The sequence below is a fragment of the Pedobacter fastidiosus genome (genome assembly GCF_014306625.1).
Taxonomy (GTDB): domain Bacteria; phylum Bacteroidota; class Bacteroidia; order Sphingobacteriales; family Sphingobacteriaceae; genus Pedobacter; species Pedobacter fastidiosus.
The window spans coordinates 1-98,928 of sequence record NZ_JACRYL010000018.1; the positions used below are offsets into that span (position 1 = coordinate 1).

The 98,928-nt window shown below is 36.3% G+C and carries 71 protein-coding genes and 1 pseudogene; 27 read left to right on the top strand and 45 right to left on the bottom strand.

Translation table 11 applies throughout. The features are described 5' to 3' along the window. Positions 1–467: 467 nt before the first annotated feature. The 4 genes from H7U22_RS17640 to H7U22_RS17655 all read left to right on the top strand — a co-directional run bounded on the left by H7U22_RS17640 (position 468) and on the right by H7U22_RS17655 (position 3,290). Entirely contained in the window at positions 468–614 is a 147-nt protein-coding gene (locus tag H7U22_RS17640; RefSeq protein ID WP_187072665.1) for a hypothetical protein, read from the top strand. A gap of 256 nt (positions 615–870) precedes the next feature. Next, positions 871–1,764: a lipoyl synthase gene (lipA, locus tag H7U22_RS17645; RefSeq protein ID WP_187072666.1), complete on the top strand. Its 894-nt coding sequence runs from the start codon at positions 871–873 to the stop codon at positions 1,762–1,764. Positions 1,765–1,869: 105 nt separating this feature from the next. Continuing rightward, entirely contained in the window at positions 1,870–2,421 is a 552-nt protein-coding gene (locus tag H7U22_RS17650) for an RNA polymerase sigma factor (protein ID WP_187072667.1), read from the top strand. Positions 2,422–2,423: 2 nt separating this feature from the next. Beyond that, the gene (locus tag H7U22_RS17655) at positions 2,424–3,290 is read left to right on the top strand and encodes an anti-sigma factor (RefSeq protein WP_187072668.1); all 867 of its coding nucleotides are present in this window, start codon (positions 2,424–2,426) and stop codon (positions 3,288–3,290) included. A 114-nt stretch (positions 3,291–3,404) separates the two neighbouring features. Here the strand turns inward: H7U22_RS17655 and H7U22_RS17660 are convergent, their stop codons facing one another. Both H7U22_RS17660 and H7U22_RS17665 read right to left on the bottom strand, forming a co-directional pair. Continuing rightward, complete coding sequence (locus H7U22_RS17660) at positions 3,405–4,109, bottom strand: AIM24 family protein (RefSeq protein ID WP_187072669.1); 705 nt, start codon at positions 4,107–4,109, stop codon at positions 3,405–3,407. 170 nt (positions 4,110–4,279) lie between these two features. Continuing rightward, on the bottom strand, positions 4,280–5,791 hold the full coding sequence (locus tag H7U22_RS17665) for an NAD(P)H-hydrate dehydratase (RefSeq protein ID WP_248284788.1): 1,512 nt from the start codon (positions 5,789–5,791) through the stop codon (positions 4,280–4,282). A gap of 188 nt (positions 5,792–5,979) precedes the next feature. Between H7U22_RS17665 and yiaA the strand changes: the two genes are divergently transcribed. The 11 genes from yiaA to H7U22_RS17720 all read left to right on the top strand — a co-directional run bounded on the left by yiaA (position 5,980) and on the right by H7U22_RS17720 (position 17,065). Beyond that, on the top strand, positions 5,980–6,390 hold the full coding sequence (yiaA, locus tag H7U22_RS17670; protein ID WP_248284789.1) for an inner membrane protein YiaA: 411 nt from the start codon (positions 5,980–5,982) through the stop codon (positions 6,388–6,390). A gap of 184 nt (positions 6,391–6,574) precedes the next feature. Then, positions 6,575–7,888: an ethanolamine permease gene (gene eat, locus H7U22_RS17675; RefSeq protein WP_187072670.1), complete on the top strand. Its 1,314-nt coding sequence runs from the start codon at positions 6,575–6,577 to the stop codon at positions 7,886–7,888. Next, complete coding sequence (locus tag H7U22_RS17680) at positions 7,888–9,249, top strand: glutamine synthetase family protein (protein WP_222621893.1); 1,362 nt, start codon at positions 7,888–7,890, stop codon at positions 9,247–9,249. The genes eat and H7U22_RS17680 overlap by 1 nt, the downstream gene beginning before the upstream one ends. Positions 9,250–9,439: 190 nt before the next feature. Further along, complete coding sequence (locus tag H7U22_RS17685) at positions 9,440–10,588, top strand: iron-containing alcohol dehydrogenase (protein WP_187072671.1); 1,149 nt, start codon at positions 9,440–9,442, stop codon at positions 10,586–10,588. 118 nt (positions 10,589–10,706) lie between these two features. Then, entirely contained in the window at positions 10,707–11,411 is a 705-nt protein-coding gene (locus H7U22_RS17690) for a gamma-glutamyl-gamma-aminobutyrate hydrolase family protein (protein WP_187072672.1), read from the top strand. Between the two features lie 83 nt (positions 11,412–11,494). Then, positions 11,495–12,862, top strand: a complete 1,368-nt coding sequence (locus H7U22_RS17695; RefSeq protein ID WP_187072673.1) for an aldehyde dehydrogenase family protein — start codon at positions 11,495–11,497, stop codon at positions 12,860–12,862. 21 nt (positions 12,863–12,883) lie between these two features. After that, positions 12,884–13,498, top strand: coding sequence for a hypothetical protein (locus H7U22_RS17700; RefSeq protein WP_187072674.1), 615 nt, complete (start codon positions 12,884–12,886; stop codon positions 13,496–13,498). A gap of 60 nt (positions 13,499–13,558) precedes the next feature. Further along, positions 13,559–15,508 carry a beta-N-acetylhexosaminidase gene (locus H7U22_RS17705; protein ID WP_222621894.1) on the top strand — a complete coding sequence of 650 codons (1,950 nt, stop codon included), beginning with the start codon at positions 13,559–13,561 and terminating at the stop codon, positions 15,506–15,508. Between the two features lie 11 nt (positions 15,509–15,519). Further along, positions 15,520–15,993: a CYTH domain-containing protein gene (locus tag H7U22_RS17710; protein WP_187072675.1), complete on the top strand. Its 474-nt coding sequence runs from the start codon at positions 15,520–15,522 to the stop codon at positions 15,991–15,993. Between the two features lie 176 nt (positions 15,994–16,169). Next, positions 16,170–16,634 (top strand): BON domain-containing protein, encoded by a 465-nt coding sequence (locus tag H7U22_RS17715; protein ID WP_187072676.1) that lies wholly within the window; start codon positions 16,170–16,172, stop codon positions 16,632–16,634. A gap of 8 nt (positions 16,635–16,642) precedes the next feature. After that, positions 16,643–17,065: an SH3 domain-containing protein gene (locus H7U22_RS17720; protein WP_187072677.1), complete on the top strand. Its 423-nt coding sequence runs from the start codon at positions 16,643–16,645 to the stop codon at positions 17,063–17,065. A gap of 153 nt (positions 17,066–17,218) precedes the next feature. On the opposite strand, the gene H7U22_RS17725 is transcribed toward H7U22_RS17720, so the two are convergent. Both H7U22_RS17725 and H7U22_RS17730 read right to left on the bottom strand, forming a co-directional pair. Beyond that, positions 17,219–18,220, bottom strand: coding sequence for an FKBP-type peptidyl-prolyl cis-trans isomerase (locus tag H7U22_RS17725; RefSeq protein ID WP_187072678.1), 1,002 nt, complete (start codon positions 18,218–18,220; stop codon positions 17,219–17,221). 43 nt (positions 18,221–18,263) lie between these two features. Continuing rightward, complete coding sequence (locus H7U22_RS17730) at positions 18,264–19,274, bottom strand: DHH family phosphoesterase (RefSeq protein WP_187072679.1); 1,011 nt, start codon at positions 19,272–19,274, stop codon at positions 18,264–18,266. 243 nt (positions 19,275–19,517) lie between these two features. On the opposite strand from H7U22_RS17730, the gene H7U22_RS17735 reads away from it, so the two are divergent. From H7U22_RS17735 to H7U22_RS17750, 4 genes are all read left to right on the top strand, one after another. Continuing rightward, complete coding sequence (locus H7U22_RS17735) at positions 19,518–19,937, top strand: nucleoside-diphosphate kinase (protein ID WP_056871872.1); 420 nt, start codon at positions 19,518–19,520, stop codon at positions 19,935–19,937. A gap of 123 nt (positions 19,938–20,060) precedes the next feature. Continuing rightward, positions 20,061–20,834, top strand: a complete 774-nt coding sequence (locus tag H7U22_RS17740; RefSeq protein WP_187072680.1) for an FKBP-type peptidyl-prolyl cis-trans isomerase — start codon at positions 20,061–20,063, stop codon at positions 20,832–20,834. Between the two features lie 59 nt (positions 20,835–20,893). After that, complete coding sequence (locus H7U22_RS17745; RefSeq protein WP_187072681.1) at positions 20,894–21,070, top strand: hypothetical protein; 177 nt, start codon at positions 20,894–20,896, stop codon at positions 21,068–21,070. A gap of 87 nt (positions 21,071–21,157) precedes the next feature. Beyond that, positions 21,158–21,661 (top strand): hypothetical protein, encoded by a 504-nt coding sequence (locus H7U22_RS17750; protein WP_187072682.1) that lies wholly within the window; start codon positions 21,158–21,160, stop codon positions 21,659–21,661. A gap of 184 nt (positions 21,662–21,845) precedes the next feature. On the opposite strand, the gene H7U22_RS17755 is transcribed toward H7U22_RS17750, so the two are convergent. After that, positions 21,846–22,136, bottom strand: coding sequence for a DUF721 domain-containing protein (locus tag H7U22_RS17755; protein ID WP_187072683.1), 291 nt, complete (start codon positions 22,134–22,136; stop codon positions 21,846–21,848). Beyond that, entirely contained in the window at positions 22,129–23,232 is a 1,104-nt protein-coding gene (gene recF, locus H7U22_RS17760) for a DNA replication/repair protein RecF (protein ID WP_187072684.1), read from the bottom strand. Before recF ends, H7U22_RS17755 begins: the two co-directional genes overlap by 8 nt. A 125-nt stretch (positions 23,233–23,357) precedes the next feature. On the opposite strand from recF, the gene H7U22_RS17765 reads away from it, so the two are divergent. Continuing rightward, positions 23,358–24,023 carry a tetratricopeptide repeat protein gene (locus H7U22_RS17765; protein WP_187072685.1) on the top strand — a complete coding sequence of 222 codons (666 nt, stop codon included), beginning with the start codon at positions 23,358–23,360 and terminating at the stop codon, positions 24,021–24,023. A gap of 505 nt (positions 24,024–24,528) precedes the next feature. On the opposite strand, the gene pth is transcribed toward H7U22_RS17765, so the two are convergent. Then, positions 24,529–25,089: an aminoacyl-tRNA hydrolase gene (gene pth / locus H7U22_RS17770; protein WP_187072686.1), complete on the bottom strand. Its 561-nt coding sequence runs from the start codon at positions 25,087–25,089 to the stop codon at positions 24,529–24,531. On the opposite strand from pth, the gene H7U22_RS17775 reads away from it, so the two are divergent. Then, the gene (locus H7U22_RS17775) at positions 25,088–25,267 is read left to right on the top strand and encodes a hypothetical protein (RefSeq protein WP_187072687.1); all 180 of its coding nucleotides are present in this window, start codon (positions 25,088–25,090) and stop codon (positions 25,265–25,267) included. The genes pth and H7U22_RS17775 overlap by 2 nt on opposite strands. A gap of 68 nt (positions 25,268–25,335) precedes the next feature. On the opposite strand, the gene H7U22_RS17780 is transcribed toward H7U22_RS17775, so the two are convergent. Together H7U22_RS17780 and H7U22_RS17785 are read right to left on the bottom strand one after the other, a co-directional pair. Then, positions 25,336–25,920: a 50S ribosomal protein L25/general stress protein Ctc gene (locus H7U22_RS17780; protein ID WP_187072688.1), complete on the bottom strand. Its 585-nt coding sequence runs from the start codon at positions 25,918–25,920 to the stop codon at positions 25,336–25,338. 107 nt (positions 25,921–26,027) lie between these two features. Next, the gene (locus tag H7U22_RS17785; RefSeq protein WP_187072735.1) at positions 26,028–26,969 is read right to left on the bottom strand and encodes a ribose-phosphate pyrophosphokinase; all 942 of its coding nucleotides are present in this window, start codon (positions 26,967–26,969) and stop codon (positions 26,028–26,030) included. A 351-nt stretch (positions 26,970–27,320) separates the two neighbouring features. Here H7U22_RS17785 and H7U22_RS17790 point away from each other — a divergent pair, with 351 nt between their 5' ends. Together H7U22_RS17790 and H7U22_RS17795 are read left to right on the top strand one after the other, a co-directional pair. After that, positions 27,321–30,347 (top strand): protein O-mannosyl-transferase family, encoded by a 3,027-nt coding sequence (locus H7U22_RS17790; protein ID WP_187072689.1) that lies wholly within the window; start codon positions 27,321–27,323, stop codon positions 30,345–30,347. Between the two features lie 564 nt (positions 30,348–30,911). Next, complete coding sequence (locus H7U22_RS17795; RefSeq protein ID WP_187072690.1) at positions 30,912–33,953, top strand: glycosyltransferase family 117 protein; 3,042 nt, start codon at positions 30,912–30,914, stop codon at positions 33,951–33,953. A 492-nt stretch (positions 33,954–34,445) separates the two neighbouring features. Here the strand turns inward: H7U22_RS17795 and H7U22_RS17800 are convergent, their stop codons facing one another. The 21 genes from H7U22_RS17800 to H7U22_RS17900 form a co-directional block, all read right to left on the bottom strand. Further along, positions 34,446–35,408 (bottom strand): acetyl-CoA carboxylase carboxyltransferase subunit alpha, encoded by a 963-nt coding sequence (locus H7U22_RS17800; RefSeq protein WP_187072691.1) that lies wholly within the window; start codon positions 35,406–35,408, stop codon positions 34,446–34,448. 252 nt (positions 35,409–35,660) lie between these two features. Next, positions 35,661–37,220, bottom strand: coding sequence for a S10 family peptidase (locus H7U22_RS17805; RefSeq protein WP_187072692.1), 1,560 nt, complete (start codon positions 37,218–37,220; stop codon positions 35,661–35,663). Between the two features lie 81 nt (positions 37,221–37,301). After that, positions 37,302–38,432, bottom strand: a complete 1,131-nt coding sequence (locus tag H7U22_RS17810) for a DUF3472 domain-containing protein (protein ID WP_187072693.1) — start codon at positions 38,430–38,432, stop codon at positions 37,302–37,304. Between the two features lie 50 nt (positions 38,433–38,482). Beyond that, positions 38,483–39,544: a DUF5007 domain-containing protein gene (locus H7U22_RS17815; RefSeq protein WP_187072694.1), complete on the bottom strand. Its 1,062-nt coding sequence runs from the start codon at positions 39,542–39,544 to the stop codon at positions 38,483–38,485. A gap of 11 nt (positions 39,545–39,555) precedes the next feature. Next, positions 39,556–40,257 carry a fasciclin domain-containing protein gene (locus H7U22_RS17820; protein WP_187072695.1) on the bottom strand — a complete coding sequence of 234 codons (702 nt, stop codon included), beginning with the start codon at positions 40,255–40,257 and terminating at the stop codon, positions 39,556–39,558. 11 nt (positions 40,258–40,268) lie between these two features. Next, positions 40,269–41,723, bottom strand: coding sequence for a RagB/SusD family nutrient uptake outer membrane protein (locus H7U22_RS17825; protein ID WP_187072696.1), 1,455 nt, complete (start codon positions 41,721–41,723; stop codon positions 40,269–40,271). An 11-nt stretch (positions 41,724–41,734) separates the two neighbouring features. After that, complete coding sequence (locus tag H7U22_RS17830) at positions 41,735–44,884, bottom strand: SusC/RagA family TonB-linked outer membrane protein (RefSeq protein ID WP_187072697.1); 3,150 nt, start codon at positions 44,882–44,884, stop codon at positions 41,735–41,737. Positions 44,885–45,291: 407 nt separating this feature from the next. Continuing rightward, on the bottom strand, positions 45,292–46,887 hold the full coding sequence (locus H7U22_RS17835) for a SusD/RagB family nutrient-binding outer membrane lipoprotein (RefSeq protein WP_187072698.1): 1,596 nt from the start codon (positions 46,885–46,887) through the stop codon (positions 45,292–45,294). An 18-nt stretch (positions 46,888–46,905) separates the two neighbouring features. Next, a complete protein-coding gene (locus H7U22_RS17840) occupies positions 46,906–50,184 on the bottom strand; it encodes a SusC/RagA family TonB-linked outer membrane protein (protein WP_248284790.1) in 3,279 nt (1,092 codons plus the stop codon). A gap of 185 nt (positions 50,185–50,369) precedes the next feature. Further along, the gene (locus H7U22_RS17845) at positions 50,370–51,434 is read right to left on the bottom strand and encodes a FecR family protein (RefSeq protein WP_187072700.1); all 1,065 of its coding nucleotides are present in this window, start codon (positions 51,432–51,434) and stop codon (positions 50,370–50,372) included. A 1,307-nt stretch (positions 51,435–52,741) separates the two neighbouring features. Further along, on the bottom strand, positions 52,742–53,296 hold the full coding sequence (locus tag H7U22_RS17850) for an RNA polymerase sigma factor (RefSeq protein WP_187072701.1): 555 nt from the start codon (positions 53,294–53,296) through the stop codon (positions 52,742–52,744). A 119-nt stretch (positions 53,297–53,415) separates the two neighbouring features. After that, entirely contained in the window at positions 53,416–55,302 is a 1,887-nt protein-coding gene (locus tag H7U22_RS17855) for an alpha-amylase family glycosyl hydrolase (RefSeq protein WP_187072702.1), read from the bottom strand. Positions 55,303–55,415: 113 nt separating this feature from the next. Beyond that, the gene (locus H7U22_RS17860) at positions 55,416–56,792 is read right to left on the bottom strand and encodes an MFS transporter (protein WP_187072703.1); all 1,377 of its coding nucleotides are present in this window, start codon (positions 56,790–56,792) and stop codon (positions 55,416–55,418) included. 112 nt (positions 56,793–56,904) lie between these two features. Next, on the bottom strand, positions 56,905–58,587 hold the full coding sequence (locus tag H7U22_RS17865; protein ID WP_248284791.1) for an alpha-amylase family glycosyl hydrolase: 1,683 nt from the start codon (positions 58,585–58,587) through the stop codon (positions 56,905–56,907). Positions 58,588–58,745: 158 nt separating this feature from the next. Then, on the bottom strand, positions 58,746–61,064 hold the full coding sequence (locus H7U22_RS17870) for a glycoside hydrolase family 65 protein (protein ID WP_187072705.1): 2,319 nt from the start codon (positions 61,062–61,064) through the stop codon (positions 58,746–58,748). A gap of 36 nt (positions 61,065–61,100) precedes the next feature. After that, a complete protein-coding gene (pgmB, locus tag H7U22_RS17875; RefSeq protein ID WP_187072706.1) occupies positions 61,101–61,784 on the bottom strand; it encodes a beta-phosphoglucomutase in 684 nt (227 codons plus the stop codon). 46 nt (positions 61,785–61,830) lie between these two features. Beyond that, positions 61,831–63,774, bottom strand: a complete 1,944-nt coding sequence (locus tag H7U22_RS17880; RefSeq protein WP_187072707.1) for a glycoside hydrolase family 13 protein — start codon at positions 63,772–63,774, stop codon at positions 61,831–61,833. A gap of 75 nt (positions 63,775–63,849) precedes the next feature. Further along, positions 63,850–64,863 (bottom strand): SusE domain-containing protein, encoded by a 1,014-nt coding sequence (locus H7U22_RS17885; RefSeq protein WP_187072708.1) that lies wholly within the window; start codon positions 64,861–64,863, stop codon positions 63,850–63,852. Between the two features lie 17 nt (positions 64,864–64,880). After that, positions 64,881–66,485, bottom strand: coding sequence for a RagB/SusD family nutrient uptake outer membrane protein (locus H7U22_RS17890; protein WP_187072709.1), 1,605 nt, complete (start codon positions 66,483–66,485; stop codon positions 64,881–64,883). A 13-nt stretch (positions 66,486–66,498) separates the two neighbouring features. Then, positions 66,499–69,471 (bottom strand): SusC/RagA family TonB-linked outer membrane protein, encoded by a 2,973-nt coding sequence (locus H7U22_RS17895; protein ID WP_187072710.1) that lies wholly within the window; start codon positions 69,469–69,471, stop codon positions 66,499–66,501. Positions 69,472–69,893: 422 nt separating this feature from the next. After that, positions 69,894–70,919, bottom strand: a complete 1,026-nt coding sequence (locus H7U22_RS17900; RefSeq protein WP_187072711.1) for a LacI family DNA-binding transcriptional regulator — start codon at positions 70,917–70,919, stop codon at positions 69,894–69,896. A 236-nt stretch (positions 70,920–71,155) separates the two neighbouring features. Here H7U22_RS17900 and H7U22_RS17905 point away from each other — a divergent pair, with 236 nt between their 5' ends. Further along, positions 71,156–71,515, top strand: coding sequence for a response regulator (locus tag H7U22_RS17905; RefSeq protein ID WP_187072712.1), 360 nt, complete (start codon positions 71,156–71,158; stop codon positions 71,513–71,515). A 51-nt stretch (positions 71,516–71,566) separates the two neighbouring features. Here the strand turns inward: H7U22_RS17905 and H7U22_RS23425 are convergent. Next, positions 71,567–71,917: pseudogene (locus H7U22_RS23425) on the bottom strand (DUF6717 family protein). A gap of 151 nt (positions 71,918–72,068) precedes the next feature. Here H7U22_RS23425 and dinB point away from each other — a divergent pair. After that, positions 72,069–73,169 carry a DNA polymerase IV gene (dinB, locus tag H7U22_RS17915; protein ID WP_187072714.1) on the top strand — a complete coding sequence of 367 codons (1,101 nt, stop codon included), beginning with the start codon at positions 72,069–72,071 and terminating at the stop codon, positions 73,167–73,169. Positions 73,170–73,248: 79 nt separating this feature from the next. Here the strand turns inward: dinB and H7U22_RS17920 are convergent, their stop codons facing one another. The 12 genes from H7U22_RS17920 to H7U22_RS17975 all read right to left on the bottom strand — a co-directional run bounded on the left by H7U22_RS17920 (position 73,249) and on the right by H7U22_RS17975 (position 93,777). After that, positions 73,249–75,720: a glutaminase family protein gene (locus H7U22_RS17920; RefSeq protein WP_187072715.1), complete on the bottom strand. Its 2,472-nt coding sequence runs from the start codon at positions 75,718–75,720 to the stop codon at positions 73,249–73,251. A 256-nt stretch (positions 75,721–75,976) separates the two neighbouring features. After that, on the bottom strand, positions 75,977–76,810 hold the full coding sequence (locus tag H7U22_RS17925; protein ID WP_187072716.1) for a PKD domain-containing protein: 834 nt from the start codon (positions 76,808–76,810) through the stop codon (positions 75,977–75,979). A 13-nt stretch (positions 76,811–76,823) separates the two neighbouring features. Continuing rightward, positions 76,824–78,260, bottom strand: coding sequence for a PA14 domain-containing protein (locus H7U22_RS17930; RefSeq protein WP_187072717.1), 1,437 nt, complete (start codon positions 78,258–78,260; stop codon positions 76,824–76,826). A 31-nt stretch (positions 78,261–78,291) separates the two neighbouring features. Then, complete coding sequence (locus H7U22_RS17935; RefSeq protein ID WP_222621895.1) at positions 78,292–79,995, bottom strand: alkaline phosphatase family protein; 1,704 nt, start codon at positions 79,993–79,995, stop codon at positions 78,292–78,294. A 30-nt stretch (positions 79,996–80,025) separates the two neighbouring features. Beyond that, positions 80,026–81,645 carry a DUF5008 domain-containing protein gene (locus H7U22_RS17940; protein ID WP_187072719.1) on the bottom strand — a complete coding sequence of 540 codons (1,620 nt, stop codon included), beginning with the start codon at positions 81,643–81,645 and terminating at the stop codon, positions 80,026–80,028. Between the two features lie 34 nt (positions 81,646–81,679). Further along, on the bottom strand, positions 81,680–82,408 hold the full coding sequence (locus H7U22_RS17945) for a hypothetical protein (protein WP_187072720.1): 729 nt from the start codon (positions 82,406–82,408) through the stop codon (positions 81,680–81,682). Between the two features lie 20 nt (positions 82,409–82,428). Next, the gene (locus tag H7U22_RS17950) at positions 82,429–83,952 is read right to left on the bottom strand and encodes a RagB/SusD family nutrient uptake outer membrane protein (protein ID WP_187072721.1); all 1,524 of its coding nucleotides are present in this window, start codon (positions 83,950–83,952) and stop codon (positions 82,429–82,431) included. 11 nt (positions 83,953–83,963) lie between these two features. Continuing rightward, on the bottom strand, positions 83,964–87,110 hold the full coding sequence (locus H7U22_RS17955) for a SusC/RagA family TonB-linked outer membrane protein (protein ID WP_187072722.1): 3,147 nt from the start codon (positions 87,108–87,110) through the stop codon (positions 83,964–83,966). Between the two features lie 21 nt (positions 87,111–87,131). Continuing rightward, on the bottom strand, positions 87,132–88,223 hold the full coding sequence (locus H7U22_RS17960) for a DUF5007 domain-containing protein (RefSeq protein WP_187072723.1): 1,092 nt from the start codon (positions 88,221–88,223) through the stop codon (positions 87,132–87,134). A 36-nt stretch (positions 88,224–88,259) separates the two neighbouring features. Further along, positions 88,260–89,369 (bottom strand): discoidin domain-containing protein, encoded by a 1,110-nt coding sequence (locus tag H7U22_RS17965; protein WP_187072724.1) that lies wholly within the window; start codon positions 89,367–89,369, stop codon positions 88,260–88,262. 12 nt (positions 89,370–89,381) lie between these two features. Continuing rightward, entirely contained in the window at positions 89,382–90,887 is a 1,506-nt protein-coding gene (locus tag H7U22_RS17970; RefSeq protein ID WP_248284792.1) for a RagB/SusD family nutrient uptake outer membrane protein, read from the bottom strand. A gap of 34 nt (positions 90,888–90,921) precedes the next feature. Then, positions 90,922–93,777, bottom strand: coding sequence for a SusC/RagA family TonB-linked outer membrane protein (locus H7U22_RS17975; protein WP_248284793.1), 2,856 nt, complete (start codon positions 93,775–93,777; stop codon positions 90,922–90,924). A gap of 730 nt (positions 93,778–94,507) precedes the next feature. On the opposite strand from H7U22_RS17975, the gene H7U22_RS17980 reads away from it, so the two are divergent. Beyond that, positions 94,508–95,266 (top strand): 5'-nucleotidase C-terminal domain-containing protein, encoded by a 759-nt coding sequence (locus tag H7U22_RS17980; RefSeq protein WP_187072727.1) that lies wholly within the window; start codon positions 94,508–94,510, stop codon positions 95,264–95,266. Next, entirely contained in the window at positions 95,244–96,182 is a 939-nt protein-coding gene (locus H7U22_RS17985) for a bifunctional metallophosphatase/5'-nucleotidase (RefSeq protein WP_187072728.1), read from the top strand. Before H7U22_RS17980 ends, H7U22_RS17985 begins: the two co-directional genes overlap by 23 nt. Here the strand turns inward: H7U22_RS17985 and H7U22_RS17990 are convergent, their stop codons facing one another. Together H7U22_RS17990 and H7U22_RS17995 are read right to left on the bottom strand one after the other, a co-directional pair. Then, on the bottom strand, positions 96,183–97,718 hold the full coding sequence (locus tag H7U22_RS17990; RefSeq protein WP_187072729.1) for a SulP family inorganic anion transporter: 1,536 nt from the start codon (positions 97,716–97,718) through the stop codon (positions 96,183–96,185). 142 nt (positions 97,719–97,860) lie between these two features. Next, a complete protein-coding gene (locus H7U22_RS17995) occupies positions 97,861–98,802 on the bottom strand; it encodes a M23 family metallopeptidase (RefSeq protein WP_187072730.1) in 942 nt (313 codons plus the stop codon). Between the last annotated feature and the right edge of the window lie 126 nt (positions 98,803–98,928).

The following is a 98,928-nucleotide window of genomic DNA, read 5'->3' on the forward strand; positions in this document are numbered from 1 at the left end:
TCAGCTAGTAAACAAATTTCACTATTTTACTTAAGGATATGCAATCCATATAAAAAATGCTTGATTACAAATCCAGTGTTATCCATAGTACGAGATGCACTACGCTAACATCTCGAACAGCAAAAAACTACCCCACCTTGCAGGCACCCCTCAAGAGGGGAATAAAACCCATCGACTAAACCAAATTCGTCATTGCGAGGCTGGAAACGAACGAGCCAAAGCAATCTCCCCTTTTCGGAGCGAAAAATCAGTTAATAAACAAATTTCAATACTTTACTGAAGGAAATGCAATCCCTGTAAAAAATGCTCGATTACAAATCCAGTTCTATATATAGTACGAGATGCGCTATGCTAACATCGCGAACAGCAAAAAACGAACAGCAAAAAACCACCCCGCCTTGCAGGCCATCCGCTCAAGAGGAATAAAACCCATCGACTAAACCAAATTCGTCATTGCGAGGCCGGAAATGAGCGAGCCAAAGCAATCTCCCCTTTTCGGAGCGAAAGCCCGTTATGAAAACAAATTTCATGGCTATACTAAAGAAAAAGGCAACGTTTTGGTTGATTATTTAGTGGCAGAACTTGCAAAGCTTCCCTTAGCTCTAAGCATTTGAGCCTTCTTAACTTGGATTGGCTTGCCCACCTAAACCGTATTGAAGCGACATCCCCCGATTTCAGTGTCACGCCTTCTACCACAGGCTTTATCGGGGATACAGCGAAAAGACGGACCGAACCAAAGCCAAAACGTACCTCAGCACCTTTCCAAATTAGTATTCAATTTAATAACCTCCCAAATCATCAATCAAAACATTACAACTTTCAAACATTCGAACATTGCAACATTTCAATCCTAATCCTTAACTTTGTGCTATGATTGATTTACCGGTAGTACCTGCTGTAACTGAAGTTAAACGTAAACCAGATTGGTTGCGTGTGAAATTGCCTGTTGGAAAAGAATATGCGCAAGTTCGGAGCTTGGTTGATACCCATAAGCTTCATACCATTTGCGAAAGTGGCAATTGCCCAAATATGGGTGAATGCTGGGGAGCGGGCACAGCAACATTTATGATTTTAGGTAATATTTGCACCAGAAGTTGTTCTTTTTGTGCGGTTGCAACTGGCAGACCTTTAGCTGTTGATGTTGATGAGCCCAATCGTGTTGCCAATTCGGTAAAATTAATGGGCGTTAAACACTGCGTAATTACCTCGGTAGATCGTGATGACTTAAAAGATGGCGGTTCTATCATTTGGGCGGAAACACTTCAAGCCATCCGTAAAGAAAGTCCTATTACTACATTAGAAACCTTGATTCCTGATTTTAGAGGAATTTGGGATAATTTATATCGCGTTTTAGATGAAAGACCAGAAGTGGTTTCTCACAACATGGAAACGGTTAAGCGTTTAACAAAACAAGTTCGGATTCAAGCTAAATACGATAGAAGTTTAGAGGCTTTGAAGAGAATTTCTGAATTTGGTTTAAGAACTAAAACTGGCATTATGTTGGGTTTGGGTGAAACTGAAGAGGATATTTTTGAAGCGATGGATGATTTAGTGGCTAATGGCGTACATATTTTAACTTTAGGTCAATATTTACAACCCACACGAAACCACCACCCTGTTGTAGATTGGATTCATCCAGATACTTTTGCAATGTATAAAGAAGTTGGAATGGCAAAAGGTTTAAAATATGTAGAAAGTGGACCATTGGTTAGATCTTCATATCATGCTGAAAAACATCTATTTCCAATAGAGGGAATCGCGTAACTTTTGTTTTAAAATTTAATTTGTAAAATCGAACTCTAAAACGGAATACATTATCAAAACATTTTTTTGGTTTTGTTGTTCAGTATTGTATCTTAGTAACCAATAGTGAGTGCATTAAAAAAACTAACCCTAACCGAGCCTGAACTTGTTTCAGCATTGCAATCGAAAGATCCGGCGATACTAAAAACACTGTACAGCATGTATTCATCGTCGTTATTCGGTGTAATATCCCGCATTATTACCCACACCGAACTTGCTGAAGATGTACTACAAGAAACTTTCGTAAAAATTTGGCAATCGGCTACACACTACGACAACACTAAAGGACGTTTATTTACCTGGATGATGAATATCGCCCGGAATCTCTCTATAGACAAACTACGATCGAAAGATTTTAAGAACTCACTCAAAAACCAAGACATCGAAAATAACGTAAGTTTTGTTGATGAGCAAAACAAGGTAACTTTTAACCCGGATGTACTTGGGGTTAAACAACTTGTAGAGAACCTTAAACCTGATTTGCAGGCGGTTCTTGATTTGGTTTATTATAAGGGCTTTACGCATGTAGAGGCTGCAGAAAAATTAGAGTTGCCTTTGGGTACGGTTAAAACCCGAATCCGATTGGCTATTATAGAATTGAGAAGGAATTTTAATTGAGCGTGGAAAATTTAAAAGCATATATAGAATCTGGAGTACTTGAGTTGTACGTTTTAGGTGATTTATCACCAGAAGAAACTGTACAAGTTGAAGAAATGGCATCTCGCTACCCTGAGGTTAGAGATGAAATAGCTGCAATTGAGCAAGCTATGGAACAGTATGCGATGCAAAATGCAGTTGAACCATCGGCAGATGTGGAAACTAAATTGTTTGAGTTGTTGGGATTGAGTGAGGAAAAATTAACCGAAAAAAATATCCCAGTTGCTCCGGTAGCTTTTGTTGTAACTGAAGAACCAAAAGTAATTCAGTTTGATAATAACTATACCAAAGTAAGAACTTTACGTTATGCCTTAGTTGCTTGCGTAGCCTTATTGGTTATGAGTGTTGCTGCACTGTTTATTACTTACAATAGGCTTAATGATGCACATGATCAAATTGCAAGCTTAAATTTCGATAAACAGAAATTTGCCGGAGTGGTAAGCAAACTGGAATTTGATAATCAAGGCCTGAGTAACATGGCGGAGATGAACGATAGTAAAGAATGGGCTACAATTAGATTAGAAGGTCAAAAATTTAGTCCTTCATCTAAAATGAAAGTTTACTGGAACAAGCAAAATAAAAATGTTCTAATAAATTATGTTGCCATGGATTTACCTAAAACTGATGCGGAACATGAATATCAATTGTGGGCATTGGTAAATGGAAAACCAGTAAGTTTAGGTGTGTTTGGTGGAGATGATAAAGCAAAGGAAGCTTTACTTAAAATGCAAACTATAGATCAAGCACAAGCTTTTGCGGTAACTGTAGAACCTGTGGGCGGAAGCGTTAATCCAACAATGGAAAAACTGACCGTAATGGGTGGAGTTTAAATAAGAAATATTTTAAAAATATATAATCCCGACAAATTAAATTGTCGGGATTTTTTTTGTGCCAGTCGAGATTATAAATTTCAACCAACATAAATCTCAAAAAACTATAAGATCTTACGATTTTGCTGCATATTTAACTTCTTCGTAAGGCTGAACTAAAACCCATCCCTCACCAGAAAATTCCAACTGGAAAGATTCTCCACTTCCTCTGCCAATAAAGGAACCGAATGTTAGGTTGGTTTTAATGTTTGGTGATAAATTTTCCGACCAAGCTACAGTTGCATTAGGATCTGTATAAACAGGTTGGCTTGGAGTAACTCTTAACAAGATTGGCTCGCCGTGTGTGGTAATTGCAATATAACCACTTCCTGATAGTTTTACTTGAAACAACCCTCCACTCATCATTCCCGCTACACTCTTCAGCATTTTGATTTCATTTTTGATGCTATCTTCTAGTGCCAAAACATCATTTCCATTAACAAAAATAGATTCGTTTTGCAGTTTAATAATTTTCACTTTCTTGCCTTCATCTGCCAAGTATAATTTACCTGTTCCAGATGCATGCATAAGAGAAGTGCCTTCACCAGAAATTGCCTTTTTTAGCAATCCACCTAAACCTTTACTTAATAATCCTTCTCTCTTAAAATCTACCTGACCAATATAGGCAACCATAGATCCTGCCTTAGCCATTATTTTCTGGTTTTTTAGATTAACCTCCAGCATGGCTGGTTTCTCTAATTCGAAAAAATCATTTTCGTTAGGGTTTTCAGCCGATTCATGAATAAGCTCCGTTAATGTGTATTCTTTGTTTGTACTCATAATTTAGATTGCTAGTAATTTTCTGATTTTTTTTTGAACTCATATGGATTATCAAATGCTAAGCCCAAGCATTAAACAAAAGAAATTTATTAACTCACAACTACAAAGAAGTTATTTTATTGGAAGATTTATAAATTTTAAAATATAGAAATGGTTCGAATCTTAGTGTTTTATACTTGATCATGGGCTTGAAACATCAATTCTTTAATTTCCATAGAAATTCTTTTAGCAACCGCTGATGCCGTTACCACAAATCTTTCCATCGCCAAATAATCTCCTGCTCGCCCATGAACAAAGCAGGCTAAAATTGCAGCATCGGCAGGTGTGTATTTTTGGGCAATAAATGCCACAATTATTCCAGTTAAAACATCCCCCATCCCACCTTGTGCCATTGCTGGATTTCCCGTTGGATTAATATAGACTTTTCCATTTGGCAAACAAATGAACGTAAACTGATTTTTGAGAACAATTATAATCTTCAAATCCCTAGCCTTTTGTTTAGCGGTTTGTAACCGTTCCCACCATGTGATGTGATCACCAAATAAGCGATCAAATTCTTTTAAATGTGGTGTCAGAATAGTGTTTTCTGTTAGTTTTTGAAATAGATCTTGTCGTTCAGCCAACATATTTAGCGCATCTGCATCTATAACCAAAGGTTGTTCTGATGCAATTAATGTTTCTAAAAGTTTTTCATTTTCTGTGGAAACGCCTAAACCTGGCCCCACAGCAATTGCCTGATATTTAGCTGGGTTTTCAATTCTAGTATATTCATCTCTGGGCAAAGCCATTACTTCTGGCAAGCTTGTATTTAATGCAATTAATCCACTTTGTGGGATACACGCTGTTGTTAAACCTGCACCAGAATGCAGGCATGCCATAGATGAAAGTAATGCCGCACCCATTGTATTTGCACTGCCCGCAACAATTAAGGCATGACCATAAGTTCCCTTATGACTAAAAAGTTTACGTGGTTTTAAAAGCTTCTGAATATCTTTTTTTTCTAACAAATAAAAATCAGCATCTTGCTTTTGGATAAAGCCCTCATCCAAACCTATTTCTACAACTTCATACTTATCCGTAGCCAAAGCCGATTCTGGAAAGAAGAAATTAATTTTTGGTCGTTGAAAGCAAATGGTTTTGTAGGCTTTAATTCCATTATATTTTTCGGGTAGTTTTCCTTCAGCAAAAAAACCGGTAGGCACATCTACAGAATAAACCCTTTTGTTTAATTGATTAATAAAACTTACTAAATCTGTGTAAGCACCTTCAAGTGGTTTATTTAATCCCGAACCTAAAATGGCATCAATAATTAAATCAGTTTTGATGTTTTTAAGATCAGAAACTTGATTAATTTCAAACTTCTTACATCTGGTTTCCTCTATCCGCTGTAGGTTTATGGCAAAATCATCACTCTGTTTTGCACTAAAATTAACAACATAAACCTTAATATTTTCATATCCGTTAGCAATCAATAGATGTGCAATTGCCAGTCCATCGCCTCCATTATTCCCTTTCCCACAAAAAATAGCTACACTTTTACTCGTGTCAAATTCGTCTCTTAAAAAGCTTTGAACAAACGCTCTCGCAGCCTTTTCCATTAAATCTATTGAGGCAATGGGTTTATTAGCGATGGTAAATTCATCCGCCTCGCGCATCTGTTCTGAAGTAAGCAATGTTTGCATAAGCCAATATAATGTTATCTCCTTAATAAATATAATGCACACTTATTGTTTTCTCTTCGATAGGCATTTTTAAAACTCCTAAATATTTAGTTTTATATAATCATGTCTTAAAGTAATTTATATATTAGGCAAAAATACCAGATTGCATTCTTTAACGTTTTCTATTGAATTAAATTAACTAATCAAAAATGATGAATCAAAAACCATCGAATGCTTTTGTGGCAGCCGCCTGGATTGCATTAGGTATCGGGATGATAGGCTTTATTGTAGGCTTATGGCGTTCTGATATGCTTCTTAATGAAAAAGGATATTATTTTACCGTTTTGATGTTTGGCCTGTTCGCCGTAATTTCTCTACAAAAAGCCGTTCGGGATAAACTGGAAGGCATCCCTGTTACTGAAATTTACTATGGAATTAGCTGGTTTTCTACTTTGTTAACCATTACATTATTGGTTATCGGCTTGTGGAATGCCACACTCTTGCCTAGCGAAAAAGGATTTTACGCCTTTGCATTTCTACTTTCTTTATTTGGCGCCATAACAGTGCAAAAGAATACTAGAGATAACCAGATTTTTAACAAAAACCAAGACCCCAATTAAACTGAGGGTTTTGAGAAATTAATTTAAACCAGTGCGAAAGCACTGGTTTTTTTGTTAGGATTTATTTTAACGGAGGATAAAAAATCACTAATTTAAACCCCAATTACCGCATAAATAAATTGATAATCATTTCCGAGCAGAATTAATTATTTATCTATTCAAACTCTTGCTTAAACCATAAAGGATGGCAAAAACAGACGGTTTAAAGAAAACGCTCAGTCCATTTATGCTCTGGGGGCTTGGCGTTGGCTATGTTATTTCGGGCATGTATTTCGGCTGGAACTTAGGCTTAGAAAAAGGTGGAACACTTGGCATGGCCATCGCTACGGTTGCCATTATGGTGATGTATGTAACTTTTAGCTTTAGCTATGCAGAGCTTGCCTGTGCCATACCAAAAGCCGGTGGTGTTTTCGATTACGCCAACAAAGCCTTAGGTAAAAACTTAGGGTTTATAGCTGGTATTGCTCAAATGGTCGAATTTATATTTGCACCACCAGCCATTGCTTTTGCAATCAGCGCTTATTTCAATGCCTTTTTCCCTCAGGTTCCAATTTTGGCCAGCGCAATAGCCATCTATTTTATTTTCACTGCCTTGAACATTTACGGCATAAAAGCGGCCGCATCTTTTGAAATGATTATAACTGTTTTGGCCGTTGGCGAATTGTTATTGTTTTCTGGAATTACTTTGCCAAAGTTCCATGTTGAAAACCTAGTGCATAATAATTTTCCTAATGGTTGGAGCGGAATGTTTGCTGCAATTCCTTTTGCCATATGGTTTTTCTTAGGTATAGAGGGCATTGCAAACGTGGCTGAGGAAACCAAAAACCCACAAAAAGACATTAGTAAAGGTTTTGGATGGGCAATTTTCACCCTTGTTATCTTATGCGTGTTAGTTTTCATTTCAACCATTGGCATTGCGGGTTGGGAAGCCATTGTTTATAAAAACGGCAAATCAGGAGAAACATCTGATTCACCTCTTCCATTAGCACTTTCGATCATCACTGGAGATAACCATTTGATGTATCATTTACTCATCACGGTTGGTTTATTTGGATTGGTTGCATCTTTCCACGGATTGGTTTTGGCCGCTGGCAGATCGACCTACGAAATGGGAAAATCCAAAAGTATTCCAAGTATTTTAGGAAAAATCTCGCCCAAATTTCAAACGCCTGCCAATGCATTAATCGGTAATATGATCATCGGAATTATTGCTTTGCTCTCTGGCAAAACATCAGAAATTATTATTATTTCTGTTTTTGGAGCACTAACATTGTACATTATTTCGATGATTTCGGTTATGGTTTTGCGAAAAACTGCACCCGAAATGCCAAGACCTTTTAAGGTTCCTGTTTATCCGCTCTTTCCAATCCTCGCATTAATTATTGCATCAATTTCTTTTATCGCAATGCTGATTTATAATCTTAAATTAGGTTTAATTTATTCGGGGATTATCTTAGGCATATTTCTTTTATACAAAATATTTAAAAAGGCAGATTAATGATTAAGACAAAGGAAATTCTTGACTATGTAAAAAATCATCCTTCGGGAAAGGTTAAAATTGCCGTTGCAGATATTGATGGCGTTTTAAGAGGAAAATATATTGCTGCAGAAAAATTTGCTTCACTTATTGAAGGCAGACTTGGTTTTTGCGACGTAACTTTTGGCTGGGATGCTGGAGATGTAGCTTACGATAATGGAAAATATACGGGCTGGCATACGGGTTATCCCGATGCTCAAGTTAAAATTGACATCACCACTTTTAGAAAAATCCCCTGGGAAAACGATGTTCCTTTTTTTCTAGGCGATTTTATTGATGATCAAGAAAAGCCAAATTATGTTTGTCCGAGGCAGTTACTTAAAAAACTAACGGCAGAATGTAAAAATGCAGGTTTTTCACCATTTTTTGCACAAGAATTTGAATGGTTTAATTTTGCCGAAACACCAGAATCCATTCAAGAAAAAGGCTTTGCAAATTTAAAGCCGTTAACCCCCGGAATGTTTGGTTACTCCATTTTAAGGAGTTCTCTAAAAAACGAATTCATGACCGATTTATTCGATCTGCTCAATAAATTCGACATTCCAATAGAAGGTTTACATACCGAAACTGGTCCCGGTGTTTATGAAGCCGCTATTATGTACGCCCCAATTTTAAAAGCTGCAGACCAAGCTATTCTGTTTAAAACCTCTGTTAAGGAAATCGCCTATAAACATGGCATCTTAGCTACTTTCATGGCGAAGTTTAACGAGAATTTACCTGGTTGCAGCGGTCACGTTCATCAAAGCTTATGGGATTTGGATAATAAAACTAACTTATTTTATGATGAACAAGATCAGGATAAAATGAGTGAAACTATGAAAAGCTATATTGCTGGTCAGCTGTATTGTTTGCCACATATTTTGCCCATGATTGCGCCAACAATAAATAGCTACAAACGATTGGTTGAAGGTGCTTGGGCACCAACAACGGTAACTTGGGGCATTGATAATCGAACTACTGCATTACGAGCATTACCTGGAAGCAAGAAGGCTACTCGACTCGAAACCAGAATTGTTGGTTCGGATACGAATCCTTATCTAGCACTTTCTGCTTGTTTGGCATCGGGTTTATACGGTGTAAAAAACAAAATGAAATTAGAACAGCCTCCTACAAATGGTAATGGTTATATAGATTTATCTAACGGAACTTTATCCCGCAACTTATTTGAAGCAACCCAAAAAATGAAAAATTCTGATTTAGCGAAAGCGCTTTTGGGTGCAAATTTTGTGGAGCATTTTACCATGACGCGTGAATGGGAATGTAAGCAATATGCAAAAGCAGTAACCGATTGGGAACTGAAAAGATATTTGGAGACAATATAGTTCATTTGTTTTACCACCCAAGATACCTTAGTTAACCTTAGCTGGAAGTTAAATATAATTCCAAAAGCACAACATCCCTTAGATGTTCTTAGGTGTCTGAGGTGGTGAAAAACTAAACTCGATGACCAAAAACAAATCTCTAAGAACATCTAAGAACGTTTAATGTGATAGAAAATTAAAATACCATCAAATGATATTCGATAAAATTCATCAATTTAATTTCCCAACAACCATTCGTTTTGGTGCAGGTGCAGTAAAAGAATTACCAGCATATTTACAGCAATACAGCATTAAAGCACCATTAGTTGTTACCGACCCTACGATTGCACAACTTCCGTTCTTCAAAAAAATCATTGCGGATTTGAAAGCGAAAAACATTTCGGTCGAAGTTTTTAGCGACATTCATAAAAACCCCGTTAAAAGTGATGTTTATAAAGGGAGCGATGCTTGGGATGCCACACAAAGAGATAGCATTATTGGCATTGGTGGCGGTGCTGCATTAGATGTTGCAAGAGCAATCGTTTTACGCATCAATCATAGAGAAGATTTATTTAAATACGACGATTTAATTGGCGGAGATATTTATGTCACCAACGATGTTCCGCATTTTATAACCATTCCAACCACATCAGGCACAGGGAGCGAAGTTGGTCGCAGTGCGATTATAGCCGACGATGAAACGCATCAGAAAAAAATCTTGTTCTCGCCAAAATTAATGGCCCAAATCGTTTTCGCCGACCCAGAATTAACAATGGATTTGCCCCCATTTATTACCGCTGCGACAGGCATGGATGCCTTAACGCACAATATGGAGGCTTATCTGGCTAAAAATTTTCATCCCATGTGCGATGGGATAGCATTGGAAGGAATTTCTTTAATTAAAGATTCCTTAGAAAAAGCGACCAACAGTCCTGATTTAGAAAGCAGAAGCAAAATGTTAATGGCTTCTATGATGGGTGCAATTGCTTTCCAAAAAGGATTGGGCGTTGTCCATTCGCTTGCTCATCCCCTATCTTCGCTTTTAGATACACACCATGGTTTGGCGAATGCTGTAAATATCCCATACGGAATGCAGTTTAATATTTCTGGTTTCGAAGATCGGTTTCGTAAAATTGCCCGAACACTAGAGTTGAAAGATGAAACTGGAGAAGCGGTTGTAAAATATTTGTTCGATTTAAATTCAAAGATTAATATTCCACATAAATTGAGCGATATTGGTGTTAAGAATGAACATATAGAGACGCTTGCCGATTTGGCTTTTGCCGACTTTGCTCATCCCAACAATCCGAAACCAGTGAGCAGAGAAAATTTTAAACAACTGTATTTAACCGCTCTGTAGAAACATTAACCACAGATAAGAAGGATAAACATATATAACAGATCAAAAAAATAATTGTCAGGTTTTGAATATTTACCAAATCTGTGTTCATCTGTGAAAATCCATGGTAAAAAATATTATGAATAATAAAATAACTATAGGTGTAACCGACTGCAGCAAATTCGAAATTTACAGCAACTGGGTTTTATCATACAATGAAAACATAGAAGTTATTCAGTTGGGCTACAAACTCAACAATTTTGATTTAATAAAAAAGTGTCACGGCATAGTGCTAACAGGTGGTGAAGATGTACATCCGAAATTTTATAATCAGCCGAAATATTACGAATACTGCTACGAAGATGACATTGATGAGCAACGCGATGAATTTGAATTTAAAGTATTGGAGTATACAGAAAAGAACAAAATCCCAGTTTTGGGAATCTGCCGAGGAATGCAGGTTGGTAATGTTTATTTCGGAGGAACTTTGATTCCAGATATTCCTGCTTGGGGAAAATTTAACCATGCAAAAATGCCAGATCATTCAGATCGTTATCACGAAATAATTGTAAATCCTTCTTCATGGCTAAATCAAATTGTAAATACTGATAAAGGATTGGTGAATAGCAATCACCACCAGAGCACAGATAAAACAGGAAAAGGCCTAGTTGTGAGTGCCCTTTCGCCAGATGGAATTACCGAAGCAATGGAACGAATGTACCCAGAAGGAAAATCCTTTTTATGTTTTGTGCAATGGCATCCTGAAAGGTTAAAAGATCAAAAAAGTCCTTTCAGCAAAAATTTACATGAGGCATTTATTAGTGCGATTACCAATAATTTATAACTACAATCCACGAAAACTAAGGTTAATTTGGGAGCTGATTTATTCCGTGAATCCCGTGTTTCCGTGGCAAAATTAACTACATCATGCAAATTATCAATCCAGCTACCGAAGAAATTATTGCCACCTTAGAAGAAGACAATCAAGCTTCCTTGCAAACCAAATTTGAAACCTTAAAACAAGCCCAACTAAGCTGGAAGCTGCAATCACTCCAAGAAAGAATATCTATTCTCTCAACTTTTAGTGATTTACTGGAAACTGAAATTGAGGATTTAGCATTAACCTTAACCAGCGAAGTTGGCAAACCTTTACAGCAATCCCGAAATGAAATTAATGGTGCAAGAGCCCGTATAAAATGGATGCTTTCTAATGCAGAAAAGTATTTATCGGATGAAGTTATGGTCGACGAACCTGGTTTAAAGGAAATTATCAAATACGAGCCTCTTGGCGTAATCTGCAACATTTCAGCATGGAATTATCCTTACCTAGTTGCTGTTAATGTATTTATTCCAGCTTTACTTAGCGGAAATTCTGTAATGTACAAACCTTCAGAATATGCCACGCTAACGGGTTTAAAAATTGAAAAATTACTTAAAAAAGCAGGCCTTCCTGAAGAAGTCTTTCAGGTCGCTATTGGCGCAAAGGAAACAGGCTCAGCTTTGCTAGATCTAAATTTTGATGGTTACTTTTTTACTGGTTCATACAAAACTGGTAAATTTATCTATGAAAAAGTGGCATCCAAAATGGTTCCTTGCCAATTAGAATTGGGCGGAAAAGACCCTTTATATGTAGCTGAAGATGTTTCAGATATAAAAAATGTGGCTATTGGAACTGCTGATGGTGTATTTTACAACAACGGACAAAGCTGTTGCTCGGTTGAGCGGATTTACGTGCACGAGAAAAATTATGAGGAATATTTAAATGCGTTTGTAGAGGAAGTGAGCAGTTGGAAAAGTGGTTCTCCAACCGAAGATGGTGTATATCTTGGGGCACTTACTCGAAAAGATCAAATTATCGTTCTGGAAAACCAGATTGAAGATGCATTAGCTAAAGGTGCAAGAATTTTAACAGGTGGTAAAAAAGACGAAAATAGCAAAGGTTACTTTTTTGAGCCCACCGTTTTAACCAATGTTACAAATGAAATGTTGGTGATGCAAGAAGAAAGCTTCGGGCCGATAATCGGAATTATGAAAGTAAAAGACGATGATGAAGCTTTGAAAATGATGCAGGACACGGAGTATGGTTTAACGGCGTCTGTGTATTCGGCAAATCAATCCAGAGCGGAAAAAATTCTTAGTCAATTAGATTCTGGCTCAGGCTACTGGAACTGTTGCGATCGCGTGAGTGCAGCCCTGCCTTGGAGCGGAAGAAAACATTCAGGAATCGGAGCCACACTTTCCCATCAAGGTTTACGAGCTTTTACCAAACCTAAAGGCTATCATTTAAGAGGATAATTACCTACAAGAATAAAAAACATGATCCCGATTGAAGATATAATTAAAAATTATAGAACTTTTGATGATGCAACAATTCAAAAGATTGCACTAAATCCCAAAGGTTTAAGGAAGGAAATTGTTGATGTTCTGAATGATGAGATCGCTAGAAGAAACCTAGATTTAGGCTTAATAGAATGGGTAAAAGTCGAAACAGATTTTTACGAAGGGTCAGAAATAGAAAGATTAACTGTTGATATAAAAAGTACAATCTGCACCAATTGCAATCTAGAAACCGAACTAAACGGCTATCGATTCAATACAATTTATTCTTTTATATTTGGCGCTTCAACAGAGGTAAAACATCAAATAATATGCGCCAAATGTGCTCATGAAAAAAGATTGAGAAGTATGTTCTTAACTTCAATTTGTGGTTGGTGGTCAGTTCATGGACTTTTCGCGACTCCTATTTCATTAATTTCAGACCTATTTCTATTGAACAAGCCAGAGAAGCATAGTGAAGAAGTAATCAATGCTTTTATAGAACATAATACTGGGATGCTGAGAAGAATTGAAAAACGGAACGGAAAATTAGATTCTTTAATCAGAAGATTTAACGGAATACAACAAACTGACTCAGAAGAATTATTCAATTAAAGCTTTTTTTAATAAATTGCGGATTATACTTATTCGGTTAATCCGTAGTTAATTATATTGATGAAGAAATTATTCCTAATTATCTCTTGCTGCATACTTACAGCCAACACATTTGCACAGAACATTGTAACCGAAACTGAGGCCGGTGATTCTGAAACTGCCATGTCGCAAACGCCAATAGCCATAATTCCAGAACCAGTTTCATTAATGAAAAAAGCTGGATCGTTCACACTACCAGAAAACGTGATCATTCAAGCCTTAAAAGGAGCGGATTTAAAGCAGTCGATAGATTTCTTGTCAAACAGAATTACTGTTGCGACCGGAAAATTTGTGAGCACACTAAACAATGCCACACACCCAACAATAAAATTAATTTTAAACAGTCAGGTAGACCCACAATTAGGAACAGAGGGTTATAAATTAAATGTTAATCCTACTCAAATCGTAATCACGGCGAATAAACCAGCAGGCATTTTTTATGGCGCACAATCGTTAATCCAATTATTCCCTGCAGAAATTGAAAGCAAAGAATTGGTTAACAATGTGAAATGGAAACTTCCATGTGTAGATGTTGTCGATTACCCGAAACTGGGTTGGCGAGGTTTAATGTTCGATGTTGCGCGTCACTTTTTTACCAAAGAGGAAGTAAAACATTTCATTGATGATATGGTTCGCTATAAATTTAACCTTCTGCACCTGCATTTAGCAGATGATGAAGGTTGGAGAATCGAAATTAAAGGTCTCCCAAAACTTACAGAAGTTGGTGCTTGGAGTGTTAAAAAAACTGGAACTTTTGGCGATTTTGTTCCGCCATCAGCCGATGAACCTAGAACTTATGGTGGTTTTTATACTCAAGAAGATATCAAGGAACTTGTTCAATATGCACAAGAACGTTTTGTTAATATACTACCGGAGATTGATGTTCCTGGACATAGTTTAGCCGTAATTGCTTCTTATCCAGAGTTATCCTGCACCCCAGAAGCGGTAAATTACAAAGTTCGTTCAGGAGAAAAAATCATGGATTGGAGTCGTGGTGCACCACCAATTGCACTTGTTGATAATACACTCTGCCCAGCAAATGAAAAAGTTTACAGCTTTTTAGATACCGTAATTACGCAAATAGCCCAACTTTTCCCGTTCGAATACATCCACATGGGTGGCGATGAAGCTTCTCATAATTTTTGGGAAAAGAACGAACAGGTTAAACAATTAATGCTTCGCGAAGGCTTAAAAACAATCCCTCAGGTTCAGGCCTATTTTGAAAAACGTGTAGAGCAGATTGTGGTTGCCAAAGGCAAAAAGTTTATGGGCTGGGATGAAATTTTGGATGGCGGAATTTCTCCAACGGCAGCAGTTATGAGCTGGAGGGGAATGAAATACGGCATTCAAGCGGCTAATGACAAACATAATGTGGTAATGAGCCCTACTGAATTTGCTTATTTAGATTATATGCAAGCTGATGTAAGTACGGAGCCGAAAGTTTATGCTTCGCTCAGATTAAACAAGGTTTATCAGTTTAATCCTGTACCAGCTGGAGTTAATGCTCAATATATTATCGGCGGACAAGCAAATTTATGGACCGAACAGGTTTATAACTTCCGCCAGGTAGAATATATGGTTTGGCCAAGAGCTTTCGCAATTTCGGAATCGATTTGGAGCCCGATAGAAAAGAAAAACTGGACAAACTTTGTTGATCGAACAGAGCAACATTTTAAGCGTTTAGATTTAGCTGAGGTAAAATATAGTCCTGCAATTTACGATCCTATTATCACCGTAAAACGCAGCGCAGATAAACAATTATTAATTGAATTAACGCCAGAAGTTGATAATTTAGAGATTTATTACAGCTTTGATAATTCGATACCCGACCGTTTCTATCCAAAATATACTTCAGCTTTACAAGTTCCAAAAGACGCAAGTCTTTTAAAGATTATCACTTATAGAGGCAAACAACCAATTGGAAGATTAATTAGTGTATCGGTTGCAGATTTACAGAAAAGATCGAGATAATAGAGAGGCATATGGGAAAAGAGATAGAAAGAAAGTTTTTGCTTGATCGAGATAAATGGCTGGAGGTAGATAAACCTACGGGTCAACATTTTAGGCAGGGATATATTTTAACCGATCCGAATAAAACGATTAGGGTAAGAACCACCGAAACCAAAGGTTTTTTAACCATTAAAGGCATTTCTGTAGGTGCATCTAGATTGGAATATGAATACGAAATCCCTTTAGTTGAAGCTTCTGAATTACTGGATAACTTCGCAACCTCTGAACTGGAAAAAATTAGATATGTTGTTACCTATAGAGAGAAAGTTTGGGAAGTGGATGAATTTTTAGGCGATAACTTTGGTTTGATGGTCGCCGAAATCGAGTTGACTAGCGAGGATGAGGAATTTGAACTTCCAGAATGGATTGATCAAGAAGTAACCGAAGATCAGAAATATTACAATTCCAACTTAACTTTAAATCCCTACAAACTCTGGGCCCGATAATCTCTTAAATTTACCACGATTTATTAATGTGTATAAATAAAAGCACATTTTCAATTTCATTTAAACCCCTATTCATATATTAGCCTTACCAAAATCATCCCAACGATTAGTGAAATGAAATTATTTAACCAATAATTCTATTCTCTGCATTTTTTAATTAAAATAAATATAAAAGGATGAAAACAACTAATTTATTAATGAGTATGGTAATTGCCACTACGTTATTTTTCGTAGGGTGTAAACCAAAGGATGCAGCTATCCAAGCTGCAGTTCAGGCCAAGGAAGCCACAGGAATCACTGTTGCAGTAACTAAAGGCGATGTAACCTTAACTGGCGAAGTTGCGGATGAGGCAGCTAAAGCCAAAGCTGAAGAGGTTGCAAAAGCAGAAAAAGGTGTCAAAACGGTTATAAACAGTCTAACCGTTAAGCCGGCACCGCTACCTGTTGTCATTTCAGAGGACCCAACCTTATCCAAAAATGTGATTGATGCCGTAAAAGACTTTCCAATGGTTAAGGCAACAGTTAAAGATGGTGTAGTAACCTTAACAGGAGAAATTAAAAAACCAGCTCTAATTACTTTAATGCAACATTTAAATGCCTTAAAGCCTAAGAAAATCGAAAACAAGTTAACTGTTAAATAATCTTGATCATGGCATTAGAAGATAAATATAAAGCATTAACCGATGCTGCAACTGCAGCTGGTATAACAGATTTAGCCGTAAGAGAACAAGATGGTGTTCTATATATTGATGGAACGGCATCAGATGGTGCAACCAAAGATAATTTGTGGGCCATTTACGATCAAATTGATCCTAATTTTACTTCCGGAGATTTAGTATTAAATGTAAATGTAGCGATTGATGTTGCAGTTACACATGCAAAAGTAGTTACTCAGAATAGCAACCTAAACATTCGCAAGGGACCAGGAACAGATCAACCTATTGTTGGCAAAGCAGCCCACGGAGAGGTGATTACCCTAGTAAACAGAAGCAATGATTTATGGTGGTTGGTGCGAACTAACGATGGTGAAGAAGGTTATTGCTACGCACAATACTTAGAAGCACAAGCTTAATATTGAGCTTTATTAAGCTACAGTATTCCATTCAAGAGATTCATGGTCTTTCACCATGAATCTCTTTTTTATAAATAGAAAATAGGTAAAAAAGCAAAAGGCTTAAGATTTTAAAATCTTAAGCCTTTTGTTTAATGTATTGATTTACCGCTATTATTTTGTAGCCGGCGCTGGAGCCATTGTTGGAGGAGGCAATTGAGTAACTGCTGAACCTTTTTTAATGCCTTTTAATTCAATATCAAAAACTAATGGAGTGAATGGGTTAATTGGACCACCACCGTTTTCACCATAACCTAATTTAGAAGGGATAACGATTTTGATTTTACCACCAACACCAATTAACTGAACACCTTCGATAAATCCTGGAGCCAATTGACCAAGAACTAAAGGACGAGCAGCATATTGAGCCATTGGAGAGAAAATTCCAGCTTCTTTAGCCGTTTTAGAATTTGATGTATCAAATACATTGATTTTGCCATCGCCTTTTTTGTTTGTGAACTGACCAGTATAATCAACCATAACTGTATCTGTTAAAGCTGCTCTTTCTGAATTACCAGCTGCTTCGATTACATATTGTAAACCAGATGCAGAAGCTGTAGTTTTAAGACTGTTATCAGCAATATATTTTTTGATTTTAGCATCTTCAGAAGCTTTGTTTTTAGCTATTAAAGCTTTGTATTCTGTTTCGAAGAATTCTCTTTTCTTTTTCTCGAAAGTAGAATCAGCTTCGTTAGCTATTTTATGCAATACTTTTTCAATTTTAACTGTAAAAGTAGCGTAATTGTCTTTTGTACCAACTGGTTTTGGTTGACCAGAATATTTAGCCATCGAGTCTAAGTTCAATTTAAAAGTTGCACTATCGCCTTCGCCTAATAATTTTAAAGCTGCAACCATATCGCCTTTAAACATCGATTTGCTGATTGGGAAAAACGCTGGACGTTCGTTATCATAAGTGTTAACCAATGTCGAATCGCCATTAGATTTAGTTTCGATAACTTGAATACCGTTCAACTTTACAAAATCACCTTCTTGGATTTTAGCTTTTCCTTCGCTTTTGTAAATCTTGTAGGTCATATCACCCTCACCTTTTTCAAACTTGTTACAAGCAGCTAAACCTAAAGTTGCTGCTGCCAGAATAATAATTCCTCTTTTCATTTTATTGTTTTAAACTTTTTTTGATTTTTATTTGCTTATTGCTTTATGCAATTAATTGATTCTTATATTCTTCCAAGATCGATTTAAACTCATCTACCACAACATTCAGTGGCTTTTCTGCTGCTCCACCTGCTGCGTTTCTATGTCCGCCACCATTGAAATATTTTTTACAAATTTCGTTCGCCGGAAAATCTCCCGTAGAGCGAACCGATAATTTAACCTTATCAGATCTTTCTACAATTAAAGCTGCCAAGCGAATTCCATTAATTGAAAGTGCGTAATTAACTACGCCTTCGGTATCGCCAGTTGCGCTGTGGTATTTCGCCAGTTCATCTTTCGTTACCGAAATTATAGCGGTATTGTATTCTCTTAAAACTTCTAATTTGTTTGATAAGCAGTAGCCTAAGAAACGTAAACGATCTTCGCTTGCATTATCATATACCAATTGATGAATTTTCCAGTGTTCTGCTCCTAAATCGATTAGGTTAGCCGCAATGCGATAAACTTCTGAAGTTGCGGAAGGGAATCGGAAAGATCCAGAATCCGTCATGATTCCTGTATATAAACAGGCCGCAACATCTTTATTTATTCCAGCTTCATCCTCTAATTGATTAACAATAAAATCGTAAACCAACTGAGCGGCTGCACAAGCATTAATATCCCAATGGCGATAATCATCAAAATCTTCAGGCTCCAAATGATGGTCGATCATTATTTTCTTAGCGCCTGAAGCTCTAACCAATTCGCCTAGTTCGTTAATGCGACTTAAAGTATTAAAATCTAAACAGAAAATAATCGATGCTTCATCCACCAATTTAGCAGCTTCTTCTTGTGCTTCAGTGAAGATAATTACATCAGAATTGTTGGGCATCCAATGCAAAAAATTTGGATAATCTGTTGGCGTGATCACCCTAACATGATGGCCTTTCTGAATTAGATATCCATATAAACCCAATGATGAACCTAATGCATCGCCATCTGGTTTATGATGCGTTGTGATCACAATTCGTTGTGGCGTAGCCAATAGGGATTTTAACTCTGTTAATGTAAGCATATATTTTTTGCGTTGCAAAGCTAAGGATTTTTAGGCTAGGATTAAAGGATTTTAAGTTTAGTATAAATAAGCCTAAAAAATAAAACCAACCTATTGAAAAACAATTAATTAAAAAATAGATTTACACATAATACATCAGCTTTACGAACAATGTTTTTATCAAAAGCCATTGCCAAATATTTAGACTGTTGATTATTCCTCAATTAAAACGTATTTTTGCACAAAATTTGATATTAAAACACAATGAGTACTAACAGAACATTTACCATGATTAAGCCTGATGCAGTAGCAAACGGCCATATTGGATCAATCTTAAACGACATTACCAATGCAGGTTTCAAAATCGTTGCATTAAAATATACTAAACTAACGGATGAAACTGCTGGTCAGTTTTATGCAGTTCATGCTGAACGTCCTTTCTACAAAGATTTGGTTAGCTTTATGTCTTCTGGACCAATCGTTGCAGCAATCTTAGAAAAAGATAATGCAATTGAAGACTTCAGAAAATTAATCGGAGCAACTAATCCTGCTGAAGCAGCAGAAGGTACGATCCGTCAGAAATATGCTAAATCAATCGATGCTAACGCTGTTCACGGTTCAGATTCTGATGAAAATGCAGAAATTGAAGGTAACTTCTTCTTCAAAGCAGACGAACGTTTCTAAGTAAAATATAACCTTAACAATAAAACCTCGATCATTTCGGGGTTTTATTGTTTTATAAGTTTTGTATCTTTCGAACTTAAAAAAATCCAATCGCAATGCGATGGACAAACACAAATTACAAGAATGAAAAAAGTTTTCTTAACGATATTGGTTTCAGGTATCGCAGTTGCATCTTTTGCACAAACAAAAAAAACAGTTGCTAAAAAGCCTGTAGCTAAAAAAACCACAGTTGCAAGCAAAACATCTATTGCAAGCATAGGATTAAAGTCTTCTTTGGATTCTACGAGTTATGCTTTCGGAACCTCAATAGGCAGTGGCTTAAAATCTACTGGCTTAACAACATTAAATTACGATGTTTTACTAAAAGGACTAAAAGATGCTTTTCAAGGTGGCAAAACAACCTTAAACCAAGAACAAGCACAACAATGTATTAACGAAGCTTTATCAAAAGCATCAGCAGTTAAAAATAAGGCTGAAAACGAAGCCAATAAAATTAAATTTGCACCCATGATTAAAGAAGGACAGACTTTTCTAGAAGAAAACAAAAAACGTGCAGGCGTTCATACAACTGCGAGTGGTTTACAGTACGAGGTGATAACAGCCGGAACAGGCGTTAAACCTACTGCAACAGACTCAGTTCTAGTTCACTACAAAGGAACATTATTAAATGGTAAACAGTTTGATAGTTCTTATGATAGAGGCGAACCACTTAGCTTTCCATTAAACCGTGTAATTACAGGTTGGACAGAAGGTGTACAATTGATGCCTGCAGGTTCTAAATACAAATTTTTTATTCCGTACAACTTAGCTTACGGCGAACGTGGTGCTGGTCAGGATATTCCGCCTTATAGCGCATTAATTTTCGAAATCGAATTGTTAAAAGTGAACGGAAAATAACGGTTTGCTAAAACTTTATTTAAGTATCGAATGTTAGCTATAACAAAATTAACAACGATATGAAAAGAGCATTCCCTTTAGTACTGATCGCATTTTTATGCAGCACCCTAAGCAGTTGTGAACTGATTGGTGGTATATTTAAAGCCGGCGTTTGGTCGGGTATTATTGTAGTGGTAATAGTGGTTGCCCTGCTAATATGGATTTTAGCAAAAATCTTTGGCGGAGGTAGAAGTTAAATTTTCGTAGTATTACTTTTATAGAGTCATAATAAAAAAATGGGTTGGTAATTAATATTTATCAGCCCATTTTTTTATATTGTAAATATGAAAATCTTCAATATACAGCCAATTCAATTAAATGAATATATTTTTAATGAGGAACATTTAGAAGAGAGCCGTAAGGAAAATAGTTATGAATCTGGATTTGGGTTTGAATGTATGGTAGTCGATTCATTAAAGACTATGATTATTACATTTGAAATCCTAAATACAGTTGGAGGAATAGAATGGACCGAGACCATAATTCCTACAGATGATCCAAATAAGTGGAGCGTACAGGTTAATGGCATGGAAACAGATGATGGTGAAATTTTAATGTCTTACAAAAGTTCTTGCCAGTTTAACCTTGAAAATGAGGGCTTTGAAACTGATGTCTTGTCGTTAACAGATTTTTTAAGCGAGTATAATATCCACACACAAACATTTCTCGATCAATATGGCTTTAAGTCTGCAAAAATGGAAAGAGAACCGCTTAGTCGCCATGCTTTGAAGGAGAATGCAATTATTGCCATTGAAAACTTGAGGGGAAATAATATGTATGAGTTCTAGATTTTTAATACGTGAGCTATACAAATGATGGTTATTGATAATATTTTTTAAGATTTGCTAGCGTTAACGATGGAAGCGGCATCCCCCGATTTTTCATCGGGGATACAGCGGACAGCGTGTAAAAACGCCCAAATAATTAATTTGCAAAAGTTTATAGCCGAATTTAGATTAAAAGGTAAAATCTTTACAAAAACACCATTTCAACAATTACTTCACTCCCTGCGTGTTCGTTCAGTTTCTGAATAATCCCCTGACGAACCATAACCAATTCATTTTTAATTACTGAAGATTCTATTCTGATAAAAAGCTTTTTATCTTTAATATAAATCTGAGTGGTGCGATTTGCAATTGCGGTACCCATAATTTCTGGCCAAATGGCAAGAATGGAAGTTTCGTCGAACTTACGGCGTAAACGATACACATCCAGCATTTTGCCGAAAGCATCTTTTAAAGTAACATCATTAGGTTTACGCATTTTTTATATTTCCGTTTTCAACGTCGAACAAAGTTACTTCGACTTCTATCTTTTTAAAAATCGATTTTACTCTTTCTATTCCAGTATCTGTAATAAATATTTGGCCAAAATCGTGATGAGAAACCATCTGCATCAGCTTCTGAACTCGATTATCATCCAATTTATCAAAAATATCATCTAACAAAAGCAGCGGTTTAAACCCTTTGTTTTTAGCTAAATAGGCATATTGAGCAAGTTTTAAAGCAATTAAAAAAGATTTCTGTTGTCCTTGCGAACCAAATTTTTTGAGTGGCATTTCTGTAATTACAAAAGCCAGTTCATCTTTATGGATTCCAGTAGTTGTTCTTTCTAAAACCCGATCCTTTTCAACCGATTTTCGCAAAAGCTCTTCGAAAGTAGAATCGTTTAACTGCGACTGATAGTTTAACTCGACAGTTTCTTTGTTATCGGTAAGGTAGGTATAATATTGGTTAAAGAGCGGAATAAACTCATCCATAAAAGCCTTGCGGATTATAAAGATCTTATTTCCAGCCATAACCAACTGTTCATCCAATATTTGCAACAATGTGGCGTCATAACGTTTTGTTACTGCAATCTGTTTCAACAGGGCGTTTCTGTTGGCTAAAATCCGATTATAGGTAATCAGCTGATCCAAATAATGAGCATCCGTTTGGGAAATTACGTTGTCGATAAATTTTCTACGTTCCTCACTCCCTTCCATAATCAGATTTACATCGTATGGAGAAACCATCACTACAGGAAACAAACCAATATGATCTGCCAGTTTATCGTATTCTTTTTTATTGCGCTTAAACTGCTTTTTCTGATTCCGTTTTACACCACAACTAATTTTCTCATTCTTCTCGTTCCGGTCGAAATCGCCCTGAATCATAAAAACCTCTTCGGCAGTTTTTATTTGCTGACTATCAATCGGATTAAAATAGCTTTTGCAGAGACATAAATAGTGAATTGCATCGAGCATATTCGTTTTGCCCGAGCCATTATTACCTGTAAAAACGTTTACAGTATCCGAAAAATGGAGATCTGCATCGGTATAGTTTTTAAAATTTAGAAGCGTAATATTCTTTAACCACATAAATAGAGCGCAATTTACCGATTTTTAGCCTCTAAATAACTACTGTTTAATTAAATAGTTCAAAATAAAGATTGATACTTTGACTGAAAAATGTATTTTTGCAATCTTAAATTTTTTAATCAAACATGTCTACAACAGATAACCAGACGATTCAACCTACTAAAAAAGGTTCATTTTTACAGGAAAACAATAAAAGCTTGCTATTTATAGCAGGTGCAATAGTTTTATTAATCGCAGTGTATCTTTGGTACCAAGGCGTATATTTAAAAGGCCGTGCTGAAGAAGCTGCAAGCAAAATGTTCAGATCTGAGCAATTTATCGGTGTAGATTCTTTATCAAACAAAGCAATTAAAGGCGAAGGTGGTTACCCCGGTTTAGAAAAAATTGCTGAAGAGTACGACAATACAAAATCGGCAAACTTAGCTAACTTATACTTAGGTGGAATTTATCTTCGTAAAGGCGAATACAAACAAGCGATAGAAGCTTTAAGTAAATACAGTGCTACTGGTAGCCCAGTTGCAGATCCATTAGCTTTAGGTTTGCTAGGCGATGCTTATAGCGAACTAAAAGACTATAAACAAGCTGCTACTTATTACAAAAAAGCATCAGATAAGGCGAGCAAATTTACTTCGCCAATGTTTTTGAAAAAATTAGGTTTGGTTAACGAAAACTTAAAAGATTTTAAAGGTGCTGTAGAAGCATATAACAAAATCAAATCTCAATACCCTGAAAGCGCAGAAGCACAATTAGTTGATGCTTATATTGCTAGAGCTGAAGGTCAAGTTAAATAATCATTAAATAACTATATTAGGAAAAAGGCTATCGTAAGATGGTCTTTTTTTTTCTTTAAAATTTTAAGAGAATTAATTCTGGCATTTTTATGTCTTTTAATGTTTTACTTATATTTAGAAAAGCAAAGACAATATTTCATTTTAAAGACAGTCCTGCTAACCGTTATAGCCCAGCAGAAAAGCTGGGGCTGTCACTATTGTCAGGTTTATTAACTTTGGCATCTCCACAAAATAGACTTTTATAGATGTAAATTTTACTTACTACTAGTAAAATAATCCGAAGCAAAAACTTACCAATATTTACTGGCTTTGTTAAATAAACCTGATTGAACGAATGCCGATTTTTTCAATCGGCAGCAGAGAAAGCAGGACTGATTTTGCCAAGAGAAACTTTACCGCTCGTTTTCAAAAAAAAATCTTAACGGAATAAAGCCTCGTTGTAGAATTGTCCCAGAGGGATTGCTATGTAACTTATTGCTGGTTATGACTATTATTGAATTAGGATTTATTTATTAAAGGCTGTCATGGTATGTGCTGGGCCAATGGTAACGTAACTCTTAATCAATTCTACACTTTTATCAATTAGGGCTGGCAACTCCAGTTGTTCATTTTTATCGAATAAGCCTAAAACAAAATCAATTTGGCGACCTTTAGGATAATCGCTCCCTATGCCAAAGCGCAATCGAGCATAATTCTGTCCGCCACAAACCTCTTCAATACTTTTTAAGCCATTATGACCTGCGCTAGAGCCTTGAAGCTTTAAACGAAGCTTACCAAGTGGTAAAGCCAAATCATCAACAATGACCAAAACGTTTTCTGGAGCAATTTTTAATTCCTTCATCCAATAGTTAACGGCTTTGCCACTTAGGTTCATAAAAGTGGTTGGTTTTATTACATGAAGCTTTTTGCCTTTAAAACCAACTTCGGCGTAATAAGCCAAACGGATATTTTGAAAGCTTCCATCTAAATTTTTTACCAGTTCATCAGCAATATCAAAACCTATGTTATGCCTTGTATGTGCATAATCTGGTCCGATATTTCCTAAGCCAACTATAAGATATTTCATGGTTGCAAATGTAGAAAAAAAGGTCGAGGGTAGAAAGGTGGAAGGTAAAAGGCTTAAGAGAAAAGCTGAAAGACTAAAGCGAAAAGAAGAAAAGGCAAAGACCAAAATTTTAACCGAAAGGAAAAAGATTTTTGCTCATGGCTATTTCAGCTTGACCTTGAAAATCCTTAAATCCTAAAAAATCCTGCTCAAAAAAAAAGCGACACAAAATTTGTGTCGCTTACTCTTAAAATCAAAGAATCTTGATTATTTTTTACCTTTAGCAGCTTCAGTTTCTGCTTGTTTTAATGCTCTACTCATACCTACAGAAACGATTGTATCTTCTGGAGTATTTGTAATTACGAATTTGTCTGCTTTAAGATCACGAACGCGAACTAAACCACCAACTTCTAATTTCTCGATGCTTACTTCTACTGATTGAGGCATTGCAGCTGGCAAAGATTTAACACGAAGTTTACGTAATTTTTGAACCATTTTACCACCCATTTTAACACCTGGAGAAGTTCCTGTTAATTTTACAGGGATTTCCATAACGATTTCTTTATCATCAAATAATTGAAGAAAATCGATGTGCATTAAAATATCAGTTAATGGGTGAAATTGAGTGTCTTTAACGATTGCTTTAGTTTTTGCACCGTTTACTTCGATTTCTACAAAGTTTGCTTCTGGAGTATAAATTACATCTTTTAAGTCTGCAATTACAACAGCTAAATGTTGTTGTGATGTACCACCATACAATACCGCAGGAACTTTACCTTCGTAACGAAGCTCTTTGGCATCGCGTTTCCCTACGTTCTCTCTTGGAGAACCGCTAATTGCGATTGTTTTCATTTTATATTTATTTAATTATTGTTTAACTGGTTAAATGTTTAACTGATTAACTGATTGCATAATTACAATTAACCGATTAATCAATTTCTACAATTAACCTTATTTTATTATACTTTAAAAAGATCACTAATCGAACCGTGTTCATTTACATTGGCAATTGCTCTTGCAAATAAACTAGCAGTGCTTAGCTGTCTAATTTTTGGGCTTTTCATTTTCAATGGAATCGTATCGGTAACGATCAGCTCTGTTAAAACAGAATTTTCTATTGTTTCAATTGCTTTGCCCGATAAAACTGCATGCGTACATACTGCTCTAACACTTGCCGCACCGTTTTCCATAATCAAAGCTGCTGCTTTAGATAATGTTCCAGCAGTATCGCAAATATCATCGATCAATACAACATCCTGTCCGGTTACATCTCCAATAATCGACATCGATTCGATTTCATTGGCACGTTTACGGCGTTTATCACAAATAATAACTTCAGCATTAAAAAACTTAGCAAAGGTACGTGCCCTGTACGAACCGCCCATATCAGGCGATGCGATTGTTAAATTCTTTAAGCCTAAGCTTTTGATATAAGGCACAAAAATAACCGATCCATCTAAGTGATCTACCGGAATATCGAAGAAACCCTGTATCTGTGCCGCATGCAAATCCATAGTCATAATGCGGTGGATACCTGCAGACTTTAATAAGTTTGCCACCAATTTGGCTCCGATTGCTACACGTGGTTTGTCTTTTCTATCTTGGCGGGCTAAACCATAATAAGGAACAACTGCTGTAATGTAATGTGCCGATGCTCTTTTAGCTGCATCTACCATTAACAAAAGTTCCATTAAGTTATCGCTTGGCTGATAAGTAGATTGGATTAAGAAAACATCGCAACCACGAATTGATTCATCAAAAGAAGGTTGAAATTCGCCATCACTAAATTTATGAATGGTTACTTCGCCCAATGGCTTGCCGTAACTTTCAGCTATCTTAAGTGATAATTCTCTAGAACCTGTTCCAGAAAAAAGCTTTACCTGGTTAAACTGCAATGGCATGATTCCGTGTAGTTTACGGGTTAAAAAAAATCGGATCATGTATTTTACACGACCCGATGTTAAACTTAAGTTGTCCGACCTGGATTCGAACCAAGACAAACAGTACCAAAAACTGTCGTACTACCCTTATACTATCGGACAAAAACAATTCGAGGATATATCCCTCGATTGGGAATGCAAATGTAGGCAGGTTATTTTAAATATGCAAGTGCGATTTAAAAAAAATTAAAAATTATTTCGCTTCCAATTTTGTTTGAAAAAATTTGATCACCACGTGCAACATTTCCATTTTATAACCGACTTTATAGGTTAAACCTATAAACCTTTTACTATCAATCACTAACCTAAACTATGAACTATTCAAAAATCAACACGATTGCCGACTGGTTATGTTTTTTAATTGCCGCATTAACTTACATTTTAACTTTAGATCAATCCGTAAGTTTTTGGGATTGTGGTGAATTTATTGCATCCGCTTTCCGTTTAGAAGTAGTTCACCAACCTGGCGCACCAATAGTTTCTATGATTCAGCGATTATTTTCTGCATTTGCTCTGGGCGATGTAACCAAAGTTGCTTATTTCATGAATCTTGCTTCAGCTTTAGCAAGCGCCGGAACCATTCTATTTCTATTTTGGACGATTACAGCTCTTGCCAAAAAAACAATAATAAAGAACGAAGCTGAAATGGACACTTCAAAAATCATTAGCATTATTGGCGCAGGTATCGTTGGTTCTTTAGCTTATGCGTTTTCAGATAGTTTTTGGTTTTCTGCGGTAGAAGCCGAAGTTTATGCCATGTCGTCGCTTTGCACTGCAGTGGTATTTTGGGGGATTTTAAAATGGGAATCTCAGGCAAATGATCCAAAATCTGATCGATGGTTGTTATTTGTTGCCTACATGATTGGTATTTCTATTGGCGTTCACTTACTAAACTTGCTGGCAATTCCTGCCTTAATATTTGTTTATTATTTCAAAAAATATCCATCTCCTAATTGGAAAAGTGTTTTAAAGGTTTTCATTATTTCCATCGCTGTGCTTGCATTTGTTCAATTTGGAATTATTCAATACCTAGTTTCTTTTGCTGCAAATTTTGATTACTTCTTTGTAAATAAATTAGGTTTAGGATTTAACACTGGGGTTTTATTTTTTGCCATTTTGGTTATCGGTGGCTTAATTTATGGCATTAGATATTCAATTATTCATCAGAAAAGAGCATTAAACTTAGCTATGCTGTTTACCGTTTTACTCATTTTCGGATACAGTTCTTTTGCCTTGTTAATTATTAGAGCACATGCCAAACCAAACTTAAACAATACCGATCCGGAAAATGCCTTCAACTTTTTGAGCTATGTAAATCGCTCCCAATATGGAGATCGGCCTTTGGTTTATGGAGAAAATTACAACTCGGATAAAATCGGGATTAAAGAAACGGGAACACTTTACAGAAAAGGTGATCACAAATATGAAACTGCCGGCACCAAATCAGATTATATTTTCGATCAGAAAACTTTAGCGCCTAGAATGTATAGCGACAAACCTGAGCACAGTTCTTTCTATAAAAAATGGATGGGTTTTGATGATGAGCATAAACCAACAATGGTCGAAAATTTATCATATATGTCTACATTTCAAGTTGGGCAAATGTACATGCGTTACTTTATGTGGAATTTTGTTGGCAGACAGGATAATCAAGATGGCCAGCACGGAGGTAGTGATGGCGCTTGGTTAAGTGGCATTAAACCTATTGATGCCATCAGGTTGGGCGATCAAAAAAATCTTCCACCCTCCATAACAGAAAACAAAGCTTACAATCGTTTTTTCTTTTTGCCCCTTATTATTGGACTAATCGGAGCCATTTGGCACTTTAAACGCAATCAGAAAGATGCTGGGGTAATTGGCTTGCTCTTTGTATTTACCGGAGTGGCGATTGTGATTTATTTAAATTCTGTACCCATGGAGCCTCGCGAGCGTGATTATGCTTATGTAGGCTCATTTTATGCCTTTGCAATTTGGATAGGTCTTGGCGTTTTCGGCTTGAAAGATTGGGTATTTCAAAAATTGACACCAGCAAAGGCGGGAATTTTTGCTTCTATGATCGCTTTATTTGCCGCTCCTATTATTATGGCAAGCCAGGGTTGGGATGATCATGACCGCTCTGATAGTCATGTTGCTAGAGATGTTTCCATCAATTATTTAAAGGCCTGTGCTCCGAACGCTATCTTATTCACCTATGGCGATAACGATACTTTCCCTGTTTGGTACGCACAAGAGGTCGAAAATATTCGTCCGGATGTACGTGTGGTAAACCTAAGTTTGTTTACTGCAGATTGGTATATTGATGGAATGAAACGGAAACAAAACCAGTCAGAGCCGCTTCCAATTTCAATGAAACCCAATCAATATGTTGCGGGCACTAGAGATGTGATGTATTACCAGGATTATAAAATTGCCCAACACATTGAGCTTAAAGAAATTTTGGACGTTTTATTATCGGATCATGATGAAGATAAGGTTGCCATGCAAGATGGCTCAAAAAGCAATGTTCTACCTACAAAAAACCTAAAAATTAAAGTTAACCCGAAAGAAGTTATTGATACAGGAACCGTTCCACTGGAAGACGCCGGTAAAATTGCTAACAGTATGGAATGGACTTACAATTCGGACTACGTAACTAAAGGCACTTTGGCCTTGTTCGATATTCTTACGCATAACCAATGGAAAAGGCCGATTTATTTTACCACAACCATGCCAACAGAACAATACATCGGTTTAGATAAATACTTATATTCTGAAGGGTTAAATATGAGGTTGCTCCCACTAAAGCCCGATACGGCAACCAATACAGGCTATGGCTTGGTAAACACAAAACCAATGTACCACAATGTGATGGAAGTTTTTAATTACGGGAACATTAAAAATGCAAATCATTTAGATCGACAATCTGCCGATGATGTGACCATGTTTTCGAATATTTTTAATGGTCTTTTAAATGGATTAATTGAGGAAGGTAAAATCGCTGAGAGCAAAAAAGTTGCTGATCGTTATTTTCAGGTTATCCCAGAAAAACTTTATGGTTTCCGTCAGGTTGCCAGTACATTCTACTTTACAGAAAGCCTTTATAGGCTAAATGATTCAAAAAGAGCAAATGCACTAATAAACAAGACTGCCGATTACATGGACAAGGAATTAACATATTTAGCTGATGTTTCAATTAGTAAAAACTACTTGGCATCTGAAAATGAAATTCGTTTTTACATGACATATCTAGGTCAGATGATTAAATTAACGGAAACATTTAAACAAGATGATTTGAGCAAAAAATTGGAAAAACAATATTCAGCATTGTTATCTAGACTTTCTCCTTTTGTTAGTGGCTAAGGTCTAGGTTGAAATAAATATTGATAAGTGTAACTAGGTTGTAAAAGAAATAGATGGTTATGTTTGTTAAGGTTCGTGGAGACACGAACCTTTGTATGATAGAAATGAACCCTGGCATCAGAGATGCGAACTTTGGCATCGGAGTAATGTTTCGCAAAGCTGTGGTACGTGTCTCCACGTACCGCTCAAGTTGGCATTAGATCGTAAAATCTAATCTATTTTTATTTGAAAATTTATGGTGCTATAACCCCGTTAAAAGGTTCGTGGAGACACGAACCTTGGCGCTTGAGAAGCAAATCTTGGCGCTTGAGAAACGAACCTTGGAATCAGATACGTACTAAAGCCGTGGTGCGTTTCTCCACGTACCACACAAAGCATAAGATCATAATTCATTTCACCATTAAATTTTTAAAACCTACAAATCATTTTGAAGCAGTTATTAAGCTTGTCACGTTAAAAATTGTTAAATCAATCTAAAATTTTACCTGTTTTATCGACTAGAATAGTTAATTTCGGCAGCATTTTTATGTCAATACAAATTTTAAATATCATTATAATAAACCAATGAATTATTCAAAAGTCAATAATATAGTAGGCTGGATCTGCTTTTTAATTGCTACAATAACTTACGTTTTAACCTTAGAACCTTCAGCTAGTTTCTGGGATTGTGGCGAATTTATCGCGTCGGCATTTAAAATGCAAGTTGTTCACCAGCCGGGTGCACCATTATTTTTAATGATTCAGCGTTTCTTCTCCATTTTCGCGATAGGAGATAAAACTCAAATTGCTTACTGGATGAATATCGGTTCTGCAATTTCGAGCGCCGCAACTATACTATTCTTATTCTGGACCATCACAGCATTAGCTAAGAAAACCTTGATTAAAGTTGGCGAAGAACTAACAACAGGCAAATTAATTAGCATTATGGGCGCCGGAGCAGTTGGTGCTTTAGCTTATACATTTTCGGATAGTTTCTGGTTTTCAGCTGTGGAATCTGAAGTTTACGCACAATCTTCTTTATTTACAGCAATCGTTTTTTGGGGTATTTTAAAATGGGAAGCACATGCCGATGAGCCTAAAGGCGACCGTTGGTTACTATTCATCGCTTACATTATGGGTTTATCAATCGGTATTCACCTTTTAAACTTACTTACCATTCCGGCAATGGCTTTTGTTTATTATTTCAAAAAAACAGATAAGCCAACAACTTCAGGAATTTTCAAAACATTAATTGTTGGAGTTTTAATTTTAGCAGTTATTCAATATGGTATTATCCAATATCTAGTTTCATTCGGCGCTTACTTCGATTTATTCTTTGTAAATACCTTAGGCTTAGGCTTCGGAACTGGCGTATTATTTTTCGCAGTATTATTAATTGGTGCATTCGTTTGGGCCATTCGCTATTCAATTGCGCATCAAAAGAAATTATTAAACTTAGGCTTAATCTCTACGGTACTCATCATATTCGGTTATACTTCATTCTCGATGATCGTAATTAGGGCTAAAGCTGATCCAAACTTAAATAACAGTGCTCCGAAAGATGCATTTTCATTTTTAAGTTACTTAAACCGCGAGCAATACGGAGATAGGCCGTTGTTATTTGGACCGAATTACAACTCAGAAAGATCTGGTGTAACCGAAGGAAAAACCATTTGGAGAAAAGGTGATACTAAATATGAAGCCGCTGGCAAAAAAAGTGATTACGAATATAGCAACAACACTTTATTGCCGCGGATGTATAGTGATGACCCTAAACATGCCGCTTTTTACAAAGAGTGGATGCATATGGACGATAGCAAAAAACCAAATGTAGTTGATAATGTTGGCTTCTTGTTTAGCTACCAAATCGGCTATATGTACATGCGTTATTTCATGTGGAATTTTGTTGGTCGCCAAAATGATGAGCAAGGTCAGGGAAGTGGTTTTGAAGGCGAATGGATTAGCGGAATTAAAGGCTTTGATAAAATGCGTTTGGGCGATCAAAGTCATTTACCACCATCAACAGTTGATAATAAAGCCTATAACCGTTTCTTCTTTTTACCCTTAATCATCGGCTTGTTGGGTGCAATTTGGCACTTTAAACGCAATCAAAAAGATGCTGGAATTGTTGCCATGTTATTCTTTTTTACGGGTATAGCAATTGTATTATATCTAAACCAGAAACCTTTAGAACCAAGGGAGCGAGATTACGCTTACACAGGTTCCTTCTATGCCTTTGCGATTTGGATTGGCCTAGGCGTTTTAGCAATTAAAGAGTGGCTGTTTAAAAAATTAACGCCGACTAATGGGGCAATTGGTGCCACCGTAATCGGTTTACTTGCTGCACCAACTATTATGGCAGAGCAAGGTTGGGATGATCACAATCGTTCTACGAAATTGGTTCCTCATGATATTGCTCTGGATTATCTACAATCTTGTGCGCCTAATGCCATATTATTCACCTATGGCGATAACGATACCTACCCACTCTGGTACATTCAAGAAGTGGAAAACGTGCGTCCAGATGTGCGAATTGTAAATTTAAGTTTGTTTGATACAGACTGGTATATAAATGGAATGAGACAGAAACAAAATGAATCTGCTCCGCTTCCAATTAGCATGGTTCCTTCTCAATACGTTCAAGGAGAAAGAGATGTAATGCCATACGATGATTACAAACTTGCTGGCGATGTTGAACTTAAAAAAGTTGTCGATTTGTTGTTATCGAACGATGATGGTGATAAAGTTCCAATGCAGGATGGTACAAAATCTAATTTTTTACCCACCAAAAATTTAATGATTACGGTTGATCCTCAACAAGTAATTAGCACTGGAACTGTTTCAGCTGCAGATGCTTCGAAGATTACAACCAAAATGGATTGGAAATTTAACAAGGGTTATGTAACTAAAGGAACATTAGCCATGTTCGATATTTTAGCGCACAATAATTGGAAACGTCCAATTTACTTCGCTTCTACTGTTCCTTCTGAGCAATATAACGGCTTAGATAAATATTTATACAATGAAGGATTAGCCTTACGCTTATTGCCTTTAAAAGCGGATACAACTTCATCTGATGAGAGAGCAGAATTAACAAACACACCTGCTTTGTACAATAATGTGATGAACAAATTTAAATGGGGCAATATGAAAACGGCTACCTATTTAGATCCACAGTCATCAGACGATACATTTATCTTCACAAACATTTTTAGTAATTTGAGCAGTAACCTAATTAAAGAAGGTAAAACTGCTGAAGCTAAACAAGTAATGGATAAATATTTTGCGGTAATGCCTCAGAAATTCTATGGCATCCGTACGGTTGTGGTTAAATTCTACATTGCAGAAAACCTGTATAAACTTGGCGAAACGGCTAGGGCTAATGAAATCCTGACCACTTCTGGCGATTACATCAATAAAGAATTGACCTATTTGGCTGATATTTCACAATCAAAAGGAAGCATTACGGGTTCGCAAAATGTTCAGACTGGATTATATTATTTAGATAGAATGATTAAAACGAGTAAAGCAGCCGGACAAGATAAACTGAGCACTCAATTAGAGAAAATATTTTCTGGATTAGAAAGTAGATTTTCTATGTACTACCAGCAAGGCCCACAACAATAAGCCAAAGCGAAAAGAACATTATAAAGCTTCACATTAATTTGTGAAGCTTTTTTTGTTTTAAACCGATTATAAATCCCAAAAAATTTAAAACAAAAAAAGGGCAGTCAAGAATGACTACCCTTCGAATTTGTCTGTTTCCAGCCAAATAAATTAACGCTCTCATTTATACAAACAGGTTAAAATCTAAATAGTTTTAGAAAAATACAAAAAAATTTAAATGCGTAGGCTTATGGAAGTTTAGTGGGCTTAATGATTGGGGCATCAGAAGATTTGACAACTTTCTTTCCATCTGTCTATTAAAAGCTGTCAAATCTAAACAGGAAAGGTTCAGGTTTAAACTTGCGAAGTTTGGTGGCCTTATTGATTGGGGCATCAGAAGATTTGACTACTTTCTTTCCATCTGGCTATTAAAAGTTGTCAAATCTATAGAGGCAAAAAAAATCCCGTTTCACCGAAGCGAAACAGGATTTCAAATTTATTTTAGTTAATGATTTATTCGTTAACAACACCCATTGCACAGAATTTATCAATTCGTTGTTCAATAAGTTTATCCGTTTTAATTTTACCCAAAGCGGTCAAATCTTTAATAATGTAATCTTTTAATGTTTGCCCCATCAATTCTGGATTTTGATGCGCTCCACCAAGAGGTTCTGGAATTATTCCGTCGATTAGTTTGTTTCCAAACATATCATCAGAAGTTAGCTTTAAGCATTCTGCGGCTTTCTCTTTAAAATCCCAGCTTCTCCATAAAATTGAAGAGCAAGATTCTGGTGAAATAACAGAATACCAAGTATGCTCCAGCATGTAAACTTTATCGCCAATACCAATCCCTAAAGCACCACCAGAAGCACCCTCGCCTACTACAACACAAATAATTGGAACTCTAAGAATAGACATTTCCAATAAGTTTCTTGCAATAGCTTCTCCTTGTCCACGTTCTTCTGCTTCCAAACCTGGGTAAGCACCCATTGTATCGATGAAAGAAACAACAGGTTTGTTAAATTTTTCTGCTAAACGCATTAAACGCAGGGCTTTACGGTAACCCTCTGGATTTGCCATTCCGAAATTACGGAATTGACGCTCTTTGGTATTTTTACCTTTCTGGTGACCAATAACCATAACTGTTTGCCCATTGATTGTTGCAAAACCACCGATGATTGCTTTATCATCTTTAACGGTTCTATCGCCATGTAATTCGATAAAATCATCGCAGATCATGCTAATATAATCCAGTGTTTGCGGTCTGTCCGGGTGACGGCTCATTTGAACCTTTTGCCATCCGGTAAGGTTGTTATATAAGTTTTGAGTGGTTTCTTCTAACTTGCCATCCAGTTCATCTAAAGTAGCAGACATATCTACTTTAGTTTTTTCGGCAACTTGCTTAACCTTTTCCATTTGCTGAACTAAATCTGCAATAGGCTTTTCAAAATCGAATGATGTTTTTATTTGTTGCATAATTGAACCACAAAAATAAGTAAATATTTTTAGTTTGCAGTTACCGTTTTTTGTTTCCCATTTGCAAAAACAAATCGTTAATACTTAAAGGAGTATTTATTTAAATAATTTGGAAAGCTCCAATAGAATGCGTTGGGCACAGGACGAACATTAATTATTGTACTGTCTTTGCGCTTCTATTAAATCTAATTTTCTTGATTTGATTATAAAAATCAATCTTGAAAATCCTTAAATCCCTAAAAAAATCCTGATTTAGAATTTGGCAGCTTCCCCTTCTTTTGGCAGTGCTTTTTTAATAAACTCGCGAATGTGATTATTGGCTGTTTTAAGATCATCCTTACGGAGATACATCATGTGCCCACTGCGATAACCTTCCCAACTCATTCGATCTGCTAATTTTCCCGCAGCATCTAATTGCCACATGCTGTATTTTGCATTAAAATAATCGCAGGCACCATCGTAATAACCAGATTGAACTAAAAGATGCAGGTAAGGATTTTGCGCCATTGCCTGACGAAGATTATCGCCGGTTTTGTCGCCAGTATTATCCCAAGGGTAAACTGAGCCGAACATATTATACTTCAAATCTGTTTTATAATTCAGTTCATTTCTAATGTACATATTGATGGCTGGCGTAAAAGAATGTAACCAAGAGGTAAGCTCTGCGTTATAATCTGGTCCTTCGCCGGCGCTCATTTTATCGATACCACGGTAGCGAGAATCTAAACGGCCAACGGTAAAACCTTTATCTCGCAAAAGTTCTTTCCAGAAAAAATCTGTCGGAACGTTTAAGTTATAATCCAAAATTACCTTTTCTGATAGGCCAGAATAGCGAGCCATTTTAGTGGCAATGGCTTTCTTTTTATCGATACTTAGCATGCCACCTTGTGCAATTGCAGGAATCAGTTCGTTAATGGTAAAGCTTTCCACTTCTGGCAACATTGCCGTTAAATCTTTGCTCTGCAAATCGGCAGGTAAAACTTTATGATACCATGCGGTTGCAGCGAAATAAGGCAAACGTAAAGCTGCATCAACTGGGCCACTTCTTTCTATTCCCAATTCTGTTGGAGAGACCAAAACTACCCCGTTCAAATACATCCATTGGCTGTTTTGTAACTCTAAAGCCAACCCGGAAACCCGGGTGGTTCCATAACTTTCGCCAATTAAGAATTTCGGCGATGCCCAGCGATTGTTTCTGGTAACGAAAGTATTAATCCATTCAGCCAAATATTTAATATCCGCACGAACGCCAAAAAATTTATTCGTTGGAATGTCTTTACTTACCGCTCTAGAATAACCTGTATTTACTGGATCGATGTACACGATATCGGCAACATCTAAAATAGAATAAGGGTTTTCTTTGTATCCATAAGGTTGAACAGGATAACCTTCATCATCGATATTTAAAACTACTGGACCAGTATAGGCAATGTGCATCCAAACAGATGCCGAACCCGGACCACCGTTAAAAGAAATGACCAATGGCCTTTTTGCCTTATTTTGACCATCGCTACGCTCATAATAGGTGTAAAATAAACCCGCTATTGGTTTTCCATCTTCATCCCAAACAGGCAATGTTCCGGTAGTGGCTTTGTAGGGAATGGTTTTTCCATCAACCGTTACCGTATGGTTGGTAATTACCGAGCTTTCTACTTTAATGGCTCTTTCATTCCCTGTTGGTTTTGGTTCTTCTTTAACCGTTACTTCAGTTTTGGTTACGGTTTCTTTTGATGGATTTTTTCTTGGCCCTTGTTGTGCATGCGCAAAGAAACTTGCACACAAAAATGTGGTGAGTATAAGTTTAAATTTCATGAATGTTGGTTTGGTTCCTAAATATCAAATTAAAGGACGGCTAATCAAAAAACCGATTAAAATTGTTACCATAAAAAAGCCTCAAATTTCTTTGAGGCTCGGTTTCATTAGGGTTTTAATTCCCTGAGGATAGTCGTTTTTATTGGAGTTGTTTGTCCAAAAATATCGGTAAGCTGTAATGTAGTAATCTTGACTTTTGAGATGAAGGTTACTTACTGCAATTCCGACCATGTTTAAATCGGGATCTGTACCGTTTAGCGTTGCAATGGGTTTGCCAGATTTTTGCTTGTTATCGTAAATATTTACCGCATAACTTAACTGTGGCGTAGCGGTATTAAGGATGCTCCAGTTTACAAATATCTTCTTTTGCGTATGATCATAATAACTGGATAAATCGTAAATGGATGGTGCCTGAACAATTTCTGGTTGATTTGATTTTTCTTTAACAGGAAAAGAATAACGTGATGGACCAATCTCTGTTCCGCAAGAAGTAAGCTTAACGCCCCCCTCTTGAGCTTCGGCTTTCCAGGAACCAACTCCAGCTTCGGCAATTAAGGTATCTGGATGGAGCCAATTATTTTGATCGCCCAACATCCAATAAGATTTATAAACTGCCGTTCTTGATTTTTTAGAATCATCCGCAAAGTTTTCCAAAAAGCTTCCTAAATCTCCATGCAACATGGCTTTAGCTTCAGGCACAACAAAAGTTACATAATGCTTATAGGTTTTTGCGGTATGGTCGTAAATCCAGTATCCCACATTCGTGGTAGAATCATTTACAGACCAACGGCGAATAATATTGGTGTACCATTGATCTGGTTTCCAGTTAAAATCGGCATGAGAATGTAAACCAGTTCCTTCACCACCAAAACCACCAACAAAGGTTAAGGGATCTTTATAGGTTGCGGTAATCTGAATCTTGTTCGGGAAATCCCAGATGGAAAATATATTATTGGTAAAGCGTTTTTCGTTATCACCGGCTTTTTGAATACCACAATAACCACCACTTTTACCTATCCCAAATTGAACGCTACAAGCATAAGTATAGGGTGCTAGTCCGGCTGTTGGAAACATAACATCGGCCATCATAAGTTCTGCGTTTTGCTTAGCCAAACCTTTGGTTTTAACATATGGCCCCCATTTCGGACAACTTTGCTGAGCAAATGAAATAGTGGTTAACAGGATGAATAAAGAAGTTAGGAATGATTTCATTTGGATGTTTATTAAAAAAGATGGCTTGTCTCGACAAGCCATCTTTTTGGTTATTTTTTGGTGGCTGCTAAAATAATCTCGTAGATGTATTTTCCTGGCCTATTTATCCTGGTGTTAAACCTAACATTCAGTTTTACTGGTCTTTTGTTCCAAGTACCATAAGGCAATTGGCTTGGTGGATTCCAGTTTGTAGCGCTAGCCGTATCAATAGAAGCAATGTTGTTGGCATTTATTCTATAATAGCAGTTTATACCGTTACTCTGACTATCCCAGTAAAGCGCCGGAAAAGGACTTGTCGCGTAATCGTATAAAACAGCTGTATCGGTAACGGTAGTTTTGTACGCAAATGTGCCTAAGGTTTTTAAGTAGGTATTTCCACTTGGTCTTTGTTTGTATTCAGATGGTGCAAATAAAGCGCCGTTTTTATCTTTGAATTTCAGCACAACCTGATTTGGTGAATCTGCAACACGTCTAATTTTTAACCAGGCCGTTGTTGATCTTCCCACTGCTGCATTAATCCAATCTGCATCGTAAGCAAATCGGATTGCGGTTTCGCTATTGGCTTCAACAGCCAAAGAATATGGCGCATTAATATATTCGTATTCTACTTGCGGTGCTAAAATAATAGTACAAATTCCATTATAAGTTTTTGTTCCGTTGGGGTTTTTAACCTGAATATCGAGTAAATACTCCCCTGGAGGAATGTTATTACTTCCTTCGTTAAACACCATTTGACCGCTTACTGGAGTAACCTCAAAAGGTGTTTTTTTAACTCGCGTTCTTTTGGCGTTAATAAGTGCCAAAGTTGTATCGGTACGTGGATCGAAGGGCAACTTCCAAATGTCCAGTTCATATTCCTTAAAAAACTCTTCAGCTCTTTTTCCAGTATCCTTATGCCTAACATTAAGCAGGGTTACCTCAAAAGGCGGTGTCGATGCATCAGGAATTAATCCCTGAGAAAGATAAAATGATCCTGCATTTACCCTTAAAGGGTTTGATGAATAACGTAAGTAATCACTTAAAAAACCTTCTTTTACTTTTTTACAAGCATTAAAGGTTATTGCTGCAATAATTAGGCAAAGTATGCCTCCGAATAAATATATCTTTTTCATAAAATATTGCTTTAAAAATCTTTTACTTTAAATGTCCATGGATGTGAATTGCTCAAAACATGCACAATTCCGTTTGTTGTTTCAATGCCTGAGGTTTGGCAAACTGCACTTCTATCGAGCAAACTTTCATCGCCGCTAGGATCTTCCATCTGTCCGTTTACCAAAACATCTCTCTGGCCAATTACTCTTGTAAAATAAACCAATCGGGCGTCGGATGTAATAATTCCATCAACCAAATAGCCTGAAGTTTTTGTATAAGAAATTACAAAGCTCTCTGTTGGAGATACCACAGGGTGATAAATCTGCCCTTCTTCGGTAAGCTGATTATAAGATATTTTTCCTTTGAAAACATAGATGCCCAACGAATCTCTAAGCTTTGCCGGACTGAAATATTTGAACAAAGAATCTAATGTATATTTTTTGTTCTCATCAATTTGGCGAGCTTCATCGCGTTTAATGTTTAAAAAGTTATTAATAGAATAATTATTGGGAACAAAGAAAGTTACATCACCATTGATGATGTCTTTTAAACCCGCTTTATCTATAACCATTAAAGTGGTATCAAAAACCTTTCTTGGGTGCGATTTTAAAAAATCGTAGGTATTGAAATTAACCTTCGGGTTGCTTAAACCTCCATCAATAATTCCGTTTCCTTTTTTACAGCTGATGAACACAATCATGGCTGCAAAAACTATAAATATATATTTTTTCATGTGATGTCTTTTTAGTATTTACCTTTCCAGAATTCTGTTTGATTGATGAGGTTGTTATTCTGAAGAATGCTGTTTGCAATTGGCCATCTCCAACCTTTCAGCGTTTTACGCGCATCCGTCATCCAAACAGGACTTCGGTTCATCCTCACGCCATCGAAGAAATTCTGACCCTCACCTGCAAGTTCTCTAATCCGCTCATTCATAATTTCTACTTTAAGCAAATTTCCAACTAAAGCAGTTCCTGTTGTATTTGCTCTCCCCCTTACTACATTAATTGCTGTTTGTGCTTCTGGATCTCGAGTTAATGCATTAAGTGCTTCTGCTTTTAACAAGTACATATCTGCTAACCTGTAGATGATTAAGTTGCTTTCTATATAAGGCTCAGTAGCCGTTTTATATCCAACATCGCTATATTTAATTAAGAGATCAATATCTGCGCTACTGCTATATCCATAAAATTTATCCAATCTAACATCTGCCTTATTAGGATAAATATTAAACAGATAATCAGAGTTTACATAGAACAAAGGTTTACTAAAGCGATCTGTAATATAAGGTTCCATCAAAGTTTGAAACCCGATTCCGTCACTGAAATATGCTTCTTTATTGGCATTAGAAGATGGAATTACAAAGATGTTTTCTTTTGAGTTGGTATTTTTAAATGGCATTCTGATGTTATCAGCCGTTTCTAAACCGTAAGTATCAACTTTATTAATAATAGAATCCGTATAAACCAAAGTTTTCGCATAATCATGGCGCCAAGCCGTAACGTGTGCAAGTAAACCTAGTGCTGCTCCTTTGTTCGCTCTGGTTCTTTGATATTGAGCTGTGCCCTCAAATGTCATTAATGCTGATGCCTTTGTGGCATCACTAATCACCTGACTTGTAACCGTTTCTTCTGGAGATTGAGCCAAAAGTTTAATTTGTTCTGCCGTATATATTGGGTCGTTTTGTACAGGAACTTCTCCCCAAACGCGAGCCATGTAGAAATAGCAAAGTCCGCGTAAAAAGTAAGCCTCTCCAATTAGGTAGTTTTTAGCTTTAATCCCTCCCGAAAAAGAGGCAGTAGGAATTGCCGGAACTTTATCAATTACCAAATTACATACATTGATAACTTTATACCAGTTTGTCCAAGTGTGTGCTCCTCCCTCACGATAGTAAACGGCGTTTAATCCTCCATTTACGTAAGGACCCTGCATGTTTGTATCATCAGTTTGAAATTCTCCTTGAGGCAAATCACCCCAAATAAAGAAAGTATTATCGGTGTACAAACTGGTTCTTAATAATCCGTATGCACCACTTATTGCACCTTGGGCATCCGCTTCAGTTTTCCAAAACTTATCATCGTAAGTTGCATTGTCCAATTCGTTATCTAATGCCTTTTTGCAAGATGGAGCTATTAATATAATTAGAAGTGTTGCAATCATTAGCAAACTACTTCTTGTTTTTTTGTTATTCGTTTTCATCTGCTTAATTTTTAAAATTCTACCTGAAGACCAAATGTGTATTTCTTAGGAATTGGGTATCCATCACCGAAATCGTAACCTTGAGCATTTACCGCCTCAGCATCTATGCCCGAAAACTTTTGGAACATTACAAGGTTATCTGCCATGGCATAAAGTTTAATCCTGTTAAGCTTCATTTTTTTCATGAAAGAGAAATTTTGCGGTGTAAAATCGTAGCCTAAGTTTACATTCTTGATTCTTACATACCATCCTGGTTCTACATAGAAAGTTTGCTCTGCCCTAAACACATACAAACCAGCGAAAGGATTTAAAGCCGGAAAAGTTGCATTATCTCCTGCCTGTCTCCAATAATTATATTGTTCGTAATCTCCGATTGATGCTCTTGCCAAATCTTCTGGGTTACCGTAAAATAATCCATTTGATAATCGCTGTGCCAATGTGCTGTTTACAATTGTTCTACCCAATGTAAACGTGGTGAAAACTGATAACGAGAAGTTTTTATATCTGAAAGCATTGTTGATACCACCTGTTGCTTTTGGGTTTGGATTACCATAAAAGGTAACATCGTTTTCGCCATTGTTATCCGATATTTTATAATCACCTGTAATGTCTCTCCATTTCGGCATTCCCAAAATTAAAGTTCCCCATTTGGTAGCCCCAACCTGACCGGTATATGGATTGACCAATAAATCGCTAATCGAATTGATTACGCCATCGGTAATGTACATTTGATACATATTTAAGGGTTTGCCTACCACATAAATAGTTCCGTTACTGTATAAATCTCGGTTTCCGTTGGGAAGTGCCGTTACCATATTTTTATTGAACGAAATATTGATTGATGGACTCCATTGAAAAGCCGATTCTGGTTTGAAAACACGACCAGTAAGCTGAAGTTCTAATCCAGAGTTTCTAACCCCCGCAGCGTTACTTAAGGATGCACTATAACCTGATGTTTCTGGAACCAATACTTTAAGCATTTGGCCAGTCGTATTTCTTACATAAGCATCGGCGGTTAAAGTTAAGCGACGTTTAAAAAACTCTAAATCCAAACCGATATTGGTTTGAGCCGATTCTTCCCAAGTTAGATTGTTGTTGGTTAATTTATTAAAGTTTGGATAAATAACCGGAACGCCATTATATGTTCCTGCGCTACTTCCTGCATATCCGGCTGCGCCTAGAGAAAAGCTGTTGTACCGATCATTATCACCGATACTTGCTTCATCTCCACTTAAGCCCCAACTAAATCTAACTTTAGCTAAATCTATCCATGAAATATTTTTCATGAAGTTTTCTTCCGTTGCAATCCACGCTGCAGAGAAAGATGGAAATACTGCCCATCTGTTATCACGACCAAATCTCGAAGATGCATCAGCTCTGATGTACGAATCGAAAAGGTATTTCTCTTTATAATCGTAATGTGCACTTCCAAAAAATGAAAGTTTTGCATAAGTAGAATGATCAGATCCGCCAGATAAATCGCCTTGCGCCACACCGGATACAACCTTAATATTATCATTCGGAATACCTTCGCCAGCAACAGATAAGGATTGATTATCTCGTTTTTCGAAAGCTTGTCCAGCTAAGAAATTTAAATTGTGTGTTTCATTTATGCTGAAATTATACAGCACCGTATTGGTGAGTAAATATTTTAAGCCTTCGCTAAAACCAGAATAGGCATAAGCTCTGCCGTTATATTCGCTCCGTGCCGGACTAAAGAAATCTCTTTTGGATGAACTGTAATTAATTGCACCTTCCGTATTAAAAGAAAGATTTTTAAGAATATTGTATGTTAATTTAGTTACTGCGCTTACGTTATTATCTGCGTTATTATTTCGAACAGATTCATACGGTGCTTCGATGTCTGCTCTATCCTGATCGGATAAATAGAATAATGAAGAGGGCATACTAATCGGACTAATTTTAAAAGCATTTCGATAACCTTGCTCCTCGGGTCTAACTCTACCCACCAATCTAATTCCTCTACTTAATCTTAAGGAAGTTTGCATCTGGAATTTTTCGCTAAAGTTTGCACCTAAATTCGCATTAATGGAGTAGCGCTCATATCCTGTTGCCTTAATGATACCCTTTTCATCGTAATGGCCAACACCCACTCTGTAATTGAATTTTTCACTTCCTCCAGAAACGGCTAAATCTTGGTTAGAAACTGCCCCGCTCTGATAAAATAAATCTTGCCAATTGTTATTGTTATTGAATGATGGATTCAAACTATCCGTTAACATAATTGGAACGTTATTTCTAATCTGAGTTCCATTTCCATAATGGTAAATCAGATCTAATTTTCTTCTCCGTTCCTCAGCACCGATTACGGTTTCCAAATAGTTTGGCTGGTTAACCATTCCGTAGTAAGTATTGAAACTTACTTTTGGAACGCCAGAAATACCTCTTTTAGTTCTGATTAAAATTACGCCATTTGCACCTCTAGAACCGTAAATAGCGGCTGCCGATGCATCTTTTAATACATCGATAGATTCTACATCATTCGGATTTAAAGAAGTTAGAAAGTTAGTTCCTGTTTGGGTAAAAGCCTGTACCTCATCTTCAGAAACTGGCAAACCATCAATAACATACAATGGATTACTAAAAGCTCTATCGCCATCAAACTCTCCGGCCGACATGATTCTGGTGTTTCCACGAACCATTAATGAGGTACTTACCCCAGGCTGACCTGTAAAATTTTGAACATTTACCCCGGGAAGCTTTCCTTGCAAAAGAACATCAACACTTGCTGCCGGAAGGTTTTCTATATCCTTACTGGTTATAGATGCTAATGCTGCAGTTGAGTTTCTTCGCTTAACCTGTTGGTAACCCACAACAACAACATCAGTTAAAGATTGTTGATCAGGATTAAGGTTAACATTAATATTTGTACGGCCATTTACCTGAACTTCCTTTAGCTTATAACCTACATAGCTAAAAGTTAAAGTAGCATCGGTAGCGGCGGTAATGCTGTAACGCCCATTTGCATCGGTACTTACCGCTGTGGTAGCATTTTTAATTTTTACCGATACGCCGGGTAACGATTGGCCATCGTCTGCGCCTTTTACCACCCCGGTAATTTTTAACTGCGCCGATACCGAAGTAACAACGAGTAGAAAAACGGCGAGTAAACCAATTTTTCTTGTGTAAAATTTAATCATAAAAATATTTATTTAGTTGAGATTAGGTTGCTTGTCTGAAATCGGTTATTAATGTTAGTTGTTCCAATCACTTAGGGATGATCGTGGTTGTTTGTCACCTAAAGGTAATGGTAACAGAAGCAGATTTTTCATCAAATCATTGCGCAAACGTTTGACTAAAGAGATTTCAAAAACCCTATTAAAACAAGGCAAACAACACATTAACAGCTAATTAATATTGAATTTTGAAAGATATTTAAGAGAAAGAAGCAACTGCCAAGTCAGTTTAAAGCTAAGGCTTGAAATAGCCATAAATTACAGCACAAACGTTTGTTTAAATTGATAATGGCCACATCATATTTGCTGTAAAAGCAAAAAGCCGACATTGCTTTCGCAATGCCGGCCTTACCTAATAATTTTTATTTTATTTATTTGTCCCACCAAACTCTACCTGCAAGCGTATCGCCTCCAGGAGCAGCAGATGATGCTGCTTTATAATTTGTTCCATTTTTTGCTGCTTCCTCTACTGGATATGGAAAACGGCGTGGAATGGTTCCAACGGTGGCATTGCCAGGGTAAACAACTGGAGTTAAAACCGGAAAACCAGATCTACGCCAGTTAGACCATGTTTCGTAAAAATCGAGCATGGTATTGGCATGTAACCAATATTGGGTATTAATCATTTGCAAACCATTTGCTGCTACATAAGGATTCGCTGTTACATAAGCATCAGCCACAGTACTTGTAATGGCCATTGTTGCATCATACTGACCTAAATAAGTAATCGCAGCAGAAACTCCACTCGCATAATGAGAAGCAGCAGTACCGCCAATATTCCATCGCTGTGCCGCTTCTGCAAGTAATAGTTCGCTTTCGGCATAAGTAAGGATAAAAGTTGCCCCATTTTTCTTTAACATTCCTGGATTTGGAGATGAATAATCTGGAAAAGTGGTGTAGGTTGCATCCTGTCTAACATCACGGCCAGCTAAACCACTCAAATCTTTTCCATTAGGCATTCCTTTCTGAACTAAAGGATTCGCATCAAAAGCTGCATTTTGAGCTTTAGAATTTTCATCAATAAACAACTTAGTTACCGCAACTTTTCCCAAACGAGGATCATTGGTTGCTTTCAGTGCATCGATAAAAGTTTTAGACCATTTAACATAATAATTTTCCTGACCACCATCGCCAGATAAAACTTGACTATTTCTATTTTGAGTTACTCTAGCGCCAGAAACATCGTGCAAAAGAAATGCATTATCATCATTGTTAAGCATCGTTTTCCCGATTACTTTAGTTGCATAAGCTTTTGCTGTATTTTCATCGGCTTTGGTTAAACGCATGGCAATTCTCAATAATAAAGTATTACCAAAACGCTTCCATTTATTAATATCGCCTTTGTAAATTACGTCTCCAGTTACTTTATCACCATTAACATTTAGCGCATTTGTAGCTTCTTCAACTTCTTTTAAAAGATCGGTATAAATGGCTTGTTGCGCATCGTATTTTGGTGCAAAGTTGCTGGTGTAATAACCTTGTCCTGCTTGAGAATAAGGAACATCACCATACAAATCAGTAATACGTTCAAAAATTAATGCCTTCCAAATTCTGGCTATCTGCTGTACGTTGTTATACTTCTGCTGTCCTTTTGTAAATTCAACTACATCTACAATGGGTTTAACTTGTTCCGTATAAGCACCAACGCCGGCATTGCCCCAATATGCTGCGGTGTAACCTTCGTTTAATAAATATTTATCACCTGCCCAATAGCTAATTACGGTAGAAAGGCCTTGCATCATGGTAGAGGCATAAATTAAATTGCCTCTCCAAGTATCATAAGCAAAATCGGTACTTCCGGTGTACGTTAATTGAGCGGTTGTTAAAGTATAATTTGGATCGAAACTCGCTGATCCGTAAGCTGATGGATTTGTATTAATTTCATCGAAATCTTTAGTACAACCTGAGCTTAATAAAATGCCAACACACAATAGAAGGCTATATTTTTTTAATATGTTCGTTTTCATTGTTCTGTCTTTTTAAAATTAAAGCTTAACACTAAGATTTATACCAAAGGTTCTAACGGGTGGCACACCACCCAATTCCAATCCTGGGAAAGTAGCATTGTAGCTAGATTCTGGATCGATGTTGTCCGTTTTCTTCATTAGGATAAATAAATTTCGACCAACAAGACTTACGTTAAGTCCTTGGATCTTGTTGTTGAACAATTTTGCTGGGAAGTTATAACCCAAAGTCATTTGTCTGAATTTGATAAAACTCGCATCCTGAACAAATTGCTTAGAAACATTATTGGCAAAAGTGCTGTAGTAGGTTGCGGCATTAACGCCTAGCGCATCTCTATTTTCTAATGTTGCTTGGTGCAAACCAAAAACATACCCATAATAATCAGTTGCAGAGAAAACTTTTCCGCCCCATTTACCATCAAGCAAAACAGATAATGTTAAGCCTTTATAGTTAAATTCGTTGTTCCAACCCGCAAACCATTTATTGTAGGCCGAACCATAATCAACCAATTCTCCTCTTTGGGGAATCCCAGCAGCATCAAGCTTGATTTTTCCGGCAGCATCATATAAATAATCATAAGCAGAAACTTGAGCAGCTGCTTTACCCGGAATGTTCTGCAAGAAACCAACACCAGATCTTGAAGTAGCTAAAAGTTGAGAAGTTACGCCATCGGCTAATGATAGCACTGTGTTTTTATTGTATGAAGCGTTTAAAGAAGATGTCCATACAAAATCTTTATTCTTTAAAACCTGACCAGATAATAAAAGCTCGTAACCTTTGTTTTCTATTTCGCCAGAATTTAACACCGCACCAGCATAACCTGTTGTACTCGATGTAGTAACGAAAGAAATTTCATCCTTCGATAACTTTTTGTAATACGTGAAATCTAGATTTAAACGATCACCGAAGAAGCGCATTTCTGTTCCAATTTCGAACTCGCTTGCCTTAGAAGCTCTTAAACCCGAGTTAGGAATATTTACATTGGTTATGGTTCCAAGTGGCGCACCATTTAAACTTTCGCTTCTAAAACTATAAGTTAATTGAGTTTGATAAGGATCAGTAGCCTGACCAACAACTGCATAACCCGCTCTTATTTTACCAAAACTTAAGAAACTTGGTTTCCAAAGCTCAGAGAATACAAATGATCCACTAACTGAAGGATAGAAAACACTTAGCTTATTGTCTTTACCTGGTGTTGCCAAAGTAGAGAACCAATCGCTTCGACCGCTCCCTGTTAAGTAAAAAATATCTTTATAAGTAAGCTCTAAAGTTCCATAAACAGATTGTGTTTCAGATTCTGATTCTATATTTCCTACTGATTTATTCTTGGCATTTAAGATGTTGTACACGCCAAATACTGCAAAATCAGATCCATTGTTGGTTGTTTGATTAATGTGCGTTCTTCTGTAACTCGCACCAACGTTAGGTGTTATGGTAAAATCATCATCTACTTTAAAAGACTTACCAACTAATCCATCTACATTTATATCAGAAAATTTAGTTGCCTGTTCTGCTATTTTACCTGCCGGAAAATATGCTGTACCCGATGGAACAACATTTTTGTACGAATCTGTGTAAGCATCGCGTCCTGCTCTACCTTGTAAAAATAAGCCATTATCGAAAGTATATTTTGCATTAAACGAACTTATTAGGCGGTCGCGTTTAGTATCATTGGTAAATTCGTTTGCCGCAAACCATGGGTTAGTTGCGTAAACATTACCCGTGTTATACAAAATTTCATTACCGGTAGAATTCTTCCAGGGGATAAGATCGTTTACACTTACACTCGTAGGTAAAAAAGCAACGTTGTAATTGGCATTACCAGCACCATCTGATAGCATTGGTCTGTTTTTGGCCTGCTCTAAAATGTAATTCATTCGAGCATCAATCGTTAATCTTTTAATTGGATTAAAGGTTCCTGTTAAGTTGAAAGATTGTCTGTTCAACCCAGAATTCGGTACAACTGAAGTATTGTGAACATCATTTGCCGATAAGCGAATGGTTCCGCCATCGAATGTTTTATTTAAGGCAAGTGTGTTCGACCAAGTTCCACCTGTTTTATAAAAATCTTCAATGTTATTTTTTTGTGCGGTGTAAGGTCGTGCAACGCCATCAAACTGAACCACATTAGATCCATCTAATTTTGCACCCCAGCTAGAACCACCTACTTGAGCGGCAGCTGCAGCATCAGTAGGTTTTACACCATTTGCTCCCTGACCATAAATATATTGCCAGTTTGTTCTATCCATTACCTGTTCGGCAACGTAATTGGTATTAAATTCTACACTATTTCCTTTTCCACTTTTAGTGGTGATTAAAATTACTCCAGCTTTTGCACGATAACCATACAATGCTGAAGCAGCTGCACCTTTTAAAACTGAAATACTTTCGATATCATCGGGATTTAAATTTCCAACGGCATCACCCAAATCTGGAGCATTATCATATTGGCTCCCAGCATTACCATTTGGATTTAAATTATTTAATCCGACAGGTTTATTTTCCATCGGTACGCCATTGATAACATATAAAGGTTGGTTGGTTTGGCTTAAACTGGAAACGCCACGGATAGTAACGCTTGATGCAGCACCTGCACCGCCAGAAGTAGAACTAATATCTAAACCTGCAACCTTACCAACTAAGGAATTAACAACGTTATTTTCTCTAGCCTGTGTTAAAGATTCGCCACTTACTTGTGTTACGGAATAACCTAAAGCCCTACGTTCTTTCTTAATTCCCAATGCAGTTACCACAACATCAGTTAACTGTTTGGTATCTTCTGTTAATAGAATAGATAAATTAATTTGAGTGCCAATTGGAATTTCTCTAGTTTGAAAACCAGCGTATGAAACCACCAAAATTGCATTTTCAGGAGCGTTTAAAACAAACTTTCCATTAATATCTGTCGATGTTCCTGTTCCTGTTCCCTTAACACGAACACTTGCACCGGGCAATGCGCCTCCAAGCGCATCTTTAACCGTTCCACTTATGGGAATTTCTTTACTCCTGCTAATTACGATCAAGCCTCCATCAGAAACGGAATACTTTAAGTTAGTTCTGTTAAGAATAGTGGCCAAAACATCGGTAACCAAAGTATTGGTCACGGTGATGCTTACATCCTTGTTAACGGGAACGTAAGAAGAGCTGTACACAAAATGATAACTGCTTTGCTGCTCTATAATCTGTAAAACCCTGGCTAACTTTGTTTTCTTTACATCGAGAGAAATTTTTTCCTGAGAAAAAACCGATGCAGAAACATTCAGGCAGGTAATGAAAACCATAATACAGGTTAGTTTCATTAGCATAATGAATTTTAAAAACGCCCTATATTTAAAGCGCCCTTGCAGTAAGTAATAATAAATCATATTTTTGTTTTTTTTGGTTGCATAAGTTCTTGGCAGCAATCTGTTTGCGCATAAACTGCCATTAATAAATCAAGGAAGAAATGATAAGGGCGGTGCTCCAACACCGTCCTTTTTTTATCTTACTTTGATATGATCACTTGATTTCCTTTTATCTCATATTTAAAGTATTCTACATCTTGTAAAGCTTTTAAAGCTTGGTCTATCGTTTCTCGGCTAAATGTTGCGGTAAAGCGGTATTTCTCTATTTCTGGACTGGTAAATTTGATTTCTACATTATACCATTTCTCCAAAACACCTTTAATTTCATCAAAATCTTGATCATAAATTTCGATGCGGTTTTGCGTCCACGCGGTTTCTACAATCGTGCTGTCTTTAATTAAAGTATAGTGGTTAATGGTAATTTCTGGATGGTTTGGAATTGGTCTTAAAATCTTTTGCTTCGCTTCTGGAGCAAGTTCTTTGTAAAACGTAACTTTCTGACTAGGCTTTAACGTAATCGTTCCGCCGTTGCCATTTACGGCTTCCATAGTAATTAAACCCCTAATTAAAGTTGCTTCAGAAGTAATTTCATCTGGATAGGCTTTAACATTGAAAGCAGTGCCTAAAACATTGATGTTGAAATCGTAGGTATGAACTTTAAATGGCTTGTTTTTATTATGAATTACATCAAAATAAGCTTCACCTTTTAGGGTAACCTCACGAAGTTTATCATTAAATTCTTTGCCAATAGATAAAGAGCTCTTCGCATTTAACAAAACCGTAGTCCCATCAGGAAGCATAATTTTTTTACGTTCTCCGCTTTTGGTTGTAAAGACTTTTGCTTGAAAATTCTCTCTTGCTGATTTCTGCAAACTATAATTTCGATAGAAAAAACCAGCACCAGCAATAACCAAGATTGCAGCAGCAATTTTTAACCAAGCAAAGTTTCTATTTAGCTTAAGCGTTGTAGGTGGCGAATCGAAATTCTCCTTAAATGTTTCCAGTTGATGATTAAGCGGTCGCTTGTTCCCACTTAAAATTACATACAGTCTTTTCGCCTCAGCGATTACTTCAGTCTGCTCTGGATGAGCTTTTATATATTTTTCCCAATACTCTGAGCACAGCTTATCGGTTCCAGCGCAATAAAGCTGGAAAGTGTTGTCAACAAGAAAATCTTCTGCATCAAACCGACTTCTATCAATCATTACTATTTGTCTTTTATATATCAGTGCCCAAAAACTTTACTTTTTCCTAAGAAAAAATTAACTTTTTTTTAACATGACCAAATATGTGCCTTGTAGGTATAAAGAATAAAGAAATTTAATTTTAGAGAAAGACTTATAAAGAAATTATTTGGGCGTTTTAACACGCTATCCGCTGTATCCCCGATGAAAAATCGGGGGATGCCGCTTCTATCGTTAACGCAAAACCCAAACCACCTTGCGAAGTCGATTCATTACCCATCATTCTAACCGAAGTGGAGAAATATTTGAAAAGAAAAAATTGCAAAGATCTCTCTATTCCGCTGCGCTTCAATCGAGAAGACAATTCCTGTAGCCGTCCTTTCGACCGAATTGGAGAAATTCTTTGAAAAGAAACAATTGCAAAGATCGCTCTATTCCGCTACGCTTCAATCGAGATGACGATTCCTGTAGCTATCCTTTCCACAGAAGTGGAGAAATCTTTGAAAATCGAATTAGTTTAACTTACAAAGGTCTCTCCGTTTCGCTGTGCTCCAGTCGAGATGACGATTCCTTTAGCCGTCCTTTCCACCGAAGCGGAGAAATCTTTGAAAATAGAAGTAGGTTAATGTTCAAAGGTCTCTCTGTTCCGCTGTGCTTCAATCGAGAAGACAATTCCTGTAGCCGTCCTTTCGACCGAAGTGGAGAAATCTTTGAAAAAGAAACTACAAAGATCGCTCTATTCCGCTACGCTTCAATCGAGATGACGATTTCTGTGGCCGTCCTTTCCACCGAAGTGGAGAAATCTTTGAAATTCGAAGTAGGTTAATGTTCAAAGGTCTCTCCGTTTCGCTATGCTCCAGTCGAGATGACGATGAACTTAAGATAGAAAATAAATCTCAAAACGCTTAACAAAACCGTCCTTTCGACCGTAGCGGAGAAATCTTTGAAGAGGGAAAATTGCAAGAATCGCTCTGTTCCGCTGCGCTCCAGTCGAGATGACGGAAAAGGTGGATACTGATCAAATCGTCCTTTCGACCGAAGTGGAAATCTTTGAAAATCGAAGTAGGTTAATGTTCAAAGGTCTCTCCGTTCCGCTGTGCTCCAGTCGAGATGACGGAAATAGAGCGGAGAAATCTTTGCAATTTGAATTTATTCATTGTTCAAAGGTCTCTCCGTTTCGCTATGCTCCAGTCGAGATGACGGAAAAGGTGGATACTGATCAAATCGTCCTTTCCACCGAAATGGAGAAATTTTTGAAAAGAAACAATTACAAAGATCGCTCTGTTCCGCTGCGCTTCAATCGAGATGACGAAACTTCGCAAGTCAGTCTACGCCTTAAGTTCTTTTCTTAAAATTTTAAGTGCGTCGTAAACTGTATTGTAAGCCGTTTTAATAGTCTGACTGGTTTGCTCAGCAATTTGTTCGTAGCTTAATCCATCAAAGAATTTTAAATGAATCAACTGCTTTTGGCGGAAGGTAAGTTTCTCTAAAGCATTCTTCAATTGGTATCGAACAAGTTCATCGCTCTGCACCTTAACAATAAACTCCTCATAACTCATCTCCATCCAATCGCCTTCTGCACCGGCATTAAAAAGGGCATCGTTTATTTTACGTTTACGCTCTAAAATCCGAAGTAATTTACGTTTTAAAAATGTGCGGAGGTAAGCTTCAACATTATCTACACGATTTAAAGTCTCGTGCTTTTCCCAAATGGTTGTAAAAACCAAATCGGTGGCCTCACTAGAAATATCAGCATCTGCACAAACGCGAATTCCGAAATTTACCAGCGGATAATATAGTGCTTTATATAAATCAAAAAAGGCATCTTTATCGCCAACGCGTAGTCGTTCCCATAATAAGTGATGCACTAATTTGTTATCCATAGGGTTTGTTAGTTAAAACAATATTAACTAAAAACATCAAGAATTTTACAAAATCTGTTAGAGATCGGCAGATTTCTTTTGGAAAGCCTCGCAGATTTTGAAAACCTGCGAAGTTAAAATTATTTTAAAGCCGTTTTACTGAAAATATGATATTCTCCAGGAGCCAGAACGCCAGCATAAGTATTAGATGATAAATTAATTGCACTTCCTACAGCATCTACCCAAGTTCCAGATGAACCAAAATCAATATTTGCAGTTTGATTAACTACATCAAAATTGCCAACAACAACTACAGTATTTGCGCCTTCAACGAGTTTAATATATTTAACGCCACCAGATAAATTGTAAGTAGAGTTTGTACTGTTAAAAATGGTATTGTTCCTTTTAAGCTTGATAAATTTAGCATAAGCATCATACAAAGCTTTGCGGTTTGGATCTGTATAGTAATCCCACTTAATTGGTTTCTGCCCAGTACGATCATTGAAATCAATGGAAATATCGTAGCCAACTTCTCCAAATTGCCAAACCATTTTCGGACCAGGAATGCTGAACAAAAATGCAGCTGCCAGCTCTTCTCTTTTTAAAGAAGTTGGCAAATTCCCTTTAATGGCATAAGTACCAGAGATATTTCCGAAAGAGATGTTTTTATAATTTAAACGTTCCTCATCATGACTTTCGCCATAAGTAACCAAGTTTTCTGATTTTGTAAAACCGTGTTTAGCGTAAAATCCCCAAGAAAAATCCGAGTTACCCAACCAGCCCATAGTAGCTTCATTCATGTTGTAATTTAAATTATTCCACATCATCATACCCTCATCCGCTAAAACTTTCTCTTCAGATTCTTCTGCAAAATGTTCCAAAATCACATAGAAATTATTTGGATCTACACTTTTAATAAAGCTATTATACTCTTTCCAAATCGCAATTCTACCCGCATCGTAAAGTCTAAATTGAGAATCGTCACTGGAAGTTTTTTGCGTAAATCCTTTGGACAAATCAAATCTGAAGCCATCGATTTTATATTGTTGCATCCAAAACTTCATTACATTTTTTGCAAAGTATTTTGTAGCAGCGCTTTCATGATTGAAATCATAACCTACATTAAATGGGTGTTTTGGATCTACATTAAACCAAGGACTTGCGCTTGTTGGTTTCGAGCCATCAAAATACAACTGAACCATGGGCGATTGGCCAAAAGAATGATTTAGAACCATATCCATAATTACTGCAATACCCTTTCCATGGCATTCATCAATAAAGTTTTGCAAGGCAGTTTTGGTTCCGTAATATTTATCTGGGGCGAAGTAAAATGATGGATTATAACCCCAACTTAAATTTCCTTCAAACTCATTAACCGGCATTAATTCGATTGCATTAATTCCTAAACTCACCAAATAATCCAGCTTTGTTAAGGTAGAAGCGTAGCTATGATCAGTGGTAAAATCACGAATCAACAATTCATAAATAACTAGATTATTTTTATCAGGACGAACAAAGCCAGCATTTTTCCAAGAATATACCGGCTGATTGGCCTGCATAACACTTACAATTCCAGTTGTTTTTCCTGTTGGATAAGCTTTTAAATTTGGATAAGTTACCGAAGTAATGAATTGATCATTCACAGGATCGAGCACTTTCTCACAATAAGGATCGGCCACTTTTAAAGTTCCATCTACCAAAAACTGATAGGCATACTCCGTATTAGGATTTAAATTATCAACCTGAATCCACCAAGTATTTCCATCAGAAGTCTTCTTCATTACCGAGGCGGAAGAAGACCAATCGTTAAATTCTCCAATTAACGAAACGGAAGTTTTGCCCGGAGCATATAAAGTTACAATTGCCGAAGTTCCGCCGTTTATAAAAGCAACACCATCTTTTGCGCCAGCTGGTAAATCCGTACTTGGTGTTGGTGTTGTCGGCAAAGTTCCTCCATCAGATGATGATTTTTTGCAGGCTGTATTAAATGCTGTTACCAATAGCAATAGGTAAATGAGTTTTTTCATTTGGTTAGAGATTTATTGTAAAAAAATCGTCATTGCGAGGTAAGAAGCAATCTCATTCACAAAATAGATTGCTTCTTACCTCGCATCCGATAGCTATCGGATGACAGAAAGGGCTAAACCGCTCTATTTTCTTCGACTTCTAATTTAGAGGTTAAAACAGCATCAACTTTTTTGGGTTCTTTAATAAAAACATAACAGATTATTGCTGCTAAAACCATTAATCCACCACCGAGTTGTACGGCTAAAAGTCTATCGTTGTTTAAAACATTTTTCATCAACCATCCAAAACCTAGTGATGCAATAATTTCAGGCAGTACAATAAAGAAGTTAAAAATTCCCATGTAAATTCCGATTTTATCTTTAGGTAAAGAACCGCTTAACATGGCATAAGGCATAGAAAGAATACTTGCCCAGGCAATTCCAACACCCGTCATACATACATAAAGCATATTTTTATCGTGCACCCATGCCACGCTAATTAACCCGATTGCACCACAGATTAAACATAGTGCATGGGTAGTTTTACGACCAAGGGCATCGGCAATTTTTGGCAAAACCAAAGCGAACAGAAAAGTAATAACGCTATAATAAGCTAAAGTTAAACTTCCAAAATCTGCGCCATGCGCATAAACTGGATCCGCTGCATCTTTACCACCAAATACGTTTACGGCAACTGCAGTTGTGTAATAAAACCACATTAAAAATAATCCTGGCCAAGTAAAAAACTGAACCAAAGAAACAATTTGCATTCTTTTGGGCATATTCCTTAATGCGCTAAAAATCTCTCGAGCGCCTCCACCAAAACCTTTATTGCTTTCAAGAACTTTTTCTTTGAAATCTACATCTTGTGGTGGATATTCTTTTGTGGTAACAACCGTCCACAATACCGCGGCGAAAAAGAAAAATGCGCCTATATAAAAAGAGAATTTAACATTTTCCGGAATACTGCCTTGTTCTGCCGTATTGGTTAAATGGAAAACGTTATTCATAAGCCAAGGTAAAGATGAAGCCACACTTCCACCCAAACCAATCATCATGCTTTGCATAATAAAACCACGATTAACCTGACTATCCGGTAATTTATCGGTAACAAAAGCTCGGAAGGGTTCCATGGCAATGTTGCCAAAAACGTCTAAAACCCAAAGCAATCCAGCAGCCATCCATAATGCACTACTATGTGGCATAAAAATTAAGGCAATACTACTTACAATTGCGCCAACCATAAAATATGGTCTTCTTCTACCCCATTTCGGATGCCACGTACGATCACTTAAATAACCAATAATGGGCTGAACTAAAAGCCCTGTTAAGGGAGCGGCTAAAAACAATAATGGAACCTGATCTGGATTGGCACCTAAGTTTTCGTAGATCCGCCCCATATTGGCACGTTGCAAATCCCATCCAAACTGGATTCCGAAAAAACCCACACTCATATTAATAATTTGCGCTAAGGTTAATTTTGGATTTTCGAATATTGTTTTTAAGCTCATTATATTTGGTTTAGTCTTTTACGCTGTGTTTGTTACCACAAAAGCACAGAGAATACAAAGTATTCAAAAATTCTTGTGTTTTCTTAGTGCTCTTTGTGTCTTGGTGGTTAATCTAAAATTCTATCACCTGTGCCGAAACTGGTCCAAGTTTTACAGGGATGCTCGTTCCTGCTGGGATATTTAATTTCGTATCTGTAAGTAAATCTGTAACTGGTGATGAAGATTTAACTTTTAAAATATTATCTGGAATTTCGATGTTTGCTTCTAGCGTTTGCGAGCGATCAAAATTCACCACAACCAATAAACGCTGTTTATCTGTGTAACGAATAAAAGCATACATGCGATTATTCATGTTTCCTGAATGCGGAACTTCAAAAATATTTCCATGTAATACGGCATCGCTCTGCGTGGTAACTTTTAGCAATTGCTGATAATAAGATCGCAATTTTTGTTGCGCTCCGCTTAGTTTATGCCCATCGAACAAACCATTATTCATCCATTTTTGATGTGCTGGAACACCCCAATAATCAAATATTGTTGTGCGGTTATCATCTCCACCAAAACCTTCTATACCTTTCCCCTGCTCGCCAACTTCTTGTCCGAAATAAAGCATAACCGGACCAGCGCCCAACGTTGCAGAAACAACCATTGCAGGCAAAGCCAATTCGGGTTTTCCTGCAAATCCTGCCGAAGCAATTCGTTCTTCGTCGTGGTTTTCTAGAAAGCGTAACATATGATCGCCAAAACCAGCGCTTTCTTTTTGCCAAACGTAGTTGATTGAAGCTACATCTGCAGTTGGTTCATTTCTAATTAATTTTTTTAAGCCATCGTACAAACCCACTTTATCATATAAATAATCGAATTTTCCTTCATTCAAATATTGAAGGTAAACTTGAGGATTATAGGCTTCACCTATAAAAATGATTTTAGAATTTACCTTTTTAACTTGCGGAATTACCCAGTTCCAAAATGCTATTGGCACCATTTCGGCCATATCACATCTAAAACCATCTATATCTTTTTTGGCCCAAAACACTAAAATATCACGCATTTTTGCCCATACAGGCGGAATCGGATCAAAATATTGTTTCTCTCCATTTTGATAATCTACTCCATAATTTAATTTTATGGTCTCAAACCAATCATCAAACTTAGGTTGAGCTACAAAAACATTATTACCAGTTGCCTTCGCCGGGTTTTCATTAAACTGACCATCCTGCAAAGCAGAAATTGGAGTTTGCTTAGGTTCGTGCTGAGGTACTAAAAACTTCTGCCCCGGAATATAATAGAAATCATTTTGCGCACTGAAACCTTTTGTTAAATCATCCTTCTCACCAAAATCGATTACATTTTTAGGTTTCGCATAAGAATGATAACTTCTCGCAACGTGATTTGGAATGAAATCGATAATTACTTTTAAATCCTTTTTATGAGTTCTTTTAATTAGCGCTTCAAACTCTTTCATTCTATTATTGACATTAAGAGCTAAATCGGGGTCAACGTCATAATAATCACGAACAGCATAGGGAGAACCTGCTCTGCCTTTAACTACATCGGCATCATCAACCTTAATTCCGTACTTAGAATAATCGGTTAAACTAGCGTGTGCCAAAGCTCCTGTGTACCAAACATAATTTACATGGAGCTCTTTCAAACCATCTAAAGCCTTATCGGTAATATCGTTAAACTTGCCAGAACCATTTTGCTCAATGGTTCCGTATGGCGTATTTGTATTGTTTTTATTGCCGAATAAACGGGGTAATAACTGGTAAATAACGATTTTTTTATCGTTCATTTTTGTACTGTTTTTTTGTGCAAAGGATGATTGTGAAATTAGTAAAAGGAAAATTACTATCAAGGAAACCATTGCAGTGAGATTGCTTTGTCGTTCCTTCTCGCAATAACGACTTATTGAGTAGTTGCCGTCTTCCATTTTACATTTAACCTCTACAATCATACCAACTCTGCGTTATCTACTTCAATCTCTGCGTTTCCAGCTAGTTTGTACTGTTGGTTTCTGATGCCGATTTCCAAATCTATAGTTGCATTATTTTTAATATTGATCCCGTTCTCCGTGATTCTGATTTTTAAAGTTGCACCTCTAAAACCGATTGTAAAAGCGAACGATTTCCATTTTTCTGGCAAGAAAGGGTTGAACTGTAATTTGCCATCGCGAACACGCATTCCGGCGAAACCTTCTACAACACTCATCCAAGTACCAGCCATAGAAGTAATGTGAAGTCCATCTTCAGTATCGTTGTTGTAATCATCCAGATCTAAACGAGCGGTACGCAAATAGAATTCGTAAGCGCGGGCCTCATCGTTAAGTTTAGCAGCTAAAATGCTGTGTACACAAGGTGATAAAGAACTTTCGTGAACGGTACGTGGCTCATAGAAATCAAAATTTCTTCTGATGGTTTCCAAATCATAATCTTCTTCAAAGAAATACAATCCTTGCAGAACATCAGCTTGCTTGATAAACGGAGAACGCAAAATTCTATCCCAACTCCATTTTTGGTTAATTGGTCTGTCGCTTGTAGGCAAATCTTTAACTAAAGTTTGTTCTTTATCTAAATAACCATCCTGTTGTAAGAAAATTCCCCTTTCTGCATCTGCAGGATAATACATTTTCTCAATAATATCAGCCCAATCCGCAAATTCTTGTTGATCGAAATTTAAACTTTTTAATAAGTTCTTATATTTTTCAGGTTGTTGTTTTTTAACAATTTCTGAAGCTTCGGTTGCATATTTCATGCACCAAGTGGCCAAAATATTAGTGTACCAATTGTTGTTTACGTTATTCTCGTACTCATTCGGACCAGTTACGCCAAGCATTACATATTGTTGCTTGTCACTACTCCAATTTACGCGTTGTTTCCAGAAACGGGCAATCCCGATTAACACCTCCAAACCAAAATCAGACAGATAACTTTCATCGCCCGTGTAACGGATATAATTGAAAATGGCGAAGGCAATTGCTCCATTACGATGGATCTCTTCAAATGTGATTTCCCATTCGTTATGGCATTCTTCACCATTCATGGTTACCATTGGATACAAAGCAGCTCCATTTATGAAACCTAATTTCTCTGCATTTTCTATGGCTTTGCCCAATTGTTTGTGGCGATAAACCAACAGGTTTTTACTTACTTCTTGAGGTGCCGTTGCTAAATAAAAAGGAACACAGTAAGCTTCGGTATCCCAATAAGTAGAACCTCCGTATTTCTCGCCCGTAAATCCTTTCGGGCCAATATTTAAGCGGTCGTCTTTACCTGTATACGTTTGGAAAAGTTGAAATATATTAAAGCGAATAGCTTGTTGAGCTGAAACATCACCTTCGATAATGATATCGCTTTCTTCCCATTTCGTGGCCCAAGCTTTGGTTTGTTCATTTAATAAAGTGTCAAAACCTTTGGCAGATGCTTTTGCGATTACTGATTTTGTTTCCTTTAAAAGTTGCTCTTTCGGGTAATTCTCTGAAGATAAATTAGCGGCGATTTTTATCAGGGTGATTTCTTCATTTGCTTTTGCCTCAATAGAAAAAACTTGACCAACAAATTTCTCTTTGCGAATGGCTTCAGCATCTAAAGCTATCTTTTCATTATTTTTATAAATTTCGATGTTGCTTCCTGTACAAACCTCAAACTCAGTTTTCTTGGTTCTTAGTTTAAGATAAGCTTCATTTCCGGTGATTTCATCTGAAACTTTATCCCAGAATTTTTCATCGTAGTTGCTGTCTTGATTTTTAACATCGCCATCAATAAACGGCATTAAAGTTAATTTTCCATCAAAGTTTAAAGGTGTAATGCTGTAACGAATTGCACCAACCTCATCATCAGCTATGCTGCAAAAACGAGTAGATTTTACTTTAACTGTTTTGCCACTTTTTAGTTTAGCGGTGAAAGTACGTTCCAAAATTCCGGCATGCATATTAAGTACACGTTTGAAATCGCTTACTTCAGCTGTGGCTAAATCTAAAACTTCTCCATCTAACTTAACTTCTATACCAACCCAATTTGCTGCATTTAATACTTTGGCAAAATATTCTGGATAACCGTTTTTCCACCATCCAACTCTGGTTTTATCAGGATAATAAACGCCTGCAACATAGTTGCCCAGTAAAGTTTCGCCAGTATAAGTTTCTTCAAAATTGGCACGCTGACCCATACGGCCATTACCCAAGCTGAAAATACTTTCTGAAATTTTATTCAAATGTGGATCAAAGCCTTCTTCGATAATATTCCACTCATCTGCTTTAATGTAATTCTTCATTTTCTATACTTTCGTCATTGCGAGACAAGGGCAAACCTATAACTCTTCTAAATCCTTAACTGTTAATTTATCTAATCCACTTACTACCACATCAGCTTCGGTAAGTACACTTTTCACCCCGATGCCGATGGCTTTCATTCCACCACGTTTAGCTGCTTCAACTCCAGCTACTGCATCTTCAAAAACGACACATTCTGCTGGTTTGAAACCTAAAAGTTCGGCTCCTTTTAAAAATACTTCAGGATCTGGTTTCGATTTTGTAACCATATTTCCATCCACAATTTCATCAAAAAAATGAGCCAGATTTGTTCTTTCTAAAATAATTCCAGAGTTTTTACTAGCAGATCCTAAGGCCAATTTATAACCGACCTTATGTATCGCAGTTAAGAAATCGACAGTTCCGGGTAAAACTTCAGCAGGCGTCATTTTGGTAATCATATCTACATACCAGCTATTTTTCAAAGTGGCAAGCTCTTCTTTTTCAGCTTCGGTTTTTTCTACTTTTCCCCAAGCCAAAATTTTATTCAAACTTTCTACTCTACTTACGCCCTTTAATTGCTCGTTTTGTTCTTCAGTAAAATCAAAGCCCATTGTATTTGCCAAGCGTTTCCAAGCTTGATAATGATAAACTGCGGTATCAACCAAAACGCCATCAAGATCGAAGAGACAAGCTTTGATGGTTGATGTATGATGTGATATGTTAGATGTATTTTCTTGCATTGCTGTTATAAAAATCCGTTGACTGAAGCCGAACGGCAATGAATGTTTAATTTAATTCTAAAACTAAGGTTGTTTTTGCTGGCACATTAATTTCTTTGAATGATAATTGCGCTCCAGAAATTACATTTTTTGCGCTTGTAATACCTTCTGTTCTTTCCGCAAACCGATCTGTGGCTAAAGTTTTATCCTTTTCGGTATTATTTACCACAACCATTACAGTGCCTTTTGCTTCAGTATTATAACGGAAGTAAACATAAATATCATCTTGAGGAACAAATTGCATTAACTTTCCAGTTTGCAAGGCTGGGCTATTTTTACGGAAAGTTGCTAAGGCCTTTACGAAATTGAAGGCTTCATTTTCTTTGTTTGTTCTCCCATCTGCAACAAACTTATCTTTTTTATCACCATCCCATCCACCCGGAAAATCAGAACGAATTAAACCATCTGGATTTGAAAAGTTTTTCATCAAAATTTCTGTTCCGTAATACATCTCGGGAATACCACGCATGGTTAATAAAATAGACATGCCCATTTTATATTTATCAAAGTCTTCGCCAACCATAGAGTAAAAGCGACTCATATCATGATTATCCAAAAAGATGCAATTGGTATTCGGGTTTTTATAAAGAAAATCGTGAGCCAAAGTTGCGTATAAACGGTTGATCCCATCTACCCAGCCATTTTTTCCGTTGATGCCTTCGTAAATTGCATCTTTCAAAGTTGCGTCTGTAATGCCTTGAAGATGGGTATTAAAGCCACGATTTACCGTATTTCCTCCAGTAAAGAAAGCTTGATTTGCAACCGCAGTTACCAATGTTTCGCCAAAAACAGATAAATGAGGAAATTCTGCCTGAACTTTCAAAGCCCAATCTGCCATGTAAACAGGATCGTTGTAACCATAAGTATCTAAACGAAGTCCATCGATACCTGCATATTCTATCCACCAGATATGGTTTTGGGTTAAATAATTTTGAACATATGGATTAGTCTGATTTAAATCGGGCATGGAAGGCACAAACCAACCATCCAACATTTGTTTACGATCTGCAGCAGACGCATGCGGATCCATAACGGTTTGATCGCGATAGCTCGTTTGGGTATATTTTGGCCATTGGTTAAGCCAGTTTTTCATTGGCAAATCTTTATAAAACCAATGTCCTGTACCTACATGATTATGTACAATATCTTTAATTACCTTCATACCCTTTGCATGAACAGCTTCTACATATTTTTTGTAAAGTTCGTTTGTTCCATAACGAGGATCAATTTTATAATGATCAGTAACGGCATAACCATGATAAGATGCATGAGGCATATCGTTTTCAACTTCAGGCGTCATCCAAACCGTGGTTACACCTAAATCTTTAAGGTAATCCAAATGATTAATAACACCTTGAATATCACCGCCGTGGCGATAATACATACTATCGCGATTTAATTCAGTTTCAGCTAACCCTTTAACAACATCATTATTTTTATCACCATTGGAAAAGCGATCGGGCATTAAAAGGTAAATAAAATCTTTTTGGGTTACCCCTTGAATTCTGCCTGCGCTTTTATCACGATTTTTTAATTGGTAAGTATAATTGAAGATCTTTTTCCCGTTGAGTAAAAAGTTAATTGGGAACGTTCCCGCTTTTGTCAATGGTGAGATTTCAAGATCTAAAAATAGGTAATTAGGATTTTCAACTTTGTTTACTTTAACAAGTTTTACCCCTGGATAAGTTAAGGCAATTGTAGCTTTAGAAATGTTTTCGCCATGAACCAACAATTGCAATTTAGGATTGTGCATACCCACAAACCAAAACATTGGTTCTACACGCTCTAGCTTTTGGGCAAAGAGATTTATACTCGTTAAAAGTATAGTTAGGGTAATGAAGATCTTTTTTATTCCGGTAACATCGAAAGATTTTACCTTGAATTGAGTTTGAGCATTAAACTTTGAAGGAGATACGAAAAACGATGGGATTTGATTAAGGGATTTGATCATGCTAAACCTTTGAAATGATTTTAAAAAACCCTGCAAAAATCTTATCGATTCTTACAGGGCTATTTTAGTTAATGATTATTGTTTAACTGCAGTGTATGTTCCTGTTTTACCGTCAGCGTTAACCGTTAAAGTTAGCTTATAAGTACCTGCTGTAGAAATTACGATATTTCCTGAACCCTCGCCAATACTTACGGCCCAATCGTGATTTAATCTGAATTTAAGTTCTCCAGCTGTTAAAGCAGTTGTAACTGTCCAGCTGTTTTTTCCATCATTAATGAATTTCATATCTAATTCATTATAAGGACCAGAACCTGGAGGCCATCCTGCTGGAGTTGCACTACCAACAACAGACCAATAATCAGCTTTAGCTATTGTATATGTTTTCTTATTTAAATCTACTGTTAATAGTTTAAATTCAGCTGATATTGAACTGATGTCTCCACCAGATGTACTAATTGTTCCTGAACCTGCATCGCCATAAGCTACATCCCATTTTTTAGCAGGTGTAATTTTAAAAGCACTACCATCAAATTTAATAATACCGGTGTAAACCCCATTACTTGATAATGAAACTAAACTATCAGCAGTTGCTGGATTCCAACCTTGGTAATTTCCTGGAACATAAATCCAAGCTGAGGCCAAATATGGTGTTGCAGTTAAAGTGATAACATTTGAATAGGTTATTGCATTTGCTGCAGCGCCTGATTTTAATCTAACTTCAATTTGAGCTGAGGTACCAATTTTAGCACCTAGTGCTAGTAACATGGTATTAAAATCGTTAACTGTAGGAGAATATGATGTGCTGCTTACTACAAATTCTTTAGCTGTAGTAAAATTATTTCCTTTTAAATCAAACTGCAAGCTTGTTGCAACTGGAACCACATATCCTGTTGATGTAGAAAGTGGATATGTAAATGTTAAAGCTGGTTTAGCCCCGTTTGATTGCACCAAGCTTAATGCTGTTGCAGAAGCGGTTAAATTACCTGTTGGACTAACATTTGAAATGGTTTGAGTTTCCTCTTTTTTGCAAGACCAAAGCGACAAGGTTATTAAACCAAGCGCTAAGGATTTTAAAAATATTGATTTCATCTTTTAAAATATTAAGATTAATAACCTGTATTTTGAACCAAGTTCGGATTTGCAATCAAATCTGCATTTGGAATTGGGTATAAGTTGCGGTAAGCAGGTACGCTTGTTCCAGCTTTTACACCACCTTTAAAGGGCCATAAATAAGTAGAACCTGTAAATTTGCCATAACGTACTAAATCTGTACGGCGATGACCTTCCCAATATAATTCTCTTCCACGCTCATCTAAATAAAAATCTGTTGTTAAAGCTGCTAATGAAACATTTCCATTCGTATTGCCGTAAGCACGTTGGCGTAAAGCATTAACATATAATAATGCTTGGGCAGCGGTACCACCAGAACCACCTCTTGCAACAGCTTCTCCATAGATTAAATACTGTTCAGCTAAACGGAACAAAGCAAAATCTAATGAGCTGAATGTTCCATTTAATGATGCTGGAGTTGCGCCTGTTGAAGTAACATTTTTAAATTTAGTTACTTTAAGTCCGTCGTTTGGTGCATCAATAGCATCTATTGTTGCTTTGGGTCCTGCAAAAATTCCACGTTTATCTAAAGTTCCGTTAGCATCTGGAAACAAAGCAGGAAGATTTTGGCGGGTACGATTTCCAGCCCATCCACCGTTAGGTACCCCATAAGCAGTAGAAACCATACCAGCAGCATCTGCCGCAGTATAAACCATTGCATTGATTAGAAAAGTTGTACCACCGTAATTTGTTCCATTTACACCATCATAATTAATAGTTAAAATGTTTTCGGTATTATTTAGGTTGTTATCAGCTAAGAACAAATCTTTATAGTTAGTTTTTAAAGAATAACTAGCTCCGATAACTTTACTTGAATACGTAATTGCTTCAGTATATTTTGCAGTGCCAGTGTAAACCTGTGCATTCAAATATAACCTCGCTAATAATGCCCAATCTGCACCTTTATCTGCACGGCCATATTCGTTTGTACGAGCATCTGCCAAATCAGGTTCAATTGCTTTCAGTTCTGATTCTACATAAGCAAATAAAGCTGCTCTTTGAATTTGTTTAGGATTTACCTTGCCAATTAAATCAGTTTCAGTTACGAAAGGTGGATTACCAAAAGCATCCAACAATACCCAATATTGATAAGCACGTAAAAAACGAGCTTCGGCACGGTAACGCAAAACGTTAGTTGCATCAGCGCCAGTTATTCCGCGAGTTGCCAATTGATCTGGCGTACTTTGACGCAGATATTCGTTAACCAAAGTGATTTGCGAAATACTTCGAGAGTATAATCCTCTTAAAAATTGGTTATCGGTAGACCAAGTAGAGTTATCAAGTTCGGGAATACCAGTATCTCCCCAGTTACACACAGCTTCATCAGTAGTTAATTCTTGACTCGTCCAGAATAACCTTAAAAAATCTGCAAAACCAGAGTTTAAACCACCAACATCACTATTATCAGATCCTGATGGACTTGTTAATGCATAATTTGCATATAACCTTACTAATTCCTGTTTATAACCTGCAGGGGTAGCATATACTATACTCTCTGTAAGATCATTTGTTGGAAGTAAGTTTAATGCCTCTTTTTTACAAGAGTTTAACGACAGCATTAAAACTGCTGATGTTAATATTGTTTTAAATGAGTTTTTCATTTCTATATTTTAATTAAAAACCAACGTTTAAACCTAAAGTATATGTTCTTGGTCTTGGGTATAAATTGTAATCAATACCTGAAACTAATTCTGGATCAAGCCCTTTGTACTTAGATACGACAAAAACATTTTGGCAGTTTGCAGAAATACGCATGGTTGTATTTCCACTTTTAGATAATTTACCGATGTTATAAGCCAGGCCTAGATTATCCATTTTAAGAAACGATGCATTCTTGATGTAATAATCGCTTAAATATTGCGTAGCTGTAAAACCTGTATTTAATAAATCACTACTGGCATTATTTAGTACGCCAACTGATGTTAAAATATTTGATTTGATACCAAAGTTTGATGCAACGTTGTCGTAAACATAGTTCCCAAGATTAGCTCTTAAAACTGTATTGATTGTCCATTTTTTATAAGTGAACGCTGTATTAAAACCAAACGTAAAATTTGGATCAGGAGATTTATAAAAATATTGATCATCTGTTGTAATTGCACCATCGCCATTTAAATCTGCGTAAATACCTTCAAGCGGTTTACCAGATCCATCATAAACTTGTTTGTAAACAAAATATGATCCTGGAACTTGATTAACAGCATTATACTTTAAGTGTACGCCCGTTCCTCCAGTTATATCCCCAGCATCAACCTTAAATCCAGAGCTCGGGTTTAAAGTTAAATTTGTAACCTTTCTTTTGTTATAGGCGGCATTTACTCCAAAATCCCAAGTAATGTTGTCATTTTTAATGGCGGTGAAGTTTAAGCTTGCCTCAGCACCTCTAACATCCATATTACCTACATTGGTTACTAATTCATTGCTAAAGTTTGTACCTACTGGAATAGTGATTTTACTTAACAAATCTTTTGTTTTCTTATAATACACATCTAAACTTCCGTACAATCTTCCTTTTAAGAAACCAAAATCTAAACCTGCGTTATAAGTGGTGGTGGTTTCCCATCTCAAATCTGGGTCATAACCTGCAGGTGCATAGTAATTGTAGAAAGTATTACCAATTTGATATTGACCGGTATTAGAATTGGCATAATATTTCGATAAGTAATTATAGTTACCAATATCAGCACCATCCTTATTACCTGTCTCGCCATAACTTAATCTTAATTTTAAGTCTGATATTACTTTGCTATCCTTCAAGAAATTTTCGCCAATAATTCTCCATGTAAAACCAGCTGAAGGAAAGTACCCCCAACGATTGTTTTCAGCAAATTTAGAGGAAGCATCGGCACGCATCGTACCAGATAAAATATATTTATCAGCTAACGTGTAAACAAATCTTCCATAATAAGAGAGCAATTTGTTACGCTCAACAGAAAAAGGGAAAACTGGAGTTACTAACGCAACACCTGTGCCCGTATAATTGGTGAAATTGAAACTAGTAGTTGCGTTATCATAATAACCGTAACCAGCCGTTGCATCGAATCTACTTCTAATACTTTCTACAGTATGTGCATAATTCAAGTAAAACTCAGAGAACTTATCGTTTTCTGTTTTAAGTGCACGAGAAAAAGATCCTTTAGTAGAAGCTGCTTGTGCGGCAAAAGTAGGTACACTAATAGCGCCATAACCTTTAGATACATCATAACCTACATTTAAGTTTGCATGCAATTCTGGTAAGAAATGGAAAGAATAATCAAATTTAGCATTACCAACACTTCTAGCCGCATGGCCATTGTTATTTTGCAATTCAATTAAACCTACAGGATTACGAGGAGAATTAGGATTTGGAACCATATCAGCACCAGTACCTTGTGTCCATTCGTAATAATTGCCATATTTATTCTGAGCATAAACAGGCTGAGTTGGATCAAACTGAATTGCTGAACCAATAGCACCACCATTTGCAAAATGCGAATCCGTTAATGATCCCTTTAAGTTCAAATCGATTTTTAAATGATCTTTAAATAATCTTGGTGATAAGGTAATTGACCCTGTTCCACGTTTTAATTTATCAGTTATTAACAAACCATCTTGATCTAAATAACCAGCAGAAACACGATATGGAACACCTTTAAATGAACCTGCAATACTCAAATTGTTATCCGTAGTAAAAGCTCGTTGATAAATTTCATCTTGCCAATCTGTACTTGCTGTACCTAATAATGCTTTTTGACTAGCACTGCCGTTAGCGTTTACATAAGCACGAACTTGATCTGCAGAAAGCACATCTACTTTTTTAATGACTGTTGCAATTGAATTGTTTGTGCTGAAGTTAATTACTGGTGCTCCAGTGCCACCCTTTTTGGTGGTGATTAAAATTACACCATTAGATGCTCTGGAACCATAAATTGCGGTTGCGTTTGCATCTTTTAAAACCGTGAATGTCTCAATATCATTAGGGTTAATTAACGAAAGTGGACTTGGTGCATTATCAATAGTATTTCCACTAAAAGGAACACCATCAATAACAACTAATGGATCGTTACTTGCATTAAGAGAAGCACCACCGCGAATACGAATTGTACTTCCAACACCAGGTTGACCGCTGTTAGAAATGATGTTTACCCCAGCAATCTTGCCTTGAATTAATTGTTCAGGCGTTGTAATTGCACCTTTTTGGAAATCTTTTGAGGAAACTGTTGTGATAGATCCCGTTAGGTTTTTCTTTTCTGCAGTACCATAACCGATTACAACAACTTCGTTAAGTTTTTGTGCATCGGGTACCAATTGAAAATTAGCTGTTGCATTTGCTGTAACGCTTACTGCTTTCTCTAAGGTTTGATAACCGATAAAACTTGCAGATAAGGTTACTGAACCATTTGATAAGCCGGCAAGTTTAAAATTACCGTTTACATCCGTTGATGTACTTCTGGTTGTTCCTTTTACAAAAACGGAAGCACCAGGTAAGGGTTGGCCAGTTTCATCAAGCACTTTACCAGATATTGATCCGGTTTGTGCTTTTACGATTAGTGCTGCAAAAACTAACAGCACCAAAAGCCCCTGTTTTAACAGGTAAAATACTTTCATATTAGAAGCTCTTTAAAGTATAAAAATTTGGTTAAATATTATAGTGATTTACACATAGGCCTAATTTACAGCACTTAATGAGATTTCAAAATATATTTAAAAAATATATTTTTAAGTAAAACTTGAGGCTATAAATTCGCCTACTTTTCTGGATTTTAATGCATCATCGAAATCTCATAATATAAATTATTAATTTTTAATTACTTGTAAATCAATATATTAAAATTATAAAATATTAAAATAAAGTGTAATTTTTACACTAAGCCTATTTTTATCGATTTTTCGGGAACGTTCCCGAAAAAAAAGAAGCAAAATCGGTCTGGTTTTCGGGAACGTTCCCGAAAATTATCATAAATTCTGCGTATTTTACACTAAGTAGAGATTTTTTTTGAGATTTTGACGGCAAAAAACGAGGTTGTTTTTTACGGCTTTTTAGGGTGTTTTGAGGTGGAGTTTCTCCTGATAATTTTAGATTCCAAAACAATCTCTCTAGGCAGGTTTTTATCAGCGTGATCATCCAGAATGGTAAACAATAATTTGGCCGCTTGTTCGCCTATCTCCGTGGCTGGCTGGGTAATTGTAGTTAATGATGGGTTTAATAAGGGTGCGATTTCCAAGCTCGAAAAACTGATCACCTTCAAGTCATTCGGAATGCTAATGTTCAAATCGTAGCAGGCATAATAGGTGGCGAAAGCCAAACGTTCTACGGATGTAAAAACGCCATCTGGTTTTAGCTCTTTTAGGGCTTGCTTAATAATTATACTATTCTCTTCATAGCTATTGCTACAATCAACAATCAGGTTTTCCTCAAACGGAATTCTATGCTTAGCAAGTGCATCTATGTAACCCTGCATCCTTGTTTTTCCAATTGATAAGCTTTTGTTCACTACTAAATAAGCAACACGTTTGCAACCTTGTTCTATTAAATGCTCAGTTGCCAAAAAGCTACTATTATAATCATTAGTGATTACTCTCGGTGTTTCTATATCCTCATAAATTCGGTCAAAGAAAACCAGTGGCAAACGTTTTGCACCAAATTTATTTAGATAATTATGATCATTAGCTTCACCAGAAACCGACATTATTATGCCATCGGCCCTCCCGTTATGTAAATGACGAATAAAGGTTACTTCTTTTTTGTAATCATCATCAGTAACATAAATTAAAATGTGGTAACCATTTTCTCTTGCTACACGTTCTATTCCATGGATGGCTTGTGAGAAATAATTATTAGCCAACTCTGGAACAATAACAGCAATGGTTTTACTTTTTTGCTCTCTTAAATTGCTGGCGTAATGGTTGGGCTGGTAGTTTAATTCCTTTGCCTTGGCGAGTATGCGCTCTTTGGTAGCCACACTAATGTCGCTATTATCCCTAAAAGCCCTAGAAATTGTAGACGTTGATAAATTTAACGCTTTGGCTAATTTCTTTATATTAATACTGTCCATTTTGGCTAATTACACTAATTAGTTTGAAATTACGCTGTAAATATAAACTATAAAATTTCTAAAAAAAGTGTTCTATTTGCTTATATTAACATTTTATAAAAGCCAATCATCTTTTTTAATGCAGTATTTTTAAATAAAATTTTATTTTAAAACAAAAAGCACGTAATCAGTATTAATACGTGTATACTATTAATCATATTTGTTTTAGATATGGCAAACTTCTAGGACTACAAAGAATGAAAAACAAAAAAATACTCATCGCCGATGATGATGAAGGTATTGTCGATGCAGTTACGATGATATTAGAAGTTATGGGTTATGAAGTAGAATATACTTACGATGGCGGAACCGTAATTGATGCAGTAAAAAATAAGCCAGATTTAATTCTTCTTGATATTTGGATGAGTGGTTACGATGGCAGGGATATTTGCAGGCAATTAAAGAGCAATCCAGAATATAGAGAAATTCCTGTTTTAATGATTTCTGCAAGTAGAGATATAAAACAATCTGCGCTGGATGCTGGTGCAAACGATTTTATGGAAAAGCCCTTTGAAATGGATTCGTTATTAAATAAAGTGGATTTCCTTTTAAATTAATTCCATTGCTCCTGTGGATTGAAGTTTATATGCGTAAAATACATCTTCAAATTAAACCTCTCTAAAATATATTCTTTCGGGCAAATGCTTAAAAACAAATTCAGTTACTCCGCATAGCCAAAGTTTATGATTTTTTAAATCTCCTTTGTAGGTTTCTAAAAGATAATCACCGCCGCCGCCTAAATTTTCTTCTCTAACATAAGTTAAGGTGAGCATTTCGGCCTCATCTAGTCGCTCATCAGCCATAAAAAGTTTGCATTCATCTTCAGATTTAGCAACCTACTCTAGTAGAGTATCTGCACCTTCTACCATTTGCAAATTCTCTAAATCACCAGCCCATTCCGGTATATCGGCATACCATTCTCCTTTTGCGTTTTTATAATAGCGTATTGCTCTTTCCATATATTGTAAAGAAATAAATCTAATTCAATAATCATGATAAAAATCCCGAAATTTAAAATCCGATTAACCACAGATAGACAGATAAAATTGATTTTAGTTTTGAATGGATTCATTTTAATCTTTAAACCATTTAATAAGTGTTGAAAATTTAATGTCTGAAGAAAATTCACCTTTATTAAGAAAAATAATTCATATTGATATGGATGCATTTTATGCATCGGTAGAGCAACGTGATTTTCCTGAATACCGTGGAAAGCCTATAGTTGTTGGGGGCAAGCCCGATAGTAGAGGGGTTGTGGCCACAGCCAGTTATGAAGCTCGGCAATATGGAATTAAATCGGCAATGTCTTGCAGTAAAGCTTATCAACTCTGCCCTACTGCGATTTTTGTTTATCCTCGATTTGATGCTTACACTGCAGTTTCAAAAGCAATTAGAGAAATTTTTCATCGTTACACCGATCTAATCGAACCCTTATCTTTAGACGAAGCTTATTTAGACGTTACGGAGGATAAGCTCGGAATAGGATCAGCGATTGACATTGCAAAATCGATTAAAGATGCCATTAAAAATGAACTTAATTTAACCGCTTCGGCAGGTGTATCGATAAACAAATTCGTAGCCAAAATAGCTTCAGATATGAATAAGCCTGATGGTTTGACTTTTATCGGTCCATCAAAAATAAAGGCCTTTATGGAAAAACTTCCTGTTGAAAAATTCTTTGGAATTGGCAAGGTTACCGCTGCAAGGATGAAATCGATGCAGATTATTACGGGTGCCGATTTAAAGAAATTGAATGAATCACAATTGATTGCTCAATTTGGAAAATCGGGTAAGTTCTATTACAAAGTTGTTCGTGGAATCGACGAAAGACCTGTTCAGTCAAATAGAGAAACCAAATCTGTTGGTGCAGAAGACACTCTTTCTGAAGATACGAACGATGATTCGGTGATGCACAGCCTATTACAGCAGATTAGCGAAACTGTAGCTAAACGACTCGAAAAACACAACCTGAAAGGCAAAACAGTAACCTTAAAAATTAAGTTTGAAGACTTTAAGCAGATTACAAGAAGCAGATCTTTTGCTTTCCCCATTTATAAGGCTGATGAAATTTATACAGAAGCCATAAAACTTTTAGAAGAGGCAGACATCGGTTTCACAAAAGTGCGCTTACTTGGAATAACGCTTTCTCGTTTTTATGATCATTTGGCTATCGAAAATGCAGAAAGTAACCAACTCGAATTTGAGTTTTAACTTGAGTTGTAGAGTGTTATAAACAACAAAGGCTCCACATAAATGCAGAGCCTAAATCGTTATTTATTGGGGTAAATAATTATTTTGATAGTTTGTCTCTCAACATTTTCATGTAAAAGCCACCCACAACACTTCTTGCCTTAAAGTTATCACGAATCCCCGTATTTGAATCATAAAAATCATTCAAAGGCACTCTAGAATCTGTTTCAATTGCATGTTTATAAACAGGATGGATAATGGCTTCAAAATCTTTTTGAGTTGGAGCAAAAGTAGCTGTCCATAAAATCCAGTCGTTTTTGGTATATGCCTTTCTGCTATCTAATGGCAATCCAAATTTGTTTTGCTTGGTTAAATAATATTTGGTTTCTGTATCATAAATTTTCTGAGGAAATAAATTTAAACCTAAAACTTTATCCCAAACCAAGTTATATTTTTGGCTCCAGGTATTTTTATCATCAAAAGTTAAGGCATAATGATCGCCAGCTTCAGCCATATCGATCCATTTTGGAACCATGCTTTCTGCAATTGCTCTATATTGTTTAGCAACATCAGTATAACCCAAAGTTTCGGCCATTTGCGCATAGCAGGCAATCCCTACAATTGCCTTTACCGATAAGTTTGCATTACGGGCCAAGTGACCAGCAAAATCATCTGTACACAATTGAGTTTTTGGATCTAAGCCTTCTTTGGTTAAATAATCTACCCAAGTGGTTAATGTTTTCCAGTGTTCTTTTGCGTAAGCGCCATTACCTTGAGCTTTAACAATTGCTGCAGTTAAAATAATCATGTTTCCAGATTCTTCAACCGGCATTGGTTCGCCGTAGGTTTGTCCGTTGGCTAAAGGATAAGTTCCTAAATCGTGTGCTGCCCAAGGGTGAGGATATTTACCACTTTCACTGAAATAGAAAATTCCGTTTAACATGCCCTGAAGCAATTGAGGATTGTAAATTAAGTATAGTGGTGCTGATGGATAAGTAACATCAACGGTATTGATAAAACCTCCACTATTGTTTTCTTTTGATAACCATAAAATTTCACCTTGTGGGCTTTTAACTAAGGTATGTGCTGCAATACTTTGGCGATAAGCCAAAACACAAAGATCTGCATATTCTTTACCGCCAGATTTTAAGGCATCAGAATATAATGATCTGTTAAATTCTTCGCATTTTGCAATTACTGATTTATAATCTGTGGCAGCATCGGTTAACTGCCCTTCCATAGTTTCTTTACCTGAAGTATTCCACCATGGCCTTAAATTTTGTTTAAAGTATTGAACTGAGTAAATTTCATCATAGCCCAACTCAACAAATTTTTCTACAGGAGATTTCCCAACTGAACCGAAAGGAACAACTGTATTAAGCGCCAGCATTTTGCCTTGCTTAGCTGTTGAGGCAGAATTTCCATTTCTAAAGGCATCCGCAGCATCTTTTTCTGTAGTTACAAACTGAATACTGTTACTTGCTTTTGGCGCTGCAACATAAAAATAACCCCAATCAATTCGCATATCATCACTTGCTTTTTGCAGGATTGGCTGTTCTACGGTACCCGTTTTTAGAACTGATAATTGAGCTGTTGCATATTTTGTAGCCGTAACCGCTTGTGTTGGTCTAAAAACCGCTATGCTTGATGATGCGCTTAAGAAAACTTTTACTTGATGTGTTTTACCATCATTCGCATTTACCTGATAAGAGACATAAGAAACTGGCCTTGCTAATATTCCCAAATCTTTAAGCAATAATGGCGAAGTGAAAGTTAATTTTAAATCTACCTTACCGCATGTAAAGTTATAGATGGTTTGAGTAGCATTTAGATCTACACTTTTCTGTTTTGCCAACTGCACTTTCTGTGCGTTGTCTTTTACTTTATTTGCTAAGCCAAAATCAAGAAAACGACCACCAGCTGTATTCAATAAATGAATTACAATGACATTATTGCCAGCCTTTAGTGCATTTTTATCACTGTTACTTAATGCAATATATTGGAAACTACTTGTCCAACCTTCTTTGGTATAAACTTTCTTTCCGTTTAAAAATACTTCAATATTATCATCATGATTAATCTTTAAGAACAATTCGCTAATTGAGGTAGGATTTGCAATATTGAACGATCTTCTTACCCAAATATCATGCGATTTCCATAAAGTTTTAACGTTTTTTGGATCATCACCTATTGGTGCTGAACCAGTTTTCCAGCCATCCGCATTATAATTTAAGGCTTTCCAATCGCCCTGAGGTTCTGTCATTGAATATTTAACTTGATATTCCTTTTCATCAGAAGTTGCAAGAACTGTTTTATAGCTAACGGTTTCTTTACCTAAAAAGCGGTAAATGTTACCATCAACATTAATCATTCCTAAAAGCGAATGATCGGCACCTGTCCAATGTTGGGTTGAGCTTTCGGTTAAATTATCGGTTGTAGACCAGATGCTAAAATTTGGGTTGTGTGTAATTAGGGGATAAGCTGGGGCCTTTCGGTCTTGAGCATGTACCATACTTCCTAACAGTAAGCATCCTAACATGCCTAAAAGTTTAATGGTTTTGGTTTTGTTCATAATGTGTGTTCTGTGAAGATTGATATTTGGTTTTTAACAGCAATTGAGCTAGTTAAACGTTTTACTAAAGTATAAATTATTTATTTATTATAAGCTTTAAATTCTTAAAACCTTGATTATTTGTTTTGAATGGCATGGAAGATTTGTCATCTCATTATTGATATGGAAAAACAAATTTGAGCTATTTAATAATCAAAAAAAATACATGGAGCTAATGCTCCATGTATCTCAAATTGGATGTTAAACCAAACGTTAATTAAGGTTGTTTTTTATTAATTGTCCATTCTGATAATTGGAACAATCGACTACCCCTATTGGCTTTAAAATAAATCCTATAGAATTTATAAGCAATAAAGTTATCGAAATAGTATTTTTTGGTTACATTTCTCTCACCAGAATTTGGCCAAGGGCAAACTGTTACCGTGTGTAAATCTGTGTACTGAATTCCATCTAATGAGCCCTGTAAAATCCAATATCTTGGATCTCTATCTTCGCCATCATTTCCTGATGTTAAAGTATATGCACCAACAACTTGTGGCGTATTAAGCTCGAAGGTACATTTTTGTGTACCATCGAAACCAGCCTGTAAAAATTTGGTTTTAGTGTCACCATCTACCATTTTTTTAGAACCTTCATTAGAATCTGGACCTGCACCTGCCTCTAAGTTAACAGAGTATTTGCCACCAATAGTTTGAATAAAGTTTTCTCCAATTTTTGTTGGATCGAAATTAGGATCTACAATATTTAACAACACCTCTTTAGCGGCAGAGTAACCCTGGCTGTTTCTAGTGGTTAGGGTAACTTTATACTTGCCAGGAAAACGATATACGTGTTTTGGGCTAACGGCTACTGATGTACTGTCATCACCAAACTGCCACAATAAACTCGTATAGTTTGTAGATGATCCTGTAAACTGGTATTCCAAAAACTTTGTCGGACTCGTTACCGTATAATCAAAACCCGCCGTTGGCTTAGGTTCATCAATAACTTGAACCTCTTCTACTGTATCCTTCTTACACTTTACTGTTGTAATTACAATAAGTATTAATAGTGATAGGATACCGAATAATCTTTTTACGTTATTTTTCATATCTAATTAATATTTAAGGTGCTGGGAATAATTGAGATTTTGGTATTACTCTTTTTGACAAAATATTTGGCACTTCAATTTCTAGATAAGCTTGCTGGCCACCAACATTTTCTCGGTGATGTGCCTCTATTTTATAGCGTTTGCCACGTTCTAAAACTATAGTTCCCTTTCTGTAATCCTTATCCCAAGTGGTATTATAATCATTAACTAATTCTACTCCATTTACATATAATCGAGCACCATCATCCCAACGGGTTTGGTAAAAAGTATAAGTTCCACGAACCGGTGCTAAAAACTCACCAGTCCACCTAGAAGCATAATTATCTCTACTTAATTGAACGCCCGCAGTGTTTTTAACACCGTCTGGCCAACCATCTCCACTAAAATTAATTTGCTCATCAATTCTGGTCGCAAATGGTGCACGTCCATCATCGGGATCTAATTGTGTATTGGTATAGTATTTAGCTCTTAAGCCAGTGCCATTTCCTGTGATATATGAGTTATTATCCAAGTTTACGTTAGGATCTACCACGACGATTAACTTACTTTTTGTTGGGTGAATTACATGGTTTGTTGATTGTTGAATATTTAAAGAGAATGCAAATTTCTTATTTGCGATGATATTTGCATCGAAAACTGGCCACGGAATTTGAAGCCTAACAATAGCGCTTGATGCACCTGTAGCAAATCGAACTACAGTATCAAGCGTGTAATCCTTAGCTGCTAAATGGATTGCATCTGCAGGCAAAGTTCCCTTACCAACCAAAGTGGCAATGGTATCTACATTATCTCTAATTTTTATTGTGAAAGCTGATGAGGGTTGATTATCTAAACTAACCACTAACGGAATGGTTACTCCAGCCGGCCCTACAATGTAGTTTCCTTGATATACAACATTATAAGTACCGCCACCATTTAATGTTAAATAGTGCAAGTCAGTAGGTTTTAACAAATCGGATGTGTTAATAATCACCAAGATGGTCGATTTTCCTGGAGCGATTTTATTCCCTTTACCCGGGGCCGAGAGCTTTAATGCAAAAACAATTTTTTTACCATAGTTACGCTCCAATACAGATCTACGAACAATAGCAATTCCTTCACTGTTATCGGTTCCATAAGCAACATTAATTACGTTTGGATATTCTACTGCAGCCGATGGCATCAGGATTGCATTTGTTAATGTTCCATTGTTAATTAATTGGGTAACTGTGTCGTTATTTAAAGTTAAACCCACCTGAAAAGCTTCTTCAGCAACTCCAGTTAACGAAATTTTAAATGGAACTTTAACATATTCGTTATCAATGGAAACATTCCCAGCAACAATACCTTCACCAGTAATGCTTCTACTAGCTGCATCTGGCAAAGCTAAATCGTCTATCTGCGATTTACGACAAGAATAAACACCTATGATGGTTAAACTTAGTAATGCGATGTATATAATTTTTTTCATTTTATGATATTTTAAATTATCAGTTATTCTATTATTGATCTAACCAAACTCGGCCATCCAATCCCCAGGTTTGTTTATTGGCAATCTTTAACCAGTTTATAATCTGTGCTGGTATATCAGATGTTTGAGGAACAAATACAGCTAGTGTTTCTGGTGCTGGCGGGCAAATTAAATCGTTAAAACTTTCCCAAGAATAAGCGCCTTGAAATTTAAAATCATGTCCTTGCGAGCTCAAATCTGCCATAATATTGCCATTTCCATCAGTAGCTGGCCAGTAACCTACCAAGAAATTAAAGTAAGGGTGACTTTGATCAATTGAGGTTTGACATGCGTAGTTTGCAATTACTCCATCAGGAACAGCAAATTTGAAATAACGAATATCACTTACATAAACATCTGGTTCACCATGTCCATTTCCATTTAAGAAACCTAATTTTAAAGGATTTGAATTCGCTAAAGAACCAGAACCTGTAATTTCTACCTCGTTATTATATGATCCATTAGTGTAGGTACGAATAAATCTTTGTCCGTTACGTACTTCTAATTTTACAGATAATGTTGCCCATTTTCCCTTATCAATATTTGCGCCTCTACATTGATGATAATCACCATCTTTAGTGCCTCTCCATTCAAAGTACCAATACGCATCTTCTAAATAGATTACCCAACCCACGCTCGGATGGCCACCCGACCATTCGTTACGTTTACCCAATACACTTGGCCAGAAAAATTTGTCTTCGTTCTTTTTAACTTTAAGTTCGATGGTCATTTTTGTGGTATCTTCGATATTATAAACGTTTGCGTCTACTGCATCAACCTGTGCTCTTACATCCTGCCCTTTGAAGCGAATGGTTTTACCTAAATATCTATTTCCAGTAAAAGGTTTAGTGATGATTCGTTTTCTATAGGTTGGAGCATAATAAATTACAAATGAATTTGCTTTAGGCTGACTGAAAATAGTTTGATCATCTGCATTAGCAGGTAAAGTAAACTGACCACCAGCACTTGATGCAATAACAACTAACCATTGCTCATTATTATAGGTAGGACGCTTTTTTAATGCTGCCAAGATATCACCAACTGAAGTATCAAATTTTTCGATAGCGGTTTTGTAGGCAGGAAAAGAAATATCATATCCAGATGCTGCACCTGCTGCATTAACGCCAGTAAAATGACCAACTACAACAGATGCTGTATCGCTTGTAAGATTGGTTACAACGGCAGCTTTAACAGCATCATCATCAGCTAGTAGATTACTAATGTCTGCTCCTGTTGTTAAAGATTTAAATACCGTTGATGAGGTGTAGGTAACAATTTTTGATTTTGCGCTTGTTTCTTTTATCCTTTTAAATATAATTGGATAATTCTGTAAGTTATTATTTGTTAAGGCATCATCTATAATTTTATGCTTCTCTTTCTTTACACCAGTTAGCATATTTGCCCAATTGGTTGCATTTGCTGTAGATGCAGGATCACTTAATCCCACCCAACTGTATATAGAGTTTGGCAAAATCGCATCTATATTTGGCGTGTTTGCATCCAAAACCGATTGGCCTCTCGCTCCATCAACAATTAGGTACAAAACCTTTCGGTTTCCAAACTTTACAGTTGTGGTATCACTTGCATTCTTATCTCCAATTGTTCTATCGAAATCTTTATTGCAAGAAAATATGGCCGTGGTGATTATTGTTGCGATTAAGCCAATCAATAATTTATATTTTTTCATCATGCTCATCTTAATTTATATTTTGGTTAGCTTAATCTATTATTCGATGGTAACTCTAATAATGTTGTATAATGGTTGATTATCAAAGCGATCAAAACCACCAATCAACAATAGTGCTTTTTTTCCATCAGCCGATTTGGTTTCAATTACATCAGATAGGCTACCATTAAATGGACCAGTTGAATTATAACCTGAAGCCAAGCTTCCTGTTGGAGTTAATACCATAAAACCATTTCTGGTTATGTTATTGTATTTCTTAAAATAACCGCTGACTACAATTAATCCATTAGTAAGTTGTTTTGCAAAACTAGCTTGCCCACCTTCAAATGATTTAGAAACAAATGATTCATCTAGTGTTCCATTATCATTTAAAACCGCAATACCAATTGCTACTTTACCATTGTACTGGGTGAAGTTACCTGTGATTACATATTTTTTTGTTGTTGCATTATACGTACATGAGCCTATGGTATTATCTGCTCCAGTACCTGGGGTAAACGTTGGATCGATGCTTCCATCCGAATTTAATCTAACGATTCGACTAGCGGGTTGACCATCAAAAGTATTGAAAGCACCAAACACCACCAATTTTTCTAACTTATCTGCATCTGTGTGCATATAACTATCAATTGGTCCATTGGCACCCTCTTTTCCCTTGTTGGTTGCGGTATTAAAACGGAAGGTTTTATCCAAACTACCGTCTAAATTAAAGCGCACAACCTGACGAATTTCAGTACTATCTAATATAACGGTATCTCTTGAGAAATCGTAATTAAATTTATCGTATGTTCTCTTAACATAGTACCTAAAATCGCCTGTTGCTAAAATTTTTCCTTGATGCGCATATACACGATTAATATAACCATTGGTTCCACCGTTAAATTTAGGAAACCATTTTTGAGTAACGGTATCGGTTAATGTAGGTTTCTTTTTAGTTTGAATTTTGATTGTATCAATGGCACCGCTTGTAAATAAACTAGTAATGTTACTTATGTTTTCTGTGCGTTGATTAAAGCCGCTAAAACCACCAACAATAATAAAACGACCACCAATTTCTAACACCCTTGATAAGCCCCCATTCGAACCTTTTCCAGTACGGAAGGTACGGTCGTACTCTCCATCAGCTGATGTTCTGGCTATTCTGTTAATAGGAACAACGCCACCTTTGTTGTCATAATTTGTAAAATTACCTAGAATTAAATCTCTACCGTCAACCATTTCATAAACCTGACTTACGTAACCATTGGTTCCTGCTGTAGCTTTGAAAGTTGGATCGACTTGTATAAGACCGGTTACGGTAAAAAGTGGGCCTATAAATAACTGATCACCTATGGAAATTGAGGTTACACCTGTACTACCAGAAGCTGGTACTTTCACCGTAATTGCGGTTGCGGTAACACTAACAACTTCGGCCTTTTCGCCGTTAAACATAAAGCTCAATTGATCTTTATACTTATCGAAACCAGTCGCCTTTATCGTTACTGTTGTACCAACAATACCAATTGCAGGTACTGGAACATCAGTTTGGGCAATGGCCACACCAAGTGGTGATTTTGCATCTGCATAAGGATCTGGAAGTGCTTCTTCTGCCTTTTTACATCCTTGAAAGCTAAAAGCTAGTAAGGCAATTATTGCGAGTATGTATTTAATTTTTTTCATTTTTTTAATTTCTTAAGGTAAACCTAATTAGGTTTTAATTTGACGGATTAGAAGGGGTTAAACCAGTGTAATACACATCACTAAAAAAATCGAATGTCGCAAATCCAAAGTACCCACCATTATAGGCTAAAGTATGTACCACACCATTTGTAGGTTTAATATCAGACGATGCTACCGGATTACTTAACCAATTATCATTTGGTTTTGAAGCATCAGGTATGTAAGTTAAAACCAACTGGCGATAACCTATATATTTAATATTATTTGCCGTAGCATAGGTTACACCAATATTAGAAATATTACCACCTAATGAATAGTATAAACCACCAGGATAAACGCTTTTAACATCAAAATCAATTTGTTGGTAATCCTTAAGTTTGTTTACACCTTTAAACATATAGCGTTGTAAATATTTTTTCCAAATTACGGGGCTAATCTGATCTAGCGTTTTAACAGTATCCTTACCAGAATAAAATAGAAAATTATTTAAACCTCCAGTTTTAAGGGTTCCTATTGTTCTTTTAATTACATCGTCATCAAATGCAAAAAATGTAAAATCATCTTTTGTAAATTCACTTTCCATGCCTGCTAGTTTTACAATTTTGGCTACAGTATCAAAAGGAACTTTTTTAGATTGTAAATACTGAAGCATGTTACCTTGAAAATTAGGATCTGCCAAACCACCATCACGGTAATATTCATCTCGTTTGCAAGCATTTAATATTAGCAGTAAAGCAGCACAAGCAAAAATTAGCTTTTTCATATATCTTTTATTATAATATTTTAATTACCACCATTAACCCAATAATCATTCAATTTCATGTACGGGTTGTTGTTTAACGCATTAGAGCTAATTGGCCAGGTCCAAGCACCACGACTAAATTTATCTGCTGTAAGCACATTATAACTCCACTGGCTACTCAGAATGCGTTTAGTTCTTACCAAATCGAAATAATGATGCCCTTCACCAATAAGTTCTCTAGATCTTTCGAAGAAGATAAAATCTTTTAATTCGTTACCACCGCCACCACTATATTTTGATGCCTGTGCACGATCTCTTACTTTGTTAACCATTGTTATTGCTTCAGCATCTTGACCTAAGTTTGCAAGTGCTTCGGCATACAACAATAATTCGCCTCCATATCTAAAAATCATGAAGGTATTATCTGGGTTAGCATCTTCCTCACCAGTAATGAAAGAGTTTTTTGCAAATTTCAACATCATAAACTTTCCGTTATCTGTAAAAATATCTTCGTTAAACCAAGTTGCTATTCTCTTATCACTCGCATCTTGAAAAATCTTCTGCATGTATTCACCTCTATAATAGGCAAAGCTTACACGGTGTGTATATTCTGGTCTTTTGTATGGATAATGCAAAAACATATCTGCAATTGGCGCAACGTTCAAAACTGCATCACCATAGTTAATACTTTGGTAAAACTCAAATAAGCTTTCATCCGAGCGGCCTTTAATAACTGATGCCCATTCGGTAAGTGGTAATAATCTATAAGCATTACTACCCACTAATTCTTTACCCAAATCTGCTGTGGCCTGATTGTATTTATTTGCATTGGCTCCATCGAAACCTGCATTCCACATGTTCATTTCCATCATTAAGGCAATAATACTACCTCTATTAGCTCTCACACCTTTCAATGCAGGGTCTGCATAAGTAAATGGAATTTGGCTTTTGTAGGTATTTAAATCAGCGATACATTTATTTAATACCGAAACAAAGTTTTCGCGAGGTAATGCAGTCGAATGAAATGCATCAGTATAATAAACAACATCTCCATATAACCTTACCATTGTGAAATAGCAAAGTGAGCGAATAAAGGCTGCTTCGGCTTTGAACTGTCCTTTCTCTGAATCAGATATTCCGGGAATACCTTCATCTAATTTTGAAATTAAGATATTAGCACCTTGTATTACTTGATAATAGCCATTCCAATCTGTTATTCTACCAAAATTGTAAAAGTCCCAAGGCTGCCCACCTCTAATCAAACCTAATATATCGTTTCTGCCAAGGTATTCTACAAACTCACGTGCTGGCGCTAAATCTGCCTGACTTTCATGTAAAACCTCGCCAGATCTATATTCTCCAACAGCACCAACATAATGTGTTTCGTTCATTTTACCGAAAGCAATTCTCGATAAATCATAAATATTGGCAACAACATCTTCTTTCGATTGGAAAAAATTATTTCCCGTTAATTTATCTAAAGGCTGTACGTTTAAAAACTTTTTACATGCAGGCAAGCAAAATGATGCTGCAATAACTAAAGTATAAATGATAACTTTTTTCATAATAATATTTTTTAGTTGCCTGTATTAAGTTCTAAGTTTAAACCAATATTATAAGTACGTGGTACAGGGTATCCGTTAGAAATATCGCGACCTAAAGTGGTTACGTTTTCTGGATTCGGACCGCTGTATTTAGAGAATGTAATTAAGTTATTGGTTGAACCAAATACTCTTAAATTGGCTAGTCCAAATCGGCGAATTAACTTCTTATCGAACATATAAGAAAGGGTTAAGTTGTTAATTTTCAAGTAAGAACCACTTTCCTGCCACAAAGTTTGATCGGCTCTTAATGGCTGAACAGCTCCATAACGGCTATAATCATAAGGGTATGGGTATTTTGCATCGTCGCCTGGTTTCATCCAGATATTCAAATCATTTAAAGGCACAACGGCGTTTAATGCATATGGATCTCTCATAATAGCAATACGATCTGCCAATGCATTATTTAAAATAGTTCTATCTGCGGTATAACTTGCGTAAACATTTAAGCCCCAGTTTTTATATCTCATTGTAAATGATAAACCACCAGTAAACAACGGCTGCGAGTTTCCTGTTACTTCGTAATCTCTACCATCTAAAATATAATCACCATTCACATCTTTCAACCTTGGATCGCCTGCATTAAAGAAAGTACCATTTGTTTGGTATCTTTTTCCGGTGACCGGATCAGTTGGTACATCGCCATCAGTTGCGTACACACCTTGGTTTATGCGTAGATAATTTGATAAAGTATTTCTGCCTACACGGTAAACAATGTGCTGCAAATATGCCGAACCATCAAAACGAATGTATTGTCCGTTATATTCTTCAGGAAGTTTTAATAAAACATCTCGGTTATAAGCTCCATTAACAGAGAAAGATAAATCGAAATCTTTTGATGAAATTGCCTTAATATTTAAGCTAAGCTCTGTACCATAATTTGCAATACCCAAATCGTTACTCGCTAGGCGAGAGAAACCTGTTGTATTAGATAAAAAACGATCGAACAATAAGTTATCAACCTTTTTAAAGTAAGTATCAAACACAATCGAGAATCTGTTAAAAAATCCTAAATCGAAACCAAGGTTATACTGACTTGTAGTTGTTGGTTTTAAAGATGGATTAGGAACCAAATCATAGTTGATCCCAATGGTTTGCGTATTGTTAAAATTACCATTTAAGTTATAAATACCATAAATACTTTGAAGATTACCCGTTGGTGCGATATTTTGACCCCAGGTTAACCTGATACTACCATAGTCTAACCATTTTTTATCAACCAACCAGTTTTCTTTATTGAAATTCCATCTTAAACCGACTGATGAGTTTTTTGAATATGGATTTTCCAAACCACTTGATGAGGTACCATCCAAACGGTAAGAAAACTCAGCAACATATTTTTTATCAAAATCATAGGATAATGATCCTGCGAATGATGCAATAGTTGCATTTCTATAGTTACTTAAAACACCACCACCTCTTGAATAAAAACCATCATAACCAACCGGCCCTTGAAGCTGATCGTTCGGGATTCTTTCTTGTTGCGTTGCTGTTGCTTGTGCGCCTTGTTTATAAATCTCATTAAATGTATTTACAAAGAAATTGTGTTTCTCACCTAATGTTTTAGCATAAGTGATTGAGTTTCTATTATACAATTGGAAATTTCTACCTGAATAATCATAAAGTTTTGCAAACTGACCATTGGCTGCTGCTGGCGTAAATGTAGTTTCAGTATCTGAAGTATAATCGTAACTTAAGGTAGATGAAGCCGCTAAACCTGGAATAAATTCGTAACGAGCATCAATATTTGTACGCAAATTTCTGGAGTTGTTATCGTTCAAAGTTTGTAATGCAGATAACACACCGCCAGATGCTTGATAAAAAGATGGTGGAGGCAAAAGTGTAGATGCCTGTCCATTGGTGGCTACACCAGATTGAAGTAAACCTGCCCCATTACCTTTATTTTGCTTACCAACTGAACCGTTAACAAAACCAAAAAATCTAAATTTATCGTTCGGTTTAAACTCCATGTTCATGTTTAAGTTATAACGATTGTAACCTGTATTTTTAATTACACCCTTTTCGGCATAATAACCCATATTGGCTTTGTAATTGAATTTTTGATCACCACCATCTAAAGCCAAGTTATGACTTTGGTTATAGGTAGTTTGATAAAACACATCTTGCCAATCGGTAGAGTTATTCCAGTAAGCGTTTAAACTATCTGCCAAAAAAGGTGTATTACTAATCTGTCTGATTTGGTTAAGATTTTGAGCGTTTAATATAATTTGCTGAATTTTTAATGCTCTTTCTGAATTACCGCCTAATGTTTCGCGTAATTTTGGAGGTGCATTAACAAAGAAATTGGATACGTATTTAATACGAGGAATTTTTGAGTTACCTCTTTTTGTAGTAATAATGATTACTCCATAAGCACCTCTTGATCCATACATGGAGGTTGCCTGTGCATCTTTCAAAATCTGAATATTTTCAATATCTTCTTGAGGGATCAATGAAAGTGGGCTAACACCTGGTCCTTGAGTTTGAAAACCAAACTCGGCTGCTTTATCTGCATCCAAAGGCACACCATCAATAATATATAGTGGGGAAGTTGGTTGCAAAAACGAATCGTTACCACTACCAGAAATGCTTAAGCTAGAAAGACCACGAACTTGAACTGAACCCCTGAAACCTGGTGCTCCTGTATTGTTCTGAATATTTAATCCCGGTACTTTACCTTGTAAAAGTGTTTCGATATTGGATACTGGTATATCTGATACATCTTTACCGGTTAATACAGTTACTGATCCTGCTGTGGTTTCCTTAGGTCTGTTTTGATAAGCAACAATAATAACCTCACTCAAATCTTTACGATCTTCACTTATTGTAACGGTAATATTTGTTTGATCGGTAATTTTTACAGACGCAGTATTGTAACCTAAAAACTTGAATAATAGTGTTCCTCCGGTTGGCACATTAGCCGAAAATTTACCGTCGCCGTTAGTTTGAGTTAGGCCTTTATTTGTAGCTTGCAAAACAACAGAAACACCCGGAACCCCCTGTTTAGTTTCTTTATCGATAACCCTACCATTCACAATAATATTTTTTTCTTGCGAATAGGCATTGGTACCACATATTATACATACAATAAGTAATGTATATAAAAGTATATTTCTTTTCATAATATTAGCTTTATTGATCAACTATTCGTTAGCAAATTTTGGGTTCTCTGTTTTGAAATAAAATACTATTTCCCAGTCTCCTGCTTTGTAAATTGCAAAGTCGATCCCGAAATTGGCTACCGTACGGCCACCACCAAAACCTAATCGAGAATAACTTAACTCTACTTTCGCTCTTGAACCTCCAGTTGCATACGATGTTGGAATTTCGACCAATGGAATTGGATAGGCCACATCGTATTGAACATATTTATCTGTCATTTGCATATTGAAACCGTGGATCATTTTGGCCCAAACGGTTTCGTTAAACTTCTTAGGATCAATTGGTAACGAATCTTTGCCCAACACCACAATACGTAACGTATGGCCATTGCCTCCAGAGGCTAATGGACGGATGTAAACAATCGCATCCTTTTTATCATTGTTACTTACTAAGTTTAAGTTAGAAGTAGCTCCGATTACGTTATTTAAATAAGGGCGGATATAATCTCTAAGTTTTTTATCAAAAGGAAACTTCGGATCAGGAGCAGGCAAACCTGTAAATGCGTTAAAGTCATTAGATGGTTCATAAGGGCGCTCTCTATAAGGTCTAATCTGAAAATCCTTAATCAATCTTTCTCCACCAGTATTTTTAACCTTAACATCAAAAAAGCGAGTATCTTGAGATAAGTTAGTACTATCTGTTGGGCGTGGTTTTAATATTTGATTAGTTGCAGATGGCCACAAAATGAATTCTCCAGAAGAACGCATTTCGAATATCTGATGCGTTTCAATTTTTCTTTTGGCTTCAATTTCAGCAAGACTTTTTTCCAATCCTGTGTAGGGTGCAGTCCAAACATAGGTTGGTGCTGTAGCAAAAAGATCGGTTACGGGTTTTCCATCTCCAAACCTCGCATTTACAATTTCAAATGTGATTGGATTGGTTGAATTATCGCTATTAAAGCCACCTATCAGATTGGTTCTGCCAATTATCGGCTCAAGAATTTTATTGCTAAAATTCACATTATTGCTTAAATAATCTTTCTCATCGGGCAAATCGAAAATCTTTTTACAGCCACTAAAAGTTATAATGGCAAGTAATGCGACAACGAAATATTTATTTATGATAGGTTTCATCCGAGTATTTATTTTAATGTTTCTATATCGCATCACTTATTTCGTTTTGTTTATTGTAAACTCTGCCAATTGGAAAGTTCCACTATTTCTTAATTCGGTAATATCAATGCGATAAAATTTATAAGCTACAGTGTTGGTACATCTAAATACTTTTTGCTGATATCTTTCTTCAAAGAAGAAGTTAGATCTTCTATCAAGCTCTACCCAATTTGTACCATCCATCGAACCTTCGTAAGTCCAAGCTTTTGGATCTCTTTCGTTCGCATCATTTGCCGATGTTAGTGTGTAAACCGATGAAACTGCCGGTGTTTTAAGTTCGAATCTCATCCACAACTCTCCTTGCAAATCGGCTAGGAACTTGGTATGATCATCCCCATCAATTACTTTTCTAGAATTTTCTCCACTGGTTAAACCTCCACCATTTTCGCGGTTTGATGAAAATATACCACCAATTTCTAAATACAAGTTTGGTGGTGGTGGTACAAAAGTTAGTCGGGTTACAAATTCATTGAAGCCAAAAACATGATCGGCACTTATTACGTGTACTACGCCATTTTTAGTTTTGATGTTGTTTGATGATGTTGTACTGGTTGCCCAATTGCGAACAAACTTGCTTCTTTTGGTATTATCAAAATTGATGACTTCCGGACCTGCAGCAACTTGACCAGATGCAGAACTTTTAGTGATGCTAGCGTGCATAGGATAACCTATATGTACGCTGCTTAAGTTTAAACCGTCTTGAAGCTTTAAAGAATCCGTAGTTTTCTTTCCTCTGATAATGTAATAAGAGGTCATGGTATCCAATTGAACTGCATCAATATTGGCTAGAAAAAGAGGATCCTTATCTGATTGTCTTCTAAGTGTATTAAGATTTCGCAAAGCCAATTGAAAACTTGGGTTGGTTACTGCAAATAAGGTTACGTTACTATCAGTTAAGGTCTTTTTTAAACCCATTCTATCAATAGCTACGATTAATGAATCGAAAACACCCGGCTTGCTTTTCAAATACTCGTAAGTATTTCCAGTAAACGTTACATTTTCTTCTGGTGCTTCGTAAAATCCTCCATTCTTTTTACAAGCTGTGTTTATTATAGTGAGCAACAGTAAAATTGCTAATGCGCTCATGTATTTTTTTGAATTTTTCATATCCTTTTATAATTAGCGCCAGTAAGCATTTTGGGTTAATAAACTATTCTGAGACATTAGCTTTCTTGATACCGGCCAATAAATTCCACCAGAATTAATGAGATTCATGAACTTGGCATCGTTTTGTTTAATCTTATTGTAGCGAATCAAATCGTACCATCTTGAGCCTTCTCCCAATAATTCGCGATGACGCTCTTCGAAAATCAATTTGAGTATATCATTCGTATCAATAGAAAAACCGTCGTCATATCTTCTAACCATTACGTTAAGCAATTCAGTTAAAGCACCATTTTGATCACCCAAAACTGAAAGTGCTTCAGCTCTTAACAACACAATATCTTCTAATCGGGTAAAAATTAATGCGCTGGTGAAGTATCTGAAGTTTGGATCGGTTCCACCACCTTGAATTACCTTGATTTTACTAAAGATTGGATACTTTCCGTTTAAGTTGGTAATATATCTTCCATCGTATCTAGCCTGACCCAAACTATCAACAGCAAATCTTTGATCTTTTGCAACATTGAAGTATTTTAAAATTGAATCTTTAGGCAAATAAATATCAGGTACTGATTTAGTTGTAATGGGCTCAGCTAAAGTTAATTCTTCAATGTGCCCAGTTGATGAACCATCCACGTGGCCATAATCGGAGTTGAAGCCAAACATTTGTCTGGTATTTTTATTGTAGAAAAACCCATTAGAATTTGATAAATCTGTACTGGATGTGAAACCTCCACCACTTCTTCCATAGTTATCTTCTACAAATTTGGCATATTTAGAAACGTTGGTATAATCACCATTCCACGCGGCTAAATGAGCCAAGATTGCATAAGCCGTATTCTTTGTTGCTAAAGCACCACCCCATCTGGTAGAATTTTCATTATAATAATCACTTGGTTGTTGAACATCGCCTCCACTGTAAATAAAAGGAAGATCTATAGATGCTTTTAACATTTCTTGTTCTGCCCAGGCTAAAATTCTAGCCTGACTTTCACGCGGTTTATTAGTAAAGTTTCCTTCATCAGAAGAAGTAATAAAAGGAACATCACCCCAAATTCTAACCATGTAGAAATAAGCAAAAGCTCTTAAAAATCTCGCCTGTGCAATATCAACAGTCATGTTATTGGCCGTATAACGCTTATCTGTTTCCTTTACGTGAGCAACATTTTCTAAAAAAACGTTTGCTCCGTTTACGATTGCATAAAACCTTGTCCAATCTGACAGCGATTCGATTACAGGGTAAGAAGCATTTAAATTGTTGCCGATCACGGCTTTTAAATCTTGGCGTTTCGGACTTAAAAACTCTCCTGTTCTCACATCACCATAAATCCAGTGTCCATCATTATCTGATAAAGCGGCACGCGTTAAAGCGTAAACACCTAAGATTCCAGATCGAGCATCCTCCACTGTATTCCAAGCATTTTTTTCACCCACTACTCTGGTAGAGTCGGTTTCTAAAGCTTTATTACAGCTAGAAAAGGCAACCAAAGAAATCAGAAGTATGTATAATATATTTTTCATCTTGCTTGATGTATTGTTAGTTCTTGTTTCCATCTTATAGCTCCATTTTAACCCCTACTGTGTATGTTCTTGGAATTGGCTGACCATATCCTGTATCAATTCCATCATAACTTACCAATTCAGGATCCTGGCCAGTGTAAGGTGTAATTGTGAAAATATTGCTCACTGAACCGTACACAAATAATTTGCTGATTTTAATATTTTTCTTTTTAAGCAAATTGCCCAGTTCGTAACCTAAAGACACTTGTCTTAATTTTAAGAATGAAGCATTTTCCAAGAAAAGGTCTTGATCTGCACGATATGGAATTACCGTACTCCACGGGTTATAAAGTGGGTATTTTGTATAATCGCCACGTTTTTCCCAAAAAGTAATTTCTTTTACCGAAGTGATGTCCGTATTACCTTCGCGATTAACGAAATCGAAACGGTTAGCCATTTCCTGGTTAATTAACTTTCTACCTAGGTTAAAATAAAGGCTTGTACCAAGACTCCAGTTACCATATTTAAAGTTGTTATCAAAACCACCAGCAACTGTAGGTAAAGAATGCCCTTTTAATACCTTATCATTGTCGTCTATAGTATTATCTCCATTTTGATCTTGCCAACGTGGATCACCTGCTTTTAAAACAATTCCTTTATATTTTAATTTTTGGCCATTAACCACAGGTACCTCAGCATCTGAATTATAAATTCCGTTGTTAACCAATAACCAATATTGATCTACCGGTTGGCCAACTTTTAAAAATCTGTTCCCAATAACCAATTGATCTAAACCTCGTGGCAATGCTTTTAATTCGTTTACATTATGGTTTAGGTTTAGCGCAGAATTCCAAGAAAACTTACTTCTAGAAATTACCTGACCGCTGATGGTTAAATCGACACCCATATTATTAACAGACATTCCACTTTCGATAGATTGCTTATAACCATATTCTGCAAATGCTGGAATACCAATTAATTGATTTTTTTCAGTTTTACTATATACATCTAGCGATACATGCAGGCGATTTTTTAACATAGATGCATCAGCACCGATGTTAATTTGATCTGAATACGACCAAGGCACGCCATAACCTACCCAACCAAATTGGTAAGTACGGGTTAATACACCAAATGCGTTATATCCTGGAACAGTTAAGTTACCAGTGTAACCTACAGAAGCGGTGTATTGTGGTCCTTGAGCATAATTATCGTAACTAAACGGACGACCCATTCGGCCCACACTCGCACGTAATACTAAATCATCAATCCATCTACTATCTTTTAATAATTCATTTTTTACGTTCCATGCAGCAGAAATGGTTGGCGAATAAAACCAACGACTTGTTGGTTGCGCATTCGAAGAACCATCTAAACGTAATATAGCAGAGAAGAAATATTTATCGCTGAAGGAATAATCTGCCTTTCCATAAAATGACAACAAATTATCTTCAGTTTTATCAACAAAACGGTAACTCAACTCTCTTGGGAAAGCCAATGGAGTTAAGTAATTAGGCGCATTAGGATCAGATTGCAATAAGTTAATTTTGATGTAATCGTTTACACCTTTATAAGCGTAAGCGTTGTTATACTTATAAATATCCCATTGCATAGATTGCCCTAACTCAAAATGAAAATCATGAATTTTATTAAGATTTAAATCATAAGTAGCTTTGTTATCCATCATTAATCTTTGGCTGAAACCATAATAATTAGATGCATAGCTATTACCCTGCAAAAGCGTTCTTGCATAGAAAATATCTCTATAGCCCTCACTATAATCAGCATTGAATGATGAAGTAATCTTAAATTTACCGAAAGTTCCCTCTAACTTTGCGTAACCTTGGATACTGTTTGTTTTGTTATCATCAAAACCTTTGGAATAGGCATCTATGTATGAAGCGTAATAATCTTTATTAGGAGAAAGTGGTGCACTTAAATCTGGAAAATAATTTATTTGTGCAAAACGATCGCGAAGAGATTTATTTCTATTGCGATTTAACCTATTGGCATTAATCATGGTTGAGAATAACAACCATTTTGTCGGCCTCATATTAATATTGAAAGTTGCACTGTAACGATCTATACCCGTTTGATCTGCTACACCCTCGCTTTTGGTATTTCCTAAAGCAAATCTAAAATTCGCTCTATCCGTTCCGCCCGAGAGTGAAAAGTTAACACCATAAATCAAAGCATTTTTATAGTACAAATCTGTCCAATCAGATTTACCACTATATACATTATTTAACGAATCACTTAAATATACCGGATACTCTTCATCATCAGAATATCTACCATTAGTAGTATAAAGATCGTAAAAGCGTTGTCTAAACTCATTTTCGTATTTACCATTAATCGTATTTACAAATGGTTTTTGAACCATTCCTATATAAGAATTGAAAGATATAGAGCGATATTTACCAGCTGCTGTTTTAGACGTTAAAACAATCACGCCATTTACGCCCCTTGGACCATAAATAGCAGTTGAAGCTAGATCTTTCAGTACTTCTATAGAAGCAATGTTATTTAAATCGATACCTGCCAATAAGTTGGTTGCAGGACCGATTCTGTTAAAGTCAAATTGTTGCGTATCGAAAGCAAAAGGATGCTCACGCACCAATGGAATTCCATCTAATACAACAAGAGGTTGCGCATCATAAAGATCCTTTTTAGATAAAAGCGGCATTGGAGCGCCCCTAATGAACATATTCTGAATAGATCCAGGTTCGCCAGATGGCTCTTGAATATACAATCCAGCGTAATTTCCTTTTAAATTTTGTTGCAAAGAAATTGCAGGAAAGATGGATAAATCTTTCGTGTCTTTTTTAACTCCACCAGCAAGTCTGTTGTAAAGAGTTTTAGATTTAATTTGTGCTAAACTGTCTATTCTCAACGAATCCTTTTCCGGCAAATTTTTGTTTTTTGTCGTGTCCTGAAAGAGAGAATAATTAAATGTTCGGCCTGTGTTAGGCTTATTACTAATTGCAAAGCTTGATAAAACGTTTAACGTTAGCGCGGCAAAAAGCACAAGGCACACCCCTAAGTATCGCATAGTTAATGGATCTTTAAATGGTAAAAAAATGATTTAAGAAAAATTTATTTTTTTGGAAACAGCAAAGTATGTGGCAGAGTAAAAAGAATGGTACTTCGACAGTAGTAGTTATAGATTCTCATAATTTTGTATTTGGTTAAATCAAATATATATATATACTAAATCGTTTTAACAATAAAAAGTCATTTTTATTAAAAAAATATCAAAAAGTTACTTATGTTATATTTTTGACAATTAAAACAAGGTAATAATATCAAAATTTTAAATAATTAGAGGTATAGTTGAGATATGTCCCTCTAACAATTAGCCATATTTATGTATTTTTTCTGTTCGAACATAATAAATTCGACGGTTTGTTGTTGAGCGAAGTAATACTTAGTAAAACGTTTAACCTAAATAGGAATATTTATGAGCTTTATCACCATCATTCAAAACATAAAGGAAGTAAACCGCTGAACCGTAAAATCATACAGAAGCCAAATACCATTTTAGTGCAAAATTTAGTAGCTGAAATAAAATATCCTATCAATTTGGATACAGTAATCTTGGCCAGCAACAAATATTTTATATTTATGGCAGATTATTCACAATGACTAAAAAAAATCTTCAAGGCTGGCAAGCCTTATTATTTCTTCCTGTTGCTTTACTTATATCTTGTAAATCGCATTTCGATTTGGTTAAGGCAAACCGCCAACAATACAATATCAACACTAATGTTTCTGCAGATTCTGCAATAATTAAAACCTATTTGCCTTACAAGCAAAAAATGGATGCAGAAATGAATGCCGTAATTGGTAAAACCGATACCGTATTATTTAAAGGTAAAGGTGCCGAATCTACTTTGGGTAATTTCTTTGCCGATGCCTGTTTAAGTGAAGGTAAAAAGATCGACCCCAATATTGATTTTGCCATGCCAAGTACCAATGGCGGTTTAAGAAACAGCTTACCAAAAGGAAACCTAATGCTTTCTAACGTTTTCGAATTAATGCCTTTCGAAAACGAACTCCTTGTTTTAAGGCTTAAAGGAACAGATCTTCAGGAGATATTAAAATTTATAGCTCAAAGTGGTGGTCAGCCAGTTTCTGGGATTACCATGAACATTAAAGATAAAACTGCAACTGCAGTAATGATTGGTGGAAAACCATTCGATTTAGGCAAAACATATTCAATTTTAACGTCTGATTATATTGCTGGCGGAGGCGATGATTCTTTTGGAATGCAGCATCCAATAGAAAAAAAAGTGTTAGGCCTAAAAGTTCGAGATGCTCTGATCAAATACATAAAAAACCAAACTAGCGAGGGAAAAATTATAACTGCAAAATTAGATGGAAGAATCACTAAGAATTAATCGACGCAAGTTTATAAAAGCTGGAGGTATTGCCACAACTATGTTGATGGTTGGTAATCCATTTGACGTTTTCGCAAAAGGCGAAATCAAAAAACTAACCATTCTCCATACCAATGATGTGCACAGCAGAATTGAACCATTCCCGATGGATGGCGGAAAGATGCAAGGATTGGGCGGTGTAGCCAAAAGATCAACCTTAATTAAGAAGGTTAGATTAGAAGAAGAAAATGTTTTGTTGTTGGATGCTGGCGATATTTTCCAGGGCACACCTTACTTTAATTTATACGGTGGAGAAGTAGAAATAAAACTGATGAGCCAAATGGGTTATGATGCTGCAACTCTTGGTAACCACGATTTTGATAACGGCATAGAAGGTTTTTACAAACAGTTACCAAATGCAAACTTCCCGATTCTAATTAGCAACTATGATTTATCGAATACGATAATGAACAAATCTACACTCCCTTATAAAATATTTAAAAAGGGAGGCTTAAAGATCGGTGTTTTTGGAATCGGTATAGATTTGGCCGGCTTGGTAGAAAAAAAGAACTATGGCGAAACCATTTATCAAGATCCCATCCAAAAATCAAACGAAATCGCCGAGCGCTTAAAGCATGATTTAAAATGCGATTTAGTTATTTGCCTTTCTCATTTGGGATACAGTTATCGAGAAAATAAAGTATCAGACAAGGTACTGGCCAAACAAACAAAAAATATAGATTTAATTATTGGCGGTCATACGCACACCTTTATGGCAGAACCCGAAGATATTTTAAATTTAGATGGAAAAATTACCACTATAAACCAAGTTGGTTGGGCAGGAATTAATTTAGGAAGGATAGATTATTACTTTGAAAAGCAAAAAGGCAGCATGACCAAAACATTCGGCAAATATGAAATTAACAATACCATTTAATTAGCGTTCTGTCGCAATGCGATAGGATGGGTCTTCAATTATATTCACATCAATTACATCATCTGCATTTTTAAGTAATCGCTTACAATCTTCGCTTAAATGTAGAAGATGGAGTTTCTTATTTAAGGCTCGGTAACGTTCGGTAAGTTTATTTAGCGCATCAATTCCAGACATATCAAAAACACGACTTTCTTTAAAATCGATAATTACGTTTTGAGGATCTGTGGAAAGATCAAATTTTTCATTAAAAGCAGCAACAGAACCAAAGAATAATGGACCGAAAATTTCATAATGTTTCGTGCCTTCTGCATCAATATATTTCTTGGCTCTAATTCTTTTCGCACTTTCCCATGCAAAAACCAATGCCGAAATGATTACTCCAACAAGCACTGCCAAGGCTAAATTATGGAGCCAAACAGTAATTACCGCAACCAAAATGCCGACAAAAATATCTTGTCGAGGCATTTTATTAATTACTTTAAAGCTCATCCACTCAAATGTTCCAATGGCAACCATCATCATAACGCCTACCAAAGCGGCCATAGGAACTCTTTCGATTACTGGTGCACCAATCAAAATAATCAAAAGAATTGTTAGGGCAGCAATAATACCAGATAATCTTGCCCTTGCTCCTGCCGAAAGATTAACCAAAGTTTGAGCAATCATCGGGCAACCACCCATGCCGAAAAAGAACCCATTTAAAATATTTGCAGTTCCCTGTGCTATACTTTCTCGGTTAGCATTACCTTTTGTTTCCGTAATTTCATCAACCAAATTTAGCGTAAGCAATCCTTCTGTAAGTCCTACGCCAGCCATTATTAATCCATAAGGAAAAATTATTTTAAGCATTTCCCAATTTATCGGAACTTTAGGAATATGAAAAGGCGGAAAGCCACCACTAACTGATGCAATATCTTTAACGAGTTTGGTATGGATTCCAAAGCCAAAAACTAAACCGAAAACCACAATTATGGCTACAAGCGAAGCTGGAATTGCTTTTGTAATTTTTGGCAACAGCAATACTATTGCAATGGTTAGAGCAACCAACCCAAGCATAATCCATAACGGCGAACCACTAATCCATTCTGTTTTGCCATTAATTATAGTCTTAAATTGCTCCAACTGCGAGATAAAAATAATTACAGCCAAGCCATTAACAAACCCAAACATTACGGGTTGCGGCACCAAACGAATAAATTTGCCGAGTTTGAATAGACCTACAATAATTTGAATAATTCCTGCCAAAGCTACAGCGGCAAATACATATTCAATACCATGCGATTTCATTAAAGCGATAATTACAATTACCGTTGCGCCTGCTCCTCCGGATATTAAACCGGGCCTACCACCAAGAACGGCAGTAACCAAGCCCATAATAAAAGCAGCGTATAAACCCACCAATGGTGGAAAACCACCCAAAATAGCAAACGATAATGATTCGGGAATCATAGTCATTGCCACCGTTAAGCCAGCAAGGATTTCAGTTTTATAATCTATTTTTTTGGAGAAATCGAAAAGTTGCAAATAAGGCTTCATTAAAGTTTGATGGGATTTAAAGATTGCAAATATCAAACTTTGACGCGAGAATATCGCAAACTATAAACTTTCGATTTTTTTATAAAAATAGCAGATCCGACACAATCTTCTTATTTCATGAGGTAGGTTAACGACAATTAAATTACTTAATTTCTTGTTTCAGTTCCTTTTTGGAAAACTCCTTTTTAATTATTTCTGGATTACAAAGCGCTGTATATTCCTTTTGTGGAATTAGAATAACGTCAGAACCCTCTGCAGTTTGGAAATGTGGTGTGATAAAACCGTATAAGCTTTTCGTAGTTGCCAAAGTTTTGTTTTTAGTACTTTCAAAATCTGCTGATTTTAAATAAGAAACCATCAAAGAAATAGAGTACCTAGTATTATTATACATTTTTGTATTTATCCCTAATGTATTGCCAGGAAAAACAGTCTGACCGATTTTAACTAATGTACTACCTTTTTTAAAACCTCTATAGGTAGCCAACGTTCCATCCGCATGCTCTATAGTAATTTCGTTTGTTCTACTGGAAAACGCAACTCCTTCAGATGAATTTGTTTCATATAAATCAATTACGTTGATCACGATTCCCTTTCTAACTGCAGTAACAGTATCTTCCTCTTTTGTAAAGAAAGTATATACTTTCCAATCGTCTGGCGTTGTATTTCCGAAATAAGTCGCATTAACAAAGCTAGATTCTGCAACAAACAATTTAGAACCATTTTTACAAGGCAACAAATACAAAAAATTGGGATCGTATTTCGGTTTTAGCTTACCTTTTATGTAACTGTAATTATAGGAATATCCAATTCCCTGCTCTTTATTGGTTGGGGTTAAGCTGGTCAATCTGCCTGAATATCCTTTTATAGTAAACAGTTGTTCATTTTGACCGTAAGTATTCGTCAAATTTGAAAACTTCATAATTACGGTGTAGGTTCCTGGATCTGTTTTATCGAAACTGAAATCTACGGTTTTGTTCGTGTTTTCTCGTTGAGTAACCTTTACAGAACCTTCTTGTGCATTTGCAGATTGGGAAGAGCAATATGCCATGAGGCCAATTATTGCCAATTTTAATTTAATTTTCATGAGGTTGAAAGACGTTTGATTTGATTGCAATTTAGACATATTCTTTAATAACAAAAAGCGCTTTCCGGTTTCCCGGAAAGCGCTCAAATATTTCATCACTTTGTCGGCTACCAGTAAATACCGTAA

What these genes read in the sequence shown, in the direction of transcription:
- H7U22_RS17640 (WP_187072665.1), top strand. Translation starts at nt 468, where the DNA reads ATGAGCGAGCCAAAGCAATCTCCCCTTTTCGGAGCGAAAGCCCGTTAT.
- lipA (WP_187072666.1), top strand. Translation starts at nt 871, where the DNA reads ATGATTGATTTACCGGTAGTACCTGCTGTAACTGAAGTTAAACGTAAA.
- H7U22_RS17660 (WP_187072669.1), bottom strand. Translation starts at nt 4,109, where the DNA reads ATGAGTACAAACAAAGAATACACATTAACGGAGCTTATTCATGAATCG.
- H7U22_RS17665 (WP_248284788.1), bottom strand. Translation starts at nt 5,791, where the DNA reads ATGCAAACATTGCTTACTTCAGAACAGATGCGCGAGGCGGATGAATTT.
- yiaA (WP_248284789.1), top strand. Translation starts at nt 5,980, where the DNA reads ATGATGAATCAAAAACCATCGAATGCTTTTGTGGCAGCCGCCTGGATT.
- eat (WP_187072670.1), top strand. Translation starts at nt 6,575, where the DNA reads ATGGCAAAAACAGACGGTTTAAAGAAAACGCTCAGTCCATTTATGCTC.
- H7U22_RS17680 (WP_222621893.1), top strand. Translation starts at nt 7,888, where the DNA reads ATGATTAAGACAAAGGAAATTCTTGACTATGTAAAAAATCATCCTTCG.
- H7U22_RS17685 (WP_187072671.1), top strand. Translation starts at nt 9,440, where the DNA reads ATGATATTCGATAAAATTCATCAATTTAATTTCCCAACAACCATTCGT.
- H7U22_RS17690 (WP_187072672.1), top strand. Translation starts at nt 10,707, where the DNA reads ATGAATAATAAAATAACTATAGGTGTAACCGACTGCAGCAAATTCGAA.
- H7U22_RS17695 (WP_187072673.1), top strand. Translation starts at nt 11,495, where the DNA reads ATGCAAATTATCAATCCAGCTACCGAAGAAATTATTGCCACCTTAGAA.
- H7U22_RS17700 (WP_187072674.1), top strand. Translation starts at nt 12,884, where the DNA reads ATGATCCCGATTGAAGATATAATTAAAAATTATAGAACTTTTGATGAT.
- H7U22_RS17705 (WP_222621894.1), top strand. Translation starts at nt 13,559, where the DNA reads ATGAAGAAATTATTCCTAATTATCTCTTGCTGCATACTTACAGCCAAC.
- H7U22_RS17710 (WP_187072675.1), top strand. Translation starts at nt 15,520, where the DNA reads ATGGGAAAAGAGATAGAAAGAAAGTTTTTGCTTGATCGAGATAAATGG.
- H7U22_RS17715 (WP_187072676.1), top strand. Translation starts at nt 16,170, where the DNA reads ATGAAAACAACTAATTTATTAATGAGTATGGTAATTGCCACTACGTTA.
- H7U22_RS17720 (WP_187072677.1), top strand. Translation starts at nt 16,643, where the DNA reads ATGGCATTAGAAGATAAATATAAAGCATTAACCGATGCTGCAACTGCA.
- H7U22_RS17725 (WP_187072678.1), bottom strand. Translation starts at nt 18,220, where the DNA reads ATGAAAAGAGGAATTATTATTCTGGCAGCAGCAACTTTAGGTTTAGCT.
- H7U22_RS17730 (WP_187072679.1), bottom strand. Translation starts at nt 19,274, where the DNA reads ATGCTTACATTAACAGAGTTAAAATCCCTATTGGCTACGCCACAACGA.
- H7U22_RS17735 (WP_056871872.1), top strand. Translation starts at nt 19,518, where the DNA reads ATGAGTACTAACAGAACATTTACCATGATTAAGCCTGATGCAGTAGCA.
- H7U22_RS17740 (WP_187072680.1), top strand. Translation starts at nt 20,061, where the DNA reads ATGAAAAAAGTTTTCTTAACGATATTGGTTTCAGGTATCGCAGTTGCA.
- H7U22_RS17745 (WP_187072681.1), top strand. Translation starts at nt 20,894, where the DNA reads ATGAAAAGAGCATTCCCTTTAGTACTGATCGCATTTTTATGCAGCACC.
- H7U22_RS17750 (WP_187072682.1), top strand. Translation starts at nt 21,158, where the DNA reads ATGAAAATCTTCAATATACAGCCAATTCAATTAAATGAATATATTTTT.
- H7U22_RS17755 (WP_187072683.1), bottom strand. Translation starts at nt 22,136, where the DNA reads ATGCGTAAACCTAATGATGTTACTTTAAAAGATGCTTTCGGCAAAATG.
- recF (WP_187072684.1), bottom strand. Translation starts at nt 23,232, where the DNA reads ATGTGGTTAAAGAATATTACGCTTCTAAATTTTAAAAACTATACCGAT.
- H7U22_RS17765 (WP_187072685.1), top strand. Translation starts at nt 23,358, where the DNA reads ATGTCTACAACAGATAACCAGACGATTCAACCTACTAAAAAAGGTTCA.
- H7U22_RS17775 (WP_187072687.1), top strand. Translation starts at nt 25,088, where the DNA reads ATGGTTGCAAATGTAGAAAAAAAGGTCGAGGGTAGAAAGGTGGAAGGT.
- pth (WP_187072686.1), bottom strand. Translation starts at nt 25,089, where the DNA reads ATGAAATATCTTATAGTTGGCTTAGGAAATATCGGACCAGATTATGCA.
- H7U22_RS17780 (WP_187072688.1), bottom strand. Translation starts at nt 25,920, where the DNA reads ATGAAAACAATCGCAATTAGCGGTTCTCCAAGAGAGAACGTAGGGAAA.
- H7U22_RS17785 (WP_187072735.1), bottom strand. Translation starts at nt 26,969, where the DNA reads ATGCCATTGCAGTTTAACCAGGTAAAGCTTTTTTCTGGAACAGGTTCT.
- H7U22_RS17790 (WP_187072689.1), top strand. Translation starts at nt 27,321, where the DNA reads ATGAACTATTCAAAAATCAACACGATTGCCGACTGGTTATGTTTTTTA.
- H7U22_RS17795 (WP_187072690.1), top strand. Translation starts at nt 30,912, where the DNA reads ATGAATTATTCAAAAGTCAATAATATAGTAGGCTGGATCTGCTTTTTA.
- H7U22_RS17800 (WP_187072691.1), bottom strand. Translation starts at nt 35,408, where the DNA reads ATGCAACAAATAAAAACATCATTCGATTTTGAAAAGCCTATTGCAGAT.
- H7U22_RS17805 (WP_187072692.1), bottom strand. Translation starts at nt 37,220, where the DNA reads ATGAAATTTAAACTTATACTCACCACATTTTTGTGTGCAAGTTTCTTT.
- H7U22_RS17810 (WP_187072693.1), bottom strand. Translation starts at nt 38,432, where the DNA reads ATGAAATCATTCCTAACTTCTTTATTCATCCTGTTAACCACTATTTCA.
- H7U22_RS17815 (WP_187072694.1), bottom strand. Translation starts at nt 39,544, where the DNA reads ATGAAAAAGATATATTTATTCGGAGGCATACTTTGCCTAATTATTGCA.
- H7U22_RS17820 (WP_187072695.1), bottom strand. Translation starts at nt 40,257, where the DNA reads ATGAAAAAATATATATTTATAGTTTTTGCAGCCATGATTGTGTTCATC.
- H7U22_RS17825 (WP_187072696.1), bottom strand. Translation starts at nt 41,723, where the DNA reads ATGAAAACGAATAACAAAAAAACAAGAAGTAGTTTGCTAATGATTGCA.
- H7U22_RS17830 (WP_187072697.1), bottom strand. Translation starts at nt 44,884, where the DNA reads ATGATTAAATTTTACACAAGAAAAATTGGTTTACTCGCCGTTTTTCTA.
- H7U22_RS17835 (WP_187072698.1), bottom strand. Translation starts at nt 46,887, where the DNA reads ATGAAAACGAACATATTAAAAAAATATAGCCTTCTATTGTGTGTTGGC.
- H7U22_RS17840 (WP_248284790.1), bottom strand. Translation starts at nt 50,184, where the DNA reads ATGAAACTAACCTGTATTATGGTTTTCATTACCTGCCTGAATGTTTCT.
- H7U22_RS17845 (WP_187072700.1), bottom strand. Translation starts at nt 51,434, where the DNA reads ATGATTGATAGAAGTCGGTTTGATGCAGAAGATTTTCTTGTTGACAAC.
- H7U22_RS17850 (WP_187072701.1), bottom strand. Translation starts at nt 53,296, where the DNA reads ATGGATAACAAATTAGTGCATCACTTATTATGGGAACGACTACGCGTT.
- H7U22_RS17855 (WP_187072702.1), bottom strand. Translation starts at nt 55,302, where the DNA reads ATGAAAAAACTCATTTACCTATTGCTATTGGTAACAGCATTTAATACA.
- H7U22_RS17860 (WP_187072703.1), bottom strand. Translation starts at nt 56,792, where the DNA reads ATGAGCTTAAAAACAATATTCGAAAATCCAAAATTAACCTTAGCGCAA.
- H7U22_RS17865 (WP_248284791.1), bottom strand. Translation starts at nt 58,587, where the DNA reads ATGAACGATAAAAAAATCGTTATTTACCAGTTATTACCCCGTTTATTC.
- H7U22_RS17870 (WP_187072705.1), bottom strand. Translation starts at nt 61,064, where the DNA reads ATGAAGAATTACATTAAAGCAGATGAGTGGAATATTATCGAAGAAGGC.
- pgmB (WP_187072706.1), bottom strand. Translation starts at nt 61,784, where the DNA reads ATGCAAGAAAATACATCTAACATATCACATCATACATCAACCATCAAA.
- H7U22_RS17880 (WP_187072707.1), bottom strand. Translation starts at nt 63,774, where the DNA reads ATGATCAAATCCCTTAATCAAATCCCATCGTTTTTCGTATCTCCTTCA.
- H7U22_RS17885 (WP_187072708.1), bottom strand. Translation starts at nt 64,863, where the DNA reads ATGAAATCAATATTTTTAAAATCCTTAGCGCTTGGTTTAATAACCTTG.
- H7U22_RS17890 (WP_187072709.1), bottom strand. Translation starts at nt 66,485, where the DNA reads ATGAAAAACTCATTTAAAACAATATTAACATCAGCAGTTTTAATGCTG.
- H7U22_RS17895 (WP_187072710.1), bottom strand. Translation starts at nt 69,471, where the DNA reads ATGAAAGTATTTTACCTGTTAAAACAGGGGCTTTTGGTGCTGTTAGTT.
- H7U22_RS17900 (WP_187072711.1), bottom strand. Translation starts at nt 70,919, where the DNA reads ATGGACAGTATTAATATAAAGAAATTAGCCAAAGCGTTAAATTTATCA.
- H7U22_RS17905 (WP_187072712.1), top strand. Translation starts at nt 71,156, where the DNA reads ATGAAAAACAAAAAAATACTCATCGCCGATGATGATGAAGGTATTGTC.
- dinB (WP_187072714.1), top strand. Translation starts at nt 72,069, where the DNA reads ATGTCTGAAGAAAATTCACCTTTATTAAGAAAAATAATTCATATTGAT.
- H7U22_RS17920 (WP_187072715.1), bottom strand. Translation starts at nt 75,720, where the DNA reads ATGAACAAAACCAAAACCATTAAACTTTTAGGCATGTTAGGATGCTTA.
- H7U22_RS17925 (WP_187072716.1), bottom strand. Translation starts at nt 76,810, where the DNA reads ATGAAAAATAACGTAAAAAGATTATTCGGTATCCTATCACTATTAATA.
- H7U22_RS17930 (WP_187072717.1), bottom strand. Translation starts at nt 78,260, where the DNA reads ATGAAAAAAATTATATACATCGCATTACTAAGTTTAACCATCATAGGT.
- H7U22_RS17935 (WP_222621895.1), bottom strand. Translation starts at nt 79,995, where the DNA reads ATGAGCATGATGAAAAAATATAAATTATTGATTGGCTTAATCGCAACA.
- H7U22_RS17940 (WP_187072719.1), bottom strand. Translation starts at nt 81,645, where the DNA reads ATGAAAAAAATTAAATACATACTCGCAATAATTGCCTTACTAGCTTTT.
- H7U22_RS17945 (WP_187072720.1), bottom strand. Translation starts at nt 82,408, where the DNA reads ATGAAAAAGCTAATTTTTGCTTGTGCTGCTTTACTGCTAATATTAAAT.
- H7U22_RS17950 (WP_187072721.1), bottom strand. Translation starts at nt 83,952, where the DNA reads ATGAAAAAAGTTATCATTTATACTTTAGTTATTGCAGCATCATTTTGC.
- H7U22_RS17955 (WP_187072722.1), bottom strand. Translation starts at nt 87,110, where the DNA reads ATGAAAAGAAATATACTTTTATATACATTACTTATTGTATGTATAATA.
- H7U22_RS17960 (WP_187072723.1), bottom strand. Translation starts at nt 88,223, where the DNA reads ATGAAACCTATCATAAATAAATATTTCGTTGTCGCATTACTTGCCATT.
- H7U22_RS17965 (WP_187072724.1), bottom strand. Translation starts at nt 89,369, where the DNA reads ATGAAAAATTCAAAAAAATACATGAGCGCATTAGCAATTTTACTGTTG.
- H7U22_RS17970 (WP_248284792.1), bottom strand. Translation starts at nt 90,887, where the DNA reads ATGAAAAATATATTATACATACTTCTGATTTCTTTGGTTGCCTTTTCT.
- H7U22_RS17980 (WP_187072727.1), top strand. Translation starts at nt 94,508, where the DNA reads ATGACTAAAAAAAATCTTCAAGGCTGGCAAGCCTTATTATTTCTTCCT.
- H7U22_RS17985 (WP_187072728.1), top strand. Translation starts at nt 95,244, where the DNA reads ATGGAAGAATCACTAAGAATTAATCGACGCAAGTTTATAAAAGCTGGA.
- H7U22_RS17990 (WP_187072729.1), bottom strand. Translation starts at nt 97,718, where the DNA reads ATGAAGCCTTATTTGCAACTTTTCGATTTCTCCAAAAAAATAGATTAT.
- H7U22_RS17995 (WP_187072730.1), bottom strand. Translation starts at nt 98,802, where the DNA reads ATGAAAATTAAATTAAAATTGGCAATAATTGGCCTCATGGCATATTGC.